At 47.7% G+C, this 115,343-nt stretch carries 117 protein-coding genes, 1 tRNA gene, 1 riboswitch and 1 other annotated feature (1 of these 120 running past the window's edge); of the genes, 89 read left to right on the top strand and 29 right to left on the bottom strand.

Going from position 1 to position 115,343, the window contains the following annotated elements; genetic code table 11:
* Positions 1–32: the 3' end of an ATP-binding cassette domain-containing protein gene (locus tag DW739_RS08335; protein WP_009247522.1), read on the top strand. 1,513 nt of this gene lie to the left of the window's left edge; 32 of the gene's 1,545 nt are visible here — the last part of the coding sequence; the start codon falls outside the window, past its left edge; the stop codon is at positions 30–32.
* 84 nt (positions 33–116) lie between these two features.
* Complete coding sequence (locus tag DW739_RS08330; RefSeq protein WP_009247521.1) at positions 117–614, top strand: aminoglycoside nucleotidyltransferase; 498 nt, start codon at positions 117–119, stop codon at positions 612–614.
* A 312-nt stretch (positions 615–926) separates the two neighbouring features.
* Here the strand turns inward: DW739_RS08330 and DW739_RS08325 are convergent, their stop codons facing one another.
* A complete protein-coding gene (locus DW739_RS08325) occupies positions 927–1,481 on the bottom strand; it encodes a hypothetical protein (protein WP_118742910.1) in 555 nt (184 codons plus the stop codon).
* Positions 1,481–2,596 (bottom strand): DUF262 domain-containing protein, encoded by a 1,116-nt coding sequence (locus DW739_RS08320; protein ID WP_207665577.1) that lies wholly within the window; start codon positions 2,594–2,596, stop codon positions 1,481–1,483. The genes DW739_RS08325 and DW739_RS08320 overlap by 1 nt, the downstream gene beginning before the upstream one ends.
* A gap of 881 nt (positions 2,597–3,477) precedes the next feature.
* Between DW739_RS08320 and tnpB the strand changes: the two genes are divergently transcribed.
* From tnpB to pheT, 10 genes are all read left to right on the top strand, one after another.
* On the top strand, positions 3,478–3,804 hold the full coding sequence (gene tnpB, locus DW739_RS08315) for an IS66 family insertion sequence element accessory protein TnpB (protein ID WP_347560990.1): 327 nt from the start codon (positions 3,478–3,480) through the stop codon (positions 3,802–3,804).
* Between the two features lie 295 nt (positions 3,805–4,099).
* Complete coding sequence (locus tag DW739_RS08310) at positions 4,100–4,456, top strand: hypothetical protein (RefSeq protein ID WP_118673108.1); 357 nt, start codon at positions 4,100–4,102, stop codon at positions 4,454–4,456.
* 21 nt (positions 4,457–4,477) lie between these two features.
* Positions 4,478–5,512, top strand: coding sequence for an alcohol dehydrogenase (locus DW739_RS08305; protein WP_118673109.1), 1,035 nt, complete (start codon positions 4,478–4,480; stop codon positions 5,510–5,512).
* A gap of 25 nt (positions 5,513–5,537) precedes the next feature.
* The gene (locus tag DW739_RS08300) at positions 5,538–6,512 is read left to right on the top strand and encodes a Gfo/Idh/MocA family oxidoreductase (protein WP_118742909.1); all 975 of its coding nucleotides are present in this window, start codon (positions 5,538–5,540) and stop codon (positions 6,510–6,512) included.
* A 3-nt stretch (positions 6,513–6,515) separates the two neighbouring features.
* A complete protein-coding gene (locus DW739_RS08295; RefSeq protein WP_182427964.1) occupies positions 6,516–6,779 on the top strand; it encodes an acylphosphatase in 264 nt (87 codons plus the stop codon).
* Positions 6,780–6,798: 19 nt separating this feature from the next.
* On the top strand, positions 6,799–6,921 hold the full coding sequence (locus DW739_RS15305) for a hypothetical protein (protein WP_270707184.1): 123 nt from the start codon (positions 6,799–6,801) through the stop codon (positions 6,919–6,921).
* Between the two features lie 167 nt (positions 6,922–7,088).
* Complete coding sequence (yfcC, locus tag DW739_RS08290; protein WP_118468203.1) at positions 7,089–8,609, top strand: putative basic amino acid antiporter YfcC; 1,521 nt, start codon at positions 7,089–7,091, stop codon at positions 8,607–8,609.
* 86 nt (positions 8,610–8,695) lie between these two features.
* Positions 8,696–9,844, top strand: a complete 1,149-nt coding sequence (iadA, locus tag DW739_RS08285; protein ID WP_118742907.1) for a beta-aspartyl-peptidase — start codon at positions 8,696–8,698, stop codon at positions 9,842–9,844.
* Positions 9,845–10,999: 1,155 nt separating this feature from the next.
* Positions 11,000–12,043, top strand: coding sequence for a phenylalanine--tRNA ligase subunit alpha (gene pheS, locus DW739_RS08270; RefSeq protein WP_022359088.1), 1,044 nt, complete (start codon positions 11,000–11,002; stop codon positions 12,041–12,043).
* Between the two features lie 20 nt (positions 12,044–12,063).
* The gene (gene pheT, locus DW739_RS08265; protein ID WP_118742906.1) at positions 12,064–14,484 is read left to right on the top strand and encodes a phenylalanine--tRNA ligase subunit beta; all 2,421 of its coding nucleotides are present in this window, start codon (positions 12,064–12,066) and stop codon (positions 14,482–14,484) included.
* A gap of 236 nt (positions 14,485–14,720) precedes the next feature.
* Here the strand turns inward: pheT and DW739_RS08260 are convergent, their stop codons facing one another.
* Positions 14,721–15,662 carry an ion transporter gene (locus tag DW739_RS08260; protein ID WP_182427963.1) on the bottom strand — a complete coding sequence of 314 codons (942 nt, stop codon included), beginning with the start codon at positions 15,660–15,662 and terminating at the stop codon, positions 14,721–14,723.
* 417 nt (positions 15,663–16,079) lie between these two features.
* On the opposite strand from DW739_RS08260, the gene DW739_RS08255 reads away from it, so the two are divergent.
* From DW739_RS08255 to yqeB, 7 genes are all read left to right on the top strand, one after another.
* A complete protein-coding gene (locus tag DW739_RS08255) occupies positions 16,080–16,430 on the top strand; it encodes an arsenate reductase family protein (protein ID WP_022359085.1) in 351 nt (116 codons plus the stop codon).
* On the top strand, positions 16,409–17,245 hold the full coding sequence (gene yqeC / locus DW739_RS08250) for a selenium cofactor biosynthesis protein YqeC (protein ID WP_243023753.1): 837 nt from the start codon (positions 16,409–16,411) through the stop codon (positions 17,243–17,245). The genes DW739_RS08255 and yqeC overlap by 22 nt, the downstream gene beginning before the upstream one ends.
* Before the next feature lie 5 nt (positions 17,246–17,250).
* Positions 17,251–18,285, top strand: coding sequence for a selenide, water dikinase SelD (gene selD, locus DW739_RS08245; protein ID WP_118628943.1), 1,035 nt, complete (start codon positions 17,251–17,253; stop codon positions 18,283–18,285).
* A 12-nt stretch (positions 18,286–18,297) separates the two neighbouring features.
* Positions 18,298–18,915: a sulfurtransferase-like selenium metabolism protein YedF gene (gene yedF, locus DW739_RS08240; RefSeq protein WP_118742905.1), complete on the top strand. Its 618-nt coding sequence runs from the start codon at positions 18,298–18,300 to the stop codon at positions 18,913–18,915.
* Positions 18,912–20,051 carry an aminotransferase class V-fold PLP-dependent enzyme gene (locus DW739_RS08235; protein ID WP_118742904.1) on the top strand — a complete coding sequence of 380 codons (1,140 nt, stop codon included), beginning with the start codon at positions 18,912–18,914 and terminating at the stop codon, positions 20,049–20,051. Before yedF ends, DW739_RS08235 begins: the two co-directional genes overlap by 4 nt.
* 16 nt (positions 20,052–20,067) lie before the next feature.
* Complete coding sequence (locus DW739_RS08230) at positions 20,068–20,298, top strand: DUF3343 domain-containing protein (RefSeq protein WP_118491640.1); 231 nt, start codon at positions 20,068–20,070, stop codon at positions 20,296–20,298.
* Positions 20,299–20,412: 114 nt separating this feature from the next.
* Entirely contained in the window at positions 20,413–21,228 is an 816-nt protein-coding gene (gene yqeB / locus DW739_RS08225) for a selenium-dependent molybdenum cofactor biosynthesis protein YqeB (RefSeq protein ID WP_107000533.1), read from the top strand.
* A gap of 234 nt (positions 21,229–21,462) precedes the next feature.
* Here yqeB and DW739_RS08220 read toward each other — a convergent pair whose 3' ends face one another.
* Together DW739_RS08220 and DW739_RS08215 are read right to left on the bottom strand one after the other, a co-directional pair.
* Positions 21,463–22,512: a transglutaminase domain-containing protein gene (locus DW739_RS08220; protein WP_118742903.1), complete on the bottom strand. Its 1,050-nt coding sequence runs from the start codon at positions 22,510–22,512 to the stop codon at positions 21,463–21,465.
* Between the two features lie 29 nt (positions 22,513–22,541).
* A complete protein-coding gene (locus DW739_RS08215) occupies positions 22,542–22,811 on the bottom strand; it encodes a hypothetical protein (RefSeq protein WP_107000531.1) in 270 nt (89 codons plus the stop codon).
* Between the two features lie 312 nt (positions 22,812–23,123).
* On the opposite strand from DW739_RS08215, the gene DW739_RS08210 reads away from it, so the two are divergent.
* From DW739_RS08210 to DW739_RS08190, 5 genes are all read left to right on the top strand, one after another.
* Positions 23,124–24,521, top strand: coding sequence for a sodium-dependent transporter (locus tag DW739_RS08210; protein WP_118742902.1), 1,398 nt, complete (start codon positions 23,124–23,126; stop codon positions 24,519–24,521).
* A gap of 472 nt (positions 24,522–24,993) precedes the next feature.
* Entirely contained in the window at positions 24,994–25,638 is a 645-nt protein-coding gene (locus DW739_RS08205) for a hypothetical protein (RefSeq protein ID WP_118293482.1), read from the top strand.
* A gap of 73 nt (positions 25,639–25,711) precedes the next feature.
* On the top strand, positions 25,712–26,500 hold the full coding sequence (locus tag DW739_RS08200) for an ABC transporter permease (protein WP_118742937.1): 789 nt from the start codon (positions 25,712–25,714) through the stop codon (positions 26,498–26,500).
* The gene (locus tag DW739_RS08195; protein WP_117796190.1) at positions 26,487–27,200 is read left to right on the top strand and encodes an ABC transporter ATP-binding protein; all 714 of its coding nucleotides are present in this window, start codon (positions 26,487–26,489) and stop codon (positions 27,198–27,200) included. Before DW739_RS08200 ends, DW739_RS08195 begins: the two co-directional genes overlap by 14 nt.
* A 13-nt stretch (positions 27,201–27,213) precedes the next feature.
* The gene (locus tag DW739_RS08190; RefSeq protein ID WP_347560698.1) at positions 27,214–28,239 is read left to right on the top strand and encodes an NrtA/SsuA/CpmA family ABC transporter substrate-binding protein; all 1,026 of its coding nucleotides are present in this window, start codon (positions 27,214–27,216) and stop codon (positions 28,237–28,239) included.
* 105 nt (positions 28,240–28,344) lie between these two features.
* On the opposite strand, the gene thrH is transcribed toward DW739_RS08190, so the two are convergent.
* The gene (gene thrH, locus DW739_RS08185; RefSeq protein ID WP_022359071.1) at positions 28,345–28,947 is read right to left on the bottom strand and encodes a bifunctional phosphoserine phosphatase/homoserine phosphotransferase ThrH; all 603 of its coding nucleotides are present in this window, start codon (positions 28,945–28,947) and stop codon (positions 28,345–28,347) included.
* 336 nt (positions 28,948–29,283) lie between these two features.
* Positions 29,284–31,020 (bottom strand): carbon starvation CstA family protein, encoded by a 1,737-nt coding sequence (locus DW739_RS08180; protein WP_118742901.1) that lies wholly within the window; start codon positions 31,018–31,020, stop codon positions 29,284–29,286.
* Between the two features lie 113 nt (positions 31,021–31,133).
* Positions 31,134–31,388: a binding site (T-box leader), on the bottom strand.
* Between the two features lie 313 nt (positions 31,389–31,701).
* On the opposite strand from DW739_RS08180, the gene DW739_RS08175 reads away from it, so the two are divergent.
* Both DW739_RS08175 and DW739_RS08170 read left to right on the top strand, forming a co-directional pair.
* Positions 31,702–33,459, top strand: a complete 1,758-nt coding sequence (locus DW739_RS08175) for a SulP family inorganic anion transporter (RefSeq protein WP_117796187.1) — start codon at positions 31,702–31,704, stop codon at positions 33,457–33,459.
* Between the two features lie 2 nt (positions 33,460–33,461).
* On the top strand, positions 33,462–33,824 hold the full coding sequence (locus DW739_RS08170) for an MGMT family protein (protein WP_022359068.1): 363 nt from the start codon (positions 33,462–33,464) through the stop codon (positions 33,822–33,824).
* A gap of 130 nt (positions 33,825–33,954) precedes the next feature.
* Here DW739_RS08170 and DW739_RS08165 read toward each other — a convergent pair whose 3' ends face one another.
* Positions 33,955–35,322: an NAD(P)/FAD-dependent oxidoreductase gene (locus tag DW739_RS08165; protein ID WP_022359067.1), complete on the bottom strand. Its 1,368-nt coding sequence runs from the start codon at positions 35,320–35,322 to the stop codon at positions 33,955–33,957.
* Between the two features lie 165 nt (positions 35,323–35,487).
* On the opposite strand from DW739_RS08165, the gene DW739_RS08160 reads away from it, so the two are divergent.
* Complete coding sequence (locus DW739_RS08160) at positions 35,488–35,805, top strand: EamA family transporter (protein ID WP_182427962.1); 318 nt, start codon at positions 35,488–35,490, stop codon at positions 35,803–35,805.
* 9 nt (positions 35,806–35,814) lie between these two features.
* On the opposite strand, the gene DW739_RS08155 is transcribed toward DW739_RS08160, so the two are convergent.
* Positions 35,815–37,761: a DEAD/DEAH box helicase gene (locus tag DW739_RS08155; RefSeq protein ID WP_118742900.1), complete on the bottom strand. Its 1,947-nt coding sequence runs from the start codon at positions 37,759–37,761 to the stop codon at positions 35,815–35,817.
* Positions 37,762–38,005: 244 nt separating this feature from the next.
* On the opposite strand from DW739_RS08155, the gene DW739_RS08150 reads away from it, so the two are divergent.
* The gene (locus tag DW739_RS08150; RefSeq protein WP_181357208.1) at positions 38,006–38,671 is read left to right on the top strand and encodes a Crp/Fnr family transcriptional regulator; all 666 of its coding nucleotides are present in this window, start codon (positions 38,006–38,008) and stop codon (positions 38,669–38,671) included.
* Positions 38,672–38,739: 68 nt separating this feature from the next.
* On the opposite strand, the gene DW739_RS08145 is transcribed toward DW739_RS08150, so the two are convergent.
* Complete coding sequence (locus DW739_RS08145) at positions 38,740–39,684, bottom strand: LysR family transcriptional regulator (RefSeq protein ID WP_118491623.1); 945 nt, start codon at positions 39,682–39,684, stop codon at positions 38,740–38,742.
* A 383-nt stretch (positions 39,685–40,067) separates the two neighbouring features.
* Here DW739_RS08145 and DW739_RS08140 point away from each other — a divergent pair, with 383 nt between their 5' ends.
* The 12 genes from DW739_RS08140 to DW739_RS08085 all read left to right on the top strand — a co-directional run bounded on the left by DW739_RS08140 (position 40,068) and on the right by DW739_RS08085 (position 52,221).
* On the top strand, positions 40,068–40,745 hold the full coding sequence (locus tag DW739_RS08140; protein ID WP_107000520.1) for a F0F1 ATP synthase subunit A: 678 nt from the start codon (positions 40,068–40,070) through the stop codon (positions 40,743–40,745).
* Positions 40,746–40,784: 39 nt separating this feature from the next.
* Positions 40,785–41,009: an ATP synthase F0 subunit C gene (gene atpE / locus DW739_RS08135; protein WP_022359062.1), complete on the top strand. Its 225-nt coding sequence runs from the start codon at positions 40,785–40,787 to the stop codon at positions 41,007–41,009.
* Positions 41,010–41,040: 31 nt separating this feature from the next.
* Complete coding sequence (locus tag DW739_RS08130) at positions 41,041–41,529, top strand: ATP synthase F0 subunit B (protein WP_117796183.1); 489 nt, start codon at positions 41,041–41,043, stop codon at positions 41,527–41,529.
* Positions 41,516–43,585 carry a F0F1 ATP synthase subunit alpha gene (gene atpA, locus DW739_RS08125; protein ID WP_118742899.1) on the top strand — a complete coding sequence of 690 codons (2,070 nt, stop codon included), beginning with the start codon at positions 41,516–41,518 and terminating at the stop codon, positions 43,583–43,585. Before DW739_RS08130 ends, atpA begins: the two co-directional genes overlap by 14 nt.
* Before the next feature lie 14 nt (positions 43,586–43,599).
* Positions 43,600–44,502 (top strand): ATP synthase F1 subunit gamma, encoded by a 903-nt coding sequence (gene atpG / locus DW739_RS08120; RefSeq protein ID WP_118742898.1) that lies wholly within the window; start codon positions 43,600–43,602, stop codon positions 44,500–44,502.
* Between the two features lie 41 nt (positions 44,503–44,543).
* Complete coding sequence (gene atpD / locus DW739_RS08115; protein WP_107000980.1) at positions 44,544–45,944, top strand: F0F1 ATP synthase subunit beta; 1,401 nt, start codon at positions 44,544–44,546, stop codon at positions 45,942–45,944.
* 6 nt (positions 45,945–45,950) lie between these two features.
* Positions 45,951–46,364, top strand: a complete 414-nt coding sequence (gene atpC, locus DW739_RS08110) for an ATP synthase F1 subunit epsilon (RefSeq protein WP_107000516.1) — start codon at positions 45,951–45,953, stop codon at positions 46,362–46,364.
* Positions 46,365–46,458: 94 nt separating this feature from the next.
* Positions 46,459–47,418, top strand: a complete 960-nt coding sequence (locus DW739_RS08105; protein ID WP_118468162.1) for a LysR family transcriptional regulator — start codon at positions 46,459–46,461, stop codon at positions 47,416–47,418.
* A 378-nt stretch (positions 47,419–47,796) separates the two neighbouring features.
* Positions 47,797–49,164: an MATE family efflux transporter gene (locus tag DW739_RS08100; protein WP_118628929.1), complete on the top strand. Its 1,368-nt coding sequence runs from the start codon at positions 47,797–47,799 to the stop codon at positions 49,162–49,164.
* Positions 49,165–49,178: 14 nt separating this feature from the next.
* A complete protein-coding gene (locus DW739_RS08095) occupies positions 49,179–49,772 on the top strand; it encodes a cytidylate kinase-like family protein (protein ID WP_333549888.1) in 594 nt (197 codons plus the stop codon).
* Between the two features lie 407 nt (positions 49,773–50,179).
* Positions 50,180–51,013: an RNA methyltransferase gene (locus DW739_RS08090; RefSeq protein ID WP_022359055.1), complete on the top strand. Its 834-nt coding sequence runs from the start codon at positions 50,180–50,182 to the stop codon at positions 51,011–51,013.
* Between the two features lie 107 nt (positions 51,014–51,120).
* A complete protein-coding gene (locus DW739_RS08085; protein ID WP_118742897.1) occupies positions 51,121–52,221 on the top strand; it encodes a zinc ribbon domain-containing protein in 1,101 nt (366 codons plus the stop codon).
* 2 nt (positions 52,222–52,223) lie between these two features.
* On the opposite strand, the gene DW739_RS08080 is transcribed toward DW739_RS08085, so the two are convergent.
* Positions 52,224–53,117, bottom strand: coding sequence for a polysaccharide deacetylase family protein (locus tag DW739_RS08080; RefSeq protein ID WP_243023752.1), 894 nt, complete (start codon positions 53,115–53,117; stop codon positions 52,224–52,226).
* A gap of 296 nt (positions 53,118–53,413) precedes the next feature.
* Between DW739_RS08080 and DW739_RS08075 the strand changes: the two genes are divergently transcribed.
* The 21 genes from DW739_RS08075 to DW739_RS07975 all read left to right on the top strand — a co-directional run bounded on the left by DW739_RS08075 (position 53,414) and on the right by DW739_RS07975 (position 78,561).
* Complete coding sequence (locus DW739_RS08075) at positions 53,414–54,700, top strand: aminotransferase class I/II-fold pyridoxal phosphate-dependent enzyme (protein ID WP_117796177.1); 1,287 nt, start codon at positions 53,414–53,416, stop codon at positions 54,698–54,700.
* Positions 54,701–54,849: 149 nt separating this feature from the next.
* On the top strand, positions 54,850–55,287 hold the full coding sequence (locus DW739_RS08070; protein WP_118684793.1) for a GtrA family protein: 438 nt from the start codon (positions 54,850–54,852) through the stop codon (positions 55,285–55,287).
* Between the two features lie 105 nt (positions 55,288–55,392).
* Positions 55,393–58,248, top strand: a complete 2,856-nt coding sequence (locus tag DW739_RS08065) for a YfhO family protein (RefSeq protein WP_118742896.1) — start codon at positions 55,393–55,395, stop codon at positions 58,246–58,248.
* 32 nt (positions 58,249–58,280) lie between these two features.
* On the top strand, positions 58,281–58,805 hold the full coding sequence (locus DW739_RS08060) for an adenine phosphoribosyltransferase (RefSeq protein WP_022359322.1): 525 nt from the start codon (positions 58,281–58,283) through the stop codon (positions 58,803–58,805).
* 277 nt (positions 58,806–59,082) lie between these two features.
* Positions 59,083–61,368, top strand: coding sequence for a bifunctional (p)ppGpp synthetase/guanosine-3',5'-bis(diphosphate) 3'-pyrophosphohydrolase (locus tag DW739_RS08055; RefSeq protein WP_022359323.1), 2,286 nt, complete (start codon positions 59,083–59,085; stop codon positions 61,366–61,368).
* A gap of 68 nt (positions 61,369–61,436) precedes the next feature.
* Positions 61,437–62,081, top strand: coding sequence for an MBL fold metallo-hydrolase (locus DW739_RS08050; RefSeq protein ID WP_022359324.1), 645 nt, complete (start codon positions 61,437–61,439; stop codon positions 62,079–62,081).
* The gene (gene hemZ, locus DW739_RS08045; protein WP_022359325.1) at positions 62,078–63,529 is read left to right on the top strand and encodes a coproporphyrinogen dehydrogenase HemZ; all 1,452 of its coding nucleotides are present in this window, start codon (positions 62,078–62,080) and stop codon (positions 63,527–63,529) included. Before DW739_RS08050 ends, hemZ begins: the two co-directional genes overlap by 4 nt.
* A gap of 148 nt (positions 63,530–63,677) precedes the next feature.
* Positions 63,678–64,940, top strand: a complete 1,263-nt coding sequence (hisS, locus tag DW739_RS08040) for a histidine--tRNA ligase (RefSeq protein ID WP_107000509.1) — start codon at positions 63,678–63,680, stop codon at positions 64,938–64,940.
* Between the two features lie 53 nt (positions 64,941–64,993).
* Entirely contained in the window at positions 64,994–66,802 is a 1,809-nt protein-coding gene (aspS, locus tag DW739_RS08035; RefSeq protein ID WP_107000508.1) for an aspartate--tRNA ligase, read from the top strand.
* Positions 66,803–67,160: 358 nt separating this feature from the next.
* Entirely contained in the window at positions 67,161–67,838 is a 678-nt protein-coding gene (locus DW739_RS08030) for a response regulator transcription factor (protein ID WP_022359328.1), read from the top strand.
* Positions 67,835–69,592: a HAMP domain-containing sensor histidine kinase gene (locus tag DW739_RS08025; protein ID WP_118742895.1), complete on the top strand. Its 1,758-nt coding sequence runs from the start codon at positions 67,835–67,837 to the stop codon at positions 69,590–69,592. Before DW739_RS08030 ends, DW739_RS08025 begins: the two co-directional genes overlap by 4 nt.
* Before the next feature lie 384 nt (positions 69,593–69,976).
* Entirely contained in the window at positions 69,977–70,696 is a 720-nt protein-coding gene (locus DW739_RS08020; protein ID WP_118742894.1) for a C40 family peptidase, read from the top strand.
* A gap of 264 nt (positions 70,697–70,960) precedes the next feature.
* The gene (locus DW739_RS08015; protein ID WP_107000506.1) at positions 70,961–71,161 is read left to right on the top strand and encodes a hypothetical protein; all 201 of its coding nucleotides are present in this window, start codon (positions 70,961–70,963) and stop codon (positions 71,159–71,161) included.
* A gap of 217 nt (positions 71,162–71,378) precedes the next feature.
* A complete protein-coding gene (locus tag DW739_RS08010; RefSeq protein WP_022359332.1) occupies positions 71,379–71,690 on the top strand; it encodes a rhodanese-like domain-containing protein in 312 nt (103 codons plus the stop codon).
* 141 nt (positions 71,691–71,831) lie between these two features.
* The gene (locus DW739_RS08005; protein WP_118742893.1) at positions 71,832–72,998 is read left to right on the top strand and encodes a class I SAM-dependent RNA methyltransferase; all 1,167 of its coding nucleotides are present in this window, start codon (positions 71,832–71,834) and stop codon (positions 72,996–72,998) included.
* Positions 72,988–74,703 (top strand): lectin like domain-containing protein, encoded by a 1,716-nt coding sequence (locus tag DW739_RS08000; protein ID WP_118742892.1) that lies wholly within the window; start codon positions 72,988–72,990, stop codon positions 74,701–74,703. Before DW739_RS08005 ends, DW739_RS08000 begins: the two co-directional genes overlap by 11 nt.
* A gap of 109 nt (positions 74,704–74,812) precedes the next feature.
* A complete protein-coding gene (rdgB, locus tag DW739_RS07995) occupies positions 74,813–75,415 on the top strand; it encodes an RdgB/HAM1 family non-canonical purine NTP pyrophosphatase (RefSeq protein WP_107000503.1) in 603 nt (200 codons plus the stop codon).
* Positions 75,412–75,909, top strand: a complete 498-nt coding sequence (locus tag DW739_RS07990) for a metallophosphoesterase (protein WP_118742891.1) — start codon at positions 75,412–75,414, stop codon at positions 75,907–75,909. The genes rdgB and DW739_RS07990 overlap by 4 nt, the downstream gene beginning before the upstream one ends.
* 134 nt (positions 75,910–76,043) lie before the next feature.
* The gene (locus DW739_RS07985) at positions 76,044–76,673 is read left to right on the top strand and encodes a DUF3877 family protein (protein WP_182427961.1); all 630 of its coding nucleotides are present in this window, start codon (positions 76,044–76,046) and stop codon (positions 76,671–76,673) included.
* A 16-nt stretch (positions 76,674–76,689) separates the two neighbouring features.
* Entirely contained in the window at positions 76,690–77,550 is an 861-nt protein-coding gene (locus DW739_RS07980; protein ID WP_022359338.1) for an SseB family protein, read from the top strand.
* Between the two features lie 15 nt (positions 77,551–77,565).
* Positions 77,566–78,561 (top strand): aldo/keto reductase, encoded by a 996-nt coding sequence (locus DW739_RS07975; protein ID WP_107000500.1) that lies wholly within the window; start codon positions 77,566–77,568, stop codon positions 78,559–78,561.
* A 69-nt stretch (positions 78,562–78,630) separates the two neighbouring features.
* On the opposite strand, the gene DW739_RS07970 is transcribed toward DW739_RS07975, so the two are convergent.
* Together DW739_RS07970 and DW739_RS07965 are read right to left on the bottom strand one after the other, a co-directional pair.
* Positions 78,631–78,975 (bottom strand): NusG domain II-containing protein, encoded by a 345-nt coding sequence (locus tag DW739_RS07970; RefSeq protein ID WP_181357182.1) that lies wholly within the window; start codon positions 78,973–78,975, stop codon positions 78,631–78,633.
* The gene (locus DW739_RS07965; RefSeq protein ID WP_118522667.1) at positions 78,956–79,981 is read right to left on the bottom strand and encodes an FAD:protein FMN transferase; all 1,026 of its coding nucleotides are present in this window, start codon (positions 79,979–79,981) and stop codon (positions 78,956–78,958) included. Before DW739_RS07965 ends, DW739_RS07970 begins: the two co-directional genes overlap by 20 nt.
* A 287-nt stretch (positions 79,982–80,268) precedes the next feature.
* Here DW739_RS07965 and DW739_RS07960 point away from each other — a divergent pair, with 287 nt between their 5' ends.
* From DW739_RS07960 to DW739_RS07950, 3 genes are all read left to right on the top strand, one after another.
* Positions 80,269–80,802, top strand: coding sequence for a Gx transporter family protein (locus DW739_RS07960; protein WP_107000497.1), 534 nt, complete (start codon positions 80,269–80,271; stop codon positions 80,800–80,802).
* Between the two features lie 172 nt (positions 80,803–80,974).
* Entirely contained in the window at positions 80,975–82,480 is a 1,506-nt protein-coding gene (gene galT, locus DW739_RS07955) for a UDP-glucose--hexose-1-phosphate uridylyltransferase (protein ID WP_118491591.1), read from the top strand.
* Between the two features lie 10 nt (positions 82,481–82,490).
* Complete coding sequence (locus DW739_RS07950) at positions 82,491–83,345, top strand: RelA/SpoT domain-containing protein (RefSeq protein WP_265104151.1); 855 nt, start codon at positions 82,491–82,493, stop codon at positions 83,343–83,345.
* A gap of 110 nt (positions 83,346–83,455) precedes the next feature.
* Here DW739_RS07950 and DW739_RS07945 read toward each other — a convergent pair whose 3' ends face one another.
* The gene (locus tag DW739_RS07945) at positions 83,456–84,478 is read right to left on the bottom strand and encodes a PTS sugar transporter subunit IIC (protein ID WP_022359346.1); all 1,023 of its coding nucleotides are present in this window, start codon (positions 84,476–84,478) and stop codon (positions 83,456–83,458) included.
* 236 nt (positions 84,479–84,714) lie between these two features.
* Here DW739_RS07945 and DW739_RS07940 point away from each other — a divergent pair, with 236 nt between their 5' ends.
* The 6 genes from DW739_RS07940 to DW739_RS07915 all read left to right on the top strand — a co-directional run bounded on the left by DW739_RS07940 (position 84,715) and on the right by DW739_RS07915 (position 90,286).
* Positions 84,715–85,185, top strand: a complete 471-nt coding sequence (locus tag DW739_RS07940; RefSeq protein ID WP_118742890.1) for a hypothetical protein — start codon at positions 84,715–84,717, stop codon at positions 85,183–85,185.
* Between the two features lie 166 nt (positions 85,186–85,351).
* The gene (gene metF, locus DW739_RS07935) at positions 85,352–86,212 is read left to right on the top strand and encodes a methylenetetrahydrofolate reductase [NAD(P)H] (protein WP_118742889.1); all 861 of its coding nucleotides are present in this window, start codon (positions 85,352–85,354) and stop codon (positions 86,210–86,212) included.
* Positions 86,212–86,865: a vitamin B12 dependent-methionine synthase activation domain-containing protein gene (locus DW739_RS07930; RefSeq protein WP_118742888.1), complete on the top strand. Its 654-nt coding sequence runs from the start codon at positions 86,212–86,214 to the stop codon at positions 86,863–86,865. Before metF ends, DW739_RS07930 begins: the two co-directional genes overlap by 1 nt.
* A 30-nt stretch (positions 86,866–86,895) precedes the next feature.
* The gene (locus tag DW739_RS07925; protein ID WP_118472160.1) at positions 86,896–89,373 is read left to right on the top strand and encodes a homocysteine S-methyltransferase family protein; all 2,478 of its coding nucleotides are present in this window, start codon (positions 86,896–86,898) and stop codon (positions 89,371–89,373) included.
* A gap of 74 nt (positions 89,374–89,447) precedes the next feature.
* Positions 89,448–89,723: an HPr family phosphocarrier protein gene (locus DW739_RS07920; RefSeq protein WP_022359351.1), complete on the top strand. Its 276-nt coding sequence runs from the start codon at positions 89,448–89,450 to the stop codon at positions 89,721–89,723.
* Positions 89,724–89,851: 128 nt separating this feature from the next.
* The gene (locus DW739_RS07915) at positions 89,852–90,286 is read left to right on the top strand and encodes an acyl-CoA thioesterase (RefSeq protein WP_107000491.1); all 435 of its coding nucleotides are present in this window, start codon (positions 89,852–89,854) and stop codon (positions 90,284–90,286) included.
* A gap of 258 nt (positions 90,287–90,544) precedes the next feature.
* Here DW739_RS07915 and DW739_RS07910 read toward each other — a convergent pair whose 3' ends face one another.
* Positions 90,545–91,585, bottom strand: a complete 1,041-nt coding sequence (locus tag DW739_RS07910; protein ID WP_243023751.1) for an IS30 family transposase — start codon at positions 91,583–91,585, stop codon at positions 90,545–90,547.
* Between the two features lie 1,171 nt (positions 91,586–92,756).
* Here DW739_RS07910 and DW739_RS14900 point away from each other — a divergent pair.
* Genes DW739_RS14900 through DW739_RS07895 form a run of 4 tightly spaced genes read left to right on the top strand, consistent with a single transcriptional unit; the run spans position 92,757 to position 94,220 of the window.
* A complete protein-coding gene (locus DW739_RS14900) occupies positions 92,757–92,927 on the top strand; it encodes a hypothetical protein (RefSeq protein ID WP_182427960.1) in 171 nt (56 codons plus the stop codon).
* A 51-nt stretch (positions 92,928–92,978) separates the two neighbouring features.
* Positions 92,979–93,218, top strand: coding sequence for a hypothetical protein (locus tag DW739_RS07905; protein ID WP_118742886.1), 240 nt, complete (start codon positions 92,979–92,981; stop codon positions 93,216–93,218).
* A 54-nt stretch (positions 93,219–93,272) separates the two neighbouring features.
* Positions 93,273–93,920, top strand: a complete 648-nt coding sequence (locus DW739_RS07900) for a hypothetical protein (RefSeq protein WP_118742885.1) — start codon at positions 93,273–93,275, stop codon at positions 93,918–93,920.
* Positions 93,921–93,965: 45 nt separating this feature from the next.
* The gene (locus DW739_RS07895) at positions 93,966–94,220 is read left to right on the top strand and encodes a hypothetical protein (protein WP_118742884.1); all 255 of its coding nucleotides are present in this window, start codon (positions 93,966–93,968) and stop codon (positions 94,218–94,220) included.
* Between the two features lie 56 nt (positions 94,221–94,276).
* On the opposite strand, the gene DW739_RS07890 is transcribed toward DW739_RS07895, so the two are convergent.
* Positions 94,277–95,155, bottom strand: coding sequence for a hypothetical protein (locus tag DW739_RS07890; protein WP_118742883.1), 879 nt, complete (start codon positions 95,153–95,155; stop codon positions 94,277–94,279).
* 105 nt (positions 95,156–95,260) lie between these two features.
* On the opposite strand from DW739_RS07890, the gene DW739_RS07885 reads away from it, so the two are divergent.
* Positions 95,261–95,545 carry a hypothetical protein gene (locus DW739_RS07885; protein ID WP_118742882.1) on the top strand — a complete coding sequence of 95 codons (285 nt, stop codon included), beginning with the start codon at positions 95,261–95,263 and terminating at the stop codon, positions 95,543–95,545.
* Between the two features lie 129 nt (positions 95,546–95,674).
* Positions 95,675–96,004 carry a hypothetical protein gene (locus DW739_RS07880; RefSeq protein ID WP_118742881.1) on the top strand — a complete coding sequence of 110 codons (330 nt, stop codon included), beginning with the start codon at positions 95,675–95,677 and terminating at the stop codon, positions 96,002–96,004.
* Between the two features lie 3 nt (positions 96,005–96,007).
* Here DW739_RS07880 and DW739_RS07875 read toward each other — a convergent pair whose 3' ends face one another.
* From DW739_RS07875 to DW739_RS07820, 12 genes are all read right to left on the bottom strand, one after another.
* Positions 96,008–96,448 (bottom strand): hypothetical protein, encoded by a 441-nt coding sequence (locus DW739_RS07875; protein WP_118742880.1) that lies wholly within the window; start codon positions 96,446–96,448, stop codon positions 96,008–96,010.
* Positions 96,449–96,462: 14 nt separating this feature from the next.
* A complete protein-coding gene (locus DW739_RS07870; protein WP_118742879.1) occupies positions 96,463–99,000 on the bottom strand; it encodes a hypothetical protein in 2,538 nt (845 codons plus the stop codon).
* Positions 99,001–99,234: 234 nt separating this feature from the next.
* Complete coding sequence (locus DW739_RS07865) at positions 99,235–99,813, bottom strand: hypothetical protein (RefSeq protein WP_118742878.1); 579 nt, start codon at positions 99,811–99,813, stop codon at positions 99,235–99,237.
* Positions 99,813–100,139 (bottom strand): hypothetical protein, encoded by a 327-nt coding sequence (locus DW739_RS07860; RefSeq protein WP_118293445.1) that lies wholly within the window; start codon positions 100,137–100,139, stop codon positions 99,813–99,815. The genes DW739_RS07865 and DW739_RS07860 overlap by 1 nt, the downstream gene beginning before the upstream one ends.
* Positions 100,140–100,142: 3 nt before the next feature.
* Positions 100,143–100,421 carry a hypothetical protein gene (locus DW739_RS07855; RefSeq protein ID WP_118293446.1) on the bottom strand — a complete coding sequence of 93 codons (279 nt, stop codon included), beginning with the start codon at positions 100,419–100,421 and terminating at the stop codon, positions 100,143–100,145.
* Between the two features lie 282 nt (positions 100,422–100,703).
* Complete coding sequence (locus DW739_RS07850) at positions 100,704–101,285, bottom strand: hypothetical protein (RefSeq protein ID WP_118742877.1); 582 nt, start codon at positions 101,283–101,285, stop codon at positions 100,704–100,706.
* Positions 101,286–101,288: 3 nt separating this feature from the next.
* Positions 101,289–101,468: a hypothetical protein gene (locus DW739_RS07845; protein WP_118742876.1), complete on the bottom strand. Its 180-nt coding sequence runs from the start codon at positions 101,466–101,468 to the stop codon at positions 101,289–101,291.
* Positions 101,469–101,530: 62 nt separating this feature from the next.
* Positions 101,531–101,612: transfer RNA gene (locus DW739_RS07840), tRNA-OTHER, on the bottom strand.
* 438 nt (positions 101,613–102,050) lie between these two features.
* The gene (locus tag DW739_RS07835) at positions 102,051–102,338 is read right to left on the bottom strand and encodes a hypothetical protein (RefSeq protein WP_118742875.1); all 288 of its coding nucleotides are present in this window, start codon (positions 102,336–102,338) and stop codon (positions 102,051–102,053) included.
* Between the two features lie 423 nt (positions 102,339–102,761).
* On the bottom strand, positions 102,762–103,049 hold the full coding sequence (locus DW739_RS07830) for a hypothetical protein (protein WP_118742874.1): 288 nt from the start codon (positions 103,047–103,049) through the stop codon (positions 102,762–102,764).
* Between the two features lie 102 nt (positions 103,050–103,151).
* A complete protein-coding gene (locus DW739_RS07825; RefSeq protein WP_118742873.1) occupies positions 103,152–103,931 on the bottom strand; it encodes a hypothetical protein in 780 nt (259 codons plus the stop codon).
* Between the two features lie 46 nt (positions 103,932–103,977).
* The gene (locus DW739_RS07820; RefSeq protein WP_118637391.1) at positions 103,978–104,289 is read right to left on the bottom strand and encodes a hypothetical protein; all 312 of its coding nucleotides are present in this window, start codon (positions 104,287–104,289) and stop codon (positions 103,978–103,980) included.
* 163 nt (positions 104,290–104,452) lie between these two features.
* Positions 104,453–104,557: riboswitch (THF riboswitch) on the top strand.
* Between the two features lie 63 nt (positions 104,558–104,620).
* Between DW739_RS07820 and DW739_RS07815 the strand changes: the two genes are divergently transcribed.
* The 4 genes from DW739_RS07815 (at position 104,621) to DW739_RS07800 (ending at position 107,804) form a co-directional block, all read left to right on the top strand.
* Positions 104,621–105,184 carry a folate family ECF transporter S component gene (locus DW739_RS07815; protein WP_022359353.1) on the top strand — a complete coding sequence of 188 codons (564 nt, stop codon included), beginning with the start codon at positions 104,621–104,623 and terminating at the stop codon, positions 105,182–105,184.
* A 127-nt stretch (positions 105,185–105,311) separates the two neighbouring features.
* Positions 105,312–105,896 (top strand): biotin transporter BioY, encoded by a 585-nt coding sequence (locus DW739_RS07810; RefSeq protein ID WP_022359354.1) that lies wholly within the window; start codon positions 105,312–105,314, stop codon positions 105,894–105,896.
* Positions 105,897–106,207: 311 nt separating this feature from the next.
* Positions 106,208–107,035 (top strand): Mrp/NBP35 family ATP-binding protein, encoded by an 828-nt coding sequence (locus DW739_RS07805; protein WP_022359355.1) that lies wholly within the window; start codon positions 106,208–106,210, stop codon positions 107,033–107,035.
* Between the two features lie 37 nt (positions 107,036–107,072).
* Positions 107,073–107,804 carry a GTP pyrophosphokinase family protein gene (locus DW739_RS07800; protein ID WP_118538152.1) on the top strand — a complete coding sequence of 244 codons (732 nt, stop codon included), beginning with the start codon at positions 107,073–107,075 and terminating at the stop codon, positions 107,802–107,804.
* A 46-nt stretch (positions 107,805–107,850) separates the two neighbouring features.
* Here the strand turns inward: DW739_RS07800 and DW739_RS07795 are convergent, their stop codons facing one another.
* On the bottom strand, positions 107,851–108,732 hold the full coding sequence (locus DW739_RS07795; protein WP_182427959.1) for a GNAT family N-acetyltransferase: 882 nt from the start codon (positions 108,730–108,732) through the stop codon (positions 107,851–107,853).
* 281 nt (positions 108,733–109,013) lie between these two features.
* Here DW739_RS07795 and DW739_RS07790 point away from each other — a divergent pair, with 281 nt between their 5' ends.
* The 9 genes from DW739_RS07790 (at position 109,014) to DW739_RS07755 (ending at position 115,312) form a co-directional block, all read left to right on the top strand.
* Positions 109,014–109,379 carry a CidA/LrgA family protein gene (locus tag DW739_RS07790; RefSeq protein WP_107000488.1) on the top strand — a complete coding sequence of 122 codons (366 nt, stop codon included), beginning with the start codon at positions 109,014–109,016 and terminating at the stop codon, positions 109,377–109,379.
* Complete coding sequence (locus DW739_RS07785; RefSeq protein ID WP_107000487.1) at positions 109,376–110,068, top strand: LrgB family protein; 693 nt, start codon at positions 109,376–109,378, stop codon at positions 110,066–110,068. Before DW739_RS07790 ends, DW739_RS07785 begins: the two co-directional genes overlap by 4 nt.
* A 121-nt stretch (positions 110,069–110,189) precedes the next feature.
* A complete protein-coding gene (locus tag DW739_RS07780) occupies positions 110,190–110,954 on the top strand; it encodes a nitroreductase family protein (RefSeq protein WP_333489839.1) in 765 nt (254 codons plus the stop codon).
* A gap of 276 nt (positions 110,955–111,230) precedes the next feature.
* Positions 111,231–112,148 carry an orotidine-5'-phosphate decarboxylase gene (gene pyrF, locus DW739_RS07775; RefSeq protein WP_022359361.1) on the top strand — a complete coding sequence of 306 codons (918 nt, stop codon included), beginning with the start codon at positions 111,231–111,233 and terminating at the stop codon, positions 112,146–112,148.
* 10 nt (positions 112,149–112,158) lie between these two features.
* Positions 112,159–112,923: a dihydroorotate dehydrogenase electron transfer subunit gene (locus DW739_RS07770; protein ID WP_118491581.1), complete on the top strand. Its 765-nt coding sequence runs from the start codon at positions 112,159–112,161 to the stop codon at positions 112,921–112,923.
* A complete protein-coding gene (locus DW739_RS07765; protein ID WP_022359363.1) occupies positions 112,920–113,825 on the top strand; it encodes a dihydroorotate dehydrogenase in 906 nt (301 codons plus the stop codon). The genes DW739_RS07770 and DW739_RS07765 overlap by 4 nt, the downstream gene beginning before the upstream one ends.
* Before the next feature lie 14 nt (positions 113,826–113,839).
* The gene (pyrE, locus tag DW739_RS07760; protein WP_107000484.1) at positions 113,840–114,514 is read left to right on the top strand and encodes an orotate phosphoribosyltransferase; all 675 of its coding nucleotides are present in this window, start codon (positions 113,840–113,842) and stop codon (positions 114,512–114,514) included.
* 74 nt (positions 114,515–114,588) lie between these two features.
* Complete coding sequence (locus tag DW739_RS14895; protein ID WP_022359365.1) at positions 114,589–114,738, top strand: hypothetical protein; 150 nt, start codon at positions 114,589–114,591, stop codon at positions 114,736–114,738.
* A gap of 106 nt (positions 114,739–114,844) precedes the next feature.
* Positions 114,845–115,312, top strand: a complete 468-nt coding sequence (locus tag DW739_RS07755) for a VanZ family protein (protein ID WP_118538196.1) — start codon at positions 114,845–114,847, stop codon at positions 115,310–115,312.
* The last annotated feature ends 31 nt before the right edge of the window (positions 115,313–115,343 follow it).

Genomic DNA, 115,343 nt, shown 5'->3' with positions numbered 1-115,343 from the left:
ATCCTAATGGATTACAGCTAATTGGTGATTGATAACAAAAAGGATGAAAGACTGACAAATTTCAGGCTTTTAGTGAGTTGGAAAGCATACAAAGATTTGAATTTGGAGGATAGATTATGGTACGTACAGAAGATGCATGTGAAATTATAAAATATGCTTTGCAAAACGAAATTAAAGTATATTTAGATGGCGGATGGGGTGTTGATGCACTTCTTAAAAGAGAATCAAGAATACACAATGATATTGATTTGTTTGTTGAACTGAAACATTATCATGATTATATTTATGTGATTAAGCAGCATGGATTTGAGGAAGTAAATACTGATTATACAACGGATGGTCATACTGTCTGGAAAGATGATAAACAAAGAATCATTGATTTACATTGTTTTGAATTTACAGATGACGGAATTGTTTATGAGGGAGATATATTTCCATCAAAAACTTTTTCCGGTATTGGAAAAGTTGGAGATATAACTGTTTCTTGTATTGAACCATTGAGTCAGGTAATGCTTCATTTGGGATATGAACACGATAAAAATGATGTGCATGATGTGATGCTGTTGTGTGAAACATTTCAAATAGCAATACCAGATGAATATAAGGAAAAGTAAAATTTCAGTTTTGTGTTGAATCTCTAAGCAAAATAGCTTATAATTTGACATGCTACATATAGTTATTATCCACAGTTATCGAGTAGGTGTTATCAATGCCGATAACAAAATGATAACATTAGCTCGTATAGGCAGGATAATATGGATATATCAAATAATCAAAAGAACGAGAAACATTACAGAGAATAATTCCTAAACAAAAAGCGTTAGTCTTTGTAGAGTTTGAGTAAAAAAATGGAGCTCGGAAATCCAGTGTTTATGCGGGTTTCCGGGCTCTTGTTATGTGATTTGAGTACAAATTGAGTGTAAAATTTAGACAATTGGGGGATCTAAAATCAAATCTGATATTTCGATTATTTTATTAATATAAATGGTATAATAGCTACTAGAGGTTCTACGATTTATTTTTGTTAAATAACTATCTGGTTCAATAAATGTTCCATTTCCTAAACACGTTTTGATATATTTTGTTCTTGATTCGTTACTTTCATGTGCTATGTAATTGCGTAAGGTAATCATTTGGTTAAAAAGAGTATTATTATCAGCTACATTGAAAATAATGTTAAAGGGGCTGTTTACAAAAATGTGAGGTGCTAATGTTTCGATTTTTTTGATATAATCAATGTATTGCTTGTCACCTCGTAGAATTGCACGTAAATGTTCCTCATCGGTAAAAGCTAATTTCCTTTGAGGGCAGTATCCCTTACTGCTTGGAACACCAATACAATAACTTTCAAAAATTTTTGAGAGATATTGTTCGAACTTTACATATATTTTAAAAAAACTGGCTTCATATAATAAGGCTATATTAGGTTGCAAGGAAGCATTACATTGTTGGATATAGGTTTTTAAAGCGTCATTTTCCATTATAAATCCCCTGCAATATAGTTGCTTAAGAACTTGACTCGTTCAAATCTTTCTGTTTTATTTGTTGTTCTAGTACGATGTAACTTCTCAAATTCAGTAAATTCAACATACATATCGTACCATGAAGCTTTGTCTATGATACAGCGTTCAAAATGATTTTCAAACTGTGCAAGTCTATCTAATAAACAAGGCATATGTTCGCTTATGTGTTCACTTGAATATTCGGATTTGCGAGGTGCATCTAAGACTGGCAATCCATATAATTGATGGACTAATGCAGCAAAAAGGGTATAAAAATATTGTTTTCCAGAAAAACAATGAATGTTGCCATTAAGGTATTCATAGATAGAATTTATTACCTTCATTGTTAAATCAAATTTGGGCTTAATGGTTTCATAATCATCAAAAGATTTATCAAATTTGCCGTAAAGCCTGTCTATGCTTGTAGGAGTATCGGAATCAATACCATTAATAAAAATATTCAATAACATTGAAACTAATTCAACATCATCCATTCTAGAAAACTGTTTGTCGGTAAAAATTTTGTTATTGTAAAAAATATCACGATATTCTGCAGCCGTATTGTATGCAGCGACTTTAAATTCGCCCCAGAATTTTGAGTTTCGGATTTCTTGGCGATTTAATACGCAATTGTTCGTGTTTAAACGTGCAAACATATCATAAATAACGGTATCATCTTTTTCACTAATTACTTCTACAAACAAATCATAATCTAAAAATTGCTCTTGGACATCTTCATCTAAATCTTTATAATACATTCCGCCAAATTCTTCATTGTGAGATTTTGAAATTGAAAATTTATTATCAACGAATTCCGTAATAGCACGTAATCGTTGTTGGCCGTCAATGATTTCTCTATAAGTTTTTTTTGTGGCAACATCTATTGCTTGTCGCATAAAGATTGGAGGAATAGGCAAACCTCGAAGAATAGTATCAATTAAGTATGATTTTGCCTTTTCGTTCCAAACGCTATTGCGCTGATATTTCGGAGATAATTCTAATTCCCCATTGTCATACCACTGTAAAATATCATTGATTTGAATTATTTTAGGTGCTTTTTTTTTGAGCATAGCTATGACCCCATTGATTTTCATGATTTTACCTCCTCATTTAAGGATATAGAATAGTATGTAATCCTATGAAGAGATAATACATATATTATATACGATTTTATGAAAAAAAGAAATATTAGACAAAAAAATAGAACGCCGTCGCAACGCCGTCCTTACAAAAACACATAGGTTTTTATGATTCTGAAAATATTATATGCGTGTTGCTCCGATTTGTCAATATTTCCTGGCCAAAATGTCTTGACAAATTATAGCATTTTTTCAAAAGAACGCAGAAATAACTTTGCATGCAAATTCGTAATTGCTTTTGATTAATTCATTACTTTTAAAGAAACTTTTTTTCTCTGGCATTCGATTGAAGAACAAATATTTCAGTTCTTTTATTCTATGATGCCTCACCTTATCGGATACTACTAATTTGTATACATAAAGTAGGCAAAAGTCTTTTGATAACAATTTGATAACGGTTGCATGAGAGCCATTATTCTTGTAATCCAGTGGTTTTAGGGTTAGAGAATGATGACAGGTGGTTGTGCAACAAATAAATCCATATTTATCTAAAAAGCCCTTAGCTGTGGGTATAAAACTCATAGCTAAGGGCTTTTGTCGTGCTTATTTATCTGGTTTGAGTTTGTCTTGGAACATTTCGACCGTAAATGGTAAACCACACATCTCTAGAACTACACCTCCAAGTTTGAGATAATGTTGGAAAAGTTGTACAATACACTTTTCCCATTTTTCACACTAGGAGGTTAATTATGAACACCAAACTTGCCACAGCACAGATCCGTGTAAAAAACTGGGCTGCTATTATTCAGGAGCGCAACGAATCTGGTCTGTCTGTCAAAGATTATTGTGCACAGCATCAGCTTTCATGAGACTCTTATTATTACTGGCTCCGCAAAGTGAAAGAGGCCCTGCTTGTAGAAAGCGGCTTTGTTGAAGTAACGCAGCCAAAGCAGTTCCCTGTGCAGAGGTCTGTAACAGCTGATCCAAATGAAATGTTAACGCTCAAATTCTTCTGTGGTTCCAGTAACCGGAAGATCAAAGGGCTGGCCTGGGAGGAAGACGGCTTCCTGCTTATTTATAAGCGGCTGGAGGTGGGAACTTTTCAATGGCCCCGATCGGAAGCGGAAGCCCGGAACATCACTTCGGAGCAGTATCATCTGCTCATGAGCGGATACTCCATAGATCCATCTGTCCATAAGATCGATCCAAAACATCCAGTGTGACTTTTGTACAAAACAGAGAAGTTTTCTGTTTGATTCGAAAGCCTGTATGGGGATAAAAAGTTCTGTTTTTTATCCGCTTAACATGAATTGTGGACAGTCTTCTCTGCCACATGAAAAGTAAGCCGGATCCACCTGTTTTCAGGCAGCCTGGAAGGTATTCTCTACAGAAAGAACTGCTTTTGGAGCAGGAGTTTTCCACCGTCAAAATACCGAAAAGATATCGGTCTGATTTTTGTGTTTTTTCGCTTCTTCTGTTATACTGGATCCATAAAAGCGAAGGAAACTGATCGTCCGTATGGCACTTGCGTTATCAAAAGAACAGCTGGCAAAACTGAATAAAAAAGATATCCTGCAGCTCTTGCTTGAAAGCATGGAGCAGGAAAAAGAATTACGTAGCCAGCTGGCTGTTCTTACGGATGAGTTGAAACGGACAAACCAGCAGATGCAGGTGATCCTTGAAAAATGGAACCTTGCGCAGGCAACTCGCTTTGGACGTTTTTCTGAAAAAATGACATATGATACCGGAGCCTGCCAGCAGTTGGAACTAGCCATCATGTACGCGGAATGTTTCAATGAAGCAGAAGCATGTTTTTTACGGCAAATCTTGCTAATAACCCCAGGTTTCGCCTATAATAGGATTCAGTATGAATAATAGAAAGAAGGGGGTTAAGCAATGCAGGCATATACATATATTTCTAAGGGAAAGTTTGAATTAGTGGAAAAACCAAAACCGGTGCTTATGCACGAACGGGATGCGATTGTAAAGGTAACACTGGCCAGCATCTGTTCCAGTGATCTGCATATCAAACACGGAAGTGTGCCGCGGGCGGTCCCTGGAATTACAGTCGGTCATGAGATGGTAGGAATTGTGGAAGAAGTTGGGTCAGCGGTGACCCATGTGAAGCCGGGGGACAGAGTCACTGTAAACGTAGAGACCTTCTGTGGTGAATGCTTTTTCTGTAAAAATGGATATGTAAATAACTGTACGGACGAGAATGGCGGCTGGGCCCTGGGATGCCGTATCGACGGCGGGCAGGCCGAATATGTGCGGGTTCCATTTGCAGATCAGGGATTAAATAAGATTCCGGATGGAGTGACGGACCGGCAGGCACTGTTTGTGGGAGATGTGCTGGCGACCGGCTATTGGGCGGCGAGAATCTCTGAGATCACGGAGGAAGATACGGTTTTGATCATCGGTGCCGGTCCGACGGGTATTTGTACCCTTCTATGCGTAATGTTAAAGAAACCGAAACGAATTATTGTCTGCGAGAAAGATGAAAACCGCGTCCGCTTTATAAAGGAGCACTATCCGGATGTATACACCGTTTTACCGGAGGAATGTCTGGAATATGTTCAGAAAAACAGTGATCATGGCGGAGCCGATGTAGTCCTTGAGGTGGCAGGAGCCCCCTCTACTTTCCGGTTAGCCTGGGAATGTGCAAGGCCTAATGCAATCGTCACAGTGGTAGCGCTCTATGACGAAGCCCAGACGCTGCCGCTTCCGGATATGTATGGCAAGAATCTTACCTTTAAAACCGGCGGTGTAGATGGATGCGACTGTGAGGAGACGCTTCGCCTCATTGCAGAGGGCAAGATCGATACGGAACCGCTTATTACTCATACCTATCCGCTTAGCCGGATCGAAGACGCATACGAGCTTTTTGAGAACAAGAAAGATGGAGTGATTAAGGTAGCGGTGGAGTGCTAGTTGGATAAAGAAAGGTAAGAGATACATGCAGAACATCAGATGGGCAGTTCTTGGAACCGGAGTGATTGCAAATGAAATGGCCGTGGCCTTAAAGAAAAACGGGCGAAACATCGATGCGGTGGGAAACAGAACCCATGAGAAAGCGGTTGCATTTGCAGAAAAATATGGGATAAAAAAGGTATATGATAATTATAATGACATGTTTACAGACCCGGATATTGATGTAATCTATATCACAACTCCCCATAATACCCATATTAATTTTATGCGCAGGGCAATTGAGAATGGAAAGCACATTCTGGTCGAAAAATCTATCACCTTAAACAGCCGGGAACTGGATGAGGCAATTGCTCTGGCGGATAAAAAGGGTGTTGTCATAGGTGAGGCCATGACGATTTATCATATGCCGATTTATAAAAAGCTTAAAGAGATTCTTGAGTCAGGGAAACTTGGAAAGGTGAATCTGATCACTATGAATTTTGGAAGCTTCAAAGAATATGATATGAACAACCGCTTTTTTAATAAAAACCTGGCAGGAGGTGCCATGCTGGATATCGGGGTGTACGCGCTTTCCTTTATTCGGTGGTTTATGGATTCCAAGCCGGATCAGCTTTTATCTCAGGTAAAACCGGCACCTACCGGAGTGGATGAACAGGCAGGATTGCTGCTGATGAATCAGGAAGGCCAGATGGCATCTGTCATGTTGTCGCTGCATTCCAAGCAGCCGAAAAGAGGCATGGTATCCTGTGAAAAGGGATATATAGAAATCATGGAATATCCGAGAGCCTGGGAAGCGAGAATCACCTATACAGATTCCGGAGAAACGGAAGTGATTCAGACCGGTGAGCATGCAGATGCGCTGGTCTATGAGCTGGCGGATATGGAGAAAGCCATCCGTGGGGATGCAGAATGCATGCATTTGGATTATACAAAAGATGTGATGGATATGATGACGGAATTCAGAAAAGAATGGGGATTTCAGTATCCGGAGGAGATGTAAATTATGGTACGAAAACACATCTTTTTTTCAGGTGATGTCCAGGGCGTCGGCTTCCGCTACCGCTCCTTTTATATCGCCCAGTCCCTTGGCCTGGCCGGCTGGGTGGAGAACCTGTGGGACGGAAGAGTGGAGATGGAAGTGCAGGGAAGCGAAGCTTCCATTCGGGAAATGTTAGCTAGGATTCAGCAACAGAGATGGATCAACGTGGCGGATATGGAGATCACAGAGATTCCCTGTGAAGAAGAACGGGGATTTAAGATAAGATAAAAACGAGGGGAATGTTACTATGTTTATCAATTTTTCCAATCATCCAAGCAAACTTTGGGCAGAGGAAGAGAGAAATGCGGCTCTTCAGTATGGCACGATTGAGGATCTGGCCTTTCCGCAGGTTCCGGAAGGCGCAGTCTAATCACTGGCTAAGCCAGTGGTCATGATTTGCATTACCAGAGCTAATTCCGTTTTTTGATGTATAAAAATACAGAAGAATGACATAAAATATGTAAATTTTCACTTGGATTTTACGCATTCTATGGTACACTAATATGGTATATCAAAAAATGGGAGGAAGACTCAAAAATGAGCAAAAAAGAAGAAAAAGGGCTAAAGTCCTTTAACAAGGGATTCCAAGTGCCAGATACCTACATTATCATCTTTTTAGTAGTCGTTATCGCAGCACTTCTGACATTTCTTGTACCAAAGGGATTTTACGAAACACAGGATATTTCATATATGATCAATGGTGTTGAGAAAACCCGTACAGTAATCAAGGACGGAAGTTTCCAGTATCTGACAGATGATGCAGGAAATGTAGTAACAGAAGGAGTAGCACTCTTTAGCGGAGATGGTGGAACAGGATTCTTCAACTATATGTATAACGGAATCGTAAATAGTTCTGCAATCGAGATTATCGCATTCCTTATGGTAGTAGGTGGTGCATTTGGTATCATGATCCGTACAGGTGCGATTGAATCTGGATTGATCGGATTGATCCGTAAGGCCAAGGGAGCAGAAAAACTACTGATTCCGATACTTTTCGTACTGTTTTCTCTTGGTGGAGCAGTTTTCGGAATGGGAGAAGAAGCGCTTCCGTTTACTATGATTCTTTGTCCGTTGTTTGTAGCAGTTGGATATGATTCAGTTATCGCAGTTCTTGTTACTTATGTTGCCACACAGATTGGCTTCGGTTCATCTTGGATGAATCCGTTCTCTGTAGGCATTGCACAGGGTATTGCAGGTATTGACGTATTCTCCGGTGCAGGATTCCGTATGGTAATGTGGGTCGTATTTACAGCACTCGGCTGTGGAATGACTATGTTCTATGCATCAAAGATTAAAAAGAATCCGACAATCTCAATCGCATATAAGACGGATTCATATTTCCGTGAGCAGAATGAAACAACAGGAATTGACGAAGGACATTCATTTGGTCTTGGACACATTTTAGTCCTTCTGACACTGGCTGTTACAGTAGTATGGGTAGTTTGGGGAGTTATGACTCAGGGATACTACATGCCGGAGATTGCAACACAGTTCTTTATTATGGGAATTGTTTCCGGTGTGTTTGGAGTTATCTTTAAACTGAATGATATGAAACTGAATGATATTGCAACATCTTTCAAAGATGGAGCAAAAGACCTGATCGGTGCTGCCCTTGTCGTTGCTATGGCACAGGGAATCATGCAGGTTCTTGGTGGTTCTGATCCGACAACACCTACAGTTATTAATACAATTATGTATAATATTTCAAATGCATTGTCTGGAGTTTCCGGAGCAGTTGCAGCCGTACTTATGTATCTGTTCCAGTCCGTATTTAACTTCTTCGTTGTATCCGGAACAGGACAGGCTGCCATCACAATGCCGATCATGGCTCCGCTGTCAGACCTGTTAGGTGTTTCGCGTCAGACAGCTGTAGTTGCATTCCAGCTTGGTGATGCATTTACAAACCTGATTGTTCCTACATCCGGATGCTTGATTGGATCTCTTGCAATTGCAAAGATTGAGTGGTCTAACTGGATTAAATTCATGTGGAAATTCCTTGGTGTCTTAATGATTGGTGCAATCATTACAGTTCTTGTTGCAGTTGGAATTGGATTCTAAAATATGTATTTTATCTCAGTCGAGAAGATTCCCACCTCTTTTGGTGGCGAGTAATAGCAAATTTGTCTCAGTGGGAGTGATTTGTGATGAAATTAATTCAGAATATTGATGTTTATGCTCCACAGCATCTGGGGAAAAAAGATGTACTTATAATCAATGATAAGATTGTTAAGATTAAAGATGCGGGTTCTATATCCGCAGACGGATTTCTTTCTGAGACAGAAAGGATCAATGGAGAGGGGCTACTTTTAACTCCGGGATTCATTGATAGTCATGTTCATGTACTCGGAGGCGGTGGCGAAGGCGGATTCGCCAATCGTACTCCGGAAGCAACCATGGAAGGACTTACGAAGTTTGGAGTGACAACCGTTGTTGGCTGCCTTGGAACAGATGGAATCGGTCGTGATATGTGTGCACTGGTTGCAAAGACAAAAGGATTGAATGAGCAGGGAATGTCTGCATACTGTTATACCGGAAGTTATCAGATTCCGGTCCGCACGTTGACTGACAGTATTGTGAAAGATATTATGATGATTCAGGAAATCATTGGAACGGGAGAAATCGCGATCTCTGATCATCGTTCTTCACAGCCGACTTTCGAGGAATTTGCACGTGTCATTGCGGATACAAGGCTTGGTGGTGTTCTTTCCGGGAAAGCTGGCATTGTAAATGTTCATCTGGGCGATAGTCCGAGATGCTTAGATCTGATTGAACGAGTAGTCGATGAGACAGAGATACCGGCAACTCAAATACTGCCAACACATATCAATCGAAATGAGATGCTTTTTGGCAAGTCGATTGAGTATGCACTGAAAGGCGGAGCAGTAGACTTTACTGGAAATGAAGATATTGACTATTGGGAAACTATCTGTGATGAGGTACGTGTATGTAATGGTATCAAACGGATGTTAGATGCAGGAGTAAATCCTGACCGCATAACAATTTCTTCTGACGGGCAGGGAAGCCTTCCGATGTACAGTAGTGATGGAAAATTCCTTGGAATGGGCGTTGGACAGTCCAGCTGCCTTCTGAAGGAAGTAAAGGAATGTGTATTTAAAACAGAAATTCCTTTAGAAATAGCAATTTCTACAATTACATCGAATCCAGCAGATATTCTTTGTCTTAAGGGAAAAGGTAAGGTTGAAGAAGGCTATGATGCGGATCTTTGTATTCTCGACCAGGAACTTCAGCTTGTTGAAGTGATTGCAAAAGGGAATACAGTTTATAAAAAATAAAGGATATCAGATGTGAGAAGCATCAGTCACTTAGTTGGCTGGTGCTTTTTTGCGTGCTTATACAGTTGATAAAATGATAACCTTTCATAAAAAGAGATGCCGTCTGCTGGTAGAATTAAAAAGAAAAAAAGTTGTTGACATACACCACAAATATAATAACAATTCTAAATGTTTGAATTATAATTATTCTATATGATAGAAGAAGGAGATAAATAATAAATGGATGATTCCTTTCACTACTTGGGAGAGTTATTCTTTTATCTATTTAAGCGACCGGCTTAAGGCAAAGTTGACGGTATATCGGACGTTTTGTCCGAAATCATAGCCTGATCCCTTCTTTTATATACGACAGTATGCCTGAGATACCTTTAGCCAGCCGATAATAGCTGAAATGGATTTTTTCTTTTATAGGGTCTGCTTTCTGTATGATTGCAACCTTCAGGGCATGCGTTTCTGATTTCATGGATATATGTGCCAGAAATGCCATGCACAGGGTAATATAAAAATTTAGGGCATTGATTGCAGTGAGCTTCCTTACACGGAAGTTTTCAAACTGAAACATCTGCTTTTTTAGAGGTTTCTGGGCTTTGTGCTTGCAAAATGCTTGCAGTAAGTAAAATTTCTTATAATTTGAAAATACCAAGATGAAAATATCAATGAAAATATCAAGGAAAGAAATCCCTTGACATTTCCCACCAACATGCCTAAAATAATAAACAGATTGCATACATGAAATCAATCAAACCAAACAAACCAAAAGCTATGATCGTGTTTTATAAGATACTGTTTCCGGTCAGAGAGAAGAGGTCAGCGGCTGTGAGCCTTTTTCCGTTCAGACAGATATCCGAATTTCCCACGGGAGCTGCATTGCTGAAATTTAGAGTAGGCATTGCCGTCTGGTGTACGTTACATACCGGAAAGTGTCTGTGGCAGACGAAAAAATGACCTGCCGACAGGAAGCTGGGTGGTACCGCGGTATAGATATGATCGTCCCTTTGCACGTTTTGTGCGAAGGGATTTTTTTATGTCATGTCGCAAGCGACCGCGCGAGACGCCCGAATGTGCCAGAGAACATCCTTTATGCACAAATTCGTGTCCACAAGTTAAAGCAATATCAAGATAAAAAGCAACAAAAGTAATAGAAGGAGAGAAATCATGCAGGATTTAAAAGAACTGAATGAAGTGATCACTGCGATCAAAGAGGAAATCCGCCAGGGTGCGGATGCTCTGACGACTTCCAAGAGTGTCTATGAGTTTAAGAAGACCTTTCTGGATAATAAGCAGGGCAGAATTGGTCTGCTGATGAAAGAAATGCGCAATGTTGCCAATGACCAGAAAGCGGAATTTGGTAAGACTATCAACGGCGCCAAGGAGTGGGCAAACAATTTCTTTGACGAGCTGGATCAGAAATTAAAAGAGAAAGAGCAGCAGCAGCGCTATGAATCGGAGAAGATTGATATCACGATGCCGCCGGTTAAAATCCGTTACGGTAATCTGCATCCAGTTACGACGGTCCGCAATCAGCTGACGGATATCTTCACCTCTATGGGATTTGAGGTATATGAGGGAACCGAGATCGAGACCGATTATTATAACTTTACAGCTTTAAATACACCGCAGGATCATCCGGCGCGCGATATGCAGGATACATTCTATCTGTCTCCGGAATTCTTGCTCCGTACCCAGACATCGGCTGGACAAGTTCATGTCATGGAAGCGAAAAAACCGCCGATCAAGGTTGTTTCCCCGGGTAAAGTATTCCGTTCTGACGATGATGCGACCCATTCTCCGATGTTCAGCCAGATGGAAGGTCTGGTTGTTGATGAGGGCATCACCCTGTGTGATTTAAAGGGTATGCTGGATATGTTTGTTCAGAGAATTTTCGGTGAGCAGACAAAAACGAGACTTCGTCCGTCCTATTTCCCGTTCACGGAGCCGTCTGTTGAGGTCGATGTAAGCTGCTTCCAGTGCGGCGGCAAGGGCTGCCGTCTGTGCAAGGAAACAGGCTGGATCGAGGTCCTCGGCGCTGGTGTGGTAAATAAGAAGGTACTGGAAAACTGCGGCATTGATTCCAATAAATACAGTGGATTCGCATTCGGATTGGGTCTGGAGCGTATCGCAATGCTGAAATACGGCATCAACAACATCAAGATGCTTTTTGAGTCTGATCTGCGTGTGCTGGATCAGATCGATGACTGATCAGGACAGGAGGATTAGAAATGCTTGTACCGTTAAGCTGGTTAAAAGATTATGTAGATATTAATATTTCCGCAGATGAGCTGGAGAAGAAGCTTTTTGACTGTGGATTTGAGGTAGAAGAAAAATGGCAGGTTGGCAAGGATATCAGCGGCATCGTCGTTGGTTATGTTGACTCCTGTGAGCCGATTCCGGAAACACATCTTCATGTGTGCCAGGTCAATATAGGTGGTCCGGAACTCTTACAGATCTGCTGTGGCGCTGACAATGTAAAAGCTGGCGGAAAATTCCCAGTTGCCATGATTGGCGCGAAAGTATATGCAACTGCAAAAGATCATGTGACGATCGAGGGCGTGGCCACCATTAAAAAGGGTAAATTGAGAGGTTATGAGTCCCAGGGTATGCTGTGTTCCGGTACCGAGCTTGGCTTAAACGAGGATCTGTATCCGGGTGCTGGTTACAACGGATTGCTGGTTCTGCCGGAGGATGCGGAAATTGGTTCGGATGTCAAAGAGCTGACCGGCTTAAATGACTGGATCTTCGATGTTTCTATCACGGCAAACCGTCCGGACTGCCAGAGTATTTTCGGTCTGGCAAGAGAGGTTGCCGCCGCACTGGGCGAGCCGCTCAAGACACCGGCACTGGATTACACTGAGACAGAAGTTGAGAAAGAAGGCTTCAACGTAACGGTAGAGGCACAGGATCTTTGCCCGCGTTACATTGCACACTATGTATATGACGTAAAACTGGGTCAGTCCCCGGCATGGATGAGACGACGTCTGGCTTTGGTAGGAAATAATTCCATTTCCAATATTGTTGATATTACAAACTATATCATGCGTGAGTTAGGTCAGCCGCTTCATGCGTTTGACTGCGATTATCTGGAGGGCAATGCGATCAACGTAAGACGCGCGGCCGAGGGCGAGAAGATCGTGACGCTGGATGAGAAAGAATTTACCTTAAATCCGAACAATCTGGTTATCTGCGACGGCAAAAAGCCGGTAGCACTTGCCGGAATCATGGGTGGTTTAAATTCTGAGGTCCGTGATACCACGACGGAAGTGATGTTCGAGGCAGCTAAATTTGCCCGTGACAACATCCGCAGAAGCTCCCGTGCATTAGGACAGGGATCCGACGCGAGCCAGCGATATTCTAAGGGCGTCGATGAGTACACAACCGAGATGGCGATGAAACGTGCCCTGCACCTGGTTGAGGAGCTGGGAGCTGGTAAGATTTCCAAGACCCATAAAAATGTAAATACCGGAAACTCCTTAGAGCCGACCACCTTCAAGACAAGTGTTAAGAAGGTAAACGCTGTTCTGGGTATTACCGTTCCGGACGAGGATATTTTACGCATCCTGGCTGGCTTAAACTTCCAGCCGGAGATCAACGGCGACGAACTGACCATGCATTTCCCGGCATACCGCGAGGATATGGAAGATTATCCGGATGTTGCCGAGGAAGTGATCCGTATGTACGGCTACGATCACATCACATCGACCTTCCTGCCGAGTGCTAAGGTGACGATCGGTGGAAGCAACCTGCGTCAGAGAACAATTCTGAAAGTAAAGAGAACGCTGTGCAGTGTTGGCGCATTTGAGGGAATCCACTATTCCTTCTTCTCCCCGTCGGATCTGGATGAAATGGGATTTGCAGAGGACGCGCCAGAGCGCAGGGCGATCCGCATCATGAATCCGATCAACGAGGATCTGTCCCTGATGAGAACAACACTGGCACCGCAGATGATTCATGCGATGGGACGCAACCAAAAGAGAGGCATCTTCGAGGGACGTATCTTCGAGATTGGAAATGCATTTATTCCGAAGTCCCTGCCTCTGACGGAATATCCGGAAGAGCGAGAGACGCTGTGCATCGGTGCATTTGGCAAGGAAGAGTCCTTCTTTACCTTAAAGGGAATGGCAGAGGCAGTTGCCGATGTTTTAAATATTACTTTTAACTATGAAAAAGCAGAGAAACCGTTCCTGCATCCGTATCAGACCGCAGCGATCTTCTGCGAGGGCGAGGAGATTGGTTACCTCGGTAAGGTAAAATATGAGATCATGAAGGAAGAGGCAATGCGCGAAGATGCGTATGTGTTGGAGATCAGCATGAAAGCGCTGGAGAAATGGTATGGAAAAGCCAAAGTATTTGAGCCGCTTCCAAAATTCCCGGAGGAAAAACGTGATCTGGCGCTGGTTATGGACAAAGACATCACCTGCGGACAGGTTGAGGGCTGTATCCGCGAGGCTTGTGCTTACGTCAAGGATGTTAGTCTGTTCGACGTATACGAGGGCAGACAGATCGCAGCCGATAAGAAATCGATGGCATTTACCGTTCTCTTCACTCCGAAGGAAGAGGCGTTCAAGGCAGATACCGTTGACGGATATGTCAAGAAAGTGCTGAAACAGCTGAATAAGACGTATGGAATTGAGCTGAGAAGCTGATTTTGAAGGAAAGAAAAGGCTGCTGTCCAGAGAGAGAAACTTTGGACGGCAGTCTTTTTGTGTAATAGGAAATTCCTTGGAATTCCCTATTACACAAAAAGGCACTAACGTGCCAATGATGCGCACTCGCGCGAAGCAGAAACATGTCGCAAGCGACCGCGCTCGGCGCGAGAATGTGCCAAGGCACATTCTTTTTCACGTTCATATTCACAAAAAATGTTTGATGATAAGTTTGATTACGCTTCATTTTCTATTCGTATAATCACAATATCATTTAATTTCAAAACCATATTTTTCTGCGGAAGCACCGACAGATCATCGCGCAGCACCAGAAATATCTTGATATTCTGCTCTTCTTCCATCTCTTCAATGGTTTTTCCGGCATACCGTTTATCGACGAAAACCTCGGCAATTTCCTGAATATCCGCGTCCTTCATGCTGGACAGGCTGCTCTTGCGCTGGTACTGTTCGACGAAACCGGCGCTGATGATACCGGTTGGGATCGCGACGGCACCGACTCCGAGGTAGGCGATGCAGATCGCCATCACGCGCCCAAGCGTTGTGACCGGGTAAATATCGCCGTAACCGACGGTCAGCAGCGTGGACATACTCCACCAGATGCCGCTGAATGCATTGCGGAAAATGTCCGGCTGAGCGTTGTGCTCGACACTATACATGCACATGCTGCTCGCCAGCATCAGCACCATGACGATGAACACAGAGGAAATGATCTGGTTCCGTTTTTCATAGAGTACGGTGGTAATGATGTTGAACGAGTCGTATTTCGCATTGAGCCGGAACAGATGGAAAATCCGCGCCACGCGCAGCATACGGAAAATGATGAAGCCCGACAGAAAAAAGACCGGGATGATCGTCAGCAGATCCACCACTCCATCAAAGGAAATGAGAAAGCAGAACCGGGCGCGTCCCGGCGTTTTTTCTGGATAGAGATAGTCGGCAGTCCAGATGCGCAGCGCGTATTCAATACAGAAAATCAGGACACTGGCATGTTCCAGCATGGTAAACAGACCACCGAAGGATGCTAATTGATCGAATGTTTCTAGAAACGTGACAATGATATTGCAGATGATCGTGAAGGTGATGAAAATATCGAATGCACGGCTGATACGGTTGCTTTTGTCGCCGATCTGGATGATGTTAAATATTTTTTCTTTCATAGTGGATATTTTTATAATAATTTTTGGGTGAATGTGTTTCCCTGTTGGTATAAAAGAGGGGGTTATCTCAGTCGAGAAGACTCCCACCTCTTCAGGTGGTGAGTAATAGCAAATTTGTCTCAGTGGAAGCCTTGTCTCCGACTGAGATAAACGCTCCGCGAGGATGCGCAGTGATCCTGATAGGAATATGTCAGCTTCGCTGACCAGGATCACGTGCCAAGTCTCACGGACGTTCGACTTGAATATAGTTGCAGATATTATTATTGTATCATTTTCAGGCATCCCTTGCAATCTTTCTGGTGTCTGGGTATAATTTCCGTAGGTAATTTAAAAAGGTAAAATGCTTTGTTTAGAACGGCCGCATTTAAAATAGAGGGTGCCGTATAATAGCAAGCATGATCACAAAGGAGGAATACGATGCTGTTTATTTATTATCCAAAATGCAGTACCTGCCAGAAAGCGAAAAAATGGCTGGATGCACAGGAAATTTCATATACAGAGCGCCATATCGTGGAGGAAAATCCGACGTATGAGGAATTGAAGAAGTGGCAGGCGAGAAGCGGGCTGCCGATCAAGAAATTTTTCAATACGAGCGGGATGCTATATAAGGAAATGCAGTTAAAGGATAAGCTGCCGCAGATGAGCGAGGACGAACAGTTGAAGCTGCTTGCCACCAATGGGATGTTGGTAAAACGCCCTGTCATTGTGGATGGAGATACTGTTTTAACGGGATTTCGGGAGAAGGAATGGGAAGAGAAGCTGCGGTGATGGACTGGGAGCAGAAGTTTCCTTTCTTACGTGAAAAAGGACACGTGGTCTCGCTGATTGGCGGAGGCGGAAAGACGACGCTTCTGTATGCGCTGTCGGCATACTGCACGGCGAAGGGATGGCGGGTGCTGACGGCGACGACGACGCATATTCGGAAGCCGGTAAACGTGCCGTGGATTGCGGTAAATGAGGAAGAAAATACCGCGTGGGAGAATGCCGGAAAAGAGCGCGATCGTCTCTGGCAGCAGGGAACCTACGTCGTAGCCGGAACCCCAGCCCTACACGAAAAATTGACAATTCTGCCAGAAGCGATTCGAAGCGAGTGGATTTCGGATGCAGATATCACATTTCTGGAGGCGGATGGCGCGAAATGTCTTCCGTGTAAATTCCCGGCGGCGCATGAGCCGGTGATACTGCCGCAGAGCGATATCGTGCTGGCGGTCGCGGGGCTGAGTGCCCTGTATCGTCCGTTGGGGGAGGTGTGCTTCCGGGCGGAGCTGGCGATTGAGGCGTGGAACAGGGATGTGTGCGAGTATGGGGACGCAGCTTATCCCAAAGAAGGAAAAAGACTGCTCAAAGAAGTGCCCATTTCGAAAGATACGCCTTTGACCCCAGAACTTCTGGCGTGGCTTCTTGGTAGCGAAAACGGTGCCAGAAAAGATATATCGGGGCGTTTGTTTTTTGCGGTTCTGAACCAGGCGGACACGTCAGAGCGCCGGGAGGATGGCAGAAAGGTACTGGATATCCTGAAACATAGCTACGGAATTCAGGGAATTTTAACTTCCTTTTCAGGACCAGAACGAAATCAGGAGTGAGAGAGATGAGTGAGAAAAAGGATATCGTATTTTGTACGGGCGGCGGCTGTACGGCAAAGCTGGGAGCCGGTGTTTTAAGCCGCATTTTGGAAAAACTACCGCGCGGCGAGAAGGATCCGAATCTTTTAGTCGGATATGACAGCCGGGACGATGCGGCAGTGTATCAGGTCACAGAGGATCTGGCGCTGGTGCAGACGGTTGATTTCTTCCCGCCGATGGTGGACGATCCGTATATTTTTGGACAGGTTGCAGCGGCAAATGCGCTGAGCGACGTGTACGCGATGGGCGGTGAGGTCAAGACGGCGCTGAATCTGGTGTGTTTTCCGGAATCAATGGATTTGAATGTTCTGGGACAGATTTTACAGGGCGGCGCGGAGAAGGTGGCAGAAGCAGGCGGCATTCTCGCGGGCGGTCACTCGATCGCGGACACGGGCGTGAAATACGGTTTGTCCGTGACGGGACTGGTAAATCCGAAAAAGCTGTACGCCAATGATGCCGGACAGCCGGGCGACCGCCTGATTTTGACAAAGGCATTGGGTGTTGGGCTGATTTGTTCGGCAAACCGCGTCGGAGAAGTGACAAAAGAGCAGATGGACGGGGCGGTACAGTCGATGACGACGCTCAATAAAACAGCGGCGGAAATCAGCCGGAAGTACACGGTTCACGCGTGCACAGATGTGACTGGGTTCGGTTTTCTGGGACATCTGCATGAAATGATGGGGCGCGGGTTGTCGTGCGAGATTGATGTGAACCATATTCCGGTGCTTCCGGGCGCACGTGAGTCGGCAGATGCGTTTTTATACACGGCGGCAGGACAGAGAAACCGCAACCATGTCGGGGCGGCGGTGCAGTTTGAAAATGTACCGTTTTCAATGGAAGAGGTCTTGTTTGACCCGCAGACCTCCGGCGGACTTCTGATGGCAGCTGCCCCGGATGAGGCGGAGAAACTGGAACAGGAGCTACAGAACGCCGGGCTTCCGGCGCGGATCGTGGGAACGATCACGGAACCGGGAGAGGTTGAAATTTTTGTACGAGGATAGGAGGAAACAGAAATGAAGAAAGTAGATGCAAGAGGAGACGCATGCCCGATTCCGGTCGTAAAGGCAAAACACGCGATAGAGGAACTTTCGGGTGCCGGACAGGTGGAAGTGCTGGTGGATAATGAGATTGCAGTTCAGAATCTGACGAAAATGGCAGAGCAGAAGGGCTATCAGAGCAGTGCAAAGAAGCTGGCGGATCAGGAATATCAGGTTATCTTTACGGTGGGTGAACAGACAGAAGAGGAAAAAGCACAGGCAGGAGCCGGATGCGAAGCCTGTATTCCGGACAGCCGTACCGATACCGTGGTTGTGATTGCCAATGATAAGATGGGCGAGGGCAGTGAGGAACTTGGAAAGACGCTTTTGAAGGCATTTACATTTGCCCTGACCCAGCAGGACAACTTGCCGAAAACCATTCTTTTCTATAACGGCGGAGCCAGTCTGACCTGTGAAGGATCTCCGATGCTGGAGGATCTGAAGACACTGGAGGCAGAAGGTGTGGAGATCCTGACCTGCGGCACCTGCCTGAATTTCTATGGTCTGACCGGGAAGCTGGCAGTCGGCGGTGTAACCAACATGTATGTCATCGCTGAAAAAATGCTGGGCGCTGGAAATGTGGTAAAACCATGATTTATATGGACAATGCGGCGACTTCGCTTCAAAAGCCGCTGCAGGTGGAACAGGCAGTCCTTGAGGCGCTTCGCACCGCAGGAAATCCGGGGCGCGGCGCGCATGAGGCAACCTTACATGCTTCAAGACTGGTGTACGGGGCGCGTGCGGCAGCAGCAGAATTGTTCGATGCGGAAGATGCGTCGCGGATTGCCTTTACGGCAAACGCAACGGAGGCGCTGAACATAGCCATTTCCGGGCTGATTCGTCCGGGCGATCACGTGATCACGACGGTCTGTGAGCATAATTCGGTGCTGCGCCCTCTTTACCGTCTGCGTGATCAGGGAGCGACGCTTAGTTTTGTGGGTGTGGATGCGCGTGGAAATCTAAAATATGAAGAGTTGGAAGCATTTCTGCGCCCAGAGACGCGTGCGGTGGTAATTACCGGCGCGTCCAACGTGACAGGAAATGTGACGGATCTTTCCTATATTTCTTCGTTTGTTAAACGGAATGGACTGCTTCTGATTGTGGATGCGTCGCAGACTGCAGGGGAAGAACTGTTTTCCGTGCAGAAGCTCGGAATCGACGTGCTCTGTTTTACCGGGCATAAGGCGCTTCTGGGACCACAGGGAACCGGCGGGCTGTATGTGAAGCCGGGACTTTCGGTGGAATCGCTTCTGGTTGGCGGCAGCGGTATTCACAGTTATGATGAACACCATCCGAAGGAAATGCCAACGGCACTCGAAGCCGGGACGCTCAATGTCCATGGTCTGGCGGGTCTGGCCGCAGGCATCCGTTACCGGATGGATCAGGGGATCGAGAAATTGCAGAAACGGGAGAGGGATTTAACACGCCGTTTTTACGAACAGGTGAAGGAAATTCCGGGCATCATTGTGTATGGAGATCCGGCGGCAAAATGTCATGCGCCGATCGTCTCCCTCAACCTTGCCGGGGAAGATTCGGCACGTGTGGCGGATGCACTCTGGGAAGAATACGGCATCTGCGTCCGCGCGGGGGCACACTGTGCGCCGCTCATGCACCGGGCGCTTGGAACGGTCGGTCAGGGAGTGGTGCGGTTCAGTTTTTCGCATTTTAATACGGAAGAGGAGATTGAGAGGGCAGCAGAAGCAGTTCGGGCACTGGCAGAGGAAGCGTAGGGGAGAAATTGGTAGTATGAGAGAAAAACATCCATTTATCGTACTGTCCTTTCAGACAACTGTGGCGGCGATGGAATGGGAAAAACGATGTATGGAAACGGGCATTCCGGGACGTTTAATTCCACTTCCGAGGGAGATTTCTGCCGGCTGTGGTCTTGCGTGGCGGATGCGTCCGGAAGAGTGGGAGCAGTGGAGCGGACGGATAGATACTTCTGTTTATGATAAGGTGTCGTGTGTGTGGCAGTAAAAAGAATTACTCTAAAAGCAGAAAACAAAATCAAAAGAATTATTTGAAGAAGAAGCTGCATAAACAGGTAATGGAAATAATAGTAACAAAAGTGAGATAGGAGAAGGCATCCTCATGAAACGAGATGATTTAATTATTGTGCGCGGCGGCGGTGACCTGGCAACTGGGACGATTCACCGGCTCTGGGCGGCAGGGCTTCGGGTGCTGGTGCTGGAGATTGAAAATCCGGCGGCGATCCGGCGACAGGTAGCTCTGTGTGAGGCGGTTTATACAAAAACAACTGAGGTCGAGGGGCTTCGTGCTGTCCGGATTGATCGATATGAGGAGGCAGAAGCGGTCTGGCAGGAAAATAGCGTGCCGATTTTGATTGATCCGAAAGGTGTGTCGATTGGAGCGCTGAAACCGGCTGTTGTGATCGATGCGATTCTGGCAAAGCGAAATCTTGGAACCCGCCGGGATATGGCACCGCTCACGATTGCACTTGGTCCGGGCTTTACGGCAGGTGAGGATGTGGATGTTGTGGTGGAGACAAAGCGCGGTCACCGGCTGGGGCGAATTATCCGCGAGGGTGCGGCGATCCCGAATACAGGGATTCCGGGCGTGATCGGTGGATACGGTGCAGAGCGGGTGATTCACGCACAGGCAGCGGGTATTTTCAAAAATGTGCGTGTGATCGGTGATATCGTCGAAGCCGGGGACACGATCGCGGAGATTTGGCAGGAGGACGGAACGAAACTTCTGGTTCAGACACAGATCACGGGCATTCTGCGAGGTCTTTTGCGGGATGGTTATCTGGTGACGGAACATTTCAAGGTAGCAGATGTTGATCCGAGAAAAGAGGAACTTTCCAACTGTTTTCTGATCTCGGACAAGGCGAGATGTATCGCGGGAAGTGTACTGGAGTTGGTGTGTGCCCAGTTATGGAAGTAAAAGAGAGACTATAGCAATAGTTCCTTTGAGAAAAATTCTAAGAAATTTCATCCTAATCATTGACGTATAGCAAAAAAATAACGTAAAACTTTCTGGATAAGCTCCTTTGGCAGGCAGCTTTGATAAACATCAGGATCTGGTTTTGGAAGATGATCCCTATGATTGTTAGAATCTTCATGTCATAGGAAACTTCGTCCTATGACACAAAAATGCTCCGCGGAAAAGCACAGCGAACTATAAAGACGCTGTGCCTTCCGGGGTTTCTTCCCCTTCATTTGCTTCCTCCATGGTGACAATCGGCTGGATGGCCTCATCGGTATAGCGGATGCGCAGGACAGCCTGGGGCCAGTTAAGCTTGATTAGGGCTGTTTTCTGCCGTTCTTTTCCGGCTTTTTCGATTAGGTCGAGCAGTTCACGCAGAACTTCCTTTGTCAGATAGCCGCCGCGCCAGTGAAACGTCAGTGTTTTTCCTTTTTTGGCCGCCTGTAAGGAGCGCTTGTATACATCCTCCTGTTTGGTAAAGGAGAGCTTCTTTTCTTTATAATAGAAATGGTTGCTGTCCGTGCAGGCAGGCGCCGGGGCGATGAGCGGTTCGTGGTCGCGGAAGATCGCCTTGTCGTCGAGATTGAAGTAATCGTAGCGGATTTCCTCCCCTGTCTGGCTGCATTTGCCGAGACTGTTGTCGAAGGTAGCGTCCAGATGGTAGTACGTTTTTCCGATCTTGACGATGTTCCAGGTATGGCGGTATTTGATGCCCTTTTCAGGGTTATTGCCGCAGAGCGCGATCATGCACCAGATGCCGAGCGTATCACAAAGAATTTTGACCGATTTGGCGATGCCCTCGCAGACGCCGACGCCCTGTCCCAGAGGTCCGATGATCTCATGGGAGTAGGGCTTTTTTAATTTGTCATAGTGAACGTGTTCGCAGATAAAATCGTGGATATAGCGTTCTTTTTCCAGTTCAGTCAGCTTCATTGCCGGGCGGGCAAGTTTTTCGACGCGGGCGTCCATCGCTTTCTGATGTTCGCGGATCTTGCCCTTGTCAAAGAGGTATTCCGGTATCAGGATCAGGTTCGGGGAATCTGGGTAATACTTATATTTAAAGCCGGAAGCCCAGAAAATCTCCGGGTGATCGAGCCGCAGTTCAAAAAATACATTGCTTAAATCCTTTCCCTCCAGGCGCGGAATCTGAAATTCGTCGGAGAGATTGGTAAGCCCCTGCTGCATGGCGCGGTAGGCGGCTTGCTGGTTCTTGTTCATGTGATTATAGTAAAATGGTTCCATTTTGATATTCCTTTGTAACTCTTTATATTTTAGTGTGATTCAGCCGCTTTCTCAATCTGCCCGGATTCCGGGTCAAACCAGACGCGATCGCCCTCATCGATTCCGGTATCATAGAGTGCCTGATCCGCGGTGCGTATCGTATATTCTGGATGCTCTGAGAGGTTTGCATTTTCAGTTGTGTCCAGCAGACGGACACAGACCATCGTTTCCTGTCCGTCCGGGCGTTCTTCACAGCCAAAATCGGCTTCGTATATTTCTAAAACCCGGCAAAGACGCGGGAATGTTTGATTGTTGTTCATTGTGTATATGCCTCATTCCATGAGAAAATTTCTGTTTTTATCTTTTTAATTTTAGCAGAAGATGATAAGGCAGGCAAGTAGAGAAGAAAGGGAGGAAATAAATTAAATGCGAAGCCACGGCAAATTCCGTTACTGGGCATGATGCGTGAACAGTAACGATGGGACGGCTGGGAAGAAAAGCGGGAGGGGGGGAAATTTGAGGGGAAAATTGCTGGCAGATACTTGTAATTCTAATAAAAACAGGTAGAATAGAAGCTGTCTATGTCCGCGGGAGACGGACATAAAAGTTACAATCACGGGGGTTATAAGTAAATGGCAAAAAAGAAAAACAGCTTCAGCGGTTCGCTGGGGTTTGTGCTGGCAGCAGCCGGAAGTGCCGTCGGTGTAGGAAATATCTGGCGTTTTCCGTATTTATGTGCGAAAGACGGAGGCGGACTGTTCCTGCTGGTGTATCTGGTGCTGGTGGTGACATTTGGATTTGTACTTCTGACGACGGATGTGGCGATCGGCAGAAGAACGAAGGAGAATGCGCTGCGGGCGTTTGGAACGCTGCATCCGAAGTGGAAGTTTGTTGGATACCTGACGTTTCTGGTTCCGATGTTAATTATGACGTATTATTCGGTCATCGGCGGATGGATCACGAAATATTTCTTTGAGTATTTGACGACATCCGGCAGGGATGTGGCGGAGGACGGATATTTTACATCGTTTATCACGGAAAAGAATGCGCCGCTGATTTTCACGGGAATCTTTCTGGCGCTCACAATCTGGGTTGTATACAGAGGTGTGGAGAAGGGAATTGAGAAATTTTCCTGTTTTATCATGCCGGGACTGATCCTGTTAGTCATCGGAATCGCGATTTTTTCACTGACGCTTTCCTACACGGACGCGGATGGGACGGTCCGGACGGGAATACAGGGATTCCTCGTCTACGTGCGCCCGGATTTTACGGGACTGACGGTAAAAGGATTTCTGGAAGTACTGCTGGATGCGATGAGCCAGCTCTTTTTCTCACTGAGTGTGTCGATGGGAATTATGGTAACATATGGTTCTTATGTCAAAGATGAGATCGATTTGAATAAGGCGACCAACCAGATTGAATTTTTTGATACAGGTGTGGCGCTTCTGTCCGGCATGATGATTATTCCGGCGGTCTTTGTATTTTTAGGACGCGACGGCATGGCGTCCGGTCCGAGTCTGACCTTTATTTCGCTTCCAAAGGTATTTCAGGCGATGGGCGGCGCCGGTCATATCGTGGGACTTGCATTTTTCCTGATGCTTGGCTTTGCGGCGCTGACATCCTGCGTTTCTGTCATGGAAACGCTGGTTGCCAACTGCATGGAAGTGTTTGGAAAGACGAGAAAACAGATGTGTGTGATGGTCGGAATCTATTCCCTGCTCACGGCGGTTCTCATTTGTCTGGGCTACAATGTTCTGTATTTTGAGTTGAAGCTGCCGAACGGTTCCACCGGACAGCTGCTTGATGTGATGGATTATATCAGCAACAGCTTCCTTATGCCGATCATTTCCTTCTTAACCAGCATCCTGATTGGATGGGTGGTCGGACCGAAGTGGATCGTGGAAGAAGTCGAGAAAAATGGGGAACATTTTTCAAGAGCAGGTATGTACAGCTTCTTAATCCGGTATATTGTGCCGGCTGTCATGCTGGTTCTTTTCCTGGTATCGACCGGGTTTATTAATATGCTGTAATGAAAAATGGTTTTAGCTGGTTTTCACGGTAAATATGTGAACTGGTTAAAACCTTTTTTCATAGAAAGAGCGTCCCATGAAAAGACGCTCTGTTTGAAGTTATGTAGCAGATGGTATGCCAGCAGTAAACAGAAGTAACTAAATTCCATCATTTTCCAATCAAAAAACGCTCCGCGAGGATGTGCCAAGGCATATTTTTTTATAGGATTCAATAAAAACAGGAATCCGTTCGGAACAAAACCTATTAAAGATGTATGAAAATAGGAATCATTAAAACCGATTTTATCATTTTTACCGGCTAGTGTCAACTTATAAAATTGTAAAAGTTTACAATCAAAACTGGACAATATATCGATTTTTTGCTATGATAAGCTAGTTAGAAAAAACTAACTTGCAGGGAACGTGAAAACGAAGTAAACTAGGTGCATAGGTGTGAAAGCTAGGCAGCCTGATTGGATAGAGTGGAGAAACAATGCAGTATTTGTGGATAAATCCGGTTTCTGCCGGGATGTGTGAGGAAGATTCGCTGAAGCGTTTTTTAGAACGGCATGGTCTGACGCGGGTCGAGTGCCGGGGCGATTGGGGACGGATCGTCCGGGAAAGATATGAAGCTAGTCTGCGGGCGGGCGTGACGCTTGCGGATGCGCGCTGTCCGGAGGCGGTTCGGCTGCTTGAAGAGATACAGAAGGAGCCGGAAAACGAATCTGGAATTGAAAACCTGAAAGTTGCCCCGATCGAGCCGATTTTACTTCACTGTGCGCGGGAATTAAGCACGCGTCCGGATCTGGCGGATGGGGAGAAGATCATCACGACGCCATGCCAGAGTCTTGCGGTGCTTGGAAATTCGCTGGGACTTGAGAATACGCGGTTTATCGCATGGAATCGTCTGGCGGGCGGTGAGGTGCGCGTCCGGGCGATCGAAGACAGCCCGATTCCGCCGGGGTATTTTGCGGGAATCTGCCGGAAAGATGGACAGGCGGCGAAGGTAGAGAGTGTCAGCAGTCCGGAGAAAATCCGGGCATATGTGGAGAGCGGAAGCTGGAAGCAGGCGGATCTGCTGGAACTTTTGTATTGTAAGGATGGATGCCATCACGGGGATGGCGTGCAGACAGAGTGAGAGAAAGCTGCGGTTCATGGAAAACGCTTGAAGAAGCGGAAAATGCATGAATTGCGGCAAAAGAATGGGAAGAATGAAAGAAACGAAGAAATTCAAGGATAATTGGCAGAAATACTTCGGTCCGGCGCTGGGAATCGGAGCGGTATTTCTGATCTGGTATTTGGTCTGCCGCATGGAGATGGTCAGTGCGTATGTGCTGCCGTCCCCGGCGCGGGTGTGGACGAGCTTTTTAAAAATGGTGAAAATCGGGGAACTGTGGCGGGATATTTCAATCAGTTTCCTGCGTGTCATGAAGGGATTTGCGATTGCGTTCCTGTGTGCCTTTGTGCTGGGAATGTTCAGGGCGCTGTTTCCGGGCAGCAGCGTTTACTATGAGTATATTGTGCAGTTTTTCCGCAATGTCCCGCCGCTCAGCATGATTCCGCTGCTGATTCTCTGGTGCGGAATCGGAGAGACGACGAAGACGGTGATTATTGTGCTGGCGTCCTTTTTCCCGATGTACTTAAATATCGTGAAGGGATTTACCGGGTGCGATTCGAAACTTCTGGAAGTGGGCGATATGTTTGGCTACTCGAAGCGCCGCAAATTTTTCCGCATCATTCTGCCCTATGCGATGGCAGATATTCTGGTCGGAATGCGGATCGGGCTTGGCTATAGCTGGCGCGCCATTATCGGTGCGGAGATGGTGGCGGCGTCCACCGGGCTTGGACATATGATTTTATTTGCACAGCAGATGTCGCGGACCGACAAGGTGATCGTGGGGATTCTGGTGATCGGGGCAGTCGGATATGTGACGGACCGCCTGTTTGGATGGATGATAGGATTTGTGCTGAAAGGATCCGGGGAAAATGGCTGGAATTGAACTGATTGATATTCATAAAACATACCGGGTGGATAACCGGGAGATTCCCGTTTTAAACGGGATCAACCTGTCGCTTCCGGCGGGGAGAATCACCGTGATTCTGGGGCAGAGCGGATGCGGGAAAACGACGCTTCTGCGGCTGACCGGAGGACTGGAGACGGCGGACAGCGGAGAGATCCGCTGGGAGAGCGCCCATAAGACGGCATTTGTCTTTCAGGAACCGCGCCTCATGCCGTGGCTGACCGTTTGGGAAAATGTGGTGTTCGGGCTTTCAAAAAAGGAGACAGATCCGGGGAAAATAGAGGCGGTTATCCGCACGGTCGGATTATCTGGATTTGAAAAAGCATATCCGGCACAGCTCTCCGGCGGAATGCAGCAGCGGGCGGCGATCGCGCGGGCGCTGGCGTATGAGCCGACCTTTATCATGATGGATGAGCCGTTTGCCGCGCTTGACTATTTTACAAGGGAACAGATGCAGAAAGAGCTTCTGCGCGTCCAGCAGGAGCGCAGTGCGAGCATTCTGTTTGTGACGCACAGCATCGATGAGGCACTGATTCTGGGAAGCCAGATTGCGGTCATTGAAAAGGGCATGGTCAAAGCGCTCTATGAGGTCAAGGCGCCGCAGGAAGAGAGGAATCTTTTGGAGGATGAGATGATAACCCTGAAAAGGGATATTATAAATAATTTACATTTTATTTAGAGGAGGAACGATTATGATGAAACGATGGATGGCAATGGGAATGGCACTCTGCCTTACCGCAGCTTCCTTGGCAGGCTGCTCCGGTACAAAAGATGCGGCTGAGAGCACGCAGGCAGAGGCAGAAACCAGCGCAGAGGAGGCGGCAGCCGAGGAGGAGACAGCGAAAGAATCTGATCTGGATAAGCTGACCTTTACGTATGTAACTTCTCCGCTCAATGTGCCGACGATCATCGAGAAAAATCAGGGTATTTTTGAAAAAACATTTGGCGATATGGGGATTGAGGTTGATTATGCGGAGCTGACCTCCGGGGCAGATCAGACACAGGCGCTGGCTTCCGGCGATGTGCAGGTTTTGTATGCGGTTGGCGGTACTTCGGTGATTCTGTCTGCAGCAAATGGAGCGGATATCAAGGTATTAAATATGTACAGCCGTTCTCCGAAGGCATTCTGTATGTATTCTAAGGATGAGTCCCTGACGACGCCGGAAAGCCTGAGAGGAAAGACAATCGCAGGACCGACCGGAACCAACCTGCATGAGCTTCTCGTTTCCTATCTGGCAACGGCTGGCATGACGATCGACGACGTCAACTATGTCAATATGTCGATCCCGGATGCAAAAGCAGGTCTGGACGGCGGCAGTGTAGACGTGGCTCTGGTTGCTGGCGCAACTGCTTACAATGCAGGGCAGCAGGGTTACCACCTGGTAGCCGACGGCGAAGGCCTGATTAAGGCGATCATTGCAGTGGCAGTGACACAGAAATTCTATGACGAGCACCCGGAGATCATCGAGAAGCTGGAAGAAGCACAGACCGAGATTGCTGATTTCATGGAAGAAAAACCGGATGAGACGATGCAGATCGTAGCCGATGAGCTGGATCTGGATGTCGATGCGGTGAAGAGTATGTACGATCTCTATGATTTCTCTACCGAGATCACAGATGATGACAAAGAAGGCTTCCAGAAGACCGCTGATTTCATGTATGAATCCGGCATGATCGACGAGGCATTTGATGTAAAACAGTTATTTATTGAAAAATAATCAGTGAACATTTGAGAGGATAAACGATTGAAAAGCAGCTCCCGGAGTGTGGATTCCGGGGGCTGCTTTTACGATTGCATATGCAATTATGAAAATACGGAATGTTTACGCTAATACCTTTTTAATCGCTTCTAACAGCTCATCATACGTCTCATAGGCCGGAATCTGCGGATATTCTGCCTTGATCTCCTCCGTCGTGCGGAAGAGGAAGCCCGCCTTGCTTGCCTCAATCATGGCGAGGTCGTTGTGGCTGTCGCCGCTGGCGATCGTCTCGAAGCCGCAGGACTGGAGTGCTTTGACGGTTGTATATTTGGATTTCTCACAGCGCATCTTAAAATCGGTAATCTCACCATTTTCGCTGACAACCAGAGAGTTGCAGAAGATGGTCGGATAGCCAAGTTTCTTCATCAGAGGTCCGGCAAACTGGGAGAAGGTATCGCTGATGATGATTACCTGAGTGATTTCTTTTAATTTGTCTAAAAACTCCCTTGCGCCCGGAAGCGGATCAATTTTAGAGATCGTTTCCTGAATTTCCTTGAGTCCCAGTCCGTGCTCGCGCAGGATGTTTAAACGGTAATTCATCAGTTTGTTATAATCCGGCTCATCGCGGGTGGTGCGTTTTAACTCCGGGATTCCGGTTTCTTCAGCAAATGCGATCCAGATTTCCGGCACTAATACACCTTCTAGATCTAAACATACAATATCCATGTCTCCTCCTGTCTGATACAACGCCTGTCAGCGCTGTGTTCGGTTGAAAAATTTGCTTTCTATTATAGACGAAATGCAGGGGAAATACCAGAGAAATTTGAGAAAAGATGAAAGAATAGAAAAAAGTGCGTTACTGGGCACGTATGCGTGAACAGTAACAAAAGTGCCAATTATTCGCGGTGAGAAAGATTCAGAAGTGAAGAGTTGGCATCATATAGCAGCAGAGTGGTTATCAATAGAATTAAAAAATACCAAAAAAGGGAGTCTCTTTTCGTGAGCGAGAGACTCCCTTTTTGGTACCTATAGTCGGGTTATAATTTGATTTTGATGAAATCATTAGCAATGCGCCGGTTTATTCATTTCAGATCTTTTATCGTTTTCTGTCTTCGAAGCAGTCGATTTCGAAAACAGTACTTTACCGGAATGAACCACAATAATGACACCCAGAACCATCAGCAGAACCGCGATGATAAGCTGCAGTCCTTCTACCATAAAGACAGCGGTTCCGGCATTGTAAGCCTTTACCAGTGCGATGCAGCGCTCAACGAGTGCGGTGAAGGTAACGCACAGCATAACAACCAGTGGAACCAGCAGCGTGCGGTTTTCACGGCCGGTGACGCGTAAGAAGACGCACAGGGTGATGAGAACCAGGGCGCTTAACAGCTGGTTGGCGCTGCCAAACAGCGGCCAGATGTTGGAATAGCCAATCTGGGTTAAAATGTAGCCGCATACCAAGGTGATAACCGTTGCAAAATATTTGTTGCAGAGAAGCTTTCTCCATCCTTCGGCGTGTTCCATGTCATCGACACTGAACAGCTCCTGGAAGGACATACGTCCGATACGTGCAACGGAATCCAGGCTTGTCAGGGCAAGTGCGGAGACGCACATCGTCATAAAGCACTGGGCAGCGTAAACTGGGATTCCGAACATCTCCAGGAATCCGGCAACACCGGAGGAGAAGATAGCAAACGGAGTACCGGTTGCAGGCGTGCCATCAGCGGAAGCGGCAGCACCGGCAACGCACAGAGCCAGGACAGCCAGTAAACTTTCCAAAAGCATAGCGCCGAAGCCAACTTTCGGCATATCCTTTTCATTGGTGATTGCCTTGGAGGAAGTACCCGAGGAAACCAGGCTGTGGAAACCGGATACGGCGCCGCAGGCAACGGTTACAAACAAAATCGGGAACAGGTCACCGGATTTCTCATTGTGGAAACCAGTGTAAGGCGCCAGGTTCATTGCCGGATGTGCGACAAGCAGTCCAACGACGGCACCGATAATCATACCGGCAAACATAAAGGTTGTCATCAGGTCACGCGGTTCCATCAAAAGCCACATAGGAAGAACGGCTGCGAGGAAAATGTAAGCGAATACCATGTAGGACCAGTTCGCCTTGGTGGTAATGAGTGGGCAGTTCATGCCGATGACGAAAGCAGCTACCGTGCAGACAAGTCCGAGCAAGGTCTGTTTCCAGCCATGGAACTGAGCCTTTTTCTGAATCAGTCCAAATACAACGGCAAAGGCAATGAACAGAAGGGAAATGCTTCCGGCTGCGCCGTTGACAGTTGCGGCGGCGGATAAGCTGGTCACGCCGTCTATCGTCTCATATGCATTGAATGTACCAGCAACCATGTCGGCAAAAGCGGCGGTTACAATTAAAGTAAAGAGCCAGCAGAACAGAAGGAACAGCTTTTTACCGGTTTTGCCGATGTACTGTTCAATCAGAAGTCCCATCGATTTGCCTTCATTTTTAACGCTGGCGTACAGGGCACCAAAATCGGTAACAGCGCCGAAAAAGATGCCGCCGAGGATGATCCAGAGAAAGACCGGAACCCATCCAAAGACAGCCGCCTGAATAGCACCGGTGACAGGACCGGCACCGGCGATGGATGAAAACTGGTGGGCAAATACAACCCAGCCATCGGTCGGAACATAGTCCTGACCATCTTCTTTTGTGACGGCCGGTGTTTTGGCGTTTGGATCAATGCCCCATTTATGGGCGAGCCATCTGCCGTAGAGCAGATAACCAGCCGCCAGACAACAGGCTGCGATAACTACGATAACTAATGTGTTCATAAAGATACCTCCATTCCCATAGGTCAAATGGTTTTTAGTGTCCCGGCAGTTTGCCGGAGTTTCGGGAGCGGGGAAACAAAAAAGCCTCCGTCCTCCTGAAACTTTTAAAAGTTCAAGAAGACGGAGGCATAAGCATCCGCGGTACCACTTCTTTTACCGGCTGTAAAGCCGATCTCTCAGCCATATCCATCATTCTGAATATGTTCCTCTTTAACGGTAGGAATCCGAACCGGACTACTGGTATCCTGCATGCGTTTGTCCGATCAGCTCACAGGGGATAATTTCCATCGGCGTTACTGTCTTTCATCGCCCGGCAGCTCTCTGAAAACGTGGAGAATTGGAAATCGTGTCCTGCTCAATGCTTTTTATAAGTACGAATTATAGACTTTTTTAAAGGAAAGTCAATCGAAAAAATAGCCGGAAGTTTGTGACAGAAATTTTACAAATCCGTCATTTTGACAAAAAAATCACAACTAAGAAATTTAACAACTGCTTATCTAGAAGTCTGAGTTACTGTTTACGCATACGTGCCCAGTAACAAGTCGGAAGCATTCCTGTGTTAAAACTTCGAAAAAACTGGACACCCCCTTATTTTGCTGTATAATAGGTAATTGTCGGTTCTTTTTAGGGCTGACAATTACTTTTTGTTTAAATTGGGAAGAAAAAGGGAGAGTTTGAGGTATGGAAAAAATACGTCCAATGTTGTTTACAACATTGAAGAAGTATTCCGGCGCACAGCTGATGTCAGATGTGGTAGCGGGTATCATCGTGGCGATCATCGCGCTGCCGCTTTCGATCGCGCTGGCGCTGGCTTCGGGTGTAGGTCCGGAACAGGGTATCTACACGGCGATTGCAGCCGGATTTGTGATCTCATTTTTAGGCGGCAGCCAGGTACAGATTGCAGGTCCAACGGCGGCATTTGCAACGATCGTGGCAGGTATCGTGGCGAAGAGCGGCGTGGAAGGACTGGCAGTTGCGACGATCATGGCAGGTATTATCCTGGTTATCATGGGATTCTGCCATTTTGGTTCACTGATTAAGTTTATTCCGTTTACAATCACGACCGGCTTTACCTCCGGTATCGCGGTGACGATCGTCATCGGTCAGTTGAAGGATTTCTTTGGCGTAACCTATCCGGCAGGCATGGAGACGATCGAGACGATGCAGAAGCTGAAAGCGTTCGCGGCTGGATTCGGAAGTGTCAACCTGCACGCGATCATCGTCGGCGTGGTGTGTCTGGCGATTCTGATCGTGATGCCGATGATCACGGAAAAAATTCCGGGATCGCTGGTAGCGGTTATTGCAGGTATTTTAATGGTAAAATTCCTGCCGCTGCATGTGAATACGATCGGCGACCTTTACACGGTCAGCAACAAGCTTCCGGCGTTCCGTCTGCCGGTGTTCAGCTACGATGTGATTCAGGGTTCCCTGTCGGATGCGTTTACGATTGCAGTTCTGGCGGCGATTGAGTCTCTGCTTTCCTGCGTGGTAGCGGACGGCATGATCGGCGGAAAACACCGTTCCAACACGGAGCTGGTGGCACAGGGCGCGGGTAATATTATTTCCGCCCTGTTTGGCGGTATTCCGGCGACGGGCGCGATCGCGCGTACCGCAGCCAATGTCAAAAATGGCGGCCGTACCCCGGTTGCAGGCATGGTTCATGCGGTTGTCCTGCTTCTGATTCTGGTAGTTCTGATGCCGTGTGCAAGCTGGATCCCGATGCCGACCATCGCGGCAATCTTGTTTATGGTTGCCTACAATATGTGTCAGTGGAGAACCTTCGTCCGTCTGACCAAGACGGCTCCGAAGAGTGATATTGCGGTTCTGGTGATGACCTTCTTCTTAACCGTTATCTTCGATCTGGTTGTAGCGATCGAGATCGGTATGCTGTTATCCTGCCTGCTGTTTATGAAGCGGATGAGCGATGAGACGGGCGTCAGAAGCTGGCTCTATGTCGAAGAAGTAGAGGAGCAGAAGCGCAAAGAGCAGGAAGTAAGAAAAGCGAAAAAAGCCGGAAAAGAGCTTTCAGTGGAAGAGGCACAGCTCTTAGCGGCAGCTGCAGAAGATGAAGAAGCAGCCATGAAAGAACAGGCACGTTTGCGGGAGATTCCGAGAGAACTGGCTGTTTATGAGATTACAGGACCGCTGTTCTTCGGTGCAGCAGACCGCATCAACCAGATTGAAACCCGCGAGGAGACGAAATGCCTGGTTCTTCGTATGCGTGCCGTTCCGGCAGTTGACAGTACAGCGATGAATTCGATGGTTGCCCTCTATGAGCGCTGCCAGAAGAACGGCGTTACATTGATTTTGTCCCATGTCAACGAGCAGCCGATGCACGTGATGGAGAAGGCAGGATTTGTGGATATGATCGGACGCGATCATTTCTGCCCGAATATCGAGGCAGCACTTGATCATGCGGACGAGGTGCTGGGGAAATAATTATGGACATCTATCGGAGAATGGAAGAAGTATTTAGGCGCATTCCGGACGGCTGCGTGACGACTTACGGTCAGGTCGCGCTCCTGTGCGGTGCGCCGCGCCATTCCCGCCAGGTGGGATATGCACTCCGCACCAACCGCCTGGGCGATGTCCCGGCATTCAGGGTGATTAATTCCAAGGGCTTTCTAAGCGGCGCAGCGGCGTTCGACTATCCGGGACAGCAGAAAAAACTGCTGGAACAGGATGGAATACGGGTGGACTCCACCGAGGACGGCGACCGCGTCGATTTGAAACAATATGGATGGAAACCTTCGATGGACGAGGCAGAAGAATTGTATGCGTTGTTTCGGAAGTTGGGGATCTGAGTGGGAATCAAGGAAAATGCATCTGAATGAGATGTTGGTAAGCTAAAGAAGTGAAATGAGATGGATAAGATGGCAGACGATAGGGGCTGCATCTTATCCATTTTTAATAGACATTTCTGACCGTTTATTATTAAATTGCCTCCGCGATTTGCCGTGCCACATAGACACCGCTGGCAGATGCATGGGAAAGGGAATGGGTAATACCGCTGCCGTCACCGATGACGTAGAGTCCATCATGACAGGTCATCAGGTTGTGATCCACTTCCACCTCCATGTTGTAGAATTTTACCTCCACTCCATAGAGAAGCGTGTCATCATTCGCCGTACCCGGTGCCACCTTATCCAGGGCATAAATCATCTCGATAATACCGTCCAGAATCCGTTTTGGGAGAACCAGGCTCAGATCACCGGCAGCCGCATTGAGGGTTGGAACCGTAAAAGATTCATTGATTCGCTGCTGCGTGCTTCTTTTTCCGCGGATCAGGTCTCCAAAACGCTGCACAATTACGCCACCGCCCAGCATGTTGCTGAGTTTTGCAATACTCTCTCCATATTCATTGGAATTCTTGAAGGGCTCTGAAAAATGTTTCGCTACCAGAAGGGCAAAGTTCGTGTTATGGGTCTGCTTTGCAGGATCCTCGTAGCTGTGACCATTTACCGTTACGATGCCGTTGGTATTCTCATTTACCACAGCTCCCTTGGGATTCATACAGAAGGTGCGCACGTAATCCTCGTATTTTTCCGTGCGATACACGATCTTGCTCTCATAGAGTTCATCCGTAAGATCCGAAAAGATCTCAGCCGGCAGCTCAACCCGGACCCCCAGATCCACGCGGTTGGAATTCGTATGGATATCCAGATCCTTGCATACCTTCTGCATCCACTTACTGCCGCTTCGTCCGGCGGAAATGATACATTTCGTACCCTCAAAGGTTGTATCATCGCTGTAAACCTTGTAACCCTTCTCCGTTTTCTCCACGGTTTCGATGGCACAGTCAAAATAGAAATCCACCTTATTCTTCAGATGATCATAGAGGTGCTCCAGAACAATATAATTAATATCCGTACCCAGATGGCGGACCGAAGCATCCAGAAGATGCAGGCCGTGCTGCATACAGGTTTTCTTAAATTTTGTTCCCGCAGTGGAATACAGCTTCGTGCCCTCCCCGCCAAAACGAAGGTTGATTCCATCCACATATTCCATCAGTTCAATGGCTGTCTTTTTTCCGATATACTCATAGAGAGTGCCGCCGAAATCATTGGTAATGTTGTATTTTCCATCAGAAAATGCACCGGCTCCGCCGAATCCACTCATGATGGAGCAGCATTTGCAGTGAATACAGGACTTGATCTTATCACCATCAATGGGACATTTACGGTGCTCCAGCGGATGTCCTACCTCAAAAACAGCGATCTTTAAATCCGGTTTACGTTCCATCAGCTCATAGGCAGAAAAGATACCGCCGGGACCGGCGCCGATAATTAACACATCATACATATTGAACTTCTCCTTATTTTCCTGAAATTTGATTCCCTCTTTCTGTATTATAGCATAAATTCGAAAAAATAGGCAGCGCGTCATGCGCTGCCCCGAAACAGTATCCCCCATGTCGTCATGGCATCTTCCGTTATCATATCATCACCTCAGAATAAAGCTTTTTTTATGGCTGTAACCATCAGCCTGATTCCCTTTGTAAAATTACCAGAGGTGTTTTCGAGCTTGATGACCTCTCCGGCGCTTCTTGGCAAAGGGCTGGCGTTGGGACTTGTATCTACCTTTTTTCCGTTTGTAAGCTACACACTGGGACTCCGCCAGATGGAGGCAGGAAAAGCCTCGGTTCTGGCGTTTGCTGAGCCGATGGTGGCAGCTGTGGCTGGGATTGTGGTATTTGGAGAAATGCTGCGGGTTGAAAATGTGCTGGGCATTCTTTTGATTTTTACAGCATTGGTGGTGTTGAACAGCCGGAAAATAAAACGGTAAAATCAGGGGCTAATCGATAATGGAACTGTGATGAAAACACGGCTCACAAATCTTAAACGGATATCCAACCGGCAGTATCCGTCCGCAGCGCTGGCAGCGGGCGATGTAGCTTTTTTTGCCCTTGGACAAATACCGCATGATCGTACCCTCAGTGCGGCTGCGTTCCTGTTCGAGCCAGTCCTCGTCGATGATCTTGTCAAAACGGTGGGAGAACTGGTAGTAGAGATCGAGCTTGCGGTAATACGTTTCGTATTTCTGCAGTCCCAGCTTGGAACCGGCGCCTTTGTCCGGGTGTTTCAGGCGTTTGTCCGCCGGGTAATCCTTGCAGTAGCGCAGCCATTGCAGGACAACCTGATGATCCTTGATATCGATGGGACAGCTGATCATGCGGTAGAGAATCCGTTTGTCATCGAATCCGTAGATATCGTCTCTGTGGCGTTCTGCCTGCGCATAAAGGCTTAAAATCTCATCGACGCTGACCTTTTCAAACGGAGGTGTCGGCTCAACGGATTTCCAGACTTTGATGATAACGTCCAGCGGCTCGTCCAGATCGAGGAGAATCTGCGGGAAACCGAGGCTGACTTTTTCGATCGGTTCCTCCTCCTGAGTAAGCTGTTCCCGGATATAATCGAGGGATTCCTGCCCCATCGCATTGACGTAGCCGGTGTCAAAGAGTCCGAAGCGTCCGGCGCGTCCGGCGATCTGCTTGATCTCCGGTACGGACAGACCGCGTCGGGTGGTACCGTCAAATTTCTGGGTCTGGACAAATACGATACGCCGGACAGGCAGGTTGAGTCCCATGCCGATCGCGTCGGTGGCGACGACCACCTTGGTTTTGCCGCTGGTAAAAAGCTGCATCTGGCGGCGGCGGATCTCCGGCGGCAGGCTTCCGTATATAACACTTGCCTTGATACCTTCTTCTTCCAGACGTCCCGCCACATCCAGCACGGATTTTTTTGAAAATACGACGAGTGCATCGCCGGGAAGAACACTTTCCGGGAAGGAAAATGGCGTGTCCTCACAGATGAGTGCAGTTTTGCGCTGATAACGGCAGATGGCAAGGCTGTCGCCGCATAGATGGATCAGGTGTGTGACAGCAGATTCAGCGGCGGGACTCATGCAGACATGGATTTCGTGGGCTTTCAGTCCCAGAATCGCCTTTGTCCAGCAATGCCCGCGGTCTGGATCGGCGGTCAGCTGCGCCTCATCAATCACGGCAATATCGTATTCCTCGGAGAAATCTGCCATCTCGATCGTCGAAGCTGTGATCCGGCTGTCATCGTCGGCGATACACTCCTGACCGGTCAGCATGGTGCTGGGGACGCCGCAGTCGTGCATTTTTTCATATACCTCAAGCGCCAGAAGGCGCAGCGGACCGAGGTAAGTGCCCGTTTTTGCTGTTTTTAAGCGTTCCAGCGCGTGAAATGTCTTGCCGCTGTTGGTCGGTCCGATGTGGAGAATGAAACGGCGGTTCATCGCCATAGTTTCCGGAAATTCCAGCTCTGGACGGGATGGGACGAGATCCATGATTTTATACTGGATGACGTAGCGCTTATAGATCTGGTAAAGCTCCAGAAGTGTCTGCGTGCAGAGCTGACCATCCAATTCTGTTTCCAGATAATTCAGAAAATCCACGGAAATATCATCGCGCTGGGCGGGCAGAAACATTGCCTCATCCAGGCGGATGAGTTGTGGCAGCAGGCTGGTTTCAATGAGCTTTGTGACAGCATCGTTGTGCGAACGGTACGCAAAATAAGCCAGATTTTTGATCTGGCGGTGCCATTCCTCCAGCGAGAGGCTGGTGACCTGTGTCGGTTTGGTGCGTTTCAGTGTTTTAAACAGCCGGTTGGTCCGCTCGTTCAGATCGCGGGGGCGGGAACTGGTCTTTCTTTTTTTCTTGCTTGCCGCCTGATACTGGCGGATATATGTCTGAAGAAGCTGGTTTGGCTCGATCATTTGAAAGTCTCCTCTTTATGTAAATATCCTGTCCGATAAATCTTCTGGTTTAAAGCTTCATTTGATATAGGAATGTTTCTATTATCGCAGAAGTTGTATGGATGTGCAAGAACGGGAAATCAGATTGCAGAAAAATATAAAAATATTTGATATAATAAGAACACTTAGTTAAAACAGAAAGGTCAACATCTATATGGCATCAAACTATAAAACGGGCGCCAGCCTGAATTTAACTCCCTTCGAAATGCAACTTCTAAGCCGCAGCCCCCTGTTTCGAGGCGCGGGCGAATCCGGAATCGGGGAGATGCTGTCCTGTCTGGGGGCGGAGGAACGCAGTTATGAAAAAGAAGAAATGATTTATCGTGCGGGGAATACGGTCACATCTTTGGGTGTGGTGATGCACGGAAGTGTGATGATTGTCAACGATGATCTGTGGGGCAACCGCAGCATTCTAGACCGGGTAGAACCGGGACAGATTTTTGCGGAGACATATGCGTGCGTGCCGGGGGAAAAGCTGCTGGTCGATGTGTTTGCAGCGGAGGTGACGGAAGTGCTGTTTTTAAATGTTGGAAAAATGCTGTCGCAGTGTCCCAATTCTTGCGGACATCACACGCAGCTTATCCGCAATCTGCTTGCAATCTCGGCGCAGAAAAACTTGCAGCTGTCCCGTCGGATCTTCAATACATCGTCGAAATCCATCCGGGGACGGCTTCTGTCGTATCTCTCCGATCAGGCGGTAAAAAATGAGAGCGAGAGATTTGATATCCCATTCAATCGCCAGCAGCTCGCCGACTATCTGGGTGTGGACCGGTCGGCGCTGTCGGCAGAGCTGGGGAAAATGCAGCGGGAAGGGCTTCTGGAATTTAGAAAAAATCACTTTCATTTATATGAAGAGGTTAGAAGCTTGTAGATTACAAACAAAAATACCCTGTCAGGAGCATTAAAATCCGACCGACAGGGTATTTTTAGTGAAAATCCCTATGGGTGTAACAAGACCGGCTGTCCATTCCCTATACTTTCCTGCACCGGCTGTTTCAGCATATCCAGAAATGCCTGTGCCGCCGGCGTCAGCGGGCGCATCGGGTTTTGCAAGACGAGGATCTGGCGCTTCGGGATAGGGATATTTAGGTGAAGCTGGAACACGCGGTAGTTGAGCAGGTAGTTCCGGGCAAATTCCGAGGGAACAAAGCCGATTCCCAGATTGTGGGAGACGGTCGGGGCGATCAGGTCGTTGGAAGAAACTTCGATGCTCGGGCGCAGATCCAGCCCCTGTTCCTCAAAGAGATTGTCCCAAAAAAGCCGCGTCGTTGTGCCGGACTCCATGCTGACAAGTGGGTGCATACAGAGCTCTTCAAGGGAGAGTGTGCGGTTCTGCAGCTCGGAAAAACGGTTTCCGGCAATGACGATGTCCTGGAACTCGGCAACCGGCATCACGTGAACCAGATCCAGATCCTTCATGATCTCGTGGATCGGAGAAATGATGACGGCAAAGTCATTTTCCCCGGCCTTTAAGGAAGAAGCGGTGATCGGCGCAGAGTTGGAATGAATCTGCACGGTCACATTCGGAAAACGCTGCTGGAATTGTTCAATATAAGGAAGCAGAAAGAAGCGCATTGTCAGCTCGCTCGCACCGATCGAAACCTTGCCGCTCTGACTGTTCGTGTATTCTTTTAAAAGCTCTTCCGCTCGTCCCATCTGCTGGCAGGGACGGTTGATCTGGCGGAACAGGATCCGCCCTTCATCGGTCAGGGTCACGCCTTTTTGGGAGCGGTTGAAAAGTTTGCACTGAAGCATATCTTCTAAATTATGAATGTATTTTGTTACGGTTGGCTGCGTGAGGCAGAGATTCAAAGCCGCCTGGGTAATATTCTGGCATCGAGCCACCTCATAGAAAACCTTGTAGTAGTCGAAACTGATGTCCATGTATGTAGTTGAAATCCTTTCTGTATGTCGGACTGTTTCTGCCTGATTGAAACAGTGTTTATCTGATTTTATATCTGTACGTGTATTTACCAAATATAGTCACACTTTATCGTATTTTTCCAGAAATGTCCAGCCACAATAACGATTACCAATAATTATCACCATTCATTTTATCTATGGATATAGGAAAAAAATATAATTTTACCATTTGTATTTCCGGGAGTAAGATCGGGAACAGACGGGAAGAATGTGGAGACACAGGAGAAAACGTTACTGGGCACATATGCGTGAACAGTAACTAGAACACGTGGCGGCATCGGGAAATGAAAGAAAAATAGCCGGGGCAGCCGCGGGAGAACAACCCGGAGAGAGGAAGTGACAGTATGGGAGATCTGGGTGCGACCCTGATCAAGGAATTGAACTGTGAGACAGCCTTTACAATTGGCGGGATCGGCATATCAGAATCCGTTGTGGTTACATGGATCATGATGGCAGTGGTGCTCGTGGTTTCACTGATTGTGACGCACGGTCTGAAAGTTGAACATCCCGGACGCGGACAGCTCCTTCTGGAGAACGCTGTTACGTGGCTGCAGGGCATCGGCGAGGGAATCCTCGGAGAGGAAGGAAAAGGCTATGCGCCGTATCTGACATCCGTGCTGATGTATCTGGGCGTGGCGAACCTGCTTGGTATACTGGGATTCAAGCCGCCAACCAAGGATTTGAACGTCACGGCAGCACTGGCGCTGATGAGTATTGTGCTGATTGAGACAGCAGGGATTCGGGTCAAAGGTTTAAAAGGATGGTTAAAGAGCTTTACAGAGCCGATCGCCATCGTGACACCGATCAATATCATGGAGGTATTTATCAAACCGTTGTCGCTGTGTATGCGACTGTTCGGAAACGTGCTGGGCGCGTTCGTCATCATGAAATTGATTGAATACATCCTTCCGGTAGGGCTTCCGGTATTGTTCAGCGCTTACTTTGATATCTTTGACGGTCTGATTCAGGCGTATGTATTTGTCTTCCTGACAGGGCTTTTTATCAAGGAATCAATCGAGTAATAGAAGAGAAATAGAAAATTACAAAAAGGAGACTTTATTATGGGTACAATCATTGCAATCGGAGCAGGTCTGGCAGTTCTTGCAGGCGCAGGAGCCGGAATTGGTATCGGAATCGCCACATCTAAGGCGACTGAGGCAGTCGCAAGACAGCCGGAGGCAGAGGGAAAAATCACAAAGATTCTATTGTTAGGTGCGGCACTTGCCGAGGCAACTGCTATTTATGGTTTCGTTATTGCCCTTTTGATTATTATTCTTTTAAGCTGATACGATAGAAAACGAAAGGTGGGGCAAGGCTATGTTACGGTTGGACATCAACCTGGTTTTTACGATCATCAACCTTTTAATCTGGTATGCAATTATCCGTATTTTCCTCTTTAAGCCGATCAACAAAGTGATCGATAAACGGAATACAGCCATTCAGGAAAAGTATGATGAGGCAAAAAAGATGCAGGAAGAAGCGCAGGCGGAGAAAGAGAAATACGCAGCCTGCCAGGATGAAATAGAAGCAGAGAAAAACAAGGTGCTGGATGCGGCGCGTGCGAGTGCACGTGAGGAAGGACGCCAGCTGATTGAAAACGCCCAGAAAGAGGCAGATAAAGTCATCCGTAAGGCGGGCGAGGATGCACGCCGGGAGAAGGACAAGATGCTCGAACAGGCGAAGCATGAAATTTTGTCGCTGGTTCTGGACGCGGCGGCTGGTTCGATGAACAAGAAGTCGGATGACAGCGCTCTTTATGATGAGTTTTTGAAGAAAGCGGGTACGACGGAGAATGAAGAAACTTGATGTCTATTTACAAGAAATAAAGAGGCAGAAGATTTCTGTCGATGATCTGCAGCATGCGGCTGAGATACTGGCTGCGACACCGCAGCTTCCGGCAGAGCTTGAAAATCCGGATTTGACCCGTGAGAAGCGGGAAGATCTGGTTCGTAGCCTGTTTCCGCTGGCAGTCCGGGGAATCATCGAGGTGCTGGCACAGGATCAGACAATGAAAATGATGCCGGATCTGATTAAGGAAGCGGAGACGTTTGAAAAGCCGGATAAATATCTGCGCTGTGTGCTGGAATATGTCAAAGAGCCGGATGAAAAACAGGCAGCCGGAATCCGGAAATTTCTCTCGGAGAAATATCCGGGACGGGAACTCCGGATTGTGAAGGAAGAAAAGCCGGAGCTTGGAAGTGGTTTTATCCTCCGGGTCGGAAGTGAGGAATATGACTGGAGCACGGAGGGAAGAAAACGGGCACTGGCAGATAAATTAAAGAATCTGGTAAAAGAGCCGGATTCGGGTGATTTCCTTACCCAGAAGGGAATCATCGGGATTCTGAAAGGAAATCTGGATGGAATCGACATTTCAGCCCGTGAGATCGGTACGGTCAGCCGGGTGGGCGACGGCATCGCCTATGTGGATGGAATCGACCACGCAATGTATGGCGAGATCGTGGCGTTTGACGGTGATGTGAGAGGCATGGTACAGGATATCCGGTCGAAGGAGATCGGCTGCATCCTCTTTGGACATGCGAACACCATCGGAGAAGGAAGCCGCGCGATGCGGACCGGCAAGATGGCAGGTATACCGGTTGGCGAGGGATTTTTAGGGCGTGTTGTAGATGCGCTGGGCAATCCGATCGATAATAAAGGTAAGATTGAGGCTGCCGGATACCGTCCGGTGGAGTCCCCGGCGCCGGGTATCATCGAACGTCAGTCGGTTGATACCCCGATGGAGACCGGTATCCTCTCAATTGATTCGATGTTCCCGATCGGACGCGGACAGCGTGAGCTGATCATTGGCGACCGCCAGACCGGTAAGACTTCAATCGCGGTGGATACGATGCTGAACCAAAAGGGAAAAGACGTGATCTGCATCTATGTGGCGATCGGTCAGAAGGCTTCAACGGTATCGAGACTGGTTCATACACTGGAAAAACACGGGGCGATGGAGTACAGCATCGTGCTGGCAGCGACGGCGAGTGATCCGGCGTCCTTACAGTATATCGCGCCGTATGCAGGAACGGCGCTGGCAGAATATTTCATGCATCAGGGAAAAGATGTTCTGATTGTCTATGACGATTTATCGAAACACGCGGTTGCGTACCGTGCACTGTCTCTTCTGATGGAACGTTCCCCGGGACGTGAGGCATATCCGGGCGATGTATTCTATCTGCATTCCCGTCTGCTGGAGCGCTCGGCGCGGCTTTCGGATGAGCTGGGCGGTGGTTCAATCACAGCGCTGCCGATTGTCGAGACACAGGCGGGCGATGTGTCGGCGTATATCCCGACCAACGTTATTTCCATCACAGATGGACAGATTTTCCTGGAAAGTTCGCTGTTCTTCGAGGGCATGCGCCCGGCGGTCAATGTAGGGCTTTCGGTATCGCGTGTCGGCGGCGCAGCACAGACCAAGGCGATGAAGAAGGCAGCCGGAAGCGTACGTATCGACCTGGCACAGTACCGCGAGATGGAAGTATTTACACAGTTTAGCTCCGATCTGGATCCGGCAACTAAGGCACAGCTTACCTACGGCAGCGGTCTGATGGAGCTGTTAAAACAGCCGCTTGAGCATCCGCTCTCGATGGAAGAACAGGTTGTGATTCTGTATGCGGCGACGAGCCATCTGCTGGTAGATATTCCGAAGGAAAAGCTGAAGACATTTCAGGGCGGTCTTTACGAATATATGAGAAGCTCCTACCCGCAGGTGGGCGATGCACTCCGCACGACGAAGACACTCAGCGAGGATATTCAGCGCGAGATTGCGAAGGCGGTGGGCGAGTACAAGGCAAAATTCCTGAAAGCACAGGGAAATGCGCCGGAGGCAGCAGCGGATGCAAAACCGGATAAGCAGTAAGGCGGTGATGGAAGATGGCAGGACTCAGAGAGATCCAGAACCGGATCCGGAGTATTCAGGATACACGCAAGATCACGAACGCGATGTACCTGATATCTTCGACGAAATTAAAGAAAGCCAGAAAAGAACTGGCAGAGACGGAGCCGTATTTCTATGCATTGCAAAATGTCATCCGGCGTATCCAGAGGCATCTGCCAAACATGGAAAGCCCCTATTTTGAAAAAGAAGGACACCAGTCGAAAAAAACGGGGCTGCTGGTTATTTCCGGTGATAAAGGGCTGGCGGGTGCTTATAACCATAATATCATGAAGATGGCGGATACATTTTTAAAGGATCCTTCCCGCGAGGTACATCTGTTTGTCATCGGTGAGACGGGGCGGCAGTTTTTTGCCTCCCAGCACATCCCGATTGAAGAAAATTTCCAGTATACGGCGCAGGATCCGACGTTTAACCGGGCAAGGTGGATTGCTGGAATGCTTCTGGAACGATATTTGTCGGGTGATTTGGATGAGATCCATGTCCTGTATACAAGAATGGAAAATGTGATGCAGAGTGTGGCGAAGGATAAAAGGGTGCTTCCGATTACCAAGCCGGATATGCACGGAATGACGATTCCGGTCGATGTGCGGCTGGAGGAGTTTTCCCTCCGGCCAACGCCGGAGGAAGCAATGAATGCGATCGTTCCGAACTATGTAGCCGGATTTATCTACGGCGCGCTGGTTGAGTCGTTCTGCAGCGAGCAGAATGCCCGTATGATGGCGATGGATGCGGCGACGGATAATGCGGATGCACTTTTAAAAGATTTGAATACGATGTACAACCGGGCGCGGCAGGCGGCGATCACACAGGAGATCACCGAAGTATGCGGCGGCGCGGCTGCACAGAGACGAGAACGAGAAGAGGAGATGAGAGTGTGATGGGAGAACAGGCGGCAGAGACAAAAAAGACCGAAACCAGCCTGCCGGAAGGCAAGATTGTCCAGGTTTCCGGTCCGGTTGTCGATGTGAAATTTGAGAGCGGTCCCCTTCCGGAGATCCGGGACGCGCTCACAGTAGAAAATCAGGGAAAAACGTGTGTGATGGAAGCTGCCAAGCACATGGGAAATAATATCGTCCGCTGCATCATGCTGTCGGCAAGCGAGGGCTTGAGCCGTGACATGAAGGTAACACCGACGGGAGAAGGCATTTCCGTTCCGGTTGGCGAAAAGACGCTTGGACGTTTGTTTAATGTTTTAGGTGAGACGGTAGATGGAGGAGAAAAGCTGGATGGTGAGGAGCACTGGTGTATTCACCGGGATCCGCCGCCATTTGAGGATCAGAGCCCAGTCGCGGAGATTCTGGAGACGGGCATCAAGGTTATTGATCTTCTGGCGCCGTATTCCAAGGGCGGAAAAGTCGGTCTGTTTGGCGGCGCGGGCGTCGGAAAAACAGTCCTGATTCAGGAGCTGATCCGGAATATTGCGATGGAGCAAGGCGGTTATTCTATCTTTACGGGTGTCGGTGAGCGTTCACGTGAGGGCAATGACCTCTGGAGTGAGATGAAGGCATCCGGTGTTCTGGAAAAGACAGCGCTCGTGTTTGGACAGATGAACGAGCCGCCGGGAGCTCGTATGAGAGTTGCAGAGACCGGGCTTACGATGGCAGAATATTTCCGTGACAAAATGCACCGGAATGTGTTACTATTTATCGATAATATTTTCCGTTATGTACAGGCAGGTTCGGAGGTTTCAGCGCTGCTTGGGCGTATGCCGTCGGCGGTTGGTTATCAGCCAACGTTAGCGAATGAGATGGGCGAGCTGCAGGAGCGGATTGCCTCGACGAAAGATGGTTCGGTCACTTCAATCCAGGCAGTTTATGTACCGGCGGATGATTTAACCGATCCGGCACCGGCGACTACCTTTACCCATCTGGATGCGACTACGGTTCTTTCCAGAAAGATTGTAGAACAGGGTATCTACCCGGCGGTCGATCCGCTGGAATCCTCGTCCCGTATTCTGGAACCGGATGTGGTCGGAGAAGAACACTATGAGACGGCCAGACGGGTGCAGGAGATTTTGCAGAAATACAAGGAATTGCAGGATATCATTGCAATTCTGGGTATGGACGAGTTGTCTGAGGAAGATAAGCTGACCGTCGGCCGCGCAAGAAAGATACAGCGTTTCTTATCCCAGCCGTTCCATGTGGCGGAGAACTTTACCGGTGTACCGGGCAAGTATGTGCCGTTAAAGGATACCGTCAAGGGCTTTAAGGCAATTCTGGATGGTGAGATGGATGCGTACCCGGAGGCAGCATTCTTCAATGTCGGAACGATCGAGGATGTAGTGGCAAAGGCGAAGGCTTTAGAGAAACAGGAGGCGTAGGAACGGATGGCAGATTTTCATGTAAAAATCATATCCAGCAACCGGACATTCTATGAGGGAGTCTGCCACTGTCTGATCCTTCCGGCGGTGGACGGTGAGATGGCTGTCATGGCGCACCATGAGAGCGAGATCGTGGCAGTCAAAGCGGGAGAAATGCGTTTCCAGGTGACAGAGGACGGTCCGTGGGAGGCGGCAGTCGTCGGGCAGGGCTTCTGTGAGATCGCCAACAACCGTGTTATGTTGCTGGCAGATACGATCGAGAAACCGGAGGAGATCGACCGGATCCGGGCGCAGGAGGCATTAGAGCGTGCGAAAGAGCGGCTGCGCCAGAAACAGAGTATTTCCGAGTATTACAGCACCCGCGCGGCGATGGCGAGAGCGCTGGTTCGTCTGAAAGAGACGGAAAAATTTGTGGACTAGGTGCGTTAGAGGCGGATTTGAGTCTGGTGTGATTCTGTGGCAGATGCGGTTCAGAAAGAAATGACAGAAAATCAGTAAGAATGGAGAACAGGGCATGACATTACTTCAGTTAAAATACGTGGTGGAGGTGGCGGCAGCCGGAACCATCAGCGGGGCGGCAAAAAAACTTTATATTGCACAGCCGAGCCTTACGGCGGCGATCAAGGAACTGGAGCATGAGATTGGATTTTCCCTGTTTACCCGCACGAACAAGGGCGTGGTGATTTCCCCGGACGGGGAAGAATTTCTGGGGTATGCGAGACAGGTGATCGAGCAGGCAAACCTGATCGAGGAGCGCTATTTTGGCGCTGTGCCGCAGAAACGCCAGTTCTGCGTTTCCACCCAGCACTATTCCTTTGCCGTTGAGGCGTTTGTCGATCTGATCCGCGAGTACGGCGGAGAAGAGTACGATTTCCGTATCCGCGAGACGCAGACGTATGAGCTGATTGAGGATGTGGCGAAGCTTAGGAGCGAGGTTGGCGTGCTGTATCTGAACCGTTTTAACGAGACGGTGATCCGCAAGACGCTGCGGGAACACGACCTCAAATTTACGCGGCTTTTTATGGCAAAACCACATGTATTTATCGGTGCGGCCAATCCGCTTGCAAGCCGCAGTTCCATCACCCTGTCGGATTTGGAACCTTATCCGCGTCTGTCCTATGAGCAGGGCGAGCACAATTCCTTTTATTTCTCCGAGGAGATCCTCAGTACGCTGGACAGCCGCAAGGACATCCTGGTGTCCGACCGCGCGACCCTGTTTAATCTTCTGATTGGGCTGAATGGGTATACGATCTGCAGCGGTGTCATCAATGAGGAACTGAACGGACCGAATATTGTAGCGATTCCACTTGATGTGGACGATTATATGGAGATCGGTTACATTACCCACAATCGCGTGACACCGGGACGGTTTGCGGGACTGTATATTGAGGCGTTGAAGCGGAGAGTGGGAGTGCCGGTTTCCAAAGTGTCTACCCGTGAACCAATAACCAGAATTCCTGTTTCCGACAGGTGATTTTTTGGTTTGACTTTTTTTAAAACAGGAAATATAATAATACCGAAACGAGTGGCAAACGAGCGTAAATCCAGTTTTTGCTGCTCTTTTTTATTATTCCATAAAGAATGTGCCAAGGTGCATTTTTTATTAAATTTCATAAAAATGCCATTAAAAAGTGTGTTGCCTATCAGCGTAAGTCCAGCTTATGAGATAGGTGCACACTTTTTTATGTAATAGGAAATTCCTTGGAATTCCCTATTACACAAAAAAGGCACTAACGTGCCAATGATGCGCACTCGCGCGAAGCAGAAACATGTCGCAAGCGACCGCGCGAGACGCCCGGATGTGCCAAGGCACATTCTTTTTTATGCGGAAAAAAGGAGGATTTAGTTTAAAATGGCAGAAAGCAACAAGATGAAGGATATGCCGGTAAATCAGCTCATGATCCAGATGGGCATACCGATGATTTTATCGATGGCATTGCAGGCAGTCTACAATATCGTGGACAGCGCCTTTGTGGGAAATATGAGGGTAGGAAGCGAAGCCGCCCTGAATGCGCTGACACTGGTGTTCCCGATCCAGATGCTGATGGTGGCAGTGGGAATTGGAACCGGCGTGGGAACGAATGCGCTTCTTGCGAGGATGCTGGGACAGGGAAATAATAAAAAAGCTGCAAAGGCAGCCGGAAACAGCCTGTTTCTGGGTGTGATTATTTATGCGGTATGTCTGTTATTCGGACTCTTTGGAGTAAACGCATATATCGCGTCGCAGACGGTCGATCCGGAGGTTATTTCGATGGGAACGGAGTACCTTCGGATCTGCTGCGTGATTTCGTTTGGAATCGTATTTTTCTCTTTGTTTGAAAAATTATTGCAGGCAACAGGGCGTTCGTTTTATTCGACCATCGGTCAGGTTTTGGGAGCAGTGGTAAATATCATTCTGGACCCGATTATGATCTATGGAATTGGACCTGTCCCGGAGATGGGAGTTGCGGGCGCTGCCTATGCAACGGTGATCGGGCAGGTCATATCGGCGGTTTTATTATTTGTTTTTCATATGAAGTTAAACAAAGAGTTTGAGCATGATTTCACATATATGAAGCCGGATGTCGGAATTATAAGGGAAATCTACGCGATCGGACTTCCTGCGATCATCGCGCAGGCGCTCATGTCTATTATGGTGTATGTGATGAACCTGATTTTGAAATTCAATCCTTCCGCCCAGACGGCGTATGGACTCTTCTACAAAGTACAGCAGTTTGTATTGTTCCTTGCGTTTGGTCTGCGCGACGCCATCACACCGATCATCGCGTTTGCATACGGAATGCATAGCAGAAGGCGGATTCTGGATGGAATTAAATATGGTCTGTTCTATACGGTTGTTCTGATGATTGTGGGCATGGCAATCACAGAGGTTTTCCCAGGGATGTTTGCCGGGTTATTTAATGCCGGATCGTCCAGAGAATACTTTATCGGGGCAATGAGAATCATTTCCATCAGCTTTATTTTTGCCGGAATCAATGTGGCATATCAGGGTATTTATCAGGCGCTCAACAGTGGCATCCAGTCGCTGGTGATTTCACTGCTCAGACAGTTTGTGATTATTCTGCCGTTGGCAGGCATCTTTTCAATCTTTGTGAGAAACGGTCAGGCAGGTGTTTCGCTTATCTGGTGGGCGTTTCCGATCACAGAGCTCGCCGCCTGCCTGGTGGGATATGGATTTTTGAAGAAAATCAGAACGAATAAAGTGGAACATTTGGAGTAAGGAGAGAGGATAGGATGATGGGAAAAAGAATTATTACGGTCAGCCGGGAGTTTGGAAGCGGCGGACGTTTTATCGGTATGGAAGTGGCGCAGAAACTGGGTGTGAAATACTACGATAAGGAGATGATCGGACAGATTGCGGAGCAGTCCGGATTTTCACCGAAGTATATCCAGGAGAATGCGGAATTGTCACCCAAGAAGGGGTTATTTGCCTATGCGTTTTCAGGGCGCGACCAGATGGGACGATCCGTCGAAGACATGATCTATGAAGCGCAGAGAAAGATCATTTTGGATATTGCGGAAAGAGAAGAGTGTGTGATAATAGGTAGAAATGCGGACTTTATCCTGAAAGATCGGGATGACGTTCTGAACGTATTTATACACGGAAATATACCGGAGAAGGTAAAGCGGATCTGCGGCTTATACAATGTTACGGAACAGGAAGCGATCAAAATGACAGAAGACATTGATAAGCGCCGTATGAGCAATTATCGCTTTTACACGGATCAGAAGTGGGGGATGGCAAGTAATTATACACTGTCGCTGAACAGTTCAGTGCTGGGGTATGAGATGTGTGAGAGGATTATTATGGAGTGTGCGGGGCGCTAGGATAGGGCTGACAATAGTCTTTTGTTCTTATAAGTAACAGAAAAACCAGAACTGTGTAGCTGATTTAGTCGACAGTTCTGTTTTTTTGTTTTGGAAGTCCCACATAGATGTGTCAGAACCCATTTTTTATTTCTGAACTTTGTGTGAAATCTTTGCCCAGATGATTGACATAAAGCGGGGGTTCAGCGTTATGATAGGCGGTATGGAAAACAGGGATGAAAAAGTCAAATCTTTTGCCGAAGATAGATTTGTATGGAAATAGGAACGGAATCGGAAAGAGGATGATAGAATGCGGCAGAATAGAGGAATGATTTCATGTCAGCGTCCATAATCAGCACTTCCTTTTTGTAAGAAATGTGGTATACTCGATAGAACATGAAAACCATATTAAAAAGGTGAAAAGCAGAATGAATCATATTTCAATTACAACCCTGGAAGCGCCGGAGCTGGATATCTACGCCCGGCTGAGCGAGGGGCAGTTATTTCATTATAATGAACCAAAGGAAGGTCTTTTCATTGCGGAAAGCCCGAAGGTCATCGGGCGGGCGCTCGACGCGGGATATGAGCCGGTTTCTTTTCTGATGGAAGAACGCCATATCGAGACAGAAGGGCGAGAGATTCTGGAACGCCCGGTGTGTGCGGGAGTGCCTGTGTTTACGGCACCATTTGATGTGCTGACGCGCCTGACCGGCTTTAAACTGACGCGCGGGATGCTGTGTGCGGTGAAACGGAAGAAAATGCCGGGGATCGAGGAAATCTGTGCAGGTGCCAGACGGATCGCGATTCTTGAGAATGTAGAAAATCCTACGAATGTGGGGGCGATTTTCCGGTCAGCGGCGGCGCTCTTTATGGATGCGGTGCTTCTGACACCGGGATGCAGTGACCCGCTGTACCGCCGCGCAAGCCGTGTCAGTATGGGAACAGTGTTTCAGGTGCCGTGGACGTACATTCCGAAGGGCGACTGGGCGGAGAACAGTATGGAAACGCTTAAGAAGCTGGGATTTTGCACGGCGGCGATGGCGCTCAGTGACCGTTCCGTGAGTATCGCGGATCCGGCGCTTTCGCAGGAAGAAAAATTAGCAATCATTCTCGGAACCGAGGGTGACGGGTTGGCGGCATCGACGATCGCGGCGTGCGATTACACCGTGAAAATCCCGATGTCACACGGCGTGGATTCGCTCAACGTGGCAGCAGCGAGTGCAGTGGCGTTCTGGCAGCTGGGCATGGGAAATAGGAAATAAAGTTCTGGCTGTGTAAAAAAAATGTACATTGGTTAAATGCGTTTCAAATGCCAGAAATGAGTGCGGAAATGGATGGAAAGAATCGTTTGGAGGAAGGAGAAAATAGAATGAAGTGTCCAAAATGCGGACAGGAAGCAGTTGGAAATTTTTGCAGTAACTGCGGAACTCCGCTTGTAAATGATACAGTACGCCGAGAACAGGAAACGGTGGGAAGAAAGCCGGAAAATAGCTATGACGACGGTGATTCAGAACAGCGGAATCCAGCTCGGATGGAATCGGATGAGAAAAAGGCGGAATCCGGCTCTGGATCGAAACGAAACAGTCAGGAAAAGCGGAGCAGCCAGAGTCAGGACGCACAGAAGCGTGAGGAAGAGCGCCGCGACAATGAACGCTGCCAATCCCAGGCACAGGAGGATGCCCGCCGCGACCGTGAAGCGGCATCGCGCAGACGACAGGACGCGAGACGTTCTTCTTCCAGCGCGAAAGAGGATAAGCGGGATGCAAAACAGCAGAAGCAGATGGAAAAACGCCTTCATGCTCTGGAGTCGGAGCGGGAGCGCTCAGAGCGTCAGAAAAATCGGATGGAGCGCAGCCACCAGCGGGAACTGGAACGCCAGTCCCGGGAGGCAGAGCGCACCAGACGGGCGGCGGAGCGCAGTGAGGCGCATACGCAGAGTGACTCAAATGACGGTCCGTCCGTGCTGGATGTGACGGCAGCCGGAGTAACCGGCGTGGTTGTGCTGATGGCGCGCGTGATGCAGGCAGCCAGTTTTCTTCTGATGGCGGGAATCACCTGGGCGAATGCGAAGGCATTTCGGTATGGCGGCGACGATCTGGGCTATATCGGAACTATGATTACCGAGGAAAATTATGGTCTGGGGCTGTATGTAGGGATTGGCGTATTTCTGGTATTGATGGGCACGATCTGGTGCCTGTGGATTCTGTCAGGCAAGCACGCGGGTGGTAAAGTACGGCTGCAAAAATACGATACGGGGCGCGGATTTATCCCGTTTATAATCATCCTTGTTCTGGTATTAGTAGCCGGTCCGGCAGCGTACCTGATGCCGAAGAATGCGGGCAGCTTACAGCCGATTGTAGACGGCGGCTATGCGGCACTGGAGGCGCTCAATGCGAACCACGGATTTCTGCTGTTCTGCAGCATCGGAGGCGCGATCCTTTCGTTTATCCGGAAAATGCTGCTGGTATAATTTTATAATTCATCTAATCGCCCGAACTGATACCCCATTTCCTCCCATTTTGCCAGAAGTTCATCGAGAATCTGAGCGTTGGTCTGCGAAGTGCTGTGCAGAAGGACGATCGCGCCGGGGTGGATGCGCGTCAGAAGCTTGGAAAATGCTTCTTCTTTGGATGGCTGCTGATCCTGCATCCAGTCCACATAGGCGAGACTCCAGAAAAAGGTCTTGTAGCCGAGCTCCTTTGCCATCTGCAGGTTCGATTCACTGTATTTGCCCTGCGGCGGACGGTAATATTTTTTCATTGTCTGCCCGGTGACGGACTGGTAGAGTGTTTCCAGGGCAGTCAGCTCCTTTTCAAATGCTGCTTTGTCGGAAATGCGGGACATATCGGGATGGTGATACGTGTGGTTGGCGACGGTGTGACCCTCTGCGATCATCTGTTTTACCAGTTCAGGACTGGTTTCGAGATAGTTGCCGACGACGAAAAAGGTTGCCGGGACATGGTGTTTTTTCAGTGCTTCCAGAATGGCAGGTGTGCAGCCGTTTTCATATCCGGCGTCGAAGGTCAGATAGATGACGGGCTTGGAGGTATCGCCTACATAGAAAGCATCAAAATTTTTTAAAGTGTCGGCGGAGGCATTGCCGACCGGTGTCTGCCCTGGACTGGGAAATCCAAGTCCCCAGTTTCCATCTGCGGAAACCGGAATCGAACCGGAATCAAAGGCAGGCGGGAGCGAGCCACAGGCGATAACAGGCGCTGAAACCGTGTGCCCGGATGGACGGCGCAGGAAATGTGCGGCAGTCTGCCCGGCGAAGAAAGCGATGGCAAACAGGGCGGGAACCAGCAGCGGGGAAATGATGTGCCGGAAACGTGATGGAACAAAATGCATGGGAAAATGAATGAACATGATGTGACCTGAAAGATATATTTTCATAAATATATGAAAGAAGGGGGAACATCATGTTTTTATTATAATTTGGTGTCCGTGAAATGCACCGAATCGGAAAAACCAAGCAGTACCATATAACAAATTTTATGTGCTGACATAACAAATTAATGCTTGTCATGCCCTTTGTACCTATGTTATTATTATAACGATGCTTAGATGAGATGCTCCGAACCCTTGAACAAGGGGAGCTGGATGAAAAGCAGACCATGAAATTATGATGAAATAAATAAGAGAAACAAGGAGGATGTTGAAGGATGAAGCCTTATAGCGAGATGACGAAAGAAGAACTTCTGGAACTTAAGCGTGATCTGAGCGATCAGTACCGGGAGTTTCAGGGCAAGAATCTGACGCTGGATATGTCACGCGGTAAGCCAAGTGCAGAGCAGCTTGATTTATCGATGGGAATGATGGACGTACTGAGCAGCGACAGTGATCTGACCTGCGAAGATGGGACAGACTGCCGCAATTACGGCGGTCTGGACGGTATCAGCGAGGCGAAGGAGCTGTTAGCGGATATGATCGAGGTTCCGGCTGACAATATCATTATCTATGGAAACTCCAGCCTGAACGTAATGTACGACACCATCTCCCGTTCTGTGACTCATGGCGTTATGGGAAATACCCCGTGGTGCAAGCTTGACAAGGTTAAATTCCTGTGTCCGGTACCGGGATATGACAGACATTTCTCCATTACTGAATATTTTGGCATCGAGATGATCAACATTCCGATGACCGCAGATGGTCCGGATATGGATCTGGTAGAGCAGTATGTGACAACCGACCCGACCGTAAAGGGAATCTGGTGCGTTCCGAAGTACTCTAACCCGACCGGCAATTCCTACTCCGATCAGACGGTACGCCGTCTGGCACGCATGCATCCGGCTGCTCCGGATTTCCGTATCTACTGGGACAATGCATACGGTATTCATCATTTATATGACGATGAGCAGGATCATGTGCTGGAGATTCTGGCAGAATGTAAGAAAGCCGGTAACCCGGATATGGTTTACAAATTCTCTTCAACTTCCAAGATTACCTTCCCGGGTTCTGGTATTGCGGCAATCGCAACTTCCCACAACAACCTGGACGATATCAAGAAGCAGTTAAAGATCCAGACTATCGGTCATGATAAGGTGAATCAGCTCCGCCACGTGCGTTTCTTCAAGGATATCCACGGCATGGTAGAGCACATGAGAAAGCACGCCAACATCCTGCGCCCGAAATTCGAGGCTGTTGAGAACATTCTCGACCGCGAGTTAGGCGGACTGGAGATTGGTACCTGGACAAAACCGCACGGCGGCTACTTCATTTCCTTTGATTCCCTGAACGGCTGTGCGAAGGAGATCGTTGCGAAGTGCAAGAAAGCAGGCGTTGTTATGACCGGAGCCGGTGCAACTTATCCATATGGCAAGGATCCGGAAGACCGCAACATCCGTATTGCTCCGTCCTATCCGCCGCTGCAGGATCTGATCATTGCAACTGAGCTCTTCACTCTCTGCGTGAAGCTGGTCAGCGTAAACAAGCTGTTAGAGGAAATGTAATAGCAGGAGTAACTGTAAATGCAGAAGACAGTTACGTTTCAATCATAAAACTGCCGGATCAGAGTCCGGTGTGTTACAGAAAGTACAGGAATTGTATGGGGATGTCGAAGGACCGCTGCCCATACAATTCTTTTTTCGGAGAAAAAGTGATGATAAAGGAAAAGTTATCCCTGATCTGGGGAAAGTTTGTAAACAGGGAGACGATATCGTATCTGATATTCGGCGTTCTGACGACGCTGGTGGACTGGATTTCCTATGCGGTTTTCCGCCACAACGGCATGAACTACCGTATGGCGACGATCTGCTGTCAGGCGGCGGCGATCCTGTTTGCATATGTGACAAACAAGATCTGGGTATTCCGAAGCTACAATTTCCGCCCTGTATATCTTCTTAGGGAAATGGCTTCGTTTTTCTCCTGCCGTATTCTCACATCGGTGTTCACGTATGTGGCGATGATCGTGATGGTAGACGGCATGGGAATCAAACAGGATATGATCTGTAAGATTGTGGTATCAGCGATCTCGCTGGTGCTGAATTATATTTGCAGTAAATTATTTATTTTCAAAAAGAAAGAATCCTCGAAATAGGGCTGTGTGGAGAAATGACAGCGGAAATGGATGCTGAAGACAGACCGGAAAAGCCGGAAAGAGTAGAGAAAACGCCGCCTGAACAGGATTCTGGATGGAGGGAAGATGGAGCAAAGAGAACGAGACGAAAGTTCCAGTAAACTGGAAGAAGCACTCAGGGAGCTTACGGGAGCGGAAACAACGGGGAAAATAGAGGAGTATGAGAACGAGCGGGAAGGTGCGGACGTGGATTCGGAGACCGCTTGTACAGATATGAGACGTGCTGAACGAATGCCGGCCTGGAGACAGGAAGAAGATGCCAGAAAATCTAAACTTTCAGAGTCCAGAGCAGATGTCATTAAAGAGTTGAATGATGATGACTGGGAGCAGGAAGAATTAGATGAATTAGATGAGTGGGATGAACCAGAGAAATCACCCCGCGGAATGGGCCGCCTGGCTGCGGTTTTCCGTCCGTCGGATGATCTCCTGGCGGCATTTTTCCTGCCGGTAGTGATTTTGATCCTGATTTTTGCATACCGCGGTATTTTCCCCTTTGGGCAGGAAAGCTTCCTGCGGACGGATATGTACCACCAGTATGCGCCGTTTTTCTCGGAATTCCGGCATAAGCTTTTAAGTGGCGAGAGCCTGCTTTACAGCTGGGATGTCGGCATGGGCGTAAACTTTGCCGCGCTCTATGCGTACTATCTGGCGAGCCCGTTCAACTGGCTGCTGCTGTTATGCCCGTCGTCCCTGATTATCGAATTTATGACCTACATGATCGTGTTCAAGAGCGGTCTGGCGGGTCTTTCGATGGCGTGGTATCTGAAAAAGCACACGGGTTCGCAGAAGTTTGGAGCGTGCTATTTCGGCGTATTCTATGCGCTGTCCGGCTATATGGCGGCGTATAGCTGGAATATCATGTGGCTGGACTGCATCGTGCTGCTGCCGCTGATCCTGCACGGCCTGGAGCGGCTGGTGCGCGAAAAAAAAAGGCTTTTTTACTGCCTGATGCTGGGACTTTCAATCCTGTCCAACTACTATATATCAATTATGATATGTCTCTTCATGGTGATTTACTATGTGGCGCTCTTGTTTCTGGAGAAACGGCCGGGATGGAAAGATTGTCTGCACAGCTTTTTCCTGTTTGGTGTGTATTCGCTTCTGGCGGGTGCGCTGGCGGCTGCGGTGCTTCTTCCGGAGATTGCGGCGCTGCAGAGTACGGCGTCTGGCGATTTTAATTTTCCGACCACACTGGAAATCTACTTCCCGATCTTTGATATGATCGCGCGGCACATCGGAAATGTACAGGTGGAGACGGGACTCGACCATTGGCCGAACCTTTACTGCGGCGTGGCAGTCTACATTTTCATGGGGTTGTATTTTCTGAACCGCCGGATTGCGATCCGGGAAAAGGTTGTGTACGGTGTGCTGCTTCTCTTTTTCTATGCCAGCTTTTCGTTCAACGTGCTGAATTTTATCTGGCATGGCTTCCATTACCCGAACAGCCTGCCGTGCCGCCAGTCGTTTATCTATATCGCGCTGGTGCTGACGATGTGTTTCCGGGCGTATCTATATCTGGATGAAATATCCAAACGGCAGTTTGCCGGGGTGACATCCGCCGCGATTGGCTACGTGATTCTGGCAGAAAAGCTGGTGACGGACGATGCGTTTGAGCCAGTTGTCTGGTATGTGGCAGTGGTGCTTCTGCTGCTGTATCTGGGCGTCTTTTATTTCTATCAAAATAAAGAACATTTCGCGTTCACGGCGGCGCTTCTGGCGATGGCGCTGGTAAGTGTGGAGGCGCTTGCCAATATGGCGGCAACGAGTATTCCGACGACGAGCCGGACTGATTATGTGGCAGACAATCAGGATGTTGCAGCGGTGACAGAACCGCTCAAAAAGACGGAATTTTACCGGATTGATAAAACGAATGCGCGCACGAAAAATGATGGCGCGTGGATGCATTTTCCATCCGTATCACTGTTTTCATCGGTGGCAAATGCCGGGGTGACGGATTTCTTCAAACAGATGGGCTGCGAAGGTTCAACGAACGCATACAGCATCGTGGGAAGTACGCCGCTGGTGGATTCGTTATTTTCAATCAAATATGCACTCTATGAGGGCAAGCAGGACAATCCGCGCCTGTCGCTCTATGCATTTTCAGGTGACACGTACCTCTATGAGAATCCGTGGACGCTGCCGCTCGGCTTTATCCTGCCGGACATAGTAGAAACGGGCTGGAAACGCGATCTTTCTTCGCCAGCGGATGTCCAGAATGATTTATCGGATGTGCTGGGCGTGCCGGAGTGCCTGATTTTCACGGACGGGGAGGAGCAGGGGAATCGTTTTTCCTTTACAGCACCGGAAGATGGGGAGTATTATATAAGTGTCGCAAACCGTCAGATTGATTCGGTTAAACTGGATGTCGGCGGGGAGAGCCGTAGCATTGATACGTTGAAACGCGGGTATCTGGTGGAAACCGGATATGTGAAGGCAGGCACATTGATTCTGCTGGAGAGCAATGACAGTGCCGGAAGCATGGACGCGAGCGCGTACCGCTTTGACGAAGCCGGGCTGCGTGCGCTCTATGAGCGCCTCAACCAGCATCCATTTGAACTGGAAACATTGGGCGAGGAGGCGATGAAGGGCACGATCGACGCGGGCGAGGGCGGAACGCTGTTCCTCACGATCCCGTATGACGAGGGCTGGACGGTCACGGTGGATGGAAAAGAAGCTATCACGCGTCCGGTCTGGAAGGCATTTACCGGCGTGGAACTGACCGCGGGAACCCATACGGTGGAACTCAGGTATTATCCGCAGGGACTGCATGAGGGACTGCTGATCAGCGGAGGTGCGCTGTTTGTGCTGGCGGTGATTGTGGCTTCTATGTATATAAGGAAGAAGAAGCAGGGGAAAACTTCTGCAAAAATGAGAAGAACGGTGGAAAAAGAGCCGGATGTCGATTTAAAACTGAGAAATTGAGATACAAAATTTATAGAAAAGAGGTTAAAATCATGAAAAAGCTGGAAGAATATGTAAGAAGCATTCCGGACTTCCCGGAGCCGGGTATCATTTTCCGCGATATTACTACGATTTTACAGGATGCAGACGGACTGCAGCTTGCGATCGACGGAATCCAGAAATCCTTAGAGGGCGTGGATTATGATATCGTGGTTGGTCCGGAGTCCCGCGGGTTTATTTTCGGCGTGCCGGTTGCATATGCGATGCACAAGGGATTCGTGCCGATCCGCAAGAAAGGCAAACTGCCGTGCAAGACGGTATCTGTAAGCTACGATCTGGAGTATGGCAGCGCGGTTCTGGAGATGCATGAGGATGCCATTAAACCGGGACAGAAGGTAGTTATCGTTGACGACCTGATCGCAACCGGCGGAACGACTGAGGCGATTGTCAAGCTCATCGAGAAGATGGGCGGCGAGGTTGTAAAAATCTGCTGCGTGATGGAGCTGGCAGGCTTAAAGGGACGCGAAAAACTGAACGGATATGCGGTGGATGCCCTAATTACCTATGAGGGGAAATAGATAACGGTTCACGGGTAGGCACTTTTGGAACCGAAAGTGCCGTAAGAAAACGTGGCGACAGCAGGAATTTGCCGTATTTAAATGCGAAGCCACGGCAATTTCCGTTACTAGGCACGTATGCGTGAACAGTAACAAAATAGTTTGCCGTTGCATTTTTTGTCAAATATTCGTATAATAGGGGTATTCTATATAATATTTTATTTCATTTGCGTGAACCGCTTTCCGGATTCCGAACGGCAGGCGTTTCAGTTATCTACGGAAGGGTCAGGAGGCATATATGGGAAATTTGGATAAAATAAAAAAGCTGGATCAGGAAATTGAAGCGCCGGCGGATTTTACGAGTCCGGAGGTACTGTATAATGAGTTGATTGCCGCCATTCGCAAGTACCATCCGTCGGATGACATCAGCATGATTGAGAAAGCGTACCAGATCGCGTATGACGCACACAAGGACCAGAGGCGTAAATCAGGTGAACCGTATATCATTCATCCGCTCTGTGTGGCGATCATTCTGGCGGATCTGGAGCTGGATAAAGAGACTCTGGTGGCAGGTATCCTGCACGATGTCGTGGAAGATACGGTCATGACAGAGGAGGAGATCACGGCGATCTTTGGCGAGGAGGTAGCGCTTTTAGTAGACGGTGTTACCAAGCTGACCCAGATCTCGTGGACGATCGATAAAGTAGAGATTCAGGCGGAAAACCTGCGTAAGATGTTCTTAGCGATGGCGAAGGACATCCGGGTTATCCTGATTAAGCTGGCAGACCGTCTGCACAATATGCGGACGCTTCAATATATGAAGCCGGAAAAACAGAAAGAAAAGGCGCGTGAAACGATGGATATCTACGCGCCTATTGCTGATCGTCTTGGTATTTCCAAGATCAAGACCGAGCTGGATGATTTGTCTCTCAAATATCTCCAGCCGGAGGTTTACAAAGAATTGTCCGAAAAACTGGCGCTCCGTAAGGACACCAGGGAGGCGTTTATCCATAAGATTATGGATGAAGTCAAGAAACATATGGACGATGCGGGCATCGAAGCCAAGGTAGACGGCCGTGTGAAACATTTCTTCAGCATCTATAAAAAGATGGTAAACCAGGACAAGACGCTGGATCAGATCTATGATATTTTTGCGGTCCGGATTATCGTGGAGAGCGTGAAGGACTGTTATGCGGCGCTCGGTGTCATCCATGAGATGTACAAACCGATTCCGGGACGTTTTAAAGATTATATTGCCATGCCGAAACCGAATATGTACCAGTCGCTGCATACGACTCTGATTGGCAGCAGCGGACAGCCGTTTGAGATTCAGATCCGCACCTATGAGATGCACCGTACCGCTGAGTATGGTATCGCGGCACACTGGAAATATAAGGAGAGCGGAAGCAGCAAGGCGGCGATCGACAGCGCCGAGGCAAAGCTTTCCTGGCTGCGTGAGATCCTGGAATGGCAGCGGGATATGTCCGATAATAAAGAGTTCTTAAGTCTCTTAAAGAGTGATCTGGACCTCTTTACGGATGATGTATACTGCTTTACCCCGACGGGTGATGTCAAGAACCTGCCGAGCGGTTCCACCCCGATCGATTTTGCGTATTCGATCCACAGTGCGGTCGGCAACAAGATGGTTGGTGCCCGTGTCAACGGAAAACTGGTCAACATCGATTATGTCATTAAAAATGGTGACCGTGTCGAGATTATTACCTCCCAGAATTCCAAGGGACCGAGCCGCGACTGGCTGAAACTGGTTAAGAGCACACAGGCGAAGAATAAGATCAACCAGTGGTTCAAGAGCGAGCTGAAAGAGGACAATATTCTGCGCGGCCGTGCGCTTCTGGATAAATATTGTAAGGCGAAGGACATCAATTATTCAGAGTTAAATAAACCGGAATATATGGAAAAGGTCATGAAGCGCTATGCGTACCGTGACTGGGATTCCGTTCTGGCATCGATCGGACATGGCGCCCTCAAAGAGGGACAGGTCATCAACAAGATGCTGGATGAGCGCAACAAGAAATTAAAGAAGGAAGTAACCGACACGACGATCCTCGATAACATGGCGTCGGATGGAAACAAGGTTCCGGTGATCGCAGCCGGGAAGTCGAAGAGCGGTATCGTTGTCAAGGGAATCCACGATCTGGCGGTTCGTTTTTCGAAGTGCTGCAGCCCGGTTCCGGGCGATGAGATCGTCGGATTTGTCACAAGGGGACGCGGTATCTCGATCCACCGGACGGACTGCATCAATGTGATGAATCTGCCGCAGGAAGAGCGTGAGCGCCTGATTGAAGCCGAGTGGCAGCAGCCGGAAGCACAGACGGGCACGGAAAAATATTCCACCGAAATCAAGATCTATGCGAACAACCGCATCGGCATGTTTGTGGATATTTCCAAGGTATTTACCGAGCGCCAGATCGACATTACCTCGATGAATGTGCGGACAAGCAAGCAGGGCAAGGCGACGATCGTCATGACGTTCGATATTCACGGAATTGAGGAATTAAATAAATTATCTGATAAACTCAGACAGATTGAAGGAGTATTAGATATAGAGAGAACTGCCGGATAAGCGGTTCTCTCTATATTTCACAGGTACTTACACCCTGTGAAAGTTTCACATATTATTAGGAGGAAAAGATGGAGATAAAACGGCTGATCGTGGGAATGGTCCAGACGAACTGTTATATTGCGGTGCATCCGGAGACGAAAGAAGCTGTGATTGTCGATCCGGGCGATGAGGCGGCGCGGATCGAGGATGCACTGGCGCAGACCGGAGCGAAGGCAAAGGCGATTCTGCTGACTCATGGACATTTTGACCATGTGACGGCGATGGAAGAGCTGAGACGGGATCTGGGCGTGCCGGTCTATGCCTGTGAGCAGGAGCAGGCGGTCTTGGCGGATCCGGATAAGAACCTGTCCGTCCAGTTTCAGGGCGGCGGTCTGCATCTGAAAGCGGATATGCTTTTGAAGGATGGAGAGACGTTCGAGGCAGCGGGCTACACGTTCCAGATGCTTCATACACCGGGACATACAGAAGGTTCCTGTTGTTATTATGTAAAATCAGAGAAGGTGCTGTTTTCGGGAGATACCTTATTTGAAGGTTCTTACGGACGCATCGATTTCCCGACTGGAAGCGGACGTCAGATGATTCATTCGGTGGCAGATATCCTTCTGAACCTGCCGGATGATACGAATGTATATCCGGGACACATGGGATATACGACGATCGCCGACGAAAAACAGTACAATCCGCTGGCGGGATACAGGGGGCGCGAAGCATGATAGCGATTTTGTTAAATGACGCGTCCTTTGAACAGGATATCCGTGAGCTCCTGATGGCATTTTATCCGGGCGAGACATTTACGCACAAGGAAGAGGAAGCCGGGGAGGCGGAGCTGATTGTACGGGGAGTCCGGGACGGAAACTCGTTTTCACTGGATGTGACGCCGGTGAAGAAAGAAGCTGTTCACTTTGCTTTGATTTATCCGGATTTTTCCAACCGTTTTGAGACGAAAAATGAGATCAAACAGACGTTATACCGTCTTTTGAGTGCCCAGACCGGCAGAGAGCTTCCGTGGGGGACGCTTACCGGCATCCGTCCGACGAAGATTGCGCTCACGAAGCTGTATGATGGCTGGACGGACGAGCAGATCGAGACCTATATGCGCGAGACGTATTTCACCAGCAAGGAAAAGATCGATCTGAGCATCGACGTGGCGGAGCGCGAGAGACGCCTGCTGTCCACGATCGATTATGAGAATGGGTACAGCCTGTATGTGGGAATCCCGTTCTGTCCGACAACCTGCCTGTACTGTTCGTTTACGTCGTTTCCGATTGTGAAATGGGAAAAACGGATGGACCTCTACAAAGAGGCGCTTTTTAAGGAAATGGAATATGTGGCGGAGCAGATGAAGGATCGCCCGCTTTCGACCATCTATTTTGGAGGCGGCACACCGACCTCGTTAAATCCGCAGGATCTGGATGAGATCCTGACAAAGGTGGAAGAATTATTCCCGGTGGAACAGGCAGTTGAATTTACCGTTGAGTCGGGACGTCCGGACAGCATCACGCGCGAAAAGCTGCAGGTGCTCCGGAATCACGGCATTTCCCGTATTTCCATCAATCCGCAGACGATGAAGCAGGCGACGCTTGACCTCATCGGACGCCGTCATACGGTGGAGGATGTGAAGGAAAAATTCCTGCTGGCGCGGGAGTTGGGATTTGACAATATCAATATGGACCTGATCGTGGGTCTGCCGGAGGAGACGATCGACGATGTCCGCCAGACAATGGAGGAGATCAAGGCACTCAGACCGGACAGCGTGACGGTGCATTCGCTGGCGATCAAGCGCGCGGCGCGCCTGAATATCTATAAGGAGCGCTACGGAAATCTGAAGATTGTCAATACACAGGAGATGATTGACCTGACCGCGCAGTATGCCGAGGAGATGGGACTGAAACCGTACTATCTCTACCGCCAGAAAAATATGGCGGGCAATTTTGAAAATGTCGGTTATGCGGTTCCGGGCAAGGAATGTCTCTATAATATATTGATTATGGAAGAAAAACAGACGATCGCCGCCTGCGGTGCGGGAACGACTACCAAGGTTTATTTCCCGGCAGAAAACCGGATTGAGAGGGCGGAGAACGTCAAGGAAGTTGAGCAGTATATCGACCGGATCGATGAGATGATCGGGCGGAAAGAGAAGCTGCTTGGACGAAGAGAGTAAAAACGAAAAATTCACAGATACAGGGTGTCAGATGCAGAAAAACACTTTGTAACAGAGAAACATAAAAATCCAGTTTCCAGCATGGAAAAGTGAAGTTTTCTTTGCGCGGGAAATATGGTCGCAGAAAGACATAGAAGGAGTTTGACACATGGCTTTAAAGAAAAAACCAGTTACAGGCATGAAGGACATTCTTCCGGGCGAGATGGAGATCCGGGATTATGTGCTGAATATCATCAAAGATACCTACCGCGGATACGGCTTCTCAGCGATCGAGACTCCGTGCGTGGAGCACATTGAGAACCTGACCAGCAAGCAGGGCGGCGACAATGAGAAGCTGATCTTCAAGATTTTAAAGAGAGGCGAGAAGCTGAACGTCGAGGCAGCACAGACAGAGGCAGATGTCGTAGACGGTGGTCTCCGCTATGACTTAACTCTGCCGCTCAGCCGTTATTATGCAAACAATTCTGCTAATTTATCAGCGCCGTTCAAGGCGCTGCAGGTCGGAAGCGTATGGCGTGCCGATCGTCCGCAGAAGGGGCGTTTCCGTCAGTTTGTACAGTGTGATATCGATATTTTAGGTGATGCGACAAACCTGGCTGAGATCGAGGAGATTCTGGCGCTTACCAAGGCGCTGAAGCGCATCTGCCCGGACAAGGCATACACTGTCCGCGTCAATGACCGTGCGATCTTAAAGGGCATGGCAGATTACAGCGGATTTCCGGAAAATGAGACCGATAAGGTATTTATCATTCTCGATAAGATGGATAAGATCGGTCTGGACGGTGTCCGCGAAGAGCTGCTTGCAGAAGGTTATGCGCCAGAGGCGGTTGAGAAATACACCGGACTTCTGGCAGAGATTCAGAACGATGCGGCAGGCGTCCGCGCGCTGGGCGAGAAGCTCTCCGGCGTGATGGATCCGGCAAAGGCAGAGAATCTGGCAACGATCATGGAGACTGTTAAAGCGGTTGCAGACATCGAATTCGGTCTTGAATTTGACCCGACGCTGGTGCGCGGCATGGGCTACTATACCGGAACGATTTTTGAGGTTTCCATGGAAGGCTTCGGCGGCTCCGTTGCAGGCGGCGGACGTTACGACAAGCTGATCGGCAAATTTACCGGCGTCGATACACCGGCGTGCGGATTTTCCATCGGTTTTGAGCGTATCATCACGATCCTGATGGATTCCGGTTTCAAAGTACCGGAGGCAGCCGGCAAGAAAGCATTCCTGTATGAGAAAGGTTTAAGCGGCGAGCAGTTCCGTGCCGTCTTAAAGAAAGCACAGGAAGAGCGCGCTAACGGCACCCGCGTGGCAGTCGCACAGATGAACAAGAACAAGAAATTCCAGAAGGAGCAGCTGGCGAAGGACGGCTACGAGGAGATCGTGGAATTTTACAAAGACAGTTTGAAGTGATTCAGTTTTTGAATTTTTCAGATAAAACTATAATAAACGGAGGAAATACTATCATGGCAGAATCTATGGCAGGACTGAAACGTTCCCATCGCTGTACCGAGCTGGGAACTGCCAATATCGGTGAGAAAGTAACCGTTATGGGCTGGGTTCAGAAGAGCAGAAATAAAGGCGGCATTATTTTCGTGGATCTGCGGGATCGTTCCGGTATCCTGCAGCTGATCTTCGAGGAAGCTGACTGCGGCGCTGAGAGCTTTGCAAAGGCAGAAAAGCTGAGAAGCGAGTTCGTTATCGCTGTAACCGGACGCGTAGAGGCACGTTCCGGTGCAGTAAATGAAAACTTAAAGACAGGTGCGATTGAGATCCGCGCGGATTACCTCCGCATTTTGGCAGAGTCTGAGACACCGCCGTTCCCGATCGAGGAGAACTCCAAAACCAAAGAGGATCTTCGCCTGAAATACCGTTACCTGGATCTGAGACGTCCGGATATCCAGAGAAACCTGATGACAAGAAGCCGCGTGGCTATCCTGACCCGTGCATTCTTAGCAGAGGAGGGCTTCCTTGAGATTGAGACTCCGACTCTGATTAAAAGTACTCCGGAGGGCGCGAGAGACTATCTGGTACCGAGCCGTGTACATCCGGGCAGCTTCTATGCACTGCCGCAGTCTCCGCAGCTGTTAAAACAGCTTCTGATGTGTTCTGGATATGACCGCTACTTCCAGCTGGCACGCTGCTATCGTGACGAGGACTTAAGAGCCGATCGTCAGCCTGAGTTTACCCAGATCGATATGGAGCTTTCCTTCGTTGACGTTGAGGACGTTCTGGATGTCAATGAGCGTCTGTTAAAGAAGCTCTTCAAGGAGATCTGCAATTACGATCTGCAGCTTCCGATCCAGCGTATGACCTGGCGCGAGGCAATGGATCGTTTCGGTTCCGATAAGCCGGATCTGCGTTTCGGCATGGAGTTGAAAAACGTATCGGATGTAGTAAAAGACTGCGAGTTCGTTGTATTTAAGAGTGCACTGGAAAATGGCGGCTCTGTCCGCGGTATCAACGCAGAAGGACAGGGCGCTATGCCGAGAAAGAAGATCGATGCGCTGGTTGAGTACGCAAAAGGCTTTGGTGCAAAAGGTCTTGCATATCTGGCAATCCATGAGGACGGTACCTACAAGTGCTCCTTCTCCAAGTTCATGAAGCCGGAAGAGCTGGATGCACTGGTGGCTGCTATGGGCGGTAAGCCGGGCGATCTGCTTCTGTTCGCAGCTGACAAGGATAAAGTTGTATTTGATGTACTTGGAAACTTACGTCTGGAGATCGCTAGACAGCTTGACCTCTTAAAGAAGGATGATTTCAAGTTCCTGTGGGTAACCGAGTTCCCGCTGCTTGAATATTCAGAGGAAGAGGATCGCTACGTAGCTATGCACCATCCATTTACCATGCCGATGGAAGAGGATCTTCCGCTGATCGATACTGATCCGGGCAAGGTACGTGCAAAAGCATACGATATCGTCCTGAACGGTACCGAGATGGGCGGCGGTTCTGTCCGTATCCATCAGGCAGACATCCAGGAGAAGATGTTTGAGGTTCTTGGATTCACGAAGGAGAAAGCACAGGAGCAGTTCGGCTTCCTGTTAGACGCATTCAAATACGGAGTACCGCCGCACGCTGGTCTGGCTTACGGTATGGACCGTATGGTTATGCTGATGGTCGGCGCAGACAGCATCCGCGACGTCATCGCATTCCCGAAGGTAAAAGATGCTTCCTGCCTGATGATGGAAGCACCGTCTCAGGTTGATCCGAAACAGCTTGAAGATCTTTCCATTGGTGTGGTCGAGAGCGATGAAGCGGAGAAGACCGAAGAATAAAATATAAGATATGGAACAGCCTGGGAAGACTGTGAAATAGAAAGCAAACAGGGCTGGATGAGAAATGTAGGGAAATACTGGATTTTGTCGGACAGTCCTGTTTTGCGTGTGAGATGAAAAAGTTCCATTTGTCCTTGGCAACTGAATATATAAATTGCTTGCATTGGGGAACTCAGGAGGATGGAAAAGGACTCTCTTTTCTATATGTGGCAGAAACTATGAATCTTTTGTGAACCTATGGAATCTCCCACCCGAATCTGCTAAAATACAGACAGATTGAGAATGTAATCAGGATATGACAGCGTGGAAAAAGGTTCTGTCATACACGGCAGAGTAAAATAAATGAGGTGAAGATTTTATGGATAAGATTAAAATACTGGTCGTGGACGATGAGGCGAGGATGCGGAAGCTGGTGAAGGACTTCCTTTCGATTAAAGGGTATCAGGTGCTGGAAGCCGGGGACGGCGAGGAGGCGGTGGATCTGTTTTTCCAGCAGAAGGACATTGCGCTGATTCTTCTGGATGTGATGATGCCGAAGATGGACGGCTGGGAGGTTGTGAAGACGATCCGCAAGTATTCGCAGGTGCCGATCATCATGCTGACGGCGAGAGGCGAGGAGAGCGACGAGCTGCAGGGCTTTAATCTGGGCGTGGATGAGTATATTTCCAAACCGTTCAGTCCGAAGATCCTGGTCGCACGTGTGGAGGCGATCCTGCGCCGCAGTAACGGCGGCAGCCAGGATGTGATCGATGTGGGCGGCATCCACATTGATAAGACGGCACATCAGGTCAGCGTGGATGGAAAACCGGTGGATTTAAGCTACAAGGAATTTGAGCTGATGACGTATTTTGCAGAGAATCAGGGAATTGCGCTTTCGAGAGAAAAAATTCTGAATAATGTATGGAATTATGATTATTTCGGCGATGCGCGGACGATCGATACGCATGTGAAGAAGCTTCGGAGTAAGCTGGGCGAGAAAGGCGAGTACATCAAGACGATCTGGGGCATGGGCTACAAATTTGAGGTAAGCGAATGAAACGTTCGGTCCGATGGAAATTTACAATCATATTTGCCGGGTTGATGACGGTTGCAATCGCGCTTATCTGGTGTATCAATAACTGGTTTCTGTCCGGATATTACCAGAATTATAAGATTCATACGCTGGAAAAGGGATATCGGGCGATTGACGCGATTATCCAGAATGAGGTCCGGAATGGCGAGAGTTCGCTGGAGGACGCACAGGCGGAGCTGAATTCGGGCTGGAAAGAGTACCAGAAATCGAAAGATGGAAGTTCTGATGTGGACAGTGCGGATGGCGGTTCGGCTCAGTTTGGTAAAAATGGAACTGGTGATAGGGCTGGCGCTGAGACACAGGATGCGCTGGGTGAATATGCGGAAGGTGACACGGTGGTGCTGGAGGATGACTCGGAGGATGCATCGGCGGATGCACTGGATGGGGAGGAAGCTTCGAGCGGCGGTGTCCGGCTGGCAAATGTGATCCGCGAGCTGCGTGACCGGTCGAATATTTCCCTGCTTTTATATGACAGCGAGAGTGACCAGACACTCGTCTCCTCGGCGCGGGATGTGGAAGTCATGCGTGAGCGGGTGCGGCGCTATATCGTCGGTCATGCGGGGGCGAAGCGGGATGTATTGCGGGAATATGACAACTACATGATTCAGAAGACGTTTGACCCGCTCAGCAAGACGTTTTATCTGGAAAGCTGGGGGTTTTTCTCGGATAATGCGACCATTTTCATCATGACGATGCCGATGGAGAGCATCCATGAGAGCGCGGCTATCTCAAACCGGTTTCTGATGTTTGTTGGAATCGTGGTAATTCTGGCGGGAAGTATTCTGATTTATTTTATTACCCGGCACATTACGATGCCGATCAAACGGCTGTCGGAGCTGTCGGAAAAGATGTCGAACCTGGATTTTGATGCCCGTTATGAGACAAGCTGCCGCTCGACGGAGGAAATTGATACGCTTGGAAACAGCATGAATGTGCTTTCGGAGCGCCTCAAGACAACGATCGGGGAACTGAAAGAGGCGAATGCACAGCTTAAAAAGGATATTGACGAGAAAGTGCAGATCGATGAGATGCGTAAGGAGTTCATCGCGAATGTGTCGCATGAGTTAAAGACGCCGATCGCGCTGATTCAGGGCTATGCGGAAGGACTCGTCGAGGGCATGGCGGAGGACAAGGAGAACCGCGATTATTACTGCGGCGTTATCATGGACGAGGCTGGGAAAATGAATCGGATGGTGCGCCAGCTTCTGACCTTGACGGCGCTGGAATTTGGCGGAGAACGGCTGTCTGTGGAGCGGTTTGACCTGACGGAGCTGATTGCCAGTGTGATTTCTTCTTCCGGTGTGCTGCTTAAGCAGAATGAGCTGACTGTGGATTTTGACGGGAAGGAACCGGTCTACGTCATGGGCGATGAATTTAAAATAGAGGAAGTCATCACCAATTATCTGACGAACGCGATTCATCATGTGGGCGGCGGGGAGAAGAAGATTCAGATCCGGATTGACCACCGGCGCGATGGAAAAGAGGTCTGCGTGGAAGTGTTTAACACGGGAAATCCGATCCCGGACGAAGCGCTTCCGAACCTCTGGACGAAGTTTTACAAGGTAGATAAAGCGAGAACGCGGGAATATGGCGGCAGCGGCATCGGGCTTTCGATCGTCAAGGCGATCATGGAGATGCACCATAAGGCGTGCGGTGTGAAGAACCATGAGAACGGTGTGGAGTTCTGGTTTACGCTGGACACGGCTGGTGAAAAATGAAAATAAAATTTTGCCAGAGACAGAATCTTAGAATTATGAAATATGTTTCAGAATCGTGATTTGCATTATATATGAGATGATATAAAAAACACTTGAAAATACAGGGCATTTCGGCAGCCTGGGGCAAAAATATTTTGTCCCAATATGGTTGAAATTCCCTGTATTTTTGCGCTTTTTTGTCGGAAATTAAAATCTTAAATAAATATAAAAGATCCGTCATTTCCTTGACAACGAAAAGAAAAGAAAATATAATAACAATGTAACAAGATTTAATAATTATGTAACATTTCGAACGATAGATAACACCACAGCGATTGGGACTCGATTCTTTTGTTTCAGCAATATCTGCGGGAATCACAAAATCTAATTAAGGAGTTTTGAAGCATGAATTTAAATAGAACAAAGAAACTTTTCAGTATGGTATGCGTGTGCTCAATGCTGACCATTGGCAGCGCGCAGGCAGCTTTTGCGGGGCCGTCTACAGGTTATGAGAGCGACATGGTGGCAACCGTGGCAGCAGACCTTTCGATCTATGCGGATGAGGATGAAAACTCAGAAGTAGTAGCGATGGCTGAAAAGGGCGAGTCCTATGACGTAGTTGGAAAGGCAGACGACAGCTGGATCAAGGTAGCAGCCGGTGAGATGGAAGGCTATTTGAAGGTTCAGAGTAGCGTTATGCTCAGCAAGGCAGAGGAAGCAGCTGCAGTCGCAGATGCATTTGTCGCAGAGCAGAGCAATCTCTCGACCAGAGAGCAGTTAGTCAATTATGCACTGCAGTTTGTAGGTGGACGTTATAAATTTGGCGGCAGCGACCCGCACACAGGGGTTGACTGTTCTGGTTTTACGAAATATGTGATGCAGCACGGTGCCGGTGTGAGCCTGAACCGTTCTTCAACTTCCCAGTCCAGGCAGGGTACAGCAATCAGCGCTGACCAGATGCAGCCGGGCGACCTGATTTTCTACGGAAGCGGAAGAGGTATCAACCATGTAGCGATGTATATCGGCGACGGCAAAGTGGTACATGCTTCAACTGAAAGGACCGGCATCAAGACTTCCCCATGGAACTACCGCACACCGGTTAAGATTGTGAACGTGCTGGGTTAAGAATGAATTTACGAAACATCTGCATTGAACCTTTTCATGAAAAAAGGGTTGGATGCAGATGTTTTTTGATTTCATAGGAAATTGCGTCCGATGAAACAAAAAAATATTACTGGCATAAAAAGTAAGAATTACCCTGCATACTTTCGCAGTAAAATTCCATACTAAGACCTGTAACAAGAAAGTGACGGTTAAGCGGCTGTTCACAGGAAGCCGGAACCGACACGTAGAAAACCTGACAGGGCAGGAATTTAGGAGGAATGACTTATGTCAAGCAAAAACAGTTACAGCAACTATGATAACAGTGCTGAGAAAAACAGCACCAAAAATGCATCCAAGAACAGCTCTAATTATGGTTCCAACCAGAGCCAGAACCGCATGCAGAACCAGAGCCAGAACCGTTCCAGGAATAGCTCTAAAAACCAGTATCAGGACAAGACAGAGGATGATTACAGCGATTGTGACTGATGAGACAGGCAGATAAGAGAAAAAATAGTGAATGCCGGGAATGCGGAATATCCACCGTTTCCCGGCATTTGTTCGTTTTCTAGCCAATGGAAGAGGCTGCCGCATCTCCTCCGACACCTGTCCGACGGACAAAGCATATATTAATATTACATAGAGTTAAAAAAGAAATCGGGTTCTGTCAGAAACCGTTTTTGTATAAAATGAGGAGGGATGACGGATGTATCAGACCATACCGGTGCGGTATCTGGACGCGTGGCTGGAGCAAGGGTACACGGGACGGCTGATTGACCTTCGGACGCCGGAAGAATATAATGTATCTCACCTCTGCGAGGCGGAAAATATTCCATTTTTATGGCTTCAGGATAACCGGCAGACACTTACAGGTGAACGTCCGCTTCTGTTTTACTGTGCGCGGGGGAGTGAAAGCCTTCTGGTGTGCGGCTGGTATGACCGGATGGGATATGAGGTTTATAATCTGGGCGGCGGTTACCGCTTTTATCAGGGGAAGTATCAGTGCAGCCTGAGATAGACACTTTTGCCGCGGCTTTTCATTGACAGATGCAGACCAGTCAACTAGAATAAAAATGGTGAAGACTGTAATGAAAATAAAAGGATTCTTTGCATGAAATGATTTGGCAATGAATCCACAGAGAGATAAGAGGAAAAAAGATTGAAACGATATGAACTGATTGCTTCCTGCCATTTTGGACTGGAAGCAGTGTTAAAAAAAGAGGTAGTGGATCTGGGCTATGAGGTTACCGAGGTGGAAAATGGTCGCGTAACCTTTATCGGCGATGCGGAGGCGATCTGCCGTGCGAATATTTTTCTGCGGACGGCGGAGCGCGTCCTTTTAAAAGTGGGAAGCTTCAAGGCAGTGACCTTTGACGAGCTGTTTGAGGCGACCCGTGCGATTCCGTGGGAGAAATATCTTCCGAAGGACGGTAAATGCTGGGTTAAAAAGGCGTCGTCTATTTCGAGTAAGCTGTTCAGCCCGTCAGATATCCAGAGAATTATGAAAAAGGCGATTGCCCGTCATATGCAGGAATATTACGATCTGGACCGGATGCCGGAGACGGGCAATGAATATCCGCTGCGCGTCTTTTTCTATAAGGATCAGGTGACAGTCGGTATCGATACGAGCGGCGAGTCGCTGCACAAGCGCGGTTACCGTCAGATGACGAGTAAGGCGCCGATCACGGAAACACTGGCAGCGGCGCTGATTCTTCTGACTCCGTGGAAAGCGGACCGGATTCTGGTCGATCCGTTCTGCGGAAGCGGTACTTTCCCAATCGAGGCGGCGATGATCGCGGCAAATATGGCACCGGGCATGAACCGTTCCTTCCTGTCGGAGAGCTGGACAAACCTGATTCCGAAGAAATGCTGGTACGACGCGATCGATGAAGCGACCGAGATGGTGGATGATACCGTAAAGGTAGACATTCAGGGCTACGATATTGACGGAGAGGTAATCAAGGCGGCGCGGGAAAATGCGGAGAGAGCCGGAGTGGATCACATGATTCATTTCCAGGAGCGCCCGGTGGCGCAGCTGAGCCATCCGAAGAAATATGGCTTTATTATCACAAACCCGCCTTACGGCGAGCGTATCGAGGAGAAAAAGAACCTTCCAGCGCTCTATAAGACGATCGGTGAACGGTTTAAGGCGCTGGATTCCTGGTCGATGTACCTGATTACCGCGTATGAGGACGCAGAGCGCTATATTGGCAGGAAAGCGGACAAGAACCGGAAAATCTACAATGGTATGATGAAGACGTATTATTATCAGTTTATGGGTCCGAAGCCGCCGAGAAGAAAAACGGGGGATCAGGTTGAAGCGTAATGTTTTCTATGGGGCGCTTCTGGTGCTTCTGCTGGGATTTCTGGTACGCGAGAACCGTCTGATTCATATTCCGAAGCAGGTGGAAAAGACGGAGGAGAGCGCCGAGTGGCAGCCGGAGTGGTATGAGCAGATGGCCGAGGAGATTAATGACAGCCCGATCACGCTGGAAGTCGATGGAACAATGGTCGATCCGCAGCTTGGAAGCTTGAGAATGTCGCAGGACGGGCAGTTTATGATACCGTATGGGATGCTGCCGGACGCGCTTTCCTGTGCGGCGCTTCTCTACGATGGAAACCGGCTTGTGATGGAGCGCGGCAATACTCATGCGGAGATGACGGTCGGAAGCCCGGAACTTTTGCTTGGGGAGGAGAGCCAGACGATTGCAGCACCCCCAGAGTGGGAAAATGGAATCCTGTATGTGCCGCTTGAGGCGGTGACGGAGGTATTTTCCTATGAAGAAAATTGGGATGCAGAGAACCGGAAAATGGAACTGACCGGGTCAGAGGATCCAGCCACGTTTTTGCCGGAATCCTATGATTACCGGAAGGCTGGCCGGGCACCGGCGGTTAAAAACCAGGGGAGTCTCGGAACGTGCTGGGCGTTTGCATCGGTGATGGCGCTGGAAAGTCGTGTCCGGCCGGAGTGGAATGTCAGCTTTTCGGAGGATCATATGTCCCTCCGGAACAGCTTCCATTTTTCACAGAATGCCGGGGGCGAGTATACGATGTCGATGGCGTATCTGCTGGCGTGGCAGGGGCCGGTGCTGGAAGAAGAGGATCCATACGGCGACGGCTATTCGCCTGACGGTTTAAGCCCTGCTTGTCATGTGCAGGAGATACAGGTGTTGCCGGAGAAGGATTATGAGGCGGTTAAACGGGCGGTTTATCTGTACGGAGGCGTTCAGAGCTCCCTGTATACGGCGATGGTCAGTGACCGCGACGACACGCATTATTACCGGAAAGAGACAGGGGCGTACTGGTATAATGGCGATGAGAAGCCAAATCATGACGTTGTGATCATCGGCTGGGATGACCACTATTCGAGAGACAATTTTAATCAGCCGCCGGAGGGGGATGGCGCGTTTATCTGCGCCAACAGCTGGGGCGGCGAATTTGGGGACGATGGGTATTTTTACGTGTCCTACTATGATACAAATATTGGGATCCACAACATTCTCTATTCCGGAATCGAGTCGGCAGATAATTACGACCACATTTACCAGACAGATCTGTGCGGCTGGGTCGGGCAGCTCGGTTACGGAAAAGAATCGGCATTTTTTGCCAATATTTATACGGCAGAGGAGAAAGAAGAGCTGGAGGCAGTCGGCTTCTATGCAACCGGGGAAAATACATCGTATCAGGTATATACCGTGACGGACGCCGAGGGCAGCTCCCAGTTCGGGCGGCGCAGAAAGGTGGCTTCCGGGGAGGTTGCGAACGCCGGATATTATACGGTTTTGCTGGATAAGACGGTGACGCTGGAGGCAGGCGAACGGTTTGCCGTGATTGTCGAGATCACGACGCCGGGAGCGATTCATCCGGTGGCGATCGAGTACAGTTCGCCGGATAAGGGACTGACGGTCGATTTAAGCGACGGTGAAGGCTATATCAGTTACCGCGGTTCCTCCTGGGAGCGCGTGGAGACGGAGCAAAACTGCAATGTGTGTTTGAAAGCGTATACGAGGAATGTGGATTCCTGGAATTGATTGCTGGTACGGATGTGAAGGTATGGCGGAAGCTGTTTTTGAAGAACGGTGATTCGGAATGTCGGGATATGAAAAGCCATGCTGTTTGAGGATAAAGGAGCGAGGAAAAGTGAGCGAGAAAATTATATTTGCGACGGGAAATGCGGGAAAGCTGAAAGAGATCCGTGAGATTTTAAAGGATTTAAACCGTGAGATTGTTACGATGCGCGAGGCTGGATTTGAAGGCGAGATCGAGGAAAATGGAACCACCTTCCGCGAGAATGCAGAGATCAAGGCGAAGGCAGTCTGGGAGAAGACGGGCGGCATCGTGCTGGCAGATGATTCCGGACTGGTGATAGATTATTTAAACGGCGAGCCGGGCGTTTATTCAGCGCGGTATTTAGGGGACACACCGTATGAGGAAAAGAACCGGATTTTGATTGAGCGCGTGAAGGATGCAAAAGGAAAAGAGCGGAGCGCCCGTTTTATGTGCAATATCGCGGCAGTGCTGCCGGATGGCAGAGTGCTTCACACAGAAGCGGCGATGGAGGGCGAGATTGCAAAGGAAGCGGCTGGAAACGGCGGATTTGGATATGATCCGATTCTCTGGCTGCCGGAGTACGGCAAAACGTCAGCAGAGCTCACGATGGAGGAGAAAAACCGTATCAGCCACCGGGGCAAGGCGCTGGAGCGGATGAAAGATGCGCTGAAGGAGGCGCTTGGCGAGAGATGAAAAAGATATTAATTACAAGCGACACCCACCGTCGGGATGGTAATCTGCTGGAAGTCATCCAGAATGAAGCACCGTTTGACATGTTCATTCATCTGGGTGACGCCGAGGGAAGTGAGGACATGATTACATCGTGGTGTAAGGAGCAGAACCCGGACTGCGAGGTCTATATGGTGCTGGGAAATAATGATTTTTTCTCCCATCTGGACCGTGAGAAGGAGATTTCGATTGGAAAATACCGCACATTTCTAACCCACGGTCATTTTTATAGCGTATCGGTTGGGACGGAGCGCCTGATCGATGAGGCACAGGATCGCGGCGTGCAGATTGCGATGTTTGGACATACCCACAAGCCGTATCTGGAGCTGCGCGGGGATCTGACTGTGTTGAATCCGGGCAGTCTTTCGTTTCCGCGCCAGGAGGGCAGACGCCCGAGCTACATGCTCATGGATCTGGATGACGAGGGCGAGGCGCATTTTACGACCTGCTATTTGTAGAGGTCTGTTACTGGGCACATATGTGTGTCACTGTACACGCATACGTGCCCAGTAACTATGCGTGTACAGAAACCGAAAAAGCAAATATCCGCATATTGACGCATTTTCGGTAAATTGTTATAATGAGAGAGATTGTGAAAAAGGTACTTATCAATGATTCAATCGACCCAATAAAGATGCCGGGGACGGAGGTTTCGTTTCCGAGGCAGGAGTATGACATGAAACTGGAAGCTTTAATTCAAAATATGACGGATCAGATCAAAGAGGCGCAGCTAAAACTTGGTTATGCCAGGGAGACGATGCGCCTTTATTATCCGCTTTCTTCCCTGAATGCGATGCTGGAGATGCAGGAGACGGATATCCGGGAGCTGGCGAAGAAGATACGGCATGAGCTGGAGGCGAAGAAGGAGAAAATGGGAGATACCCAGATTCGGATCCACGCCGATCGGATCGTCTTTACGATCCCGCCGGATTTTGTGGAGTATGTCCATGAGCAGGTTCCGGAACCGCCGTTTTTAAAGGAGCTGATCCAGTTGTTTCGGGAAAAGCACGCCTGCACAAAGGAAGAGATTACCGCTGTGTTTGAAAAATTCGGTGCGTATGAGTGTCGGCAGATGCCGGACGGCATGGATTTTGATTATGTCATTTATTTTACAGACAGCAGCATCGATGCATATGATTACTGCATCCGTGAGGAGATGGGGCACACGATTTACCACCGATTTGCACGGGCTGATTTTGAGGCATTGATGACGATTCAATAAAAAGGAGATTAGACGGATGGAAAACGAGACAAAGCAGACAAATACGAATGAACAGGAGCCGGATATCTTCGCACAGAAGTTAAGAGAGGCAGATTCCTTATATGCCATTCTTTCCGGATGTACGAAAGAGCCGTATGTATACTGTGATCCGGAAACAATGGATGATGCCATCCTGCTGTTTACGGACGAAGAGGGCGCAAAGGCAGGCGCACAGAAGCTGGCAGAGCAGCAGATTCCGGTAGGAATCGCGAAGGTAGACAGAAAGAGCCTTCTGCTTTTCTATACCAGCCTTTACACGATGGGTGTCAATGCTATCCAGGTACACGTGGGCGAGGAGCAGAAGATGATTCAGCTGACCGAGTTTGTAAGACGCAAAGACCCGGAGGAGAGTAAGAATGGAAAAGTCTGGGTGGAGAACCCGGAGCTGCACCTGACGATGCTTTACTATATGCAGGATCTGCGCCGTCAGCCAAATCAGGAGATTACGCCGGAATTAAACGATTTACAGGAGGAGATCGGCGCGCACTTCACGAAGGGCCGCTATATCGTGCCGCTTCCAGAGGAAGGAAATGGCATTCCGCTGGTTAAATTAAAGAGCGGAGATATTTTCCAGCCGATCTTTACGGATGTGATCGAGTTCCAGCGTTTCAACCGTGAGAAGAAATTCCGCCCGGTTGTCGTAGATGCGCTCAAGCTGGCTCAGGTACTCCCGGAGGAGGCAAAGGGCATCGTTCTCAATCCGCTGGGCGTTAATATGCCGCTGACCGTACAGAAAGTAAAGAAGCAGCCGGAAGCACCGGTCCAGAAGCCGGTATCCGTAGAGGCACAGATCGACGCAGCTATCCGCGAGGTTCAGGCAGAGGCTGGACGGGAGTAGGAAAGGAAAGAGTATATGTATCAGGCAGCAGACGCAAGATATGATGGAATGACCTACAACCGCTGCGGCAGCAGCGGACTCAGACTCCCGGCAGTTTCGCTGGGATTCTGGCATAATTTTGGCAGCACTGGCGTCTATGAGACAATGCGGAAGCTGTGTTTTACCGCTTTTGACAATGGCGTCACGCACTTTGACCTTGCCAACAATTATGGACCGGAGCCGGGAAGTGCTGAGGAAAATCTGGGACGGATTGTAAAGGAAAATTTCATGCCATATCGAGACGAGCTGATCATCAGCACGAAAGCCGGATACGAGATGTGGAACGGCCCTTATGGAAACTGGGGCAGCCGTAAATACCTGCTTGCAAGCCTCGATCAGAGCCTTACACGCCTGGGACTTCCGTATGTAGACATTTTCTACCATCACCGGATGGACCCGGAGACGCCGCTTGAGGAGACGATGGGAGCACTCGATCAGGCAGTTAAGAGCGGAAAAGCTCTCTATGCAGGACTTTCCAACTACAATGGACAAAAAATGCAGGAAGCCGCTGCGATCCTGCGTGATCTGAAATGCCCGTTCGTCATCAATCAGAACCGCTACAGCATCTTTGACCGCACGATCGAAAACAACGGCTTAAAAGAAGCTGCTGTCAAAGAAAAGAAAGGTCTGATTGCATTCAGCCCGCTTGCACAGGGAACCTTAACCGACCGTTATCTGTACGGCATCCCAGCCGACAGCCGCGTCATGACCGACGGCAGATTTCTCAAAAAAGACCAGCTCACCGAAGAAAAAATCAGCCAGATCCGCGCCCTCAACGAGATGGCCGGACAGAGAGGCGAAAAACTCTCCCAGATGGCGCTCAAATGGGTCATGAAGGATCCTGTGGTAACCAGCGTTCTCATCGGTGCGTCCAAACCGGAGCAGATATTAGATAATCTGAAAATGTTGGATGGGGCACCGTTGAGCGAGGAAGAGCTGCTTAAAATCGATCAAATTTGTGGAATAAAATAAACAGAAAACGCCCAGCGGCGCAATTATGCGTACCCGCTGGGCGTTTCCGTCCGTGTTGGCAAACCATATCTATTTAACCGCCACAACCACCCTATTCGGCAGGCAAACCAGCGATTCCCCACTCTCTGAAACGGTTCCCTGCTTCACACAGAGCTTGTCCGGGCAGTCTGCCTCTTCGATCCGGGCACATCCATCTTGAATCACCAGATGATTTTGTCCCCCCTGATACCCGTCGATCCAGGTGTCTATCTCCTCATCCAGCCGGTAGGTGGCGACGGTTGTTCCATTGACACTGACATCAACGGTAAAAGCATCCTTCTGGCGCTGCAAGCGCACAACCAGAAAACCGATGAGTATGACGGCAAGAAGAACCAGAATCAAAACAAAATCATTTCTATTTTTCTTTGATTTCATCAATAAATGCCTCCGCTCCATCCGAGTAAATCAGTTTATAATCATCCGTGATAAAATAAGCATAAATGCCATCCATTGAATTGATGAGTTCCAGGCCCTTATCCAGTCCCATCGAGAAACAGGTCGTGCTGAGTACATCGCCATCCACCGAACGCGGGGAGACGATCGTCACGGAAACCAGTCCGTTCTGGTACGGATAGCCTGTTTTCGGGTTTAACAGGTGATGGTAATTGACACCGTTTTTCTCAAAATGGCGCTCATAGACGCCGGAGGAGACAACGGACATGTCATCAATATTCAGATCGGCAAAAACCGTTGCATAGTCGGCAAACGGTTTCTGCAGCCCGATGCGGAACGGCTGGTGGTTTGTGCGCTCACCGACACAGAGTACGTTGCCGCCCAGGTTGATGATGGCGCTTTCGACGCCGGATTCGGTCAGATAGTCTTTCATGCGGTCGGCAATGTAGCCCTTGGCGATGGAGCCGAGGTCAATCGTCGTGTCCGGGGAGAGGAAGGTTAAAGTATTTCCGTCAAGTTTCACATTTTTCCAGTTGACGCGTTCTGCCGCCGCTGTTATGTCATCCTCCGCCGGGATCACGTGCTCGTCGCTGGTAAAATTCCAGAGAGAACTGAGCGGTTCGATCGTCAGGTCGTAGGCACCATGGGAAACCTCACTGTAATGCAGTCCTTCAGAAATCATCGCCGCCATATCGTCGGAGACGGTAAAAGTCGTCTCGTCGGCGCTGCGGTGGTTTAACTTGTAAAGCTCGCTGCCCTCGATCGTCTTGCTGAAACGGTTTTCGTACTCCTGGCACATGTCCACACAGTGGTCAAGGATCGCTTCATCCTGCGAATCATAGAGTGTGATGTTGACAAATGTATTCAGCAGAAACGCGGAACGGCTGATCGGCTCCCGGCGGGATTTGCTGAAAAGAAGCGCCGCGCCGCAGCCCAAAAATACGACGGCAAGAAGTGTCAGAAGCGCGGATAAATCCTTTTTTTTCATAAAGAGCTCCATTCTTAAAAATATCGAAAATTCGGTTTGAAACTATGTTTGCAAAAATGTCTGCAACTACTCTAACAAAGGTTGATAGGAAAGTCAAGATTACGGCCCAGAAACTAAACGCATCGGCAGCCAGAACGTTACTGTACACGTATGCGTGAACAGTAACGCCAGAACTGTATCGTACGGAATTTTTAGTTCAGAAAATTCCTATCTGTGAACAGTTACGCGCTTTACAAAACTAAAAATTTTTACTAATATATTTATAGAGGTATACAGAGGAGGAAGAAATGCAGAAAAAAGGACGAGCAGGCACATCCAGAGCCGGAAAAATCGCTTTATATGGAATGATGACAGCGCTGGCATTTCTGCTGAGCTATGTCGAGACCCTGATACCGCTCAACTTGGGCGTTCCGGGGATCAAGCTGGGATTGGCGAATCTGGCGTCGATCGTGAGCCTGTATCTGCTGGGAGCCGGTGCGGCAGCGGCGATTGCATTGGTGCGTATCGTGCTGGTAGGATTTACGTTTGGAAACCTGTCGATGATGCTGTATAGTCTGGCAGGTGCTGCGGTCAGCCTTCTTCTGATGGTGGTGTTCCGCCGGTTGGACTGGTTCGGCGTGACCGGTGTCAGCATCCTGGGTGGTGCGGGACACAACATCGGGCAGCTTATCGTGGCGGCGCTGGTGGTGGAAAATGCGAGTCTGTTCTACTATCTTCCGGTGCTTCTGGCAGCCGGAACGGCAGCGGGGGCGCTGATTGGGCTTCTCGGAGGAATCCTGGTAAACCGCTTAAAATGTCTGGATTTGACAAAATTTATGTAAATGGAAGCCACAAGAGTAAGAGGATGTACAGTGACTGTTCATATGCAGGCATTTTTGGAACCGAAAATGCCATGAGATAAGGTGGCGCAATGGTATACGGGCAGCTAAAGTTATAATGATAAAAGGATAAGAATGAAACAGCAAGGTTGTTTTTCAGTCAGGAGGATAGGGTATGGCAGTATATGAAGCAATCAGAAATTTAGTACAGTACGGAGTCAATACGGGGCTTCTTCAGGAGTCGGATCGCATTTACGCGACGAACCAGATTCTCGAGGTTCTGGGACTGGATGAATATGAAGAACCACAGGGCGCATGCAGGGAGATTTCACTGGAAGAGACGTTGGATGCCCTGCTTGATTATGCACATGAGACGGGCGTTTTGAAGGAGGACGGCGTGGTGTACCGCGATCTGTTCGACACTAAGCTGATGAACTGCCTGATGCCGCGCCCGAGCGAGGTGATTGGACATTTCTGGAAATTGTATGAGGAATCGCCGGAGGCGGCAACCAATTATTATTACAAATTGAGCCAGGATTCCAATTACATCCGCCGTTACCGTGTTTCCAAGGATATGAAATGGAAAACAGATACAAAATACGGGGAGCTGGACATCACGGTTAATTTATCCAAGCCGGAGAAAGATCCGAAGGCAATCGCGGCAGCCAAACTGGCAAAGCAGAGCGGTTATCCGAAATGCCTCTTATGCAAGGAAAATGAAGGCTATGCCGGACGTGTCAACCATCCGGCGCGCAATAACCACCGCATTATCCCGATCACGGTCAATGACAGCCAGTGGGGCTTTCAGTATTCGCCGTATGTGTATTACAATGAGCACTGCATCGTGTTCAACGGTGTGCACACGCCGATGAAGATCGAACGGGCAACGTTTGTCAAATTGTTTGATTTTGTGAAATTGTTCCCGCACTATTTCCTGGGGTCCAATGCGGATCTGCCGATCGTCGGCGGTTCGATTTTAAGTCACGACCATTTCCAAGGCGGACATTACACGTTTGCGATGGCAAAAGCGCCGATTGAACAGAAATTTGAGATGGAAGGCTTCGAGGATGTGGAAGCCGGAATCGTTAAATGGCCGATGTCAGTTCTGCGGACCCGTTCCAAGAATCCGGACCGCCTGATTGATCTGGGTGAAAAGGTGTTGCGTGCATGGCGCAGCTATACGGATGAGGATGCTTTTATTTATGCTGAGACGGACGGAGAACCGCACAACACGATCACGCCGATTGCCAGAAAGAATGGCGATTTCTACGAGCTGGATCTGGTGCTCCGCAATAACATCACGACGGATGAGTATCCGCTTGGTGTTTACCATCCGCACGCGAAGCTGCATCACATCAAGAAAGAAAATATCGGTCTGATCGAGGTCATGGGTCTGGCGGTGCTCCCGTCCAGATTGAAACAGGAGCTTGCCGATCTGGCGGAGGCGATCCTTTCCGGAGGCGATATCCGTTCCAATCCGGAGCTTGAAAAGCATGCGGACTGGGTGGATGAGTTCCTGCCGAAGTATGAGCATATAACAAGTGAAAATATAAACGAAATCCTGCAAAAAGAGGTAGGTCTTGTCTTTGAGCAGGTACTGGAAGACGCGGGCGTATATAAGTGTACGCCGGAAGGCAGGGAGGCATTTGCCCGGTTCCTGCGCTCAGTGGGCTTCCGATAAAGAGGAGATAATGGAGAGAGATTTATTTTTAAGAAAATATCGGATCGAACAGGAAGACTTTGACGCGGCGGGCGTTTCCTGGGAGGAATTGACTGCGATCGCGGATCATTATGCGACGATCGAGGGAAAGCTGCGGGAGATTGGCAAGGATTTTGTAGATAAGTATCTGTATGATATTGAAAAAGCGGGGATCCATTCCTACCGTTACCGTACCAAGGCACCGGGGCATCTGCTGGAGAAGATCATCCGCAAGAAAAAAGAGCAGCCGGAGAAATTTGCCCAGCTGGGAGTTGATAATTACTGGAAATACGTGACGGACCTTATCGGTATCCGTGTATTCTTCCTGTACCGTGAGGATTGGCGTCATTTCCATGAATACATCACATCGGCGTTTGAAAATGCCCCGGAGCAGTATGTAAAAGACCGTGAGCGCGATTTTGACAACGATGAGACACACTGCTACATTGCAGAGCGTCCGAAGGTATACCGCCGAAACGGGGACAGCCGGATCTACGATGAAAATGTGATCGAAATCAAGTCAGGCGGTATCTACCGTTCCCTTCACTACATCATCAAATACCGCGGTTACTACGTCGAGATTCAGGCGAGAACGCTGTTCGAGGAGGGATGGAGTGAGGTTGACCACGACATTGTTTATCCGTACCACAAGGACGACGTGATGCTGCGCGATTTCTCCCGCCTGTTAAACCGGCTCTCCGGCATGGCGGATGAAATGAGCTCGTATTTCCGCCGGATGAAGGTGGAGAAGGAGTTTGAAGAGGTTCTGCTCGGAGAATATAAGGAAGACAAAGAGGCGAAGCTGCTCGCAAGTATGCGGGAGCTGCTGGGGAAAGAAGAACGATAAGGAATAGGGAAAAGAAAAGATAACTGGATCAAAAAACAGGCATTGGAATGCTTGCTATCCACACAGTGGTGGATGAAGAGCATTTCAATGCCTGTTTTATGGAGCTATAATTATAGATCCAGTTTCAAATCGCCTTCCTTGATCCATCCAGCTTTCCGGCAAAGTGCGCCGAAGAACAGGGTCAAAACAGCCGGAAGCACGAAGCAGATGAGCAGGATGCCTGGCCACATCATCGAATTTCCACTTCCCTGCATGGCGGTGTAGATGCCGATCGGTCCGACGAGACCGCAGGTTCCCATGCCGGAACCGGCTGGAATATTTTCCAGATGGAAGACCATCGTGGAGAGCGGACCGGTGACCATCGAGGCGAGTGTCGGTGGAATCCAGATTTTCGGGTTCCGGACAATATTTCCCATCTGGAGCATCGAGGTTCCGAGTCCCTGTGCCAGAAGACCACCCCATTTATTTTCACAGAAGCTTAAAACGGCAAATCCGACCATCTGCGCGCAGCAGCCTGCGGTGGCAGCACCGCCTGCCAGACCGTCGAGGCTTAACATGATGCAGATTGCCGCACTGCTGATCGGAAGCGTCAGGGCGATGCCGATCAGGGCAGAAACCAGAATACCCATGAAAAGCGGCTGCATGACGGTCGCTGTCTTCACCAGATTTCCGAAAGCGGTCATGAATGCGGAGACGCCCGGACCGACAAACTGTGCGGCCAGGATGCCGGAGATGATGGTGACACCCGGGGTGACGAGAATATCAACCGGTGTCTCTTTGGAGACGATTTTTCCAAGCTCGGCTGCGATGATGGTGGCAACGAGCGCGCCGACCGGACCGCCGAGTTCATTGCCCGCGATGCCGACGGTAGCGGCGGAGAAAAGGACGAGCGTCGGTGCCTTTAAGGCGTAGGCAATCGAGACGCCGAGCGCCGCACCGGTCGCACTCTTGGCGTAGCCTGCGATCGTAGTAAAAATTACAACGCCTGTTTTTTCCCCCAGCGTGCCGAAAATGGTACCGATCAGAAGAGAAGCAAACAGACCAAATGCCATCGCGCCCAGCGCATCGATGAGATACGTCTGAACGGAGATGACAACCTGCTTCCGTTTCAGAAAAGCTTTCACACGTTCCATATTGATAGAACCTCCCAGAGTAAAATAATTGTGAACGGAATGAATCGTTTCAGCCATTCCGGTCAAATAAATGGCTTACACCTGTCTTGACAGGTGTAATGAACGTTTGTATTTTAACACGAAATGGAGAAAATACAAGAGAAAATATAGAAAAAAGTAAAAAAGTTATGATACAATAAAAAATAATTGACGAGGTGTTTTCGAAAAAGTATGTTCGATCCGAGGGGAGGTATTTCATGCAGAGACGAATTTGTCCGATTTGCGACCATCCGATCAAGTATGGTCATTATTGTTCTTTTTGTAAACAGTGGATCCGGAATCCTAACTATGTCAATGCAACTTATTATCTGAATGAGCGCCACCCGGCGCATGAGACAGACTGTGAGTACCACAATGCGGGATCTGCCTCGTGGGAAACGAGTGCAAGGGCAGGCACAGATGCCATCCGCACGCTTGCGGACCGGGCGAAGGCATATTCCCAGACGCAGAAAGCAGCAGGCGCAGGCAGACAGGCATCCGTCCGGACACAGAACCAGAACAGTATGTCGTATCAGACAACGCAGAGACGAAGCGAGGTGCAGCAAGGAAAAAATCAGAAAAAGAAGGGGAAAATGAGCCTTGTGCTGGTGATTTTGCTGATTTTGTTTGCTTTGTCTGGAATTAATTATCTGTATCGTATGTTTATGTATTTTATTTGGTTCCTATAGATTTTACCTATGGCAAGATATAGAAAATCAATCCAGAAGATAGCTGCTGGAAGTCTGGCGTTCATTGGGGAAATATGGTATACTGAGCAAAAATCATATAGAATACATAGGCAATAGAGGTCCGGGGCAGAACCGGACGAAATGATGAGAACAGGAGATAAATACGATGAAGATTAGGGATATTTTAGCCAAAGGACAGCCGACGCTTTCGTTTGAAGTGTTCCCGCCGAAGGAGGAGAGCAACTTCGCTTCCGTTGAGAAAGCGGCGCTTGAGATTGCAAAGTTAAATCCGTCATTTATGAGCGTGACCTACGGAGCAGGCGGCGGCACAAGCCAGTATACGGTCCAGATCGCATCGGATATCCAGAGCACCTGCCAGGTGCCGGCGCTGTCACATCTGACCTGCGTCTCCTCAACCCGTGAGAAGGTGCACAGTGTCCTGCGCGAGATTCAGGCACACGGAATTGAGAATGTTCTGGCACTTCGCGGCGATATTCCGAAAGACGGCAAGGTAGAAAAAGATTATCAGTATGCATCCCAGCTGATCCGCGAGATCCGTGAGACCTGCCCGGAGCTGTGCATCGGCGCAGCCTGCTATCCGGAGGGACATGTGGAATCGGTCAACAAGACGGTGGATATCGGGCATCTGAAAGAAAAAGTGGAAGCGGGCTGTGATTTTGTGACGACCCAGATGTTCTTTGACAATAATATTCTTTATAATTACCTGTACCGTATCCGAGAAAAAGGAATCACGGTTCCGGTTGTCGCAGGCATCATGCCGGTGACAAACATAAGTCAGATCAAGCGCATCTGCAGCATGTCCGGCACCTACCTTCCGGCACGCTTCAAGGCGATCGTAGATCGTTTTGGTGATAACCCGGCAGCGATGAAGCAGGCAGGTATCGCCTATGCAACTGAGCAGATCATCGATCTGATTGCGAACCATGTAAATGGAATCCATGTATATTCAATGAATAAACCGGATGTAGCGGCGCAGATTAAGAACAACCTGTCGGAGATTCTGTAATGGCGGAAGTCAATCGGAGAGAAATATATCGGTATTTAGGAATTAAAGGGCAGCAGGAGCCGGATCTGCAGACGAAAGATCTGGTGGAGGACTGTCTGGAAGAATTAGAGCGATCCGTCAACTGCCGGAGCTTTTACAGACGCTATCCGCTGACGCTGCTGCCAGATTCAGAACTTGATTTTACGTGTTTTAAAGTAAAAAGCCGGGCGCTCAGCCGCAATTTAAAGGACTGTCAGGAGGTCATCCTTTTTGCGGCGACGCTGGGGGCTGGTGTGGATCTGCTTCTGCGCCGATACAGCCGTCTTTCGATGAGCCGGGCGGTTGTCCTGCAGGCGTGCGCGGCGGCACGGATTGAGAGTTACTGCAATGAAATCAATGACAAATTAAAAGCGGAGGCAGCAGAAGAAGGACTCTATCTGCGTCCCCGCTTTTCGCCAGGTTATGGAGATCTGCCGCTTTCGTGCCAGCCGGATTTCTGCCGGGTACTGGAAGCGGAAAAGACGGTGGGGATTACATTGACGGAAAGTTTTTTGATGATGCCGTCCAAGTCGGTGACGGCGGTCATCGGAGTATCGAAGATAGCGGCGGGCTGTGTGAAAGAGGGCTGTGAGGTCTGTTCAAACAAAAACTGCCTGTGCCGGAGAGATAAATAAGTAAGAAACAAAAACAGAGAGGAAGCTGACATGGGTATACGGGAAGATTGGAACGATAAAATACTGGTATTTGACGGAGGAATGGGAAGTCTTTTGCAGGGAGCCGGGCTGAAACCGGGCGAACTGCCGGAAACCTGGAATATCAAGCATCCGGAGGTTCTGGTAAAGATCCATGAGGATTATCTGAACGCGGGCGCGAATATTATTTTATCGAATACATTCGGCGCGAACCGCCTGAAATACAATGAGGCAGCCGAGTTTAATCTGGATGAGATCGTGGATGCGGCGATGAAAAATGCCCGGACAGCGGTAGAACACTGCGGCCGTGGTTATGTAGCGCTGGATCTGGGACCGACCGGACGCCTTTTAAAGCCAATGGGTGATCTGGACTTTGAGGAGGCGGTCTCCATCTATACCGAGGTGGTAAAGGCAGGCGTGCGAGGCGGCGCGGATCTGATTCTGATCGAGACGATGAGCGACACGTATGAACTCAAGGCAGCGGTTCTGGCGGCAAAGGAAAATTCCGATCTTCCAATCTTTGCAACCACAATTTTCGATGGAAAAGGCAAACTTTTAACCGGCGGAACACCGAAGTCCGTTGTGGCACTTTTGGAAGGTCTGGGCGTGGATGCGCTCGGAATCAATTGTGGATTAGGTCCGGTTCAGATGAAGCCGATTGTGGAAGAACTGCTTCGGTATGCGTCGATCCCGGTGGTTGTCAATCCAAATGCGGGACTTCCGCGAAGCGAGGGAGGAAAGACCGTATATGATATTGATCCGCCAGAATTTGTCGAGGAAATGAAAGGAATGCTGGAGATGGGCGTTTCGGCAGTCGGGGGCTGCTGTGGTACGACCCCGGAGCACATCCGTCTGCTGGCAGAGATGTGTAAGGGCAGAACGAGAAAGCCGATCGAGCCGAAAAATGACACTCTCATCACTTCCTACGCGTCGGTAGTTGAGATGGGAACCGATCCGGTCATTATTGGCGAGCGCATCAATCCGACCGGAAAATCAAAATTCAAACAGGCGCTGCGCGATCACAACCTGGAATATATCCTGCGCGAGGCGATCACCCAGCAGGAAAATGGCGCTGCGGTGCTTGACGTCAACGTGGGACTGCCGGAGATCGATGAAGTGGCGATGATGCGCGAGGTCGTACAGGAATTGCAGGCGGTGACCGAGCTTCCGCTGCAGATTGATACGACTGACACAGAGGCGATGGAACAGGCGCTGCGTATTTATAATGGAAAGGCACTGATTAACTCTGTCAATGGCAAACAGGAGGTCATGGACGCTGTATTTCCGCTGGTAAAACATTACGGCGGCACGGTGGTTGCGCTGACGATCGACGAGGAAGGCATTCCGGCGACGGCGGACGGACGTATGGCGATCGCGCGGAAAATCTGTGCGGAGGCGGAAAAGTATGGCATCCAGAAAAAAGACATCGTGATCGATGCGCTCTGTATGACGATCAGCTCCGAGCCGACCGGCGCGCTGGTGACACTGGAGACGGTGCGCCGTGTCCGCCAGGAACTTGGCTGCAATACGATTCTCGGCGTTTCCAATATTTCCTTCGGATTACCGCAGCGTGAGATTGTCAACTCTAATTTCTTTACGATGGCGATGCAGAGCGGTCTGACCGCGGCGATCATCAATCCAAATTCGGCGGCAATGATGCGTTCTTATTATAGCTACCGGGCCCTGGCAGCACTGGATGAACACTGCGGCGATTATATTGAGCAGGCAGCGCGGCTGGCGATTCCAAAGGCAGGTGCGGGCGGAGCTTCCGGCGCAGGTGCAGCAGGCAGCGCAGGTTCGGGTGCCCCGGCGGCAGGTGCAGCTGGAGCTTCCGGCAGTGCGGACACTGGCAGCCAGGCATCCGGTCCGGAGCATCAGCTTACGGTCAGTGTGGAGAGAGGTTTAAAAGAGCAGGCGGCATCGGCAGCCGGGGAACTCTTAAAGACCATGGATTCCCTGACCGTCATCAATTCCTGCATGATCCCGGCACTCGATAAGGTCGGAAAGGGGTTTGAGGCAGGCACCGTCTTTCTGCCGCAGCTTCTGATGAGTGCGGAGGCGGCAAAATCGGCGTTTGAGGTCATCAAAAACCAGATGGAGTCCTCCGGGGAAGCAGGAGAGAAGAAGGACAAGATCGTGCTGGCGACCGTCAAGGGCGATATTCATGACATTGGAAAAAATATCGTAAAAGTATTATTGGAGAATTACAGCTATGATGTGCTGGATTTAGGTAAGGACGTAGCCCCGGAGGCGATCGTGGAAGAGACGATCAAGAACCATGTAAGACTGGTTGGTCTGTCCGCCCTGATGACGACCACCGTGCCGAGCATGGAGGAGACGATCAAGCAGCTCCGCAAGGAAGCACCGTGGGCGAAAGTCATGGTCGGCGGCGCGGTTCTGACCCAGGAATACGCGGATATGATAGGAGCGGATGCGTATTGCCGCGATGCGATGGCGTCTGTTAATTACGCGCAGCAGGTGCTGGTCTAACGCTTGACAGTCTGCCCTACTTAGACTAAAATTAGAGTAATTAGAAACTAAGAATTGACGAGGGAGGGACAGCTATGGTATCGAAGAAAGTGAAAGTGGTTAATCCATCGGGACTTCACCTGCGGCCGGCTGGCGTGCTTTCGCAGACCGCGATGAAATTTAAGAGCCGGACTCTGATTGAGTGCGGGGAGAAACATATTGTGGCAAAGAGCGTGCTGAACGTGATGGCAGCGGGTATCAAGTGCGGCACCGAGATCACGGTTGCCTGCGACGGACCGGATGAGGAAGAAGCGCTGAAGACGATTACCGAGGCGATCGAGAGCGGACTCGGAGAAGAACTGGAACAGTAAGGTATCAGCCATTGCCTGCACAGTGTGCGGACGGTGACACACATATCAGAACCAGAGGGGGATATTGCAGAACGGCAGAAATTGCAGTTGTGCAGGTATCCCTTTTTAGATGGAAAAGAGGGGTTTTTATGGAACTGAAAATTTACGAACACAAAGCGCAGTATTATGAAACCGACCAGATGGGAATCATTCACCATGCAAATTACCTACACTGGTTTGAGGAAGCGCGGATCGACATGATGGAGCAGATGGGAATGGGATATGACATCATGGAAAAACAGGGGATCATAAGCCCGGTGCTGTCGGTTCACTGCGATTATAAGAGCATGGCGCGGTTTGGCGAGACGGTGCAGGTGCTGGTTCAGATGAAGGAATACAACGGCATCCGCATGACGCTGGAATACACGGTTTTTGACAAGGAAACGGGCGCAATCCGCTGCGTGGGCGAGAGCCGCCATTGTTTCCTGACCCGCGACGGAAAGCCGGTTTCCCTGAAACGCAACTATATCGAGATGGATCGTGCATTTAGGGAATACAGCGAACAGAGCCAAAAAGAAGAGTAAATGCTGACTGGTTCGAAAATGACAGATGCGCTGAAAATGTCAAGAAAAGTATGTAAAAAATCGATGAAATAGCAGAATGCACAAATATAAGCTTTTGTACGGATAATATGTAGCTTGTATTTGTGCATTATTGCTAAATTGGGAGATTTTGTCCAGACGTTTGGACATTTTTGGAATGGCTGGAGATATTTTCGGGCATGGCAAACAGACGCACCAAAGATACGTGCGCCTAAAATGTCCAAACGTTTGGACATTTTTTTATGCCTGCTCTTTTTGTAGCATTTCACACGCTGATAAACCACCGAAGATGGCGCGGGGATAATCGTTCATCCAATCTTGGATGCGCGCTACATCCTCTTCGCTAAATTCGGCTATATCAGCGCCTTTTGGAATATGCCGCCGGATCATCTTGTTTAGGTTCTCATTACTGCCGCGCTCAAAACTACAATACGGGTGGCAATAGTAGGCAACCGTGCGGCGGGCATCTGGACTACTCACAGAACGTTCTACACCTGCCATGTCCAGAAATTCAACGCCATTATCCATAGTGATGGTTTTAAACGTCTGGCGGAAGTTTTCTGTCCCGTAGGCAGTTTCTAAGCGATCCAGGACCCGTATCACGCTACGTTGGGACTTGTCCGGGATTTTGAAGATATATTCAAACCGGGTTTTCCGTTCTGTCAGAACCAACAAACAATCTTTGTTGCCACCTTGACAGCCTACTACGGTATCCATCTCCCAATGTCCGTAATGCCTGCGCTTCATGATGCTTTTGGCGCGTTCTTCTATACTTCGTCCTTTTAGGTTATTTCTGGCAACCGTGGAAATCTTACGCAGGTTTCGCTTCTTCCGGTTACATTTCACAGGCAGATGCTTATTTGTAATATTTAAAAACAATCCCTTGTCTACATAGCTATACAAGGTATTCAAGCAGACGTTTGTCTTAAATTTTAGTTTATGCGTCTTAATATGCAAAAGGATCGCTTCCAGCGAATAGCGCTTTTCCAGCACCATCTGCTCTATGAAGCGGATGAAAGTTAAATCGTTTCCAATTTTCAGTTCGCGCCCCTTTTCTGATTTATTCCTGTCGGCGATTGCCTGCCCGGTATCGGCACAGTATTTGCTATAGGTTCGCAATTCGGAATCCAGCATTTCAACCGTTCCGCGTTTGATTTCCCGGTAAATCGTCTGATAATGACGCCCCAGCAGAACAGCTATTTCCTTAATACTCTTTTTCTCGTTTCTGTATGCTTCGATTGCATACCGTTCTCGCTCAGTTAAATCTTTTCTTTTTCCCATACTCATACACCTTTCTTCCATATATCGCACACTACGCCAATAACAGACGGCGTATCAAGAGTAAATTGCACGTTCCGCTCTTGACACGCCATCTGCTATTGGCGTGGTGCAGTCAGAATCCCACCTCAAGGTCGGTCACTAAAGCCCCGGAAGAAGTCCGCTTTTAGCTTTTAGCCTATAAACCATGTGAACACGATTTACAGACTAAAACGCTAATTCGAAACTTCTTTACCAGCCAGACCAAGGAAAGATGCATTCTGCATCACTTATTCATGTTTTTTTGTATCATTCGGCAAAGTGTTTCGATACATTCACGGTATTACTAAGCAAGTAGCTTCTTCTCTGTTTCTAATGTCTATAGCTGTCATTCCAGTTCAGTCTTTCTATTCTACGTTTTCTCTTCCCCTGTTTCTTCTTTGATATTCATGTATTGACTCTATCAATGATAATAATTATTAGACACCAGATATACTTCATATCCATTTATCCAGTACATTCCATTCATGCATATCGGTACAAGGAAAATTATTTCTTGATAGGGCAACACAGGCGATACAAAGAGAAAACAGGACATTAGTAATTGCGAAGAGGAAGCTGAACCGTAAGATAGAATATAGCATAGAAACTGTAAAAATATCTATCTAAGTAAATCGTTTAGAAGAAACTTACACTTTGCTGAAGGTAAAAAAGCATAAAGTTTGATTGTTCAAAGCAAAAGGAATATGCAAAAAAGGTTAAAATGTCCAGACGTTTGGACATTTTTATTTATGCCGTGTAAGCGTTGTCCGCCCCAAAGGGGACGTACTAGGGTCGAAAGCAAGCGGGGCGCAACCGATACATACTTCCAGAATCCTTACAAGTCCTCTTGCCATCTTCTAAATACCTGTTATACCACACATTCGCATCCCTTTCTGGTTTTCCTTTATTTGTTGTCATGCCTTGTTACTCAGGCATCATAGCAAACTGTTCTCTCCAGAAAAGGGGTAAAATGTACTCCAAAAATATTTTTTGATTTTTTATATAAAGGGTAAAGAAGAATAAAGGTATATGAATAAAAAATAAAAAAATATTTTCTCCGCCCCTTTTCTTCCGTTCACAGCCTGCTAAAAACAGATGCCGTAACAAAGCACATTGACAACTAAATAAAGAAAATCCAGAAAGGGGTTCTAAAATGTATCGTAACAGATATTTAGAAGAAATGAGAGAAACCTGTAGGGAAACAGGAAGCATGAACTGGTTCAAACTTCAATCAACGAAGTACGAAACAGTTCGTGAAACCGAAGAAAACGAATACAAAGATGAAATCTTTGCAGACGTTGACCCGGGTATCAACTGGTACTAATTAATATCCCTCCGGCGAAATTCGGAGGGCAGTTCAGAAAGGAAAATCTCTATGAAAGCTAATAAAATTACCTTGAAAAAGATGCGTATTGAATACCTTGAAAGAATCGCTGGTACGCTTGAATACGAATTAAAAAGCAACCGTGATAATCTTGAAAATGCGAAAGAAAATCTGGAAGAAGCGAAAACTGATAAAGATGATTTTCAGTATTACCAGGATCGCGTCGATGAATTTGAAGCATGGGTTCAAGTTGGCGAAAGCCTAATGGCAGAACTGGAAAAAATGGTGTAGGGCAAAATCTCTACACCTCTTTTAAATTACAGAAAACCCCAAGGAGGAATAATTATGTATAACTACTATGAAGCAGTAAAAGAAGATGTACTCACATACATCAAAGAGGAAGTTGACATGAACGGCATGGATCTTGATGAGCTGAAAGAACGGCTCTACGAAGAGCTGATAAACGAAGATAGAATTACTGGAAATGCATCCGGATCGCACACATTCTGTCGAAGCAAAGCACAGAAATACGTCGAGGAAAATAAAGACCTCGTCCGGGAAGCTTGTGATGACTACGGAAACCATAAATGGGTAGCAAACTTGTGGCTTACAGACGATTATGAGTTGATAGATTCATTTCTACGATGCTACGTTTTGGGAAGCGCCATTGAAATGGCTATAAGAAGTCTTGCAAATAGATTTGAAATCTATCGCAATTATGGTGTGTTAGGACAAGAAAAGACACCCGTTTATACATACGGAAGCGAACATTGCTTTGCAATAACCAGTGACAAAATCACGGTTGAGTTACCAGAAAATGAATACTTTTCATTTTACGAAAGCGTAACAGGGAAGCAAATGGTTGAAAGCTCATGGGGAATGAAATACGAAATTAACAAATTACTTGACGGAAAAGAAAAACCATACTTTAAAGCGTGCGATCGTGAAAGACGCCCACATAAAGTATACTTAAAAGAAGTAGCGGCTGAATAAGCCGCTTTTCTCCTTTCTGGATATTTCAAGAAAGGATGGTAAATCATGAAGAAAATGGTATTTGAAATTGGTGGCGTTCCGTATAAACGCGTTACAAAACCTGTTGCACGAAGAATATTCAACGCTGGAAAAAATGTTTTCTTATGCCCGTGTAATTTAAGACCGGGTAAGCCGTGGAATCCAGAATCGCTTATAAAAATCGACTTTGGAGTTTCGTTCAACCAAGTTACAAATTCATTCGAATATTATAACTGTAATGCCCTTGCAGGGTATTACGCAGCGTTTTACATCGAAGCATAAAAGAAAGCCCGGGGAACGAATCTCCGGGCTTTTTTGTCCAAACGTTTGGACATTTTTCAGAACTGGAAGAACTTAATGGTATTGTACGGCGTATCAATCGTTTTCATGCTCTGGACTTCCCCGAAACTGTTAAGTAGGGTTTCTAAGTCTGACTTTGCGATCATCATAGTGGTGTGTGTGCCGGAATCTAAGTTTCTAGTACACCAATATCTCTTTTTATTCTTAATACCTTTAAACATATCTTTCGTTATATATTTTGATATGTAATGAGATATCCGGACAGAACTTTGTACCTGCGTAGCGGTTGTAAATCCATATGGAAAACCAGCAATATTGTAAATTGGCAAGCCGCCCTTTGTGGTGTGTCCAGAATACTTCATTTTCCAGAGTGACATATCCATGTTACTAAAAACACCATGCAGATGGTAACGCCCCGATTTATGCCGTTCTGGAACAATCAAATACTTTGTTCGACAAGATGAATGATCGCCCATATAACGTAAGAAATCAGACATACATTTTACTACTTCATCATAGTTAAATGAATCAACCAGTTTTGGATCGAAAGTAAATGTAAGAAACCATTCCCAGATATTATCCCGCGCATAACTATAAATTTTATTTTTTGTGCGGTTAAATGAAACAAAGAACGAATGAAGTACATTTTCTTCTTTGCTTTTTTCTGATTTATTTATTCCAAAAGCCATAAACGAATAAACTTCAAACAGCTCATTATCACGCTCCACAATAAAAGAATCTTTTTCTTTTTCACGCCCAGTAATAACGTTAGAATAATAAACTACCTCTGTAGATTCTAAATATTGTGAAATTTTAACGTTGTACATTTTGAGAACCCTTTTCATTTTGTCCAAACGTTTGGACAAAATAGAATTTTGAGAAAAAATTTGCATTTTTTCTCGGTTAAGTGTTGCCATAGTCAAGTAGGCAACACCCAGCCGGAAATTGATAGAGTAACAGCTTTACAATAACTTCTGCATTTGCTATAATGAATATAAGATATTCAAAGGAGAAGCAATCCTATGCAAAAGAGATTGAAAAGTTTGGATGAGGGTAAAGCGCCCCAAATAGTGAACAAAACATCACTGGATAAAGCAATTCGAAGAAATGCCTTAAAATCTAAAACATATACTCACAATAAAAAAATTATGCGAGATATGAAAAAACAAAATTCACAAAAAGCAGAACAAACCAATGGACTTAAAAAGTGTTTTGGTTTTTTCAGAATGATATTGAAATTTTTATTCGGTATAGCAATTATAATAATTGCCGTTATACTGTTGGTGGCAATATCAAATATAAATTAAGAAAAGAACCGTTCGACATAATCTTATATTCATAATATCTTTTCTGATTTTGTCCAAACGTTTGGACAAAATATAAAACCTTATTTAATAGTTCCCAAAAAAACAAAAGAATAAGAAAGGAATACCAATATGGATGTATTAACTCCCTTTTTCAAAGCAAGATTTATTAGCAACCTAATCACATTCTTTATTATCTGGAATTATGCCGAGTCACAATTAAAAAAATATTATGCACAAGAGTACCAACTTGATGAAAAACAAGTGATTGATAATATAAAAAATGATAGGCGCTTCGACTGGGGAACAGGACAAGAAGATAATTGGAGACATTCTTGGAATTCTGCAAACCCAATCGAGCGCAAAAAAATCACAAAAAGAAATATTATGCTAAAATGCTTTTTATTGTATTTCTTTGGAGGAACAATTATTGAGGTACTGACGAATGTATTTTTATCATAATAGTTATTTAAAAAGTTGAGATAAAAAGGACATAAGTCCGGCGGAAGTTTTTCCTTGTGATGTAATATTATTCTTCATTTCCTTAAATACCTTAATTAATAACAGTGTTAATTTATATATAGTAAATAAACATCCTGTTACGACCATAATATAGGTCATATAAAAAACTGGATCACCCATTAAATAGCGATATGTCCCAACACATTGTAAAACAGGAAGATCACTTGCTACACCTGATTGTGCGGAATTTCCAAGCTGAACAACATAAGTATTTATTTCAACCAAGGTATCATAAAAATTTGTCAATGCTGAAACAATGTTGCTGATAAACGTAAAAATAAAATTGAAAAAATTGGAAACCGATGTTAATATAGAGCCGCTAAAGAAACCATCTATAGATGGTGGTGTTAGTGGCTCTACATTTATTGAAAGAAAATAAATCATTATATCATCCTTTCTTAAATGTGTATCTTATCAATCTTTTTACGAATTACTGCAATAACAGATAAAAAGATTACAAAGTAAGCACATGACAACAACAAGTTATAAAGCGAAAGATTATCTCCCAGCAATGGTAAATTCACTTCTTTTAAATAATTAATTCCACGAAGTATATTTTCGTCGAGAAGTCCGTCAAATGCTGGAATGTTAAAAACTAATACAATGAATCGTAGACAGTTAATAAATAATATTAACAGCATAACAATGATAAATAACACTATCATGAACAAATTCAAGAAGTTAGTAAATCCAGAATCGTTTTCTGTTTCGTTATTATCATTTTGTGTTTTATTTCCGTCAATAATGTCCCTAAATCTATCCGGAAGAGAATCAATAGCGGATTCTATCGATTTTAAAGGATGAATTAATGCATCTGGAAAAGAAGCCAAAGCCGCTTCAATGGAACTAAGAACAGATGGAAGTGAAAATCCATTTGTTAAACCGAAAACACCTTGCAAAATATTAGGCAATGAGGTTGACAAAACACCCGGCATCAAATCAGCAATCGCATTCGGAAGAGAACCGACAAGAGAAGAGATACCTGTCAGAAAATCAGAAGAGATAAATCCATGTACTAATTTATCTGGTAAAAGCTCAATCAACCTACTAATATTGTTAATTGGTTCAGACAGAGATTCTGTAATAGAATCTGGTAAAGCCGTAATAGATTTAATTATCTTATTAAGTAATTCAGTAAGTTTACTTGAATCAATCCCGGAACTTGACGAACCACCCGGATTAGGACTTGGGTTCGGTTGAATTGTTGAAGCAGAAACAACTTCAATAGTAGGCGAAATAGCAGTACCATTATTAAAATCAAGGGCACTAGATATTAGACCCGCACCGAATAAAAAAACACCAAATGCTTCAGCAAGTTTTTTACTGATTTTATATTTATTTTTGTCTTTGTTATTATCATCTGGACTGCCATTATTTCCACCTTGGATAACAACAAATTTTGCTAAAATATCTTGTGATTGTTCTTCTTTCCTTGCGCTAGTGCCATCAACATAATTTCCATAATATTCACTAATAAAGGAATCTATCTGGCTTTGAGCAACACTTGTTCCGGCATAAGTCGCAATCGCTGATAAAAGGTAACTTAAATGCGAATATGCTTGCACCGTAGATAAAGAAGAACCTATTTTATCGATTTTCCAATATGGAGCAATATTGGAAATTACCTCGGATTCATTATTAGAGGCATAAATTGAAGATAATAATTTATCGGATGCCTCTGCGGTACTTGGAACTGTTATTGAATCAGAAACAGTATAATTTTTAGAAAAGTTTTCCTGCAAGCCGATCCATGTTTTTTTAACTTGGATAGTTTCTGTTGGAGATGTTACTCCATCAACAGTATACAAACCGCCTGTTGTGTCATATAAAAGATAAGATCTCAAAGCATCTTGGTTTGCAAAAACAAGACCGAGATTTAAAGCTACAAATGCAGGAAACTTTCTTTCAAATGGAAAGCTTTCTGTCCATTGATAATACCCGGTTTCGCCATCCTCGTCATAATAAAACCTATTATAATAATATCGTACGCAAAAACTTGTACCACTTTCTACATGGACCTTGTTTTCATTGTCTAAAATACCTTGTAGCATTGAAAAATCAGTATTAGCTGTACTACCTTGATATTTCACATAAGCTGTTTTTTTATATGAACCAACAGGATAGTTACCGATAATATCAGCTTGAGTTTGATATAGTAATTTGCCATCACTATCATATGCTTTCCATGTGGCAGATTTTATATAACGGTCTTTCATACTAGCTGGAAACCAAGCATAGGTTGTGTCTGTCATATAAGAGGATTCAAACGTAGCTTCGTTTCCTTTCCATGTAGCAGAACCAAGACATTCTCCTACCATGCTGGAAAGAACTTTCATTCCTACATATGTAGTGCCAGCCTTTGTAGCAAGACAGTCTTGCCATGTTTTCATTTTTGTTTCGTTGTTTCCGTATTTACGGCGAATCCAAGGTTCAAGAGTATTTGAAGCAAATTTTTTGATTGTTTTAATTCCTGCATAAACACCATAAGCCGCCATACACGTACCAATAACAATATATGCAGCATCATCAATACCGACTATATAAGAAGATATTTCTGGATCGCCCATTGTAGTTAAGGGGTAATCTTCAAATGTCCATTCGATATCAGAATAATCAGGTTGTTCTGGTTCAAATTCTATATTTTCTAAATTTAATTGGTCTGCAAGTTGTCTCCTTGATTCCTGTAGTTCTTCGTTTTCGGAATCGTAGACCCGATTTCCATTTTCATCAAAATAGAATGGTTCTCCCGTATATGTATCTGGATCAAAGTTTTCTGGGGAATCATCGACCAAAACGGGTTTACTAATGTTGAATGATTCATTTGTAGTAGGACTTGCAAGAGCGGTAAGAGGATTTTCTACGAATACAACAAAAGCAAGCATGAAAGACAATATCTGCTTGCTGTTTCGCCTTAGAAGTCTAAAAATATTATCCATAGCATTTTTCCTTTCGTTTAAAAATTAATAATGCCGTGTAAGCGTTGTCCGCCCCAAAGGGGACGTACGGGGGTCAATAGTTTGCGTGTTGAAACCGAAATGTATGGATGAAAGATAAAATGTCCAGATGTTTGGACATTTTGTTTAAATATCTGGATTTATTTCTGAAACACTGGCGCTTTTCTTTGCTGAAGCTAAAGAAAAGCGCCCATCTGTTCCCAAAAGAAAATGAAATCATAGATTTACAATCAGTCCATAATTATCCCGGTAAAAATTTGATAACTTGTTGCGCCAGTCTTTCATTCCCCAGTCAAAGTCAAGCGGTATGAACTGCGTATCATAATATACGTTCTCAAACAGCTTGGCATTGATGGGGACAGAATGAATAGAACTGGACATATCCGCAAGGTTAATCAATTTGTAGTAAATGTTTCTATCGTTTTTAGATACAACTACTACAGTTTGTGTTTGGTTTCGCAGGCGGTTGTATACCATTTCTGCTTCAATGGTGGTGTAGACAAACAGACAATTCTGCTTGCCTATCGTATTGATAAAGATAGAAATTTCTTTTAACTTCTTATAGTCTTGTGCATCCAGTCCATTGTAGATTTCGTCAATAAATAAAATCTTAGGTTCAAGGTCTAAAGGAAAATCTTCAAGAGAATTGATATAATGAAAATCATCCTGGGGACTATAAATATTGGTATACACAGGAATGTTATAAGCTTCGCGAATCGCTTTTACCAGCTTATAGGCAAACAGTGTTTTTCCAGAACGCTGTGCGCCAAGGCATCCAATGATTGTTCCCGGCATTAATTACCACCACCGTTCTCGTTAAGCGTATTAACCTTGATACCCCGGACAAGCTCGTTCTGCGTGTAAGCGGAAAGCAAAGCTTTAAGATTCTGACTGCTAAAGAAATTGATATTCTTATTGTTTTGTAATTGCTTGTCAATGTCCTCAAAGACCTTACGCCATTCGGAAAGATCATACTTTTCGATGAAATACATGAGCTGGAATTTTAGGTGCATCTGTGTGGAATCCATGTAGGGGATAATTCCATAGATAGATTTAATCGGATCGCCCGTGTCAACCGGGGCAGAGAAGCCGCTCATGAGTGATTGGAAATCAACCTGCATTTTTTACCCTCCAATCCGTACAAACATAATAAATGTCAGAATGATATTTGCAATCATAAGATTTCGGGGAACTACGTCTTTTTTGAAGAAGTTGCCGAACATGATGCTGGAAAGTTTGCGCTTGTCCTGCACGAAATCCAGATTGGCGGCAGATAGAACCACTACACTATCTGCACCTACCTGTTTAAACTCATCTTCTTCAAGCATCCCATTCATAGAACGGTTTAACATGGGTAACGTTTTTGCCGTGTAAACACGGGTATCTGTGATAGCAATATACATTTTTCTTTCTTCCTTTCTTACTATAAATTTGTCCAGACGTTTGGACATTTTTATTCATGGGCACAAAGATCGGCAACGTGGAGCATCTGTAATATTACATAAAGTCCAAGCATAATACCGAACACCTCGTTATAACAGGGATAGCTTATCATTTTCGCACCCCCCTACCATTATTGATTGACTTATAGACGCGTATTAGTCCAGAGACAATAAAGCCGCCTATATTTACAAAGGCGCATATAATAATGAAATAAGTGAAATATTGTAGTGTTTCCATAAGTATTACTCCCTTTTTAAGGTATGGAAGAGGATAAGAAGAGCACAACAAGCAGTAATGATGGCACACGTTAAAATGTTATCCAGACGATTTACTATAGTTGCTTCGTATGGCGACAAATCGGATGCACTAGCAATCGTGTATACGCTTATTTCCTCCTCCTCTTCGTCATCGAGTGAATCGTAGACTTTTGCGCGGGTTTTTCCCGTGTGTGTAACTTCTGAATAGTTCTCTTCGGTATCAGTTTCTTTATTTCCTGTTTCTGCCGCTTCGCTGTCGGTATCTGTTATGCCGCTGGTTTCAATATCTACGCTATCAGCTTCGGTTTCGGCTCTGCTATCTAATTCTTTCTTGATAGCATCAATTATTTCATTAACAGCAGAAGCTGTATCAGACGAATCAGAGGTATCTGGTTTTTCGGAAGTGAATGAATCAGACGATTCTTTATTATCCATTTTTTCGGAAACAGTATTTTCTGAATCCTTTTCAGAAACTTCCTTGTCAACCGCTTCACTACGTTCTGGCGACGATGAGCCTTTCTGTGTATCAGAAGAATTTTCTTCTCGCACTTCGTTATCTTCATTCATGCATTACACCTCACTTTCTTCTATGTCTGCGACTGCATCGCAGACTAATACCAGTTCATTCCTTGCAAACTGCCACATTTCAACATTATTTTTCTGTGACTCATTCTGTGAGCCAATCTTAATAAGTGCATCTAAATCGCTAATTCGTGTTTCGATAATTTTTAAGGTTTTCTCTTTATTCATGGTTCATTTTCTCCTTTCGAACTGCTTCTTTCAAAATGTCCAAACGTTTGGACATTTTTCAGAGGGAATACCCGGATTCGAACCGGGAATGCATTGGCGTATTGAGGGATTACACCGCCGCTTTTCCAGTTAAGCTATATTCCCATTTTATGTTTTTTGCTGGCGCTAAACGCCGCCAGCATTGCAGGAGTAATACATTTTTGGTAATTGATGAACAATAATTGATGGTTGCTGTTTGTAGGAAAACAAATAAATGCCAATTAAATGGCTTATTATAATGAAAGAATGAGCAACTAAGGCGGATAGCACAAAAGCGCTACCGCCTATAGCGCATTCTGGGGCGCGACCGTCCGCGTCAAGGGTAAAGGCACGCCCGGAATAGAACCGCCCTTGACACGCGGTCTGCGCCGTCATGCGGCTGAATTATAACCGCAAGGGAAGAAAATCCCCGGCGGCAGGAAACGCAAGCGAAATAAGTTAATGCTGCGTTAATGAGTCGCAAACCGGGAATGAATAAGGGGGCGGGGGAATAAATCCCTCGCCCCCGGAAGAGTGCCTATCCCATCGGGTAAGCAAACCGCATCAGCGGAACGCCGCTTTTAAGGAATTGATGATAAGGAAACCAATTCCTAAACCAGCTGTGATATAAACAACTGGCATCAGAGCTTCGATGATGATGTTAGCGAAAGTGAACATCTGGTTAATATCGAAGTTAATCGCGATACCAGAGCCAGAACTAGAAGCACCTGGATCAGCGGCAAAAGCCGGAACGGCACAAGCAGTAGACATGGCAACAGCCATCAGACCTGTTTTTGTTTTCATGCCAAGGTTAGCAACCTTGCCACGTACTTTTGTCAGCATTTCACTCATAGTTTGTCCTTTCCGTCCTCAAAGGGACTAATTTTATTATTTCAACCGCATCCCAGAACAGGGAATCAAAGACTTGCCGGGAGCGGGAGAAACCAAATTAATGGTTTTTATCTCTGATTTTCTTCGATAAATCGATACAGCAATAAATGAAAGAAAACAGAATCATCAGAAGTAATACAACGCTCATTTTCAATTTTCTCCTTTCATTTTGTCCAAACGTTTGGACAAGGGTTTATCATTGATTTGACAAAACAGCACATAACAGCAGAAGCTGAACACACTATATTCAATGAGTGAAACACCAAGAATCAAGGTAATCAATGCAGGTTTCATTGCTCCATCCTTTCTTGGGGTTGCCCCGGCGGGAAAATGTACCAAAACCGCCGGGGGAAATGTATGTCAAACGCGGTTAAGCGTTATGACCTATTTATTTACGGGTGCTACACCCGGTTTATTGAGGAGCTGTTTCACACCTACGATACGGAAATCAGAACGATCACCGTATTCTGTGAACGTACACAGGAACAGTGCTACATCGCCGCGGCGAACGCCTGCATAAACTTCCTGCGGGCATCTGATAGTGGCAATGTCTACGCCATCATTCTGAGCCACATTCAGACGATAAGATTTCATTGTCTGACCCTCGTTATTCTTCCAATCACGCGGCTCTGGTTTTCCTACTACTTCTAATTTTGCTTCGATATTTAACATGATATTTTTCTCCTTTTCTTATGTGCCCCCGGAACGCCGGGGCGGTAATAGCTAATTACTTAGGTTATATATGGTAACTGTACATTTTAAACGGATTTAAAGTTACATTGCAGATTCGTCCGGGTAAACAATGTTAATTTCAATCTTGTATGCCTTGCCATCTGCGGCGCGACGCTCATCGTTCAGAAACGGTTCACATACCTTTCGAATCGCATCGGTAACAACTGATTCCCAAGTTGCCCCGGTAGCCATGTTAAGACGCATAACGGGGATATTCATGTCCCGAACATTCTTCTTTTCTTTTTTGCCAGCATCCTCGTTTTCTTCATCCTCTTCGGACTCATCCGAAGAATCAACTTCGGATGTTTTAGAAGCGGATAACTTCTTAATGTCTTTAATAGTTGCGTTCGGATCGACTTGGGCGATCACTTCGTCATTCAGTTTGAGCATTGCAACCAACTGAGAACTTGAAAACTTCGCATACTCTTTACTAAGCAATTTCGTAGGTTGTCCAGCATCGTCCTTGACGGAATATTTCAAACATACGTTAATAAAGTTGTACGCCGAACTGCGGCTGAATCCGTACTGCGTCTGCACAAAATCCTCAAAAGTCTTGAAGTCCAATTCTTTATATAATTTCTTCTGGCGAATCAAAACCAGCTCATAGCCGATTTTAACGAAATTTTTGGTAAGGTCTTTTACCAAAGTATCGAGGGTTTTAATTCGATCTGAAAGTTCTTTCGAAAGCACATCCGGGTTGCTATCCTTTGATACTGGTGGATTCATAACATTCGGAGTGACGGAAGTTTCTGTATCTGTAGAAGCGGAAGCCGGACTATTTGTGGCTTCGGTTTCTTTCTTCTGTAATTCATTTGTATTCATATATACATGCCCTTTCTTGTTTGTCCAAACGTTTGGACATTTTGAGTTATACGGACTCTTCGAAGAATTTCTTAGCAAGTGCTTCGAAGTCGATTGATTCAAGCATTACTTTGTAAACATCCACATAAAGGGGATTTACCGATCCCGGCATGAAGCTAACAGCGATATAGTTCTTTAAGAGGTAAGCACCGCTTTTTAAGAACTCGTCTACACTGTGTCCAGTTTGTAAAGCAAGAGCGGCACTTTCACGGCTGAAAAGTTCACGCGCAACCATGTTGAGGTTGAAATCATTGTTCAGATAGTACCAGAGGATTCTGGTTAATGAATCTTCCAGTGTTTCCTTTTTTACTGCAATCATAGCCATTTTCCTTTCTGTAAAATGTCCAAACGTTTGGACATTTTGCACAACCCATATAAAAAAATTAGTAGCATTAAGAACGCTCGTTCTTTATACTACTAATTATAAAACTTACACTTGAAAAGCGGGAAAATTGTGGTATGATGTAAAAGATAAAAAAAAACGCAGAGTAGGAATACAGGCGTTAAGTGCCGGTTGAACAGGGAGTTGTCAGCCGGACGAAGAGACCCTCCGGGGTTTCGCGGTCAGTATTCCGCATCCCGCTGCATCGTTGATACAATCTATCTCCTGATGTGGTTCGAGAGATCTGCAGAAAAGGAGGTATTTTTTTATGAAAAAATTTGCAGTATGTTATCAGGCATCCTTTCAGGAACTGAAACACGTGAAAACACTCACGACTGCCGCCATGCTGATGGCTGTCTCCGTTGTTCTGGGATACTTCACGATTGAGGCTGGTCCGTATTTGAAAATCGGATTCGGCGGTGTGGTCAACCAGTTTGTCTACTACCTCTTCGGTCCGGTGGCTGGAGCGGTCTATGGCGGAGTCTTGGACCTGGTCAAATATGTCGTAAAGCCGACGGGGGCATTTTTTCCGGGATTTACGCTGAATGCGATGCTGGGCGGCGTGCTATATGGCACAATTCTGTATCGGAAACCGCTTACCTTCCGCCGGGCGCTCTGGGCGGATCTGGTGGTGGCGCTGATCTGCAACATATTTTTGAACACACTCTGGCTTAGCATGATGTCTGGAAAAGCAATGATGGTGCTTCTGCCGATGCGTGTGCTTAAGAATCTCATCAAGTGGCCGGTGGATGCAGCACTCTTTTACCTGATTGCAAAACGGATGGAGAGTCTTGGGCTTGTGCGGATGATCCGTAAATTCCAGGCGGAGTGATGCTGGAGGATTCGTTTTGAGCAAAAGGAAACATACATGGACAGCGAAAGTCTGCGGGCACGGTGGCTGCATGCCATGAAAGGAACCGTTTATGAAAAAATGCATCATGCATGATGGAGGAAAACAGATGAGAGAAAAAGCAGTTTCGCGGAGCCGGGAACATTCGAAGGATGTGGCGCTTTGCGGTCTGTTTGCGGCGCTGGTCGCCGTGGGGGCATTTATCAAGGTTGTCATTCCGACCGGCGCAGATACCATGAACTTCACCTTGCAGTGGTTTTTCGTGATGCTGGCAGCATTTCTGCTGGGCTCCAGACGGGCATTTACCAGTGTGGGTGTCTATTTGCTGATTGGACTTGCGGGCGTCCCGATCTTTGCACGCGGCGGCGGTCCGGCGTATCTGCTGCGCCCGACCTTTGGTTTTCTGCTGGGATTTCTCCTTGCGGCGTGGGTCATGGGAAAGGTCTGTGAATGTTTGAATTCCTGGAAAATGGGAGCGCTGATGACGGCGGCGACGGCTGGATATGTGGTATATTATGGAATGGGAATGGTTTATTTCTATCTGATTACCCATCTCGTAACCCTGCAGCCGATCGGCTGGAAAGCGATTGTGCTGGTTTACTGCCTGCCGGAGATGCCGGCGGATTATATTCTCTGCATTCTGGCGGCGATCATGGCAAGACGGCTGCGCCCGATGGTACAGGCGTATCTGTAGAGAAAAATGAATAGGATATAAAAAAGACAGACAGTCTGAATGCAGTGCAGCAAAAGGGCTGTCTGTTTTTGTCTCATAGAAAACGTTACTGTTCACGCATACGTGTACAGTAACGGCACATTCTTTTGTAACGCTGCCAGTTGTGTTTGCCCCTATCATTTTTGCAGAAAATATGGTAAAATGTACGGAGATTACGACAGGGGAGGATTTGGGCGTTACAGGTTTTTGGTCTTGGAAAACGTCTGAAGAGGATGCAAAAACGAAAACCAGCGAACGATCAGAATCCAACCTGATAAAAAGGAGAAGTATGTATGAGTGAGAATTGCAGTCATAATTGTTCAAGCTGCGGCGAAACGTGTGCCAGCCGGACGATGGAGAGTTTCCGGGTGCCGTTAAATCCACAGAGTTCAGTTAAAAAAGTAATTGGTGTAGTCAGCGGCAAGGGCGGCGTCGGAAAATCCCTGGTGACATCCCTGATGGCATGTAAGATGCGTGCGAGAAACAACCGCGTTGGCATTCTTGATGCAGATATTACAGGACCGTCGATCCCGAAGGCATTTGGCATTCACGGCATGGTAGGTGTGACAGCGGATCAGCTGATGTTGCCGCGCACGACCTCGACGGGGATAGAGATTCTTTCTTCGAACCTGATTCTGGAGCATGAGACGGATCCGGTAATTTGGCGTGGACCGGTTGTGGGCGGCGTGATTAAGCAGTTCTGGAGCGAGGCACTCTGGAAGGACATTGATTATATGTTTGTCGATATGCCTCCGGGAACCGGCGATGTGCCGCTGACTGTATTTCAGTCCCTGCCGCTGGCAGGTATTATCATTGTGACTTCCCCGCAGGAGCTGGTTTCGATGATCGTGGCAAAAGCGGTCAACATGGCGAAGAAGATGGATATTCCGATTCTGGGACTGGTTGAAAACATGAGTTATCTGGAATGTCCGGACTGCGGAAAGAAGATTTCTGTGTTCGGTGAAAGCCATATCGAGGAGACGGCAGACGAGTATGAGATTCCGGTGCTTGCGAAGATTCCGATCGATCCGTCGATTGCGTCCAAGGTGGACGAGGGGCTGGTTGAGTATGTGGAATCCCCATGGCTGGATGCGGCGGCTGACGCAGTGGAGAAGGCATAAAAGAATATAGATATATAGAAGAGGTGGAAGAATACAAATGAATATTGCTCAGAATCCCAACAGCGAGCTGAGCCATTTCGCGGTCAATACGCCTCAGGTGTTTGAGATTCCTGAGACATTCCGGGAGACGGCAAGGCAGTTTCAGGAAGCGATGATGCAGTACAGCTGCGCGATTCGAGAGTTTAAGACGAAGCTGGAAGTGCTCAACGATGAGCTTTCCATGCGGAATGCAAGAAACCCGATCGAGATGATCAAGGCGAGAGTGAAGAAGCCGAAGAGTATTGTAGAAAAACTGCAGCGGCGCGGACTTCCGCTTTCGATCGAATCGATGGAGTCCAACCTGGATGATATAGCGGGTGTCCGTGTGATATGTTCGTTTGTGGACGATATTTACGAGATCAGCCGGATGCTGGAACGCCAGGATGATGTGACCATCATTGCGATCAAGGATTATATCAAGGCGCCGAAGGAAAACGGCTACCGCAGCTACCACATGATCGTGGAAGTACCGGTATTCTTTTCAAACAGTAAGAAAAATATCCGTGTGGAAGTCCAGATCCGCACGATCGCCATGGATTTCTGGGCGAGTCTGGATCACCAGCTCAAGTATAAAAAGCAGCTGGATGCCCAGGAAGCCGCAGAGATCGGTGCGGAGCTGAAAAAGTGCGCGGATGTCATCGCGGAGACGGATTGCAAGATGTTAAGCATCCGTCAGAAGATTGAGGAAAAACATCCGATGCAGGAAGAATATCGTGATGTAAACGAATAGCTCATGTATCGGGGTGCTTTTGGCGGCTGAAGCGCCTGCCATATCTTTAATACATAAAATAGGACAGGGTTTCGGTAATTCGGAACCCTGCTTTTTTATAGATCGAGAGTGCCGGATAATTGTCACTGCTGACGTGAAGAACAATCCGGGTGCAGCCGCGCGTGATCAGATCGTTTAAGACCAGACAGAAAGCAGCTTCACCGATTCCCAGTCCGCGGCAGAGGTCATGGACCCGGAAACCGTAGAAACAGGCATGAAATGTGCCGGGAACGTCCGGGACGGGCTGCATACGCGCCATGCACACGGCAGCCGGAGAGCACATCGGATCCGGCGGAGTCTCTAAAAATTCATAGGTCAGAATTGTAACGGCCGGATCTGGATCATCGGCGCTGTGGAAGCAGTCCCAGCAACTGTCGGGATCAACACTTTCGTTGACGTCACCTTCCGGTGCAGAAGTGCAGGTAAAGGTAAGCGGGCGTTTTTCAACCATGGGAGAGTCAAAGCGTTCGGCCGCCGGGTCAAAGTCCCATTTCATCTGATATTCCTGATCAACGCGGTCAGCGTGAATGGCTTTCATCGTGGCAGCCGTATCAGCAGATTCCGGGTCAACCGGAAATAGAATATCGTGCTCACCGGAGATGTCGCAGGCTTTTTCTAAGAGTGCGGCAAAATATCCGCGTCGGCGCAGGGAAGGGCGGGTGAAGGCGATGCATTCGACGGGTTCCTCGTCCGAAGAGCCATCCGGTGGAAGGAGCATTCCCATGATGGCTGCAAGTGTCTCTGATTCATCCAGAAGAAGCAGGAAACAATTTCCGTCTTCAAATGGGAAAGAAATGTGGATTGGCTGCGTCTTCTGGCATTCATTCAACAGTGCCAGGATCTGTTCTGCCTGTCTGGCAGAGAGTGAGTTTGTCTGAATTAAATTCATAACTTCTAATCCTTTCTTTCTTGCGATACAAAGTGTACCAGCCACGAAAAGCAGCTGGGAAGATAAGTCTTTCATAAAGATAAACGTATTTGCGGATAAAAACTTCACGCTTTTTGGAACGAAAATGTCTGGATTTTACGAATCGGAAAAGCTTACCTGTATCGTATAAAAAAGACGCAAAAAATTCAAGGAAATTGACAGAATTTATGCTAATTTTCATATTGTCCTATAAATTTGAGAGTGATAGAATAGAGGCATTAAATACGAAAGGTGAAGACATCATGAAGTACTTGAAAGAAGTGACAATTATTTTTGGCATCACAATGTTGGGAGAGTTTTTGAACTATCTGCTTCCGTTTCCGGTTCCGTCTGGCGTATACGGATTGTTCATTCTTCTGCTTCTGCTTTGCACAGGTGCATTACATACAGAAGATGTGGCGGAAGTGGGAGATTTCTTCCTGGATACGATGCCGATTATGTTTATACCGGCAGGTGTAGGTCTGCTTGACAGCGTGCAGGAGGCGGAGTCCATCCTGGTGCCGCTGACCGTGATTACCGTGATTTCGACGGTATTTGTTATGGTTGCGACCGGGTGCGTGGCGCAGAGCATTATCCGCAGAAAGAATAAAGGAGGTGCGAAAGCATGAATGGACTGATTCATTCTTCTCTTTATTTTGGAATGCTGGTCAGCGTCGGCGCGTATATGTTGGGCGTCTGGCTGAAAAAGAAGACCGGCTGGGCGATTTTAAATCCGCTGCTGGTTGCAATTATAGTTGTGATTGCATTTTTATCTGTTTTTCATATAGAATATAAGGAGTATAACCGCGGTGCGGTGTATCTGGGCTATTTCCTGACACCGGCGACGGTCTGTCTGGCGATTCCGCTGTATAAGCAGCTGGAGCTTTTGCGCCAGCACCTGATTGCGGTTGCTTCTGCAATCGTGGCAGGGGTAGCGGGAAGTGTCGGCAGTATCTATGTGATGTGCCGTTTCTTTCAGCTGGAGCATACGCACTATGTGACATTGCTTCCAAAGTCCATTACGACGGCGATTGGCATGGGCGTCAGCGAAGAAGCGGGCGGTATCGTGACGCTGACGGTTATCAGCATTATAATTACAGGAATTTTGGGAAATATTATAGCCGACTGGCTGTTTCAGATATTTAAAATTGAAGAGCCAATCGCGAAGGGTCTGGCACTTGGAACGGCAGCTCATGCGATTGGAACGGCAAAGGCGCTGGAATTAGGCGAGATCGAGGGTGCGATGAGCAGCTTGTCAATTGCGGTCGCCGGTCTTTTGACCGTAGTGGTAGTACCACTGATGTCGGGACTGATTTAAAGGTGGTGCTGAAACGGTCAGAATTTGTATAGAAATTGGAATGCACATAGAGAGGCAGAGAAAAAGATACTGCGGGTCATGCGCATGATAACGGCAGCAAAAAGATAGGAGGGGAGCAGGTATGATGAATTTGTATGAGGCGATAGGATGTCGCCATTCAGTTCGAAAATACACCGATCGGGAGGTCACGGAGAAGCTGCGTGGGCAGATCCTGTCCTATTTTGATAAGACCTCCCGGTTAAATGACCGGATCCGGGTTGAGGCAGTGATATTCGACAATACAAAGAAAAAAGCCGATGTCCACGGACTCTGGAAGGTGGATGCTCCCTACTATCTGGCGATCTATTCGGACCAGGAGGAAGGCTGCGAGCGCAATGCCGGTTATCTGATGGAGCAGATGGTGCTCTATATGACGGCAAAAGGGCTTGGAACCTGCTATTTGGGCAGCGTGCAGCCGGCGCAGAAGGTGCGCGGCGGCAAACGCTGCCTGATGATGGTCGCATTCGGCTACCCGGAGGGCAAGCTCTACCGTGAAAGCCCGCTGGCAAAGCGCCTCCCGCTCAATGAACTCTGTATTTTCAAGGAAGAAGCCGGAGAGCAGATGAAGACGATTCTCCGTGCGGCGCGTCTCGCACCGTCCGCGATGAACACCCAGCCGTGGCGCTTCATCGTCTATTCCGACCGAATCTATGTGTTCGCCCTAAAAACCCGCTTTCCGGGCAAGAGCTTCCATGCGATGCGCGAATTCAGCATCGGCATCATGCTCTCCCACATTATGCTCGCCGCCGAAGAACTCTGGATGGAACTTCAGACGGAGACGGAGGAACATTTTGCGGCTAAAAGTTACAAAAATGGAGATTATGTGGCGACGTTGACGCTGCATTAGATGCATTGATTCATTGTATTAAATGTTGAAATAGTTTATATTTGAGCAAGAAAAACTAATTTTGCAATTTTAAAACCAATTATTCAAAGAAACGATACACTCAAGAAAGAAGCGCGCCAGCCGTCCGATGCCGTGACAGCTGGCGCGCTTCTTTCGGGGCAATCAAAAGGGCATAAGCAAAAACCCTTTTTTCCTTGCTCCGTGCCCTTGAAAGCGCCCTCCACTTATGATAAAATAAGTTGATTATTTATGAGAGATACTCTGGAGGAGAACGTGATGGTTAGTAAATTGATTGAGAAGATTCAGAAGACAAAGGCACCGATCTGTGTAGGACTGGATCCGATGCTTGGATATATTCCGGAGCACGTGAAGGAAAAAGCATTTGCGGAGTTCGGAGAGACCCTGGAAGGAGCGGCAGAGGCGATCTGGCAGTTTAACTGTGCGATCGTGGATGCGACGGCTGATCTGATTCCGGCGGTCAAACCGCAGATTGCGATGTATGAGCAGTTTGGCATCGAAGGCCTGAAAGCGTATGACCGGACTGTCAAATACTGCCAGCAGAAGGGTTTAATTGTCATCGGAGACATCAAGCGCGGCGACATCGGTTCCACATCGGCTGCCTACGCAACCGGTCATCTCGGCAGCGTGAAGGTTGGAAATACGACCTGTTCCGCGTTCAATACCGAGTATGTGACGGTCAATCCGTATCTGGGAACCGACGGCGTGAAACCATTTGTGGACGAGTGCAACGCATCCGACCGCGGTATCTTTGTACTGGTAAAGACTTCTAACCCATCCAGTGGCGAGTTCCAGGATCGTCTGGTGGACGGCCGCCCGCTTTATGAGCTGGTAGCGGAGAAGGTCGTTGAGTGGGGGGAGGCTTCCATGGATGGCGACTACAGTAATGTAGGCGCAGTTGTGGGCGCAACTTACCCGGAGATGAGCAAGATTCTGCGTAAGCTGATGCCGAAGACTTACTTTCTGGTTCCGGGTTATGGCGCACAGGGCGGTACGGCAGAAGACTTAAAATACTGCTTCAACGAGGATGGACTGGGCGCGATCGTCAATTCTTCCCGCGGTATCATCGCAGCATACAAGAAAGACGCATACGCCAAATTCGGTCCGGAGCATTTTGCGGACGCATCGAGACAGGCTGTCATTGATATGATTGCGGACATCGGACGCGTACTGTAAGGAGGAGCTCATGGCACAGAAGAAAGAGACAGCAGTTGTATATAGTCAGGAAGAACTGGCACCTGGCATTTTCAGTATGTGGATCGTGACGGACATAGCGGACGAGGCAAGACCGGGACAGTTTATCTCGGTCTACAGCCAGGACGGTTCCAGACTTCTTCCGCGCCCGATCAGTATCTGCGAGGCAGATCCGGATGAAGGACGCCTGCGGATCGTATACCGGATTGCCGGTAAAGGAACGGATGAATTTTCCAAATATGTTTCCGGAGACTCGATCGACATCATGGGACCTCTGGGAAATGGTTTCCCGCAGGAGGGCGAAAATGTATTTCTGATCGGCGGCGGTATCGGTGTTCCGCCGATGCTTGAGATGGCGAAACAGTTAAACTGCGAAAAACAGATCATTTTAGGATACCGGGATGAAAATCTCTTCCTCCGGGATGAATTTGAGGCATATGGAGAAGTCTTTGTGGCGACCGAGGACGGAAGCGTCGGCACGAAGGGCAATGTCCTGGACGCGATCCGGGAGCAGAACCTGACGGCGGATGTGATCTACGCCTGCGGACCGACCCCGATGCTGCGCGCCATCAAGGAGTATGCGGCAGAAAAGGGAATCAAGTGCTATATTTCCCTGGAGGAGAAGATGGCATGTGGAATCGGCGCCTGTCTGGCATGTGTCTGCCAGTCGAAGGATGTAGACCACCACAGCAATGTACACAACAAGCGGATCTGCAAGGATGGTCCCGTATTTTTAGCCGAGGAGGTAGAATTATGAGACAGATGGCAGTCAATCTTGCGGGTGTAGAGCTTAAAAACCCGGTCATGACGGCATCCGGAACCTTTGGTTCAGGGGCAGAGTACGGCGAGATGGTCGATCTGAACAAGCTCGGCGCGGTTGTGACCAAGGGTGTGGCAAATGTGCCGTGGCCAGGCAATCCGACCCCGCGTATTGCGGAGGTGTACGGCGGCATGATCAACGCGATCGGCTTACAGAATCCGGGGTATGATTTATTTGCATCGAGGGATATCCCGTTTTTACGTCAGTATGATACGAAGATTATCGTCAATGTATGTGGAAAAACGACGGAAGATTACGTCGATGTAGTGGAAAAACTGGCGAGCCAGCCGGTCGATATGCTGGAGATCAACATTTCCTGCCCGAACGTCAAGGAGGGCGGCATCGCATTTGGACAGGATCCGAAAGCAGTGGAGGCGATCACCCGCGAGGTAAAACGCCATGCGAAACAGCCGATTATCATGAAGCTCAGCCCGAATGTTACCGACATCACGGAGATGGCGAAGGCAGCCGAGGCAGGCGGTGCGGATGTGCTGTCCCTGATCAACACACTGACTGGCATGAAGATCGATATTAACCGGAGAACCTTTGCGGTAGCCAACCGTACCGGCGGTCTGTCCGGTCCGGCAGTGAAACCAGTGGCAGTCCGCATGGTTTACCAGGTGGCGCAGGCGGTCAAGCTTCCGATCATCGGCATGGGCGGTATCATGAATGCGGACGATGCGATCGAATTTATTCTGGCAGGCGCAAGCGCGGTGGCAGTCGGTACGGCGAATTTCCATAATCCGTATGCGACGGAGGAGATCGTGAAGGGCATCGACGCCTACATGGAAAAATATGGCATTGAAGATATACATGAACTGATTGGTGCGGTTCGGTAAGATAGGAGAGTATGATGGAACAGTATAAGCAGGAATTTATCAATTTCATGGTAGAGAGCGAAGTGCTCAAGTTTGGCGAATTTACCCTAAAGAGCGGACGTAAATCTCCGTTCTTCATGAACGCGGGTGCATATGTAACCGGTACGCAGCTGCGCCGTCTGGGCGAGTATTACGCAAAGGCGATTCATGACAACTATGGTCTGGATTTCGATGTCCTGTTTGGACCGGCTTACAAGGGAATCCCGCTGGCAGTTGCCACCTCGATGGCGATCAGTGAGCTGTACGGCAAAGAAGTACGTTACTGCTCCAACCGGAAAGAGGTCAAGGATCACGGCGATACCGGCATCCTTCTGGGAAGCAAGTTAAAGGACGGCGACCGCGTCGTTATCATCGAGGATGTAACCACTTCCGGTAAATCCATCGAGGAGACCTTCCCGATCCTCAAATCCCAGGCAGATGTGGAGATCAAAGGCCTGATGGTATCTTTAAACCGTATGGAGCGCGGCAAGGGAGAAAAGTGTGCGCTGGATGAGATCAAGGAACTGTACGGCTTCCCGACCGCAGCGATCGTATCGATGTCAGATGTCGTAGAGTGCCTGTACAACAAGGAGTGCCAGGGCAAGGTCGTGATCGACGATACACTGAAAGCAGCGATCGACGCATACTATGAGCAGTACGGTGCAAAATAGAGATTTGGTTCACGGAGCGGCATGCTTGAAATGGGAAATGCCATGCGACGGAGTGTAAGAAGGAGCGGATCGATATGGAAAAGATCTACAAAACGATGCAGGGAACCGGTGTGATTAATATCGTGATTGGAAGTGTGATCATCACGGTAGGGCTGGCAGCCGGTGTGATGGCGATCGTCAGCGGTGCGTTTTTACTGAAACGCAAATCAGATATTACATTCTAAAAATTGGATTTGAAACAGGGCAGATATGCCCAGTCGAAAGAGAAAAACCGTATGACCGGGGACGGTGTACGGTTTTTCTCATTTCTGGCAGTTTATGTGGGGAATTATGTGGAAACGGACAAAAACGCATCAGAAGGTGTGCTGGATATTCTTTGTCGCATACCTGGTGCTTCTTATATATTTTATGTTTTTTTCGGACGGATTCGGGCGCGCGCCGCATGTGGAGTATGCCTATAATCTCGTTTTATTTAAGGAAATCAAACGGTTTTATATTTATCGTGATATAGTGGGGACGGAAGCGTTCCTGTTAAATACGGCTGGCAACGTGGTGTGCTTCATGCCGTTTGGATTTTTCCTGCCGATCATCAGTTCGAGATTTGGAAAATGGTACCTGATGTTGATTCTGAGCTTCCTTCTGACTTTGAGCATCGAGACGATTCAGCTCGTATTCAAGGTGGGAAGTTTTGATGTGGATGATATGTTTTTAAATACGTTAGGTGGAATTGCTGGCTACCTCTGCCAGTGGATTACACGTGCAATTGGGAGGTGTCTGCATGGGACGTCAAACAGATAACCGGATTTCTTATATCCGCAAGCCGATGGCA

It is taken from the genome of Clostridium sp. AM28-20LB, assembly GCF_003480665.1.
Lineage (GTDB): Bacteria > Bacillota > Clostridia > Lachnospirales > Lachnospiraceae > Otoolea > Otoolea fessa.
The sequence above is the reverse complement of the archived record's forward strand: the minus strand, read 5'-3'. Positions and strand labels throughout refer to the sequence as shown.

Excerpts from the sequence above, each read along its gene's own strand:
- DW739_RS08165 (WP_022359067.1), bottom strand. The coding sequence starts at position 35,322 with ATGTATGATGTGTTAATTATCGGCGCCGGTCCCGGCGGTATCTTTTCT.
- pyrF (WP_022359361.1), top strand. The coding sequence starts at position 111,231 with ATGGTTAGTAAATTGATTGAGAAGATTCAGAAGACAAAGGCACCGATC.
- DW739_RS08235 (WP_118742904.1), top strand. The coding sequence starts at position 18,912 with ATGATTTATATGGACAATGCGGCGACTTCGCTTCAAAAGCCGCTGCAG.
- DW739_RS07900 (WP_118742885.1), top strand. The coding sequence starts at position 93,273 with ATGTATAACTACTATGAAGCAGTAAAAGAAGATGTACTCACATACATC.
- DW739_RS07875 (WP_118742880.1), bottom strand. The coding sequence starts at position 96,448 with ATGATTTATTTTCTTTCAATAAATGTAGAGCCACTAACACCACCATCT.
- thrH (WP_022359071.1), bottom strand. The coding sequence starts at position 28,947 with ATGGATATTGTATGTTTAGATCTAGAAGGTGTATTAGTGCCGGAAATC.
- galT (WP_118491591.1), top strand. The coding sequence starts at position 80,975 with ATGGCAGTATATGAAGCAATCAGAAATTTAGTACAGTACGGAGTCAAT.
- DW739_RS08100 (WP_118628929.1), top strand. The coding sequence starts at position 47,797 with ATGGCAGAAAGCAACAAGATGAAGGATATGCCGGTAAATCAGCTCATG.
- yedF (WP_118742905.1), top strand. The coding sequence starts at position 18,298 with ATGAAGAAAGTAGATGCAAGAGGAGACGCATGCCCGATTCCGGTCGTA.
- atpG (WP_118742898.1), top strand. The coding sequence starts at position 43,600 with ATGGCAGGACTCAGAGAGATCCAGAACCGGATCCGGAGTATTCAGGAT.
- DW739_RS08145 (WP_118491623.1), bottom strand. The coding sequence starts at position 39,684 with ATGGACATCAGTTTCGACTACTACAAGGTTTTCTATGAGGTGGCTCGA.
- DW739_RS08140 (WP_107000520.1), top strand. The coding sequence starts at position 40,068 with ATGGGAGATCTGGGTGCGACCCTGATCAAGGAATTGAACTGTGAGACA.
- DW739_RS07950 (WP_265104151.1), top strand. The coding sequence starts at position 82,491 with ATGGAGAGAGATTTATTTTTAAGAAAATATCGGATCGAACAGGAAGAC.
- DW739_RS08325 (WP_118742910.1), bottom strand. The coding sequence starts at position 1,481 with ATGGAAAATGACGCTTTAAAAACCTATATCCAACAATGTAATGCTTCC.
- DW739_RS07810 (WP_022359354.1), top strand. The coding sequence starts at position 105,312 with ATGAGAGAAAAAGCAGTTTCGCGGAGCCGGGAACATTCGAAGGATGTG.
- DW739_RS08220 (WP_118742903.1), bottom strand. The coding sequence starts at position 22,512 with ATGGAACCATTTTACTATAATCACATGAACAAGAACCAGCAAGCCGCC.
- DW739_RS07765 (WP_022359363.1), top strand. The coding sequence starts at position 112,920 with ATGAGACAGATGGCAGTCAATCTTGCGGGTGTAGAGCTTAAAAACCCG.
- DW739_RS08095 (WP_333549888.1), top strand. The coding sequence starts at position 49,179 with ATGATGGGAAAAAGAATTATTACGGTCAGCCGGGAGTTTGGAAGCGGC.
- DW739_RS07940 (WP_118742890.1), top strand. The coding sequence starts at position 84,715 with ATGCAGAGACGAATTTGTCCGATTTGCGACCATCCGATCAAGTATGGT.
- DW739_RS07980 (WP_022359338.1), top strand. The coding sequence starts at position 76,690 with ATGGAAAACGAGACAAAGCAGACAAATACGAATGAACAGGAGCCGGAT.
- DW739_RS08010 (WP_022359332.1), top strand. The coding sequence starts at position 71,379 with ATGTATCAGACCATACCGGTGCGGTATCTGGACGCGTGGCTGGAGCAA.
- DW739_RS07960 (WP_107000497.1), top strand. The coding sequence starts at position 80,269 with ATGCAGAAAAAAGGACGAGCAGGCACATCCAGAGCCGGAAAAATCGCT.
- pyrE (WP_107000484.1), top strand. The coding sequence starts at position 113,840 with ATGGAACAGTATAAGCAGGAATTTATCAATTTCATGGTAGAGAGCGAA.
- DW739_RS07830 (WP_118742874.1), bottom strand. The coding sequence starts at position 103,049 with ATGTTAAATATCGAAGCAAAATTAGAAGTAGTAGGAAAACCAGAGCCG.
- DW739_RS08075 (WP_117796177.1), top strand. The coding sequence starts at position 53,414 with ATGAAGCCTTATAGCGAGATGACGAAAGAAGAACTTCTGGAACTTAAG.
- DW739_RS07820 (WP_118637391.1), bottom strand. The coding sequence starts at position 104,289 with ATGATTGCAGTAAAAAAGGAAACACTGGAAGATTCATTAACCAGAATC.
- DW739_RS08200 (WP_118742937.1), top strand. The coding sequence starts at position 25,712 with ATGAAAGAAACGAAGAAATTCAAGGATAATTGGCAGAAATACTTCGGT.
- DW739_RS08170 (WP_022359068.1), top strand. The coding sequence starts at position 33,462 with ATGGACATCTATCGGAGAATGGAAGAAGTATTTAGGCGCATTCCGGAC.
- DW739_RS08050 (WP_022359324.1), top strand. The coding sequence starts at position 61,437 with ATGGAGATAAAACGGCTGATCGTGGGAATGGTCCAGACGAACTGTTAT.
- atpA (WP_118742899.1), top strand. The coding sequence starts at position 41,516 with ATGAAGAAACTTGATGTCTATTTACAAGAAATAAAGAGGCAGAAGATT.
- DW739_RS08305 (WP_118673109.1), top strand. The coding sequence starts at position 4,478 with ATGCAGGCATATACATATATTTCTAAGGGAAAGTTTGAATTAGTGGAA.
- DW739_RS07910 (WP_243023751.1), bottom strand. The coding sequence starts at position 91,585 with ATGGGAAAAAGAAAAGATTTAACTGAGCGAGAACGGTATGCAATCGAA.
- DW739_RS08205 (WP_118293482.1), top strand. The coding sequence starts at position 24,994 with ATGCAGTATTTGTGGATAAATCCGGTTTCTGCCGGGATGTGTGAGGAA.
- DW739_RS07835 (WP_118742875.1), bottom strand. The coding sequence starts at position 102,338 with ATGAGTGAAATGCTGACAAAAGTACGTGGCAAGGTTGCTAACCTTGGC.
- DW739_RS08130 (WP_117796183.1), top strand. The coding sequence starts at position 41,041 with ATGTTACGGTTGGACATCAACCTGGTTTTTACGATCATCAACCTTTTA.
- DW739_RS08255 (WP_022359085.1), top strand. The coding sequence starts at position 16,080 with ATGCTGTTTATTTATTATCCAAAATGCAGTACCTGCCAGAAAGCGAAA.
- atpE (WP_022359062.1), top strand. The coding sequence starts at position 40,785 with ATGGGTACAATCATTGCAATCGGAGCAGGTCTGGCAGTTCTTGCAGGC.
- yfcC (WP_118468203.1), top strand. The coding sequence starts at position 7,089 with ATGAGCAAAAAAGAAGAAAAAGGGCTAAAGTCCTTTAACAAGGGATTC.
- DW739_RS08230 (WP_118491640.1), top strand. The coding sequence starts at position 20,068 with ATGAGAGAAAAACATCCATTTATCGTACTGTCCTTTCAGACAACTGTG.
- DW739_RS07895 (WP_118742884.1), top strand. The coding sequence starts at position 93,966 with ATGAAGAAAATGGTATTTGAAATTGGTGGCGTTCCGTATAAACGCGTT.
- DW739_RS08065 (WP_118742896.1), top strand. The coding sequence starts at position 55,393 with ATGGAGCAAAGAGAACGAGACGAAAGTTCCAGTAAACTGGAAGAAGCA.
- DW739_RS08330 (WP_009247521.1), top strand. The coding sequence starts at position 117 with ATGGTACGTACAGAAGATGCATGTGAAATTATAAAATATGCTTTGCAA.
- DW739_RS08030 (WP_022359328.1), top strand. The coding sequence starts at position 67,161 with ATGGATAAGATTAAAATACTGGTCGTGGACGATGAGGCGAGGATGCGG.
- DW739_RS08055 (WP_022359323.1), top strand. The coding sequence starts at position 59,083 with ATGGGAAATTTGGATAAAATAAAAAAGCTGGATCAGGAAATTGAAGCG.
- DW739_RS07815 (WP_022359353.1), top strand. The coding sequence starts at position 104,621 with ATGAAAAAATTTGCAGTATGTTATCAGGCATCCTTTCAGGAACTGAAA.
- DW739_RS07975 (WP_107000500.1), top strand. The coding sequence starts at position 77,566 with ATGTATCAGGCAGCAGACGCAAGATATGATGGAATGACCTACAACCGC.
- DW739_RS08060 (WP_022359322.1), top strand. The coding sequence starts at position 58,281 with ATGAAAAAGCTGGAAGAATATGTAAGAAGCATTCCGGACTTCCCGGAG.
- DW739_RS07990 (WP_118742891.1), top strand. The coding sequence starts at position 75,412 with ATGAAAAAGATATTAATTACAAGCGACACCCACCGTCGGGATGGTAAT.
- DW739_RS07965 (WP_118522667.1), bottom strand. The coding sequence starts at position 79,981 with ATGAAAAAAAAGGATTTATCCGCGCTTCTGACACTTCTTGCCGTCGTA.
- hisS (WP_107000509.1), top strand. The coding sequence starts at position 63,678 with ATGGCTTTAAAGAAAAAACCAGTTACAGGCATGAAGGACATTCTTCCG.
- DW739_RS07805 (WP_022359355.1), top strand. The coding sequence starts at position 106,208 with ATGAGTGAGAATTGCAGTCATAATTGTTCAAGCTGCGGCGAAACGTGT.
- DW739_RS07925 (WP_118472160.1), top strand. The coding sequence starts at position 86,896 with ATGGGTATACGGGAAGATTGGAACGATAAAATACTGGTATTTGACGGA.
- pheS (WP_022359088.1), top strand. The coding sequence starts at position 11,000 with ATGCAGGATTTAAAAGAACTGAATGAAGTGATCACTGCGATCAAAGAG.
- selD (WP_118628943.1), top strand. The coding sequence starts at position 17,251 with ATGAGTGAGAAAAAGGATATCGTATTTTGTACGGGCGGCGGCTGTACG.
- metF (WP_118742889.1), top strand. The coding sequence starts at position 85,352 with ATGAAGATTAGGGATATTTTAGCCAAAGGACAGCCGACGCTTTCGTTT.
- atpC (WP_107000516.1), top strand. The coding sequence starts at position 45,951 with ATGGCAGATTTTCATGTAAAAATCATATCCAGCAACCGGACATTCTAT.
- DW739_RS08295 (WP_182427964.1), top strand. The coding sequence starts at position 6,516 with ATGGTACGAAAACACATCTTTTTTTCAGGTGATGTCCAGGGCGTCGGC.
- DW739_RS14900 (WP_182427960.1), top strand. The coding sequence starts at position 92,757 with ATGTATCGTAACAGATATTTAGAAGAAATGAGAGAAACCTGTAGGGAA.
- DW739_RS07825 (WP_118742873.1), bottom strand. The coding sequence starts at position 103,931 with ATGAATACAAATGAATTACAGAAGAAAGAAACCGAAGCCACAAATAGT.
- DW739_RS07790 (WP_107000488.1), top strand. The coding sequence starts at position 109,014 with ATGAAGTACTTGAAAGAAGTGACAATTATTTTTGGCATCACAATGTTG.
- DW739_RS08085 (WP_118742897.1), top strand. The coding sequence starts at position 51,121 with ATGAAGTGTCCAAAATGCGGACAGGAAGCAGTTGGAAATTTTTGCAGT.
- DW739_RS08320 (WP_207665577.1), bottom strand. The coding sequence starts at position 2,596 with ATGAAAATCAATGGGGTCATAGCTATGCTCAAAAAAAAAGCACCTAAA.
- pheT (WP_118742906.1), top strand. The coding sequence starts at position 12,064 with ATGCTTGTACCGTTAAGCTGGTTAAAAGATTATGTAGATATTAATATT.
- DW739_RS07870 (WP_118742879.1), bottom strand. The coding sequence starts at position 99,000 with ATGGATAATATTTTTAGACTTCTAAGGCGAAACAGCAAGCAGATATTG.
- DW739_RS08020 (WP_118742894.1), top strand. The coding sequence starts at position 69,977 with ATGAATTTAAATAGAACAAAGAAACTTTTCAGTATGGTATGCGTGTGC.
- DW739_RS07930 (WP_118742888.1), top strand. The coding sequence starts at position 86,212 with ATGGCGGAAGTCAATCGGAGAGAAATATATCGGTATTTAGGAATTAAA.
- DW739_RS08260 (WP_182427963.1), bottom strand. The coding sequence starts at position 15,662 with ATGAAAGAAAAAATATTTAACATCATCCAGATCGGCGACAAAAGCAAC.
- yqeC (WP_243023753.1), top strand. The coding sequence starts at position 16,409 with ATGGGAAGAGAAGCTGCGGTGATGGACTGGGAGCAGAAGTTTCCTTTC.
- iadA (WP_118742907.1), top strand. The coding sequence starts at position 8,696 with ATGAAATTAATTCAGAATATTGATGTTTATGCTCCACAGCATCTGGGG.
- DW739_RS07865 (WP_118742878.1), bottom strand. The coding sequence starts at position 99,813 with ATGCCGGGAACAATCATTGGATGCCTTGGCGCACAGCGTTCTGGAAAA.
- DW739_RS07785 (WP_107000487.1), top strand. The coding sequence starts at position 109,376 with ATGAATGGACTGATTCATTCTTCTCTTTATTTTGGAATGCTGGTCAGC.
- DW739_RS07890 (WP_118742883.1), bottom strand. The coding sequence starts at position 95,155 with ATGGCAACACTTAACCGAGAAAAAATGCAAATTTTTTCTCAAAATTCT.
- DW739_RS07860 (WP_118293445.1), bottom strand. The coding sequence starts at position 100,139 with ATGCAGGTTGATTTCCAATCACTCATGAGCGGCTTCTCTGCCCCGGTT.
- DW739_RS07850 (WP_118742877.1), bottom strand. The coding sequence starts at position 101,285 with ATGAATGAAGATAACGAAGTGCGAGAAGAAAATTCTTCTGATACACAG.
- DW739_RS08180 (WP_118742901.1), bottom strand. The coding sequence starts at position 31,020 with ATGAACACATTAGTTATCGTAGTTATCGCAGCCTGTTGTCTGGCGGCT.
- DW739_RS07905 (WP_118742886.1), top strand. The coding sequence starts at position 92,979 with ATGAAAGCTAATAAAATTACCTTGAAAAAGATGCGTATTGAATACCTT.
- DW739_RS08190 (WP_347560698.1), top strand. The coding sequence starts at position 27,214 with ATGATGAAACGATGGATGGCAATGGGAATGGCACTCTGCCTTACCGCA.
- DW739_RS07855 (WP_118293446.1), bottom strand. The coding sequence starts at position 100,421 with ATGTATATTGCTATCACAGATACCCGTGTTTACACGGCAAAAACGTTA.
- DW739_RS08025 (WP_118742895.1), top strand. The coding sequence starts at position 67,835 with ATGAAACGTTCGGTCCGATGGAAATTTACAATCATATTTGCCGGGTTG.
- DW739_RS08155 (WP_118742900.1), bottom strand. The coding sequence starts at position 37,761 with ATGATCGAGCCAAACCAGCTTCTTCAGACATATATCCGCCAGTATCAG.
- hemZ (WP_022359325.1), top strand. The coding sequence starts at position 62,078 with ATGATAGCGATTTTGTTAAATGACGCGTCCTTTGAACAGGATATCCGT.
- DW739_RS07945 (WP_022359346.1), bottom strand. The coding sequence starts at position 84,478 with ATGGAACGTGTGAAAGCTTTTCTGAAACGGAAGCAGGTTGTCATCTCC.
- DW739_RS07780 (WP_333489839.1), top strand. The coding sequence starts at position 110,190 with ATGATGAATTTGTATGAGGCGATAGGATGTCGCCATTCAGTTCGAAAA.
- aspS (WP_107000508.1), top strand. The coding sequence starts at position 64,994 with ATGGCAGAATCTATGGCAGGACTGAAACGTTCCCATCGCTGTACCGAG.
- DW739_RS08015 (WP_107000506.1), top strand. The coding sequence starts at position 70,961 with ATGTCAAGCAAAAACAGTTACAGCAACTATGATAACAGTGCTGAGAAA.
- DW739_RS14895 (WP_022359365.1), top strand. The coding sequence starts at position 114,589 with ATGGAAAAGATCTACAAAACGATGCAGGGAACCGGTGTGATTAATATC.
- DW739_RS08150 (WP_181357208.1), top strand. The coding sequence starts at position 38,006 with ATGCAACTTCTAAGCCGCAGCCCCCTGTTTCGAGGCGCGGGCGAATCC.
- DW739_RS08195 (WP_117796190.1), top strand. The coding sequence starts at position 26,487 with ATGGCTGGAATTGAACTGATTGATATTCATAAAACATACCGGGTGGAT.
- DW739_RS08310 (WP_118673108.1), top strand. The coding sequence starts at position 4,100 with ATGGCACTTGCGTTATCAAAAGAACAGCTGGCAAAACTGAATAAAAAA.
- DW739_RS08175 (WP_117796187.1), top strand. The coding sequence starts at position 31,702 with ATGGAAAAAATACGTCCAATGTTGTTTACAACATTGAAGAAGTATTCC.
- DW739_RS08210 (WP_118742902.1), top strand. The coding sequence starts at position 23,124 with ATGGCAAAAAAGAAAAACAGCTTCAGCGGTTCGCTGGGGTTTGTGCTG.
- DW739_RS08070 (WP_118684793.1), top strand. The coding sequence starts at position 54,850 with ATGATAAAGGAAAAGTTATCCCTGATCTGGGGAAAGTTTGTAAACAGG.
- DW739_RS07795 (WP_182427959.1), bottom strand. The coding sequence starts at position 108,732 with ATGAATTTAATTCAGACAAACTCACTCTCTGCCAGACAGGCAGAACAG.
- DW739_RS08105 (WP_118468162.1), top strand. The coding sequence starts at position 46,459 with ATGACATTACTTCAGTTAAAATACGTGGTGGAGGTGGCGGCAGCCGGA.
- yqeB (WP_107000533.1), top strand. The coding sequence starts at position 20,413 with ATGAAACGAGATGATTTAATTATTGTGCGCGGCGGCGGTGACCTGGCA.
- DW739_RS07845 (WP_118742876.1), bottom strand. The coding sequence starts at position 101,468 with ATGAATAAAGAGAAAACCTTAAAAATTATCGAAACACGAATTAGCGAT.
- DW739_RS07880 (WP_118742881.1), top strand. The coding sequence starts at position 95,675 with ATGGATGTATTAACTCCCTTTTTCAAAGCAAGATTTATTAGCAACCTA.
- DW739_RS07970 (WP_181357182.1), bottom strand. The coding sequence starts at position 78,975 with ATGAAATCAAAGAAAAATAGAAATGATTTTGTTTTGATTCTGGTTCTT.
- DW739_RS08090 (WP_022359055.1), top strand. The coding sequence starts at position 50,180 with ATGAATCATATTTCAATTACAACCCTGGAAGCGCCGGAGCTGGATATC.
- DW739_RS08160 (WP_182427962.1), top strand. The coding sequence starts at position 35,488 with ATGGCTGTAACCATCAGCCTGATTCCCTTTGTAAAATTACCAGAGGTG.
- DW739_RS07915 (WP_107000491.1), top strand. The coding sequence starts at position 89,852 with ATGGAACTGAAAATTTACGAACACAAAGCGCAGTATTATGAAACCGAC.
- DW739_RS07920 (WP_022359351.1), top strand. The coding sequence starts at position 89,448 with ATGGTATCGAAGAAAGTGAAAGTGGTTAATCCATCGGGACTTCACCTG.
- DW739_RS08080 (WP_243023752.1), bottom strand. The coding sequence starts at position 53,117 with ATGTTCATTCATTTTCCCATGCATTTTGTTCCATCACGTTTCCGGCAC.
- DW739_RS08300 (WP_118742909.1), top strand. The coding sequence starts at position 5,538 with ATGCAGAACATCAGATGGGCAGTTCTTGGAACCGGAGTGATTGCAAAT.
- DW739_RS15305 (WP_270707184.1), top strand. The coding sequence starts at position 6,799 with ATGTTTATCAATTTTTCCAATCATCCAAGCAAACTTTGGGCAGAGGAA.
- DW739_RS08215 (WP_107000531.1), bottom strand. The coding sequence starts at position 22,811 with ATGAACAACAATCAAACATTCCCGCGTCTTTGCCGGGTTTTAGAAATA.
- DW739_RS07770 (WP_118491581.1), top strand. The coding sequence starts at position 112,159 with ATGGCACAGAAGAAAGAGACAGCAGTTGTATATAGTCAGGAAGAACTG.
- DW739_RS07800 (WP_118538152.1), top strand. The coding sequence starts at position 107,073 with ATGAATATTGCTCAGAATCCCAACAGCGAGCTGAGCCATTTCGCGGTC.
- DW739_RS07755 (WP_118538196.1), top strand. The coding sequence starts at position 114,845 with ATGTGGAAACGGACAAAAACGCATCAGAAGGTGTGCTGGATATTCTTT.
- DW739_RS07885 (WP_118742882.1), top strand. The coding sequence starts at position 95,261 with ATGCAAAAGAGATTGAAAAGTTTGGATGAGGGTAAAGCGCCCCAAATA.